Source organism: Bacillus sp. NPDC077411 (genome assembly GCF_044543425.1).
GTDB lineage: Bacteria > Bacillota > Bacilli > Bacillales > Bacillaceae_G > Bacillus_A > Bacillus_A bruguierae.
In genome coordinates, this window is record NZ_JBITWA010000012.1 from 57,672 (window position 1) to 154,948 (window position 97,277).

A 97,277-nucleotide genomic window follows, 5' to 3' on the forward strand; every position below is an offset into this window, starting at 1 on the left:
GTTCCAACACCCCATACGTCAATTTTGGCTCCTTGCGATTTTAAATGTAAAATCGTGTATTCATCCAAGTCGCTCGAAGCAATAATTTTTGTATTGGTAAATCCAGCTGCATCTAACATTTTACGCGCTTCTTTAGATAAGTACGCCATATCTCCGCTATCAAGGCGGATGCCATAAAAGTTAATGTGATCACCAAATTCTTTTGCGACGCGGATCGCATTTGGTACACCAGATTTTAATGTGTCGTATGTATCAACGAGAAAAACGCATTTTTCATGTGTTTCCGCATATTTTTTGAAGGCTACATACTCATCGCGATACGCTTGTACAAATGAATGAGCATGTGTACCAGCAACAGGAATACCAAATCGTTTTCCAGCTCGAACATTACTTGTTGAAGAAAAACCGCCGATGAATGCTGCTCTTGTTCCCCAAAGTGCTGCATCAAATTCATGAGCACGGCGTGTTCCGAATTCAAGAAGTTCATCATCACCAGCTGCATGCTTCATCCGTGCAGCTTTTGTAGCAATTAATGTTTGGTAGTTCACAATATTTAAAAGTGCGGTTTCAATAATTTGTGCTTCTCCAAGTGGTGCTTCTATACGCAAAAGGGGTTCGTTATGAAAGACAACCTCGCCTTCCTGCATACTGCGAATGGAGCCAGTAAACTTCATATTTTGTAAGTAGTGTAAAAAATCTTCTTCAAATTGCAGCTCTTTGAGATAAGCAATATCACTTTCTGTAAACCGAAAGTTCTCCACATACTCTATAATCTTTTCGAGCCCTGCAAAAATAGCATAACCATTTTCAAAAGGCAGCTTACGAAAGTATAAATCGAATACTGCCCGGCGATTATGAATATTATCCTTCCAATATGTATAGGCCATATTCATTTGATATAAGTCTGTGTGTAAGGCGTAGCTATCGTCTTTATAATGTCCCATAACATAAACACCTCCATATTTTGGTTATAGTATACCTCTTTTTTGAAGTTTTTTGCTAAAAACTATACATATCATAAATGTTATAAAGTAAAAATAAAAAATCCTTCGGAATATTTTTATTTATCAATTTATATTTTGGTAAAATTTATGTATTATTAAAGTACTAGGGGATAACTTAGAATGGAGGAGGGGACTATGCAACAAAATCTAGAAAAAATGGGTAAGCAAATTTTTTACAAACGACTCCAACAAAAAATGACACAAGAAGAACTCTGTCAAGGCATTTGTTCCGTCTCATATTTAAGTAAAATTGAAAATGGAAAAATTGAGGCCTCAGAAGAAATATTGCAGTTATTATGTACGAGATTAGAGATTGCAGTTTCGGATTTAAGAGATATTGAAGCTGAGGTGAAAGAAAAGTTAGAGGAGTGGTTAAAAGCACTAGTTCACTTAGATAAATATAAAGTTGAAGAGTTATATAAAGAACTAGAAGTAGAGATGCAACAAATTGTTGATTTTGAGATTGTAAATTATTATAAGTTGTTATATACACGATATTTAATTATGAAGAGAAATATACCAGCCCTTAAAGAGGAGTTGGAGAAACTAAAAAAGGTTTATAAAAAATATTCTCCATTTCAGCAGCTGCTATATCAGTATAGTCAGGCTTTATGCTATTGCCTACAGCATAAATGGCAAGAGGGATTACGGTTTCTAATTCAAACAGAGTTAATGGCAAAAGAACAAAATTATTATGAAACTGGAATTTATTATAATTTAGCGGTTGCATATACTCATTTGGAAATTCCATATATGGCACTTCATTTTGCTAATATTGCCATGGAAGGATTTCGAAATGAATATAAATTTCGAAATGTGATTAATTGTCAAGTCATTGTTGGGTTGAGCTATATTGAAAGAAGACAGTATGATGAAGCGTTAAAAATTTATGAGAGTATACTACGAGAAGTAGACGCTTTTTCTGATAAGGATGTATTGCTGGCAATGGTATTAAGTAATATTGGCAATGTACATTATAAAATGAAAAAGTATGAAGAAGCCAAAAAATATTATGTAGAAAGTTTACAATATCAAAGAGATGAAGATGTGAACTACGTCGAGACGTTGTATGAGATGGCCCTTCAATGTATCCACCTTGAACAATTAGAAGAAGCAAAAGAGTGGATTGAGAAGGGGATTATTTCTGCTAAGAGAGATGAAAGATGTAATACGAAGTTGTACTTACTCCTTATGCTTCGTTATAAGTATTTTACAGAGCCAAGTGTATATAAAGTATTTTTAGAAACAGAAGCAATACCTTTTTTTAAAAATGCAGGAAATATACAAGAATTAAAGAAAGTATATATAGAACTCGCTGAATATTTCACGAATTCTTTGCAATTTACAGAAAGCAATCATTATTATAAGTTAGCAATTGAAGCGCTCGAAACGATACGGGAGGGATAAGGGTGAAAAAAGTAGTAATAGGTATGGTTTTAACAATGGTGGCATTAGTTGTAATGGCTGATACGCAATATGCTTATAAACCAGATGTTTTTGGACAAGCTACTAATACAGTTGAAACAATAAATATGTAAGGTGACCATTGGGAATGAGACTGACTCGAAATGTCGTTAAAAAACGGCCTTTTGAGTCAGTTTTTTTTATTCCTGTTTTTAAATTGTTCGTCAAAATTCTACAAAACTTGAGAAATAAAAATATTTAAATATTAAGATTGCAGCTCGTTTATCACATTGGAATCAAGTTAATGTGAGTATAGAATAACAGCAAAACCCTCTGTCCTGATAAACAGGAGGGCTAAATAATTGTTCGTCAAAATTCTACAAAACTTGAGAAAAAAATTTTTTTAATTTTCAGTATTTTAATAGTGGAAACTTAATGCTACTATAAATCTACTCTTTAAAAAATTTTTGTTAGGGGGAAAAGAATGATGAAGAAAAAGAGTTTAGCGTTTGTGTTAGCAGCGGGAATGGCAGTGACAACGTTCGGGGGGACAAGCTCTGCGTTTGCAGATTCAAAGAATGTACTTTCTACAAAGAAATACAATGAGACTGTCCAGTCTCCAGAGTTTGTAGCAGGTGATTTAACAGGTACGTCTGGGAAAAAAGCAGAATCTGTTGTATTTGATTATTTAAACGCTGCGAAAAAAGATTATAAACTAGGCGAAAAAAGTGCAGAAGAATCTTTTAAAGTGCAACAAGTTGTAAAAGATTCTGTAGGAGAAGCAACAGTTGTACGCTTACAGCAAGTGTATGAAGGTGTACCAGTGTGGGGTTCTACTCAAGTAGCTCATATTGGGAAAGATGGTGTATTAAAAGTTGTATCAGGAACTGTTGCGCCTGATTTAGATAAGAAAGAGAAGCTAAAAAATAAAAATAAAATTGACGGAAAACAAGCAATTGCAGCTGCACAAAAAGATTTGGGGCTGAATCCAAAATATGAAGCAGAGCCGTCAGCGGACTTATTTGTATATCAAAATGGCGAGGAAACAACATATGCATATGTTGTGAAACTAAATTTCTTAGATCCAGAGCCAGGAAACTATTATTATTTCGTTGAAGCTGATAGTGGTAAAGTACTGAATAAATACAATACAATTCATGGTGCTAATGCTACGAATAAGACACCGATTAAACTTGTAACAGGAACAAATAAAGTTGGGACAGGTAAAGGGGTATTAGGAGATACAAAATCTATTAATACAACATTATCTGGATCTAGCTATTATTTACAAGATAATACACGCGGTGCGGCAATTTACACTTATGATGGAAAAAATCGCACTACTCTTCCTGGAACATTATGGGCAGATGTGGATAATATCTTTAATGCTAGCCGTGATGCAGCGGCAGTGGATGCACATTATTATGCAGGTGTAACATATGACTATTACAAAAACACGTTTAATCGCAACTCTTATAACGATGCTGGTGCACCGTTAAAATCAACAGTTCATTATAAGAGCGGTTATAATAATGCTTTCTGGAATGGTTCACAAATGGTGTATGGTGATGGAGATGGATATACATTTGTTCCATTATCTGGTGGGTTAGATGTTGTTGGGCATGAATTAACACATGCCGTTACAGAATATAGTTCAAACCTTGTTTATCAAGATGAGTCTGGTGCATTAAATGAAGCAATCTCTGATATTTTTGGAACATTAATAGAATACGCTGATAACCGTAACCCAGATTGGGAAATTGGTGAAGATATTTATACGCCTGGTACAGCTGGGGATGCGCTTCGCTCTATGAGTGATCCAACAAAATATGGTGACCCAGATCATTATTCTAAACGCTATACAGGAACGGACGATAACGGCGGCGTGCATACAAACAGTAGTATTATTAATAAAGCTGCTTACTTATTGGCAAATGGTGGTACACATTATGGTGTAACGGTAAATGGTATTGGCAAAGATAAAGTAGGTGCAATCTACTATCGTGCAAATACACAATATTTCACTGAATCTACAACATTTAGTCAAGCTCGTGCTGGATTGGTACAAGCAGCAGCTGATTTATACGGTGCAAACTCTGCAGAAGTGGCAGCTGTGAAGCAGTCTTATGATGCAGTTGGTGTGAACTAGGTTCCACTCCCCTTTATATAATGAAAAAGGAGCATATGCTCCTTTTTTCATTTTTTCTTCCATGTTTTCCACAAATAAAATAAGCCCGCGCAACCAGCAATTGTTATAATCCATTTTGCTTCACTTGTTCCGTTTATAACTTGGTAAGTAGAATACACTTCAATAAGTAGAGCCGGTATTTTCCCAAGAGTACTAGCGATGCTAAAAGTCAGAATGGACATCGTTCCGAGGGCTGCAAATAGTGTTACGATTCCAGACGGAATAAATGGTATGAGGCGAAACGATAAAACGAGAAAGAATGCTTCTTTTCCTTGTACATAAAGAAGTTTCCTTACTTTTGGGTATTTATCTATATTTTTTTGAGCAATGTTTTGAAAGCCAAGCCGGTATAAATAAAATGAGATAATAGCTCCTAATACTTCTCCAGCAATTGAGATGAGTGTTCCTGTTGTTATCCCAAATAATGAAATGTTAATAGCAGTCAAAAAAACACTAGGAATAATAGCTGCTAGGCTAATAAGAATATTGAATAAGATGCTAAGCGGAATTGCCATTGTTTGATGCTCTATAAGAAAAGAATGAATCGTTTCTGCCATATAAATTAGTTTTCCTTTGCTTTTTTTATATACAAGTTAAAAAACCGACATAAAACCCCCTTTCTTTTTGGAGAAGACAAGAGCATCTGGCCGGGCATAGAAGCGACTTATATGCTGAAAAATTAAAATTGATTTATATAGCATTACATCATAGTTTTTATATTAGGACAATAGAATTGTGGGAAATCATAGATTTCTTTGAAGAAAAAGTCATATTTTTATAGAAAGAATTACTAGGAAATAACAATAGGTACGATAAAATTGACTTTTTCTAAAGATAATACAATAATCATGAAAGAGGTGATACGATGAAAAGATTAGGGAATGTTATGATAAGCATCATGCTTATGATGATACTTGTATTAAGCGGATGTTCAAGTCAGACTAAGCCGAAAGAAAATAATGCAGCATCAGTTGTAAACGTTAGTGATAAGATTTTAGATGAAATGGAAGGACCGCCAAAAAATGGTCATACGCTAGAACGTCACGTTGGCAAAACAGATGAGCAGTTGAAAGAACGATTACGTACAGATAATGTATCTGCCGCAAGTACATATTATGATAAAGAAACAGCAACAAAGGCGGTAAAGGATAGCTTAAAGCAGCATGAAAAAGAAATTGAAAAATGGTTGAAAGAATCGAAGGAAAATCGTCTTGTATTGAATACGAAGCATAACTTTGCAGTTGGAAAAACGGTATTAAAAAAGGATATGCGCGTAAAAGATGGACTTCGTAATACAGTAACTGTGTTGCAAAGAGATAAAGGGAGTCAGCTTGGTTTTAAAATTATTACTTCTTATCCTTCTGAGAAATAAGAAAGGCGGGGAATTTATGTATTCAACATTTCAATATTTTCTTAGAGCGTATTGTACATTAAGTATATATGAAGAAGAAATGACTAATCTTATGCAACAATTTAAAGAACAGGAAGAACAAGAAACGCAGGAAAAATTATTACAAGAATTTGCTCAAATACACAAAAAAGAAGATTGGGAGAAAGTAAGGCAAGAAGCTGAACAATATGGAAATCGTATGTGGACAATAGAAGAAGCAAAAGCGCATATCGGTAATTTTGTTTCTATATTACAAAACAAAAAGGCGTGAATCATCCCGCCTTTTTGTATGTGCTTTTTGAAATCTGACCGCTCGAGAGCACTTGCCCATTTTGTGTTACTTTTTTATATGTTACAGCCACAATATTTTTATCAGTTTCACTTATAACTTTCGAAGAAACCTCTACATTTTTTCCTGTATTTGTACCGAAAATACGAGCAGTTACACTACTGCCACTCGTGAATGCTTGAATATAAATATATTTACCAGTATTATTTTTAAATTTCAAGTCAGGACCGTAGTCAGCAACTGCTGCATCTTGACCAAGAGGTAAGTAATGGACTGGTAAAGAATGATTACTTCGAGCTACAACTCCTAAATCAGCGCGTAATACGGCGCCATATAATGTACTGCTTAATTGGCAAACACCACCCCCAGCACTTTGTTCTACTTTTCCGTTTACATATATACCTGCTGATTTATAGCCATGTGCTGCATCTGTTATGCCAACACGACCATTAAAACTAAATGTCTCATCGGGTGCAACAAATACTCCTGTTAATGTATCGGCAGCACGTTCTACATTAAAAGTTTGACTTGAGTTTCGTCCAGCCAATGGGGTAGAGTATTCAGCGATTACTTCTTGAATCCCCATATTTTTTACATCTTCTGTTGAGCGCTCGGGTTTCAAGGCTTTAATTGGAACTTGGATATCTTGTTTATTTGTCGTAATGGCTTCTGTTGTGAGGGATTTTAATTTCTCTTTATCAACTTTTTCACCATCTTTACTTTCGCTAATATTAATTGTTGTTCCAGAAATAGATAAGTCGGCATTAATAGGTTCTACTAAGGAATCATTATATTTTTCCTTAATAAATGCATCATATTTTGCTGCGTCTATAGAAGGCTCTAACTTATAGTCGCGTTTTAATTCACCTGTTTCAGCTTGTTTTCTCATTTTATAACGACTAGAAATATTGCCCTTTTGTTCTTTAAAAATTTTATCTGCAACATCTGTACCGTTATATTCAACCCCTAATTCTTGCCAAGTATATGTATGTTTGTCATCCTGTAAGGCATAATTCACAGATTTTTTATTTAACTCATCAATTTTTTGTTGAATTATTTTTTGAACGTCTGCTTTCTTTTTCCTATCTATGGAAATACCTTCAAATGTTGTGTGGGGTAAAACGTAGGTATCTAACTGCTGATTTAATTTGGACACATATTGATAAGCGCTAACACCACCACCACAAAGAATGATTCCACCAGCAATCGCAGAACCAATAATCAAATTGCGTAATTTCATTTATTTCCCTCCGAAAAGAAAATTTTTTAGATTATTAATATGTATATTTCTAACGTATAAATGATAAAAGCAGTGATTCTTATACACTAGTATACTATTAATTTTATTACATGTGTAATATTTTGATAAAAAACGTTACATTTTTGTAATATAATTACCTATAACTAGAAAGTTTATGCAGCAGAGTAAAGTGAAAATTCCACCAGTGGGAGTTTTCTTTCTAATCTGTCTTCTTTGCTTCGCATTTTGATGTGAAGGTTTTATTGCCTATGAATAGTGAGAGAAGTTTTCTTTGAATTGTCTCATGAAGTATAAGTTTTATAGGGGAAAGATAAGCACATAAAAAAACAGCTGTTGTATTACAACAGCTGTTTTTTTATAATTTCTTATGATCTAATTTACCTGTAACACCAAGATGGCCTTGTAGTTCCTTCGTAATATCTTGAACACTCTTTTCTTCAGGGACATAAAAGTATTTACCATCAATATATTTATCCTGGCCTTTTACTTGCAATTTATCAATCTTTAAGCGGGAGTCCATTGAGTTTTTTGTAATTGCCATCATATCGTCGAAAGTTAAGTTTGTTTTTATATCATGATCAACTGCATCAAGTAAGTCACCAAGTTTGTTAATTGAATTCACAGATAATGCTTTTTGAGCAATTGCTTCTAAAACAAGTTGTTGACGTTGACCGCGCATATAGTCGCTGTCAATATGACGCGTTCTTGCTAGTGCAAGAGCTTGTTCGCCGTTTAAGTGTTGGCGACCTTTTTCAAGGTGGATAGCACCTTGCTGGTCTTTACTGTCTTGTTCAGTAAAGGTAACTGGTACATCTACATCAATACCACCAAGAGAATCAACAATTTTTATAAAGGATTTAAAGTTAAATTTTACATAATAATCAACAGGAACATCTAGAAAACGTTCTACTGTATTAATTGTGCTATCAACGCCACCAAATACGTGTGCATGTGTAATCTTATCTTCTTTCTTTTCTGATGGAATATATACGCGAGAATCACGAGGAATGCTTAATAATTTCAAGGATTTATCGTTTTTATTAATAGTTGCAAGTAACAATGCATCTGTACGAGTTGCAGTTCCGTATTCTTTTGTTCGTGTATCACTTTCATCAACACCCATAATTAGGATTGAAATATTATCAGTCATCGGTTTTACTGCTTTTTCGCGCTTGTCCGATTTATCGCCGCGTCCTAATTCTGAGTAAGCACCATTAGCAACAGCTTGTGCTTTATTATATATATGGAAGAAATAGCTGCCTCCTCCAATAATCAAGAGGAATAAAGGAATGAGAACAAACCATAGTATACGTTTTTTCTTAGAGCGTTTTTTTTGTAATGCTCTATTTAGCGCTTCTAAATCAGGTTTCATTAATATTTCTCCTTTAAACAATCAATTCATATATTTTCTTATAATTTTAAAAAAGACACACTTTCTATTGTACATAAATACAATTAGTTTTCATTAAAAATTTTTAAATGACATAAAAATGAAATATATGAAATATATGAAATATATTGTATTATAAAGATGTTTATATTGTATGAAAAGTTCTTGCACGAAAAACAGATGCCTTATAAAAAGGCATCTGTTTAAGAATGATTGTATACAAAAAATAAAGGAAAAAAGATTTAATTTAAATCATAATACTAACAATAGTCGCAGATAGAATGCTTACTAATGTTGCTCCGTATAGGAGTTTCAAACCGAATCTAGCACCGACATTTCCTTGTTCTTCATGTAAATCTTTTACTGCTCCTGAAATAATTCTAATTAGAATTCTAATTTACCAAGACCATTTATTTTACTAAGGAAAAAACCAATTCAGCGAATGATGAATGGTAAAATTTTAAAGTGTTGTAAGATACCAATTAAGACAGAGATAAATACAATTGGCAGTAAAACACTTAAAAAGAAAGACATTTCACCTTTGTTTAATAAGCCACCGAATACAAAGTTTACACCTGCCGCGGCATACTTTAATAACTCATTAAATAAATTTGAAATTGCTGTAATGAGGATGAGGCCAACCTGTGTATTTAATAATAGGAACGTTAAAATTAATTGTACAATAAGCATGATAATAATTGGTTTGAACTTAATGTGCTTTCTATTATTACTTGCTATAAAAGCAAGAAAAAAACGACAATGAGTCCGAGACCAAATGTGAAAAATTTCATAGTAACCCTCTTGATAGGTGACTTTGTATATAGGTTTTTCATTTCAATGGAGAATATACAAGAAAGGGAAAGAGAAGATGAATATTACTGCTGTTCACCACGTTGCCATTATTTGTTCCAATTATGAAGCATCAAAAAAATTCTATACAGAAGTACTTGGTTTTCAAATTCTACGTGAAGTATATCGAGAAGAGAGAGAATCATATAAGCTGGATTTGTGTGTTGGGAATACATATCAAATTGAATTATTTTCATTTCCTACCCCTCCGAAGCGCATAAGCTTTCCCGAAGCAACAGGATTAAGACATTTAGCATTTTCTGTTTCATCTATAGAAGAAGCTGTATCGCATTTACAGAAGCACGGTATACAAACTGAAAGCATTCGAATTGATGAGATAACTGGAAAACGTTTTGTATTTTTTCAAGATCCAGATGGTTTGCCCCTTGAATTATATGAGAAATAAAAATTTGTGAAATTTATACAGGTTTTCTTGTGAGGAAATGAGAGAAAATAAAGAAAGTTAAACTTATCATTGCGGGAGGTGTAACTTTAGCTGCCTACAGCTAAGGGAGATACTTGGAAATAGGGAATTTAATACTAGTTGCAGCTTTAATTACGTTGACGGGCTTTTTTGTTGCAATTGAATTTGCGATTGTTAAAGTACGCAGTAGTCGCATTGATCAACTTGTAGGAGAAAAAAAGCGGGGAGCAGTAGCGGCGAAAAAAGTGATTTCTAATTTAGATGAATATTTGTCAGCGTGCCAGTTTGGGATTACCATTACAGCACTGGGACTGGGGTGGTTAGGTGAACCAACCGTAAAACATGTATTAGAGCCTGTATTGATTACACTTCAAATCTCTCCTCCAATTGCTAATACTGTATCTTTTATTATTGCATTTGCTGTTATTACTTTTTTACATGTTGTAGTTGGAGAATTGGCACCAAAAACATTTGCAATCCAAAAAGCAGAGCAAGTCAGTCTGATGTTTTCAAAGCCACTGATATATTTTTATCGCATTATGTATCCATTTATTTGGACATTAAATCATGCAGCACGTTTTGTGGCAAGTTTATTTGGATTAAAACCTGCTTCTGAATATGAAGTAGCACATTCAGAGGAAGAGCTCCGCCTCATTTTATCAGAGAGTTATGAAAGCGGAGAAATTAACCAAGCAGAGTTTAAATATGTAAATAATATTTTTGAATTTGACAATCGCCTTGCCAAAGAGATTATGGTGCCGCGGACAGAAATTGTTGGATTATATGCGGAAGATTTATTTGAAACACATATTGAAATGATTCGCCAAGAAAAATATACAAGATATCCAGTATTCGGTGAAGATAAAGATGAAGTTATAGGAATGGTGAATGTAAAAGATTTCTTTATCCGTTATATGGATGGAGAAAAGCAAGAAGCAAAATCAATCACGACATATACAAGGCCGGTTATTGAAGTAATGGAAAACATTCCAATACATGATTTGTTATTGAGCATGCAAAAAAAACGTATTCCTTTGGCAATTTTATATGACGAATACGGTGGAACAGCAGGACTTGTTACGCTTGAAGATATTTTAGAAGAAATTGTGGGAGAAATTCGAGATGAATATGATGAAGATGAGCATCCACCTATTCAACATATTAGTGACGATTGTAAAATTGTTGATGGAAAAGTGTTAGTAAGTGAAATTAATGATTTGTTCGGTTTACATTTGAATGAACAAGATGTTGACACAATTGGGGGATGGCTAATGATGCAAGGACAACCAATTGCAGAAGGGGATACGACTGTTGTTGGTGAATGGACATTTACTATTCTTGAAAAAGATATTCATCAAATTAAGCGAGTAGAGATTAAAAAAATGGAGACGAAAGAAAAAGGCTGATGAACGAGTCATCAGCCTTTTGTATTAGAAAATATGGAATGCAGCGTTAAGTTGAAGTAAGCTAATAATGAATAGGAAGATTAAGCTATATTTTATTGTTATTTTAAATAGTTCTGATTCTTTACCAACTATTCCAACTGCCGCGCAAGCTACAGCAACTGATTGTGGTGATACCATTTTTGCCATTGTACCGCCTACTACGTTTAAGGCAACGAGAGTAGAAGGGACGATATCTAATTGAGCGGCTGTAACAGCTTGAAGAGGTGCAAATAGAGAGCCGCTGGATACTACAGAACCAGTTAAGAATACGCCAATCCAACCTAAGATTGGAGAAAGAATAGGGAATGCATCACCAGTAGATGATAAAGCTAATCCAAGAGTTGAAGACATACCAGAATAGTTTGTTACGTATGCTAATGCAATTACGCTACAGATTGTATAAATTGGTGTTTTTAACTCTTTTAATGTTTCAATAGTTAATTCTTTTACTAACTTACCGCTTACATGGAATACAAGTAAAGATACGATAATGGCAAGTACAATCGCAGTAGTTGTTGATGAGAATACATCTAACTTAAAGATTGCTGGAAACGGTGTATTTGCTTTAACGATTGGCGCTGTTTTCATCACGTGATTGTGCAGGCCAGGTACTTGAAGATTCCATACTAAGCTACTTAATGCACCATTTGGAAGGAATAAGGCTTTTACTGCTTTTAAATTAAAAATTGTTACAAATGCAGTTAAGAATACAAATGGTGACCAAGCGTATAAAATTTGTTTCATTGTATAACTATGCTTTTCTTGTTTATTTGCTTTTGCTTTTGTTGAAGATTTTGGTTGCCATACACGTAAGAATAATGCTAATGCGATCATGCTGACTACAGCTGCGAAAATATCAGTAAGTTCTGCACCAAGGAAATATGTTACAACGAATTGAGTAATAGCGAAAGAACCGCCGCTTACAATAATACCTTGCCAAGTTTCTTTAATTCCTTTGAAACCATCAACGATTGCAACAAGTAAGAATGGTAAGACGAAACTAATAAATGGTAAAATCCCAACTGCATGACGACCAACAGTTAATGCGTCAAGTTGTGTTAATTGAGCAGGTACTGTAATTGGAATACCCATTGCACCCATCGCGCCCCCGGCAATGTTAGCAACTAAACATATACCCGCTGCTTTTAATGGATCAAATCCCATACCTACAAGTAATGCTGCTGTAATAGCAACTGGTACACCAAAACCTGCTGCACCTTCTAAGAAAGCACCGAAAGAATAAGCAATCAATAATACTTGAAGACGAGGGTCGCTTGTAATGCTAGAAATGCTATCGCGAATAACGTTAAATTGTTCAGTTTTTACAGTTAGTTTGTAAAGAAAAATTGCTGCGATAACAATTGTACAAATTGGATAAAATCCAGCGGCTACACCGAAGGCAGCGGAGGATACGGCCATAGTTGCTGGCATTTTATAGACAAATATAGAAAGAATGATAGCTAAAATAACACTATAAAATCCAGATACGTATCCTTTCATTTTAAAGATTGTTAAACATAATACGAAAAATAAAATTGGTATTGCGGCTACAAGTGCTGATAGCCAAATATTGTGTAATGGGTCATAAATTTGTGTCCATGTATTCATAATTGCGACATCTCCTATATATAATTTGTGAATAAATTCACAAAAAATGTGAAATATTTCACAATCAAATTACATTTTTAGTATAGTCCCCTTAATCACTATTGTCAACTTGGTAAAGTATAATTATTACATAGAATCTGTAACTGTAAAAATTCCGCTACATTTCATGAAAAAATTGGGAGAAGTAAAGGGATTAATATACAGCAAAAAGTGTATACGGATAGGATATGTTATCTGTTGTTTATATATTCTTGTATAATTTTTAGCTCTCTACTATACATTTCAGAGATGTGCTGAATTAAACATAAGAATCATGAGGGGATACAAAAAATATAACAAAAATGTTGAGAAATTTATTTTTGAAAGCAATGAACAGCCTTGTAGATACTTTGCTTTTTCTCTAAGTCGTATAGTATAATATTCAAACATCAAAAGAGAGTTTTCTCTCTATATAAAGGAGGAATGTGGTTTTTATTATAGGAAGTTATTGGATATAGAATGGAATAACGAATAAGAAATATAAAAATAAAACATGTATAAATATAAAATAAGTAGAAAAAATGAGGGGAAAATATGTATCAAAATCAATTTGATTGTCGTATTTCAGAAGAAGATGTACAAATGTTACGAGCACTAGCTCATCCGCTTCGTCTTCGTCTTGTAATGGAACTAGTGCAGCGTGGAATTTGTAATGTAACACAGTTGCAGGAAGTATTAGAAATTCCACAATCTACAGTATCACAACATTTAACAAAATTAAAGCAGAATAAAGTTGTCCGTTTTGAAAGACGTGGTTTAGAAGTATATTATGAAGTGCACAATGAGAAAGTAAATAAAATTTTAAAAACATTATTTTCTTAAAATTGAAATATTATGCAAAAAATAGGTATGTACTTGTACATACCTATTTTTTTATCCTGCATTAACGCGCAATAAGACCCCTATCTCAAGATTGAGAGGGGAGCAAAGAAGATAGGCGGGGGATAACTGCTGGCATGCGCCCGTTATTCGCAGATAGTGAGACTTTATCTCCAGATTGTTGAGAAATAAAGAGAGAGGCGAGGATAAAATTCATTCAGACACGGCAATATAAAAAAGAATAAGGAGGGAACGATTATGGATATAAAGCGAGTAAAACAAATTTTATCATCATCAAGTAGAATTGACGTTACATATCACGGTGTGCCTGTTTGGATTGAAAGCTGTGATGAGACAAATGGGCTTGCGAATGTGCACGATATAAAAACACCACATGACACAGTACAAGTAGACATCACTGCATTAGAAGAGCATTAAAAAAAGCGGAGAAATTTCTCCGCTTTTTACATTTATTCCATCATATGTGCAATTTTCTTAGAGAACATAAGAAGTATTAAACCTAATACAATAACGATAATACCAATGCTTGAGAATACTTCTAAATAACCTAAAGATTGTGTGTAAGCTGCTAAGATACCAGCTAGCTTGTTTGCACATCCAGTACCAGCCATCCATACGCCCATTAATAAAGAAGCTAACTTTACAGGAGCGATTGCACTTACCATAGATAAACCGATTGGTGATAAGAATAGCTCACCAATTGTATGGAATACATATGTGATAACAATGAACAGTAAGTTTGCTTTTGCAGCAATATGAGCTTCATCACTACCTGTTTTTAAAACTGCTAATGTTAATACAAGGTAACCGATTCCTAATAGAATCATACCAAGTGCCATTTTTGTTGGGATTTTTAAATCGCCATTTTTTGTTTTAGAAAGTTTTACCCATAACGCAGAAACAACTGGTGCTAATAAAACGATAAACAATGGGTTAACAGATTGGAACCAAGAAGTTGGCATTTCCCATCCAAAAATAGTGCGATCAACGAATTTATCTGTATAAAGAGTTAAAGAACTACCTGCTTGTTCGAAGCCTGCCCAGAAGAAGACAACGAAGCAAGTTAAAATAATAATTGCCCAAGTACGGTTTTTCTCTTGTTTTGTTAAAGGTTTTTTCTCGATAACTTTTGCATTGCTATCTTTTGATTTTTTACCAACAACTGTTGTTCCGATATCACCAAGATAACGTTTAGCTAGTAAGTTAAAGAGAACTTGACCAATAATCATACCAATACAAGCAACTAAGAAGCCGTATTTGTATCCTTTTACCATAACGCCGTTAACAGTTGATGTAAAGAAATCTTCTGCCAAGAAACCACAAAGTAACGGTGCAATTAAAGCGCCTAAGTTAATACCCATGTAGAAGATTGTGAAAGCCGAGTCACGGCGTTTATCGTGTTCACCGTAAAGTGAACCTACAAGAGTTGAAATGTTTGGTTTGAAAAATCCATTACCGATAATTAATAATCCTAATCCTAAATAAAGTCCAGTTGATGTATTCATTGAGAAAAGAACAAAGTTACCAATTGCCATAATGATACCACCAATAGTAATTGCGTGGCGTTTTGTGATAAAGTGGTCAGTTAACCACCCACCAATAATTGGCGTGAAATATACGAGCATTGTAAATGTACCATAAAGTTGTACAGCGGCTGCTTTGTCAAACCCTAGCCCTCCGCTAATAACTGCAGTTGTTAAATAAAGAACTAAAAGACTGCGCATTCCATAGTAGCTAAATCTTTCCCACATTTCTGTAAAGAACAACAAATATAATCCCGGAGGATGTTTCTTTGGTGATTGTTGTTCTTCAGCTTTGTCTAACTTTAAAGCTGCATCCATTTTCATTCCTCCTAATCTTGTTCAACGGATATTTATGTAATCATTTTAATTTACAAAATATTTAGAAGTCAATAGAATTATATGGAAATAGAATAAAAAATTTTGTAAATTCTGTGAAAACTGTTTCCGTTATCATATTTTTCCCTTGAAAAATTTAAAATAAGCGTTTTCAAGTGTATTCTTTCTTGTCCGAAAAGAATGTAAAATAATCGCTAATCAGAAAATTTTAACTAAATAAATTTTTCTGATATACTGAACTGTTCTTTTGGATATTTTTTAAATATAACATATTTCGCATAAGAATACAAAATAAAAAACAACTCTTGTATGCTAGAGTTGTTTTTTACTAAGTAATAAATTAAGAGATGGAAACTACCGATTTATACCATTTCAATAAGATGTTTTATCCTTCCATCAGTAGGGATGAAGAGCTCCTACTGATGGAAGTTTCACTTTATTTTACAAAGCGTTTTTCAATGTCATCTAGCATCAAGTTCGCAGCCATTACACCGCCAGCTGTATTCCAAATGACATCGTCAACTTTGTATACTTTGCCATTTTTGGAAGCATTTAAGTTTTTGAATAGAGGATCGTTGATATATTCTTTTTCTAATTCAGAACCTTTCTTTTCATTACCTTTATCATATGTGAAGTAGAAGATAATATCGCCATCCATTGCCGAAATGCGCTCTTTAGATACATTACGTTCTGCAAAGTCATTTTTATTTTGATCACCAGGACGTTTGAAACCAAGTTCTTTTAAAATAACACCAGAGAATGTATCTCCGTGATAAATACGTACATCACCAGGCATAAAGCGCACCATAGAAATTTCTTGATTTACTTTATCTCCAAGTTTACCTTTTAAGTCTTTTATACGTTTGTCGTAATCAGCTAGTACCTTTTGACCTTCTTTTTCTTTATTTACTGTTTTTGCATAAAGTTTGAAGTTATCTTTCCATTCACCGCGTAGTGTTTCTGAGAAAACAGTAGGAGCAATACCTTTTAATTGCTCGTATATTTTTTCGTGACGCAGTTTGTTACCAATGATTAAGTCGGGTTTTAAAGAAGCGATTGCTTCTACATTGGGTTGAAGCTCGGTACCGACAGTTTTTACATTTTTCAGTTTGTCCTTCGTATGTGGATACCATGGGTTACCGGTAGGTGCTTCAGCAGCACCGACTGGTGTTACACCAAGGGTAAGTAAAGCTTCTGTTCCTTCATTTGTTAAAACAACGACACGCTTTGGATTAGCAGGAACTTCTGTTTTACCCATTGCATGTTCTACAGTAATCATTTCTTTCTTTTCTTCTTTTTTAGGCTCAGCTTTGTTATCTGATTTCCCACATGCCCCTAAAAGAAGGGTAAATGATAACACGAATACAAATAATGCAAATGATTTTTGCTTGATGAAATTCATTATGTAGCCCCCTAGATATTGAGAATGTTTTTCAATTAACAAGGTTGATATTAAGGTGTTACAAATAGATTGTCAATAGGTTCAATTGAAAATAATTATTACTATCATTGACGATGCGAATTAAGTTACAATACACTAACAACGTATCATTATGTATTAAAGGAGAAACGCTGCATGTTATTAAAAACAAATCAGGCAAAATGGGTTGGATTATTTGGTGGAATCATTGCAGTTATTGCTTGTATTTGGGGGAGTATTATTTTGGGATATACAAATACAAGTGGGAAATTAGCATTGGATGCTTTTTTCCATTTTAATGGTTCGAATGAACATATTATTATTCAAAACATACGTTTACCTCGTGCGCTTATTGCTGCTAGTGTCGGTGCTAGTTTAGCCATCGCTGGTTGCTTTATGCAAACTTTAACAAAAAATCCACTCGCTGCTCCGGATTTTATCGGATTAAACTCAGGTGCTGCCTTTTTCATTGTTGTAGCGATTGTTGTTTTTTCGATTTCATCTTTGTCAGCGTTTACGTGGATTGCCTTTTTAGGTGCAGCAGTTGCTGCCGCGCTTGTATTTGCTTCTAGTTCTTTAGGAAAAGAAGGGACAACTCCTCTTAAGTTAACATTGGCAGGGGTAGCGATAAGTGCTTTATTCTCTTCTTTAACACAGGGACTGCTTGTATTAAATGAAAAAGCATTAGAAGAAGTATTGTTTTGGCTTGCTGGTTCTGTACAAGGTAGAAAGTTAGAAGTATTACAATCTGTATTTCCATATTTATTAGTTGGCTGGATTGCTTCTCTCCTGATGGCAGGGAAAGTGAATACGCTCATGATGGGAGAAGATGTAGCAAAAGGGCTAGGACAACGAACAGTGATAATGAAGGCACTTGTACTGCTTATTATTGTTTTATTGTCAGGTGGATCTGTTGCTGTTGCAGGACCAATTGGATTTGTTGGAATTATTATCCCTCATTTTGCAAGAGCTCTTGTCGGTGTAGATCATCGTTGGAGAGTTCCGTATAGTGGATTGTTAGGTGCCATTTTGTTATTACTTGCAGATATTGCTGCGAGATATGTGATTATGCCACAAGAAGTACCAGTAGGGGTTATGACAGCATTTATTGGTGCACCATTCTTTATTTATATCGCACGTAAGAGAGGGCTTAGCAAATGAAGAAGTACATTCCGTTTCGTATAGGAAAAGACGGTCTCTCGTTTTTAATGTATAAACGAGCTTGTCTCGTCTTGTTAGGTTTATTAGTTGTTTTAATCGGATTATTTTTTGCAAGTGCGGGTATGGGAGAGATGAAAGTAGCTCCATATGATGTATGGCAAGCAATTATCGGAAACGGTGATGCAATGTCTAATATGGTTGTAAATAAGTTTCGTATGCCACGTATTCTAATTGCAATTCTCGTAGGAATAGCTCTTGCTGTAGCCGGATGTATTTTACAAGGGCTCGTTCGAAACCCGCTTGCTTCTCCTGACATTATTGGCATTACGGGCGGGGCAAGTGTAGCGGTTGTATTATTCCTAGCTATATTTAGTGATAAAAATAATGCATTAACAGTAAGTATCCATTATATGCCACTTGCGGCCTTTATTGGGGCAACCATCGTTGCATTTTTTGTATATTTATTTGCGTGGAGAAATGATGGATTATCGCCGACTGGTCTTGTTTTAATTGGTGTTGGGTTTTGGGCACTAACGAAAGCAGCGACAACATTATTCATGCTGCTAGCACCAATCTATCAAGCGAGCCAAGCCAATGTGTGGATTACCGGTACTGTTTACGGAGCTTCCTGGCAAAACGTAGGGGTGTTAGCACCTTGGGTTCTTATTTTAACAGTGGTTGCATTTATAGCTGCGAGACATTTAAATGCACAAGAACTTGGTGATGATATTGCTACTGGACTTGGTATTCGTCTAACGAAATCACGTCTTTTCCTCTTGCTCCTTAGTACAGCGTTAATTGGAGGAGCGGTTGCCTTTGCAGGTGGAATCGGATTTGTTGGTTTAATGGCACCACATATTTCAAGAAGGTTAGTAGGTTCTTTATATGGTGCGTTAATTCCAGTAGCAGCTGTTGTAGGTGCGATTTTAGTACTTGCTGCAGATTTAATTGGGCGCACAATCTTTGCTCCGCTTGAAGTGCCAGCAGGTGTATTTACATCAGCAATCGGTGCTCCATATTTTATTTATTTACTTTATAAAAGTCGAAATTCATAAAGGTAAAGAAAAAATATATAGATGATTTACTATCTATTAAAAAACGGAGTAAAGGAAGATAAACATGCAAAAAGCATTAGAAACAAAATCATTAACGTTGTCTTATGGTGAAACAATTATTATTGATGAATTAGATTTAGAAATTCCAAAAGGGAAAATTTCGATTTTTATCGGTTCAAATGGCTGTGGGAAGTCTACTTTATTACGTTCACTTGCACGTTTATTAAAACCAACATCTGGGGATATTTTATTAGGAGATCAAGTTATTCAAAATATGCAAACGAAGCAAATTGCTCGCCAGCTTGCAATTTTGCCACAAGGCCCGCAAGCGCCAGAAGGAGTAACTGTTCTTCAGCTTGTTAAACAAGGACGTTATCCATATCAAACATGGTTAAAGCAATGGTCAAAGCAAGATGAAGAAATGATATGGAAAGCATTAGCTGCAACGGGGATGACTGAATTTGCAGAACGAGATGTTCATGCCCTTTCTGGTGGACAACGTCAGCGTGCATGGATTGCAATGACACTTGCTCAGGATACAGATATCATTTTATTAGACGAGCCAACAACATATTTAGATATGACACATCAAATTGAAGTGCTTGATTTATTATTTGAGTTAAATGAGAATGAGCAACGGACAATCATAATGGTGCTGCATGATTTAAATTTAGCTTGTCGTTATGCAGATCATATTGTAGCAATTCGTGATAAACAAATTTATGCACAAGGCAAACCAGAAGATATTATTAATGATAAGCTTGTACGTGATGTTTTTCGCATGAATTGTGAAATTATAACAGACCCGTTATTCGGTACACCGCTTTGTATCCCGCAAGGAAAGGGAAGACGTATACTTCCGCAAGCGGTTAATTAAAAGGGAAAATATATAAAAGGCGATGCATCAACATCGCCTTTTTATTTTGTACACGAAAATAATAGAAACAGGGGGATACGCAGCCTACGTGTATATTCTTCCTCACTTTGAAAATGCTGCAACTCCGGTGTTGCTTCGCGTAAACTAGTAATCGTAAAACCAGCTTTCTGTAAAGATATGAAATATTGTTCAATTGTCCGGTGGTATTTAATCACTTGTTCATTAATCCATGGCTCAACACGTTTGCCAGTTTTAAAATAATCATCAACAAGCCAGCTTGTTCTTTTTCCAGTACTTTGTAAGCTTTCAAATGCAGAAGTGATAACTGGGTGCTGAACACTAAAAGCAAAAGTCCCGCCAGGTTTTAACGTTTGAAAAATCTGTCTGAGAGTATCATCAATATGTTCAATGTAGTGAAGGACAAGTCTAGATGTAACGATATCAAAAGTAGAAGATGGGTATGTATAGTCTTTGAGGTTTAAAAGATGGACAATTCCATTTGTATGTTGTAATTGCTTCTTAGCTTCTTCATACATGCGATGGGAGCCTTCAATTCCGGTATAAGATTGACAGCCTTTCTGTAATAGTTCTACTCCAAGTTGTGCATCACCGCAGCCAAGATCAAGAATACTTTTATCTTTTATATGGCCGAGTAATTGTAAGAGAGCAGGCTTTTCAATCGTGTCGTTTGGGTTATCAGTTCGATGCCTACGTTTCATGTATTGTTCAAAAAATAAGTCCTCATTGTAAACGTCAGATTCTGTATAAGACATTGTATCCACTCCTTGAAAGCGTTTTTTTAATTCTATCAAAATCTAAATAATAATAATAGATTTCCGTCATTAGATAAGATATAATCAGTAGATGTAAGCGTTTACTTTAAGCTATTTTCCTATAACAATTTTTAAAAACGTGTTAAGCTAATAAAGGGAGTATTATGGTAATACTTTCTTTATATGAACGATAGGGAGGTTTCACGATGTCTAGCAAAACACTTGACAATTTTTTAGTAGAAAACCTAGAGGATTTAAAATCAAAGGGGCTTTATAACGTTATTGATCCGCTTGAGAGTTCGAATGGACCAATCATTACAATTGGCGGAAAAGAATATATTAATTTATCTTCAAATAACTATCTTGGATTAGCAACAGATGAGCGTTTAAAAGAAGCAGCAATCGGCGCGATTCATAAATATGGTGTTGGTGCAGGAGCTGTTCGTACAATTAACGGTACACTTGACTTGCATATTAAATTAGAAGAAACAATTGCCAAATTCAAGCATACGGAAGCAGCAATTGCATATCAATCTGGATTTAATTGTAATATGGCAGCGATTTCAGCTGTTATGGATAAAAATGATGCAATTCTTTCTGATGAATTAAACCATGCATCTATTATTGATGGTTGCCGTTTATCAAGAGCAAAAATTATCGTTTTTAAACATTCCGATATGGAAGATTTACGTAAAAAAGCGATCGAAGCAAAAGAATCTGGTTTATACAATAAATTAATGGTTATTACAGATGGTGTATTCTCAATGGATGGCGATGTAGCAAAACTACCAGAAATCGTTGAAATTGCAGAAGAGTTAGATTTAATGACATATGTTGATGATGCACACGGTTCTGGTGTACTTGGAAAAGGTGCTGGTACAGTAAAACATTTTGGACTATCTGATAAAGTAGATTTTCAAATTGGAACATTATCGAAGGCGATTGGTGTAATCGGTGGATATGTTGCTGGTAAGAAAAACTTAATCGATTGGTTAAAAGTTCGCTCTCGTCCATTCTTGTTCTCAACAGCATTAACACCAGCTGATGCAGCGGCTTGTATGAGATCAATTGAAATTTTAATGGAAAGCACTGAGCTGCATGACCGTTTATGGGAAAATGGCCGTTATTTGAAACAAGGCTTAAAAGAGCTTGGCTTTAACATTGGTGAAAGTGAAACACCAATTACACCGTGTATTATTGGTGATGAAGTATTAACACAACAATTTAGCCAACGTCTAAACGAAGAGGGCGTATACGCAAAATCAATTGTGTTCCCAACTGTAGCAAAAGGAACAGGACGTGTTCGTAATATGCCAACAGCAGCACATACGAAAGAAATGCTTGATGAAGCAATTCGCACGTACGAAAAAGTTGGAAAAGAAATGGGTATTATTTAAGACATTTACATCTATGAAAGCTTGCTAATGAGGAGTGGGGAAAATGAAAAAAATTCTAGTAACCGGTTCTTTAGGTCAAATTGGTTCTGAACTTGTAACGAAACTTCGTGATGTATACGGTGCATCAAACGTTGTTGCAACAGATATTCGTGAAACAGATAGCGAAGTTGTAAAGTCTGGCCCATTTGAAATTTTAGATGTAACGGATGGTCAAAAATTACATGATATTGCAAAACGTAATGAAGTGGATACAATCATTCATTTAGCAGCATTACTTTCTGCAACGGCAGAAAAAAATCCGCTATTTGCTTGGAACTTAAACATGGGCGGTCTTGTAAACGCGTTAGAAGCGGCACGTGAGTTAAACTGTAAGTTTTTCACGCCAAGCTCAATTGGTGCATTCGGTCCGGCAACGCCAAAAGATAATACGCCGCAAGACACCATTCAGCGTCCAACTACGATGTATGGGGTAAACAAAGTAGCTGGAGAACTATTATGTGATTATTACTATCAAAAGTTTGGTGTAGATACGCGCGGTGTGCGCTTCCCTGGTTTAATTTCATACGTTGCGCCTCCTGGTGGAGGAACAACTGACTATGCAGTTGAAATTTACTACGAAGCAATTAAAAAAGGTGCGTACACTTCTTACATTGCAGAAGGAACATACATGGATATGATGTACATGCCAGATGCATTGCAAGCGATCATTTCGTTAATGGAAGCAGATCCAAGTAAGTTAAAACACCGCAATGCATTTAACATTACAGCAATGAGCTTCGAGCCAGAACAAATTGCGGCATCTATTCGTAAACACATTCCAACATTCACGATGGATTACGCGGTTGATCCAGCTCGCCAAAAAATTGCAGATAGCTGGCCAAACTCAATTGATGCAACAGCAGCAAAAGAAGAGTGGGGCTTCAAAGCAGAATATGATTTAGACAAAATGACAGCAGATATGCTTGAGAAATTAAAAAAAAAATTAGAAACTGAGCTAGTAATTAGCTAATGAGAAGAACCGATTCAATGTGTTGAATCGGTTCTTTTTTAGTTAGCCTAGATAAGAAATTTATCTTATTCGGTATCGGGATATTGCCTTTCCGTTTCTTCAAATTGTTTTTCATATTCGTTGCTAAATGCTTTATGTGTTTTTTGATCTTTATCCCAAGGATTTGATTTTCCTAACTTTTTGTTAGCAGAAGAACCGTAAGGCCCTTCAGGAAATTCCTCAGGAATGACATATTGATGTCTAGCTTCAGCAGTTGTAACATCCGTATATTGTTCATCCTTTTTTGTGGACAAATGAAACATCCTTTCACACATATTTGATTCTTAATATGCCCAAAAAATTTTCATTTTTTATCGGCGATTTTTCAAATATATCGACCGTTTTTTACTATATATCGGCGATTCGACACAATTTAAAGACTCTTCGACATAAAACAACAAAAAACCAGGAGCTGCACCTCAGCTCCTGGTTTTATTCAATCGTCTTCAATAGTAATTTCTTCAATAACGGTTTAATCTTCAAGCGTAAATCTTCCGCATGATTCGCTACTAAGAAGTGGTGGTTGTATATATTTTTCATCAGCTGATAGGTTGCTTCTTTTGCTTCGCCTTCTTCGATAAAGATTCCGATGACTTCTATGCCGCTTTTGCGAGCAAGTTTCACAGCTTCGTGTGTATCTAAAATACCGTCTTGTTGGTAGTCTAATGCAGATGGTTCGCCATCTGTGAAGACAAGCAAAAATTTATGCTTTTCCTGACGTTTCGCTAGTTTTTCGGAAACGATCCGAATAATGTATCCATCGCGGTTATCTTCTTCTTCACGAAGTTGCATGACTTCTGGACCAATGCTTGGCAGCGTTGAGTTTTGATACGTTACGACTTCATGAATGACGTTTGGTTTATTTTCGTGTGTGGCGCTAGAAGCATCTTCCCAAAATCCACTAATAGCGTGCAGAATTTTTAACGATTTTAAAGCTTCATGGAAAAGAACGACGCTTTTTTTCGTTTCCTCCATTTTGTTATACATCGAACCAGAGCAGTCAACTAACAGGTGAAAGACAACGTCAAGCTCTTGTGATTCTTGTCCTTTTTTATAAAACATACGCGGTTGTTTTTCTGTATAAATACGCAGGAACTTTTTACGAAGTCTTCCGTAGTATTTATCAGCATTTGCGTTCGTTTTATTTTCAATTGTTTTTTCGATGATCTTCTTTAGTTCTTTTACATCTTTATTTACGACAGATTTTATCGCTTGATAGTCTTTCTTTTCGTCAGGCTGCGGTTTGCGAGCTTCTTTAAAAGTATGCGATGCGCCGGCGTTATATTTACCGTATACACCTTCATTTTGGCTAGAAGCATGAGATGCTCTCGTATCTTCAGTATCTGCACCGTCGAAGTTCGACTGCGTACTTTTTTGGGAAGTACCTTGCACAGAAGCAAGTGCTTGATCACTATCCTCAGATTCACGGGCCGTATCACCCATCATATTTGTTTTTGTACCGCTCTCTAATTCAAAGCGTAAGAAGTTTTCGTTTTCATTGTTTTTATTTTCACGATGCCAAGTCGAAAAACTTTCATTGATTTTACTCTTATTATCGTCATCATCAACGATTTGAACATCATCGTTTGCTAATTCATCTACTCGTTCTTCAATTTTGTCAAAAACGACAGAAGTATTGAGCGGCGCAAGTCCAAAGTAGTTATTAATCATATCATTTTCTAAAAGTTCTTCTAAACGATAGCGAATTTTTTCGACAACATACATCGTATCTTCTGTTGTACGCGTTTGGAACGTTTCGTGTAATATTGCTTCAATGTGCTCAAAGTAGTCGTTGTTAAACATTTCGTATTTGTCGCTCGTTACTGTTAAGTAACATAAGCAAATAAGCATATCAGCATGATAATTACGGATCCGGTTAATTTCGTATTGTGAGCTGAAATAATTTCGATACATTTCTTTGCGGCGTGCAAAAATTGGTTTTGTACCAGGACGCTCTCGTTTTACAATTTCTTCAACTCGTAAATCCTCTAATAGAACGAATAACTGCGTTAAAAAATTTTTAAGCGGTGATTGCTGTAATTCTTTTGCATAACTACGAATCAGTTTCATATCGGAATGATGTTTGTAGCCAAGCGCTTTTAAATATACTTCACTTTTTAAGCCGATTACTTTATCCGCTTCACTTCGATCATCCCAAAAATGACTGATGACAATTTTATTTTCGATTTCGTCATAATATGCTTTATATCCATATTCTAAATACGCATTTTCTTCTTTTAGAAGGGCGTACATTAAGTTTTCCATTTGCAGAAACAGAGACGCATCGATTTTCTTGTCGCTAAAAATTTGTCTCATGAATTATCCCTCAAAGAAATAGCTTTCTGCTAATTCACGTACTGTCATTTGTTCCGTTTCATCGCTTAATTTTGCAATAATACTTCGTTCAATTGCACGCATCACTGGAATATATACACTTAAATCACATGCATCGATAATACCACGAATACTTGCAGCTTCTTCACTTACACGACCATCGCGAGCTAGCGGCATTAAGTCGCTTGCGAATGCCACAAACTTTTCGATTGTTGCTGCATTCTGTAATTTTGATTCAGCTAATAACAGTTCTTTTAATGTTTCACCTTGAATATAAGGAACTTCAATAATAACGAAACGGTTTTTTAACGCTTCATTTAGTTCGCTCGTTCCAACATATCCTTCGTTAATTGCAGCAATTACACGATATTCATCACTGCCATACACAACTTCTTGTGTGAATGGGTTTGTAATCATTTTGCGGTAGTCGAGTGCACCGTGAAGAAGTGGAAGCGTTTCTGGTTTTGCCATGTTAATTTCATCAATATAAAGGAAGTGACCATTTTTCATCGCTTTCATCAACGGGCCGTCCACGAAAGTAACTTCAGAGGCACCGTCCTTTGTTGTTAATGTGTTGTATCCTAAAATACCTTCCACATCTAGATCAACAGAGCAGTTAATGCTATGCATTGGCTTTTGGAATAGATAAGATAGCGTTTCAGCAAGAACGGTTTTACCGCTTCCAGTAGGTCCTTTTAATAGAACATTTTTACCAAGAAGTAAGGCAGTAATTGCATCTTCAATAATACTGCTATCCGCTGCTTTATACATTTTTGTTCCAATTAAAGTAGCAGCATTGCCCGCTGCATGTTTATTTGTTTCATGAATATTTACAAGTTGCTCTTTTAATCCCTCATGTATATGAAATTGTTCTAACATGTATTTCCCACCTAACATTATTTTCATAAAGTAAACAATCCTTCTTATGATAACGTGTTTTCATAAGTGAAGCAAAGAAAAAACATCTTCCAATTTGGAAGATGTTCCCTTATTCCGCTATTCGTGGGCAGTAAGACCCCCACCTCAAGATTTAGAGAGAAGCAAAGAAGATAGGTGGGGGATAACTGCCCGTAAAAGCCCGATTGGGCGGGCTTTCCATCAGTGGGGGATAAGGCCCCCCACTGATGGAAGTTTCACTTTATAAAAGTGGCGAAATAAGTCGCATCAGTGATTCAAGCATTCTTTTTCTAATACTTCTTATTTGAAATACTTCCCAGCGAATTTCTGTAGAATCCTTAAAATCTTGTTCGAAATCACGTTTAATATCAAGGACAGTCGGAGAGTTGTATAATATGGCGATTAATTCATAATTCAATTCAAAACTACGAATGTCCATATTTGCTGTACCAATTGTTGCAATTTCATCATCAATTAATACAATTTTAGCATGCATAAATCCATCTTTATAACGATAAATAGAAACACCTGCTTCCAATAACGGAGCAAAGTAAGATTGAGAAGCTTGGTCGCTTATAACGCTATCGCTTATGCCAGGATACAGAATACGGACATCAATTCCAGCGACTGCACTTAAACGTAGTAATGTTAATGTTTCTTGATCCGGAATAAAGTATGGCGTCGCAATCCAAATGGACCGTTTAGCTGATGTCATTGCCGCTAATAGGGCATTTCGAATTGTTTTGTCATTTGCACTCGGGCCACTTGCGACAATTTGGACAGCACCTTCTGCCTGAGTCGTCCACCTTGGAAAATACTCTTTATTCATAAAAGGTTCCCAAGAATAGTTATTTAATCCACTACATGCGTATAACCAATCTTCTAGAAAGATGGCTTGTAGTTTGTATAATGCTTTTCCTTCAAGTTTTAAATGACTATCTCGCCAAATTGGAAATTTCTTAGAACGACCAAGATATTCATCCCCAACATTCAATCCACCTGTAAATCCAATTTTCCCGTCAATAATAATGATTTTTCGGTGATTACGGTAATTGACAGTTTCGATTAACCACGGAGAAAGGACAGGGTCAAATTCTACTACCTCAATTCCTGCATCCTTCATCGGTTGCAAAAAGGTGCTTCGTAATGGATAGCTTCCGAGATCATCAAATAAAAAGCGGACAGTTATACCAGCTTTTGCTTTTTCAATTAAAGCATCCCGAATTTTTGTGCCAATTTCATCAGCCCGGTAAATGTAATATTGAATATGAATGTGATGTTTTGCTTCTTGAATGGAGGACAAGATTTCTGTAAATGTTTCTTCTCCGTTTGTTAATAATTTCGTTGCCGTTTCATCTGCAATAGGGCCCCCGCCAAACTTTTGAATGATCGTAGTCAAATGGGCAGAGTGTTCATTTAGAGACGATGGTATTGCCTGTTTCAATCGTCTTCCTTCTAAAATTTCACGGAACAACTTTCTTTGCTCTTCAGCACGATGTAAATGTTTTTTTCGGCGCCATCTGCTTCGGCCAAATAAAGCATACAAAAATACGCCAAAAATAGGGAGAATGGCTAACACTAAAAACCAAGCTAACGTACTTTGCGGGGAGCGATTTTCAATAAAGATGATGAAAGCAATGCCAGCAGCTGTAATAAAGAATAGTGATCCAACGAAGGTGTATAACGATATAGATGATCTGTTTAATACTATTAGTATAATAGTTGAAACTGCAACAACGAATAGTAATTGAAGAACACGATTTTTCATTGGTAGGAATGTCACCTTTTTCTGATTAGTTATATCCTTATTATAAAAGGTTTTATTTACATTAAACAAATAGGAAATATTATAGCCTACGCTTCTTAATTATCGGAACTTTTCGTTTTAAAGAGGAGAGAATTTGATGAATGGTGTAAGTCGTCCTATTGGTGGGGGAATGGATATCCTTATCCACCCCCTTACCTATGCCAAGGTCCGCCTTATTTATCCTGCTATTCGTGGGCAGTAAGACCCCCACCTCAAGAATGAGAGAGAAGCGAAGAAGATAGGTGGCGGATAACTGCTCATAAAAGCCCGATTGGGTGGGCTTTCCATCAGTGGGGGATGAAAAAACCCCCACTGATGGAAGTTTCACTTTATATGGCTACGGTTATTAAGAATTTTTTGTGCAGAAAAGGGAAATTGCAAACTATTGTAAAGGAGTACCACCTTTTAGAACAAATAAGGTGGTATTTGTTTAGAAATAAAGAGATTAATTTTTATGAAATAAATATAAAAACAGCGAGTCCGTTCCAGGTATATGATAAAAAAAGGGCGATTTCACCCAAGGATGAAGGCTGCTCAAAATGAGGTTGGATCAATACATAAGTTATTTGGGATCGCATCATAACTCACAAATTAGTAGGTAATATAGGTCCTATTTTCTTATCAATTTATCTTTGCACTAGAATCAACCTTCTCGATTTTCTTTATTTTGGTACCATCTTTTCAAGCGGTTCGAAAATAATTTGAATCAATTTGTTAGGACCTGGCATATCAGGAAAGTGATTGAGCAGTATAGCCAGAATCCATCCAATTGCTGTCAAAGAAACAAAAACGAATTTATCCTTTTTTGGATAACGATTCATTTTCGGCCACTGATAGAGAGCCATAAGGCACACTAAGAATGTAATACCAACTATTGGTCCTATCTTCATTTCTTTTCCCCCTCTTGTTTAGGCAAACCTCCAGGTCTCGTTCCTAATCCCGGCCTCCGCACATAAGCTTTGATATCAATGCCAACTTCCACTTGTGGAAAAATCTCATCCCACCTATCCTTTACTTTATCCCACTTGTCCGGATATTTTCGTTCAAAAGCTTCTGCAAAGTGAAAAACATCCGTTTTCATTTCTTTTTGTACCTTTTCTAAAGTCTGGTTAAGCCGTTGTTGAATAGCCTTTGCCAATTTTTTTTGAATCATTTTATTTATTTCTGGTTTCATAACATCTAAATTAGTAGCGTTCTCTACGATACTTCCTTCAGTTCTAATATTTGCTGTTATTTTCCATTTATTATTTTCAATTTTAGGAGCTATATCTGTATGTTCTTGAGTGAGTTCCATCGTTATGGTCTCTGTTTCCCCCTGAGGTTTCACTGCCACGACCGCTTCTAGAATTTCATTTCTTAACCAAAGGAGCCCTTTTGTCATTTCTGAATTAATTTTTCCAATCATTTTGTCTTTCTTAAAAATAGATGTTTCAAGAATAGGACCAAGTGTTTCCTTTTCTTCAATCTGTTCCAAATTTTTAGTATTAATGTAAGGAAGAATAGCTCCCCCCGCCTCTCCCGTAACCATTTGTTGAAAATCTTTTAAAGTGACAACTGGACCCATTCGTTCATCCACAAGTTTCCGTAGGGACTTCCCTATATATCCCTCAAGCGGAGACTGAAGTGTTAAAAGATGAGCTGCATCCCCTTCACTGACAAATAAATATGAACGATTCCGGGGTTCTGGGTGACGTACAAAGAAATCTATTTCATCATGAAGGCCCTCTTTCGCAGCCTGTTCCCCAAAAATATAAACTCTGCATTGCCCCCAGAAGAGCTCACGGGGGGTTTTCGCTTGAATTTTTGACATAGCATCCGAAACATTTTTACCCAATGCGGTTCTCACTATAGTCGATTTATCGTCTCCCCCCGCTTTAGCTTGTCCGGCACTCTTCTCCCCTTTAGGAATTAAAACCTGAACCGACACTTTAGTCTGATCTTTGCTTTTATCAATGGTTGTTGTTAATACAATTGCCATCTCAGTTGTTTCTATTCGATCCCAACAACCTGTGAGTGGAAGAAGACATATAAAAACGAGAAGAACTAAGAGTGATTTTTTTCTGCTAATAGGCACATAACGTTTCACTGTTGGTGCTCTCCCTTCTTTTTGTTATGTTTCTGACGAACCATAGCCAGAAACAGGAGGCATAATGGAATTACAAGGAGGAAAAGCGGTTTATAAAGCGGGCTTACCAATTTATAAAACTGACTCATTTCCGGTATATTAGGGTGTGCCCATATGCCGAACACGACCATAAGCAAACCGTAAGGAAAGACAACAGGACGATAATCAGACAAATTTAACCATTGAGCAGTACCTAATGCAAGAGCATAGTAGAAAACCGATATTTTAAGGAAAATCCCCGTTACCCAAACCACCATAACGATGGCTTCTAGGTTTTCAAAAAAATCGCTAATATTGATATATCGAGCTGCCTCAAACACCGGATAAAGGTAGTTACTGGTCATTTTTCCTCCAAATAAGAAAAGGACAGTAAGGTTGATTACTACCATCGTGAGTGTAACTGCCAAAACAGAGATCATGCCCCATTTCTTTCCCTTCTCCCTATCTGTTAAGAAAGGTAATAAAAATGAAATGACGAAAAACTCTGTAAACCAACCTAACCCTGGGATAATCGCTCCCGATATAGAAGGCTTAATCCCATGCATCATGATGGGAAACATATTTTTGGTCTCAAAGTCCTGCAGAAGAAGAAGAAGCATAATGAATAAAGGAACAATAAATAATGGGATATAAAGTTGAGCCAGCCTGCCCAATACTTCTATTCCCCCATAAACTACAAAGGCACAAAGCAAGGTAAGACAGGAAATGATAACAATACGTGGTGTTTGCGGGAGAATAGCCCCCACTGTGAACTCTGCATATTGCCGTAGGAAGTTACCGATATTCTCCAGTAAGAAGAACAAGTAAAAAAAACTAATAATCTTTCCAAGAAAGCGTCCTATAATCTGTTCGCTGTATTGAATAAACGTCTCGTCGGGATAGATCTTGTTAAGCCGGTAAGCAAGAAACACTGAAAGAAAGCCCATGGATGAAGCAAAAATAGGGGAAATCCACATATCCCGTTCTGCCTCCCTGCCCATAATTGTAGGAACGGCCAGAACAGTGGTTCCTAAAATCATAGGATACGCTATGAGCCCCATCTGAATGGCAGAAATCTTTCCTTTCTCCAACATGTTTATTCACCTCCCTTTGATGGATTAAGCTTCTGATTGGAAGATTGTCGGTCAGAATCGTATTCTCCTGTTAAATGGGAACGAGGACTGATCATCCACCAAGGCGCCCGGAATAACACATCTTTCAAACCGCGCACTTTTACGGGAGCAATCGGACTCAGATAGGGAACTCCAAAGGAGCGCAAGCAACACAAATGGATACTAATCGCAATTATCCCAAACATAATTCCAAGTAATCCAAGCGTTCCAGCAGCGAACATTAAAGGGAAACGAAGCATCCTAAATGCTGTCCCTTGAACATAACGCGGAATCATGAAGGAGGAGATACCGGTGATGGCCACCACGATGACCATAATTTCGGAAACCAGACCAGCTTGGACAGCAGCTTCACCAATTACTAAAGCACCTACAATACTAACAGCAGCCCCAACTTGTTTCGGAAGCCGGACTCCTGCCTCACGTAATGCTTCGAATGTAAGTTCCATGATAAAAGCTTCTACGATTGTCGGGAAAGGAACAGGTTCACGTGATGCGACAATACTATTTAACAGCATGTTTGGAACCATTTCTTGATGAAATGTCATGATGGCTACATATATGGAGGGACCCAGAAGAGACATCCCAATAAATAAATAGCGCATCCATCGAATACAAGTACTTATAAGAAATCGTTGATAATAGTCCTCCGGAGCCTGAAGCAACGAAAAAAACGTGACAGGCAAAATCAAAACAAAAGGTGTCTCATCTATCATGACAGCTACTCTTCCTTCCAAAAGATTTGCAGCTGTAACATCCGGGCGTTCTGTATTGAGGATTTGAGGGAATGGCGAAAAAGAATTGTCCTCAATCAATTCTTCGATATATCCGCTTTCCAATACTCCATCCAGTTCGATTCGTTGTAGCCGGTTTTGAACCTCTTCAAGAAGCGTTTGGTCTACAAGTCCTTCGATGTAAGCAATTACCACATCTGTTTGCGTATAGCGCCCGATTTTCATCGATTTCAATTTCAAATCTGGGCTTTTAATTTTTCTACGCAAGAGAGATGTGTTGATTCTTAAAGTCTCCACAAAACCGGATCTTGGCCCTTGTATCACCCCTTCTGCAACCGGTTCTTCAATTGACCGTTTCTCCCATTTAGACAACCCTAAAGAAAGAGCCTGTTTCTCTCCCTCTATTAAAAGAAGGGGATTTCCTTGCAGAATCGACTCTATTCCTTCATGGACGGTATCCACTTCTTGTATACTGGCTACCGCAATTTTGCTTTTCTTTAATTGATTTATAATGTCTTTTTGTTCGGTTATATCCTGCATTAAAGGAGAAAGGAGATTTTTATCCATTTCTTCAAGATCAGATAAGCCTTCAATATAAATCAAAACAGCTTTGATTTGATTCCCAATTAAAAAGGAACGGAAAATTACATCTGAACAATCGGTAAAAGCCATTTGAAAAAAATGGAGATTTTGTTCTAAATCCGAAAAAAGAGGTTGGGAATATTTTTGAATCTCCTTTTTTGGAGATAAGAGCGATCTATTTTTTGACTTTATTCGAGAATTTCTTCGAAGCATGACCGTCTCCCCTTTGAAACAGAATAAAAAAGAATCTTAATTTACTAAATTATTCTAAGCAAATGTACTTATTTTAATAGTTGTTGTTCTTTTTTTCAGTTCTGGTACAAAAAGAATTAAATAGCAAAATCGAAATGAATATTAACTAATAAATACGTCTGTTTCTTTCGCAGTTAAATTCTTTATGATGAACTTTCATAATGAAAATGGTCTAGATTGTTCGGTATTTACACTGTATTTTTATGTATATTTTGAAAACATTCGAGATTTTCGCCAGAACCAAATATAATGTTATTTTTGCAATTCCTTTGAAAAATATTCATCATTTAAGATGAATTCATATACAGGTTTTGTGTACCTATTAACTTTTATCCCGCTATTTGCGGGCAGTAAGACCCCCACCTCAAGATTCAGAGAGAGTATTGTCTAGTTCCAGTGGCTAGAATGTTCGGTGGCTTCGCTTCTTCCTACGAGGTAAAATACACCTCTACGTCAGAAGCTCCATCCCCCTCACATTCTGGACGAGCCACTTCCACTTTTCTAAAGAAGATAGGTGAGGGTAGTTCAATATACAAAACCGTTAACAGTATCAGAATTAAAAAATGAATTTTAACCGAAAAACACTAGCTCCGTAAAGAGCTAGTGTTTTTGAATTTAATTAATTTTTGTATCAAGTGTTTCTATGTTCTTTTCAGCGGTATTTTTCATGATAAATGGATAAAGAACTAATCCAATTACGAATAATCCTATTCCTAGTAAGAAAGTTTTTATATCAGATGTCCCTGTTTTGATAACCCAAATTGAATATATAAGAGCAAGTACTGTGATTACTCCGTCAACTTTGCGAGAGCCTTGCATGTTGCTATATGTTTCACCAGTAATAATGAGTTTTAATTGATACAATGTTGAAACAAGATATGGAATTAAATAAGCAAGCGTAGCGACAACAATTGCAAAGTTATATGCTTCTGATACTGAACCAGAAATAGTAGAGAATAAGAAAATTTGTGTCATGATATTTGTTAATAACAATGAGTTTGTTGGACTTCCTTTTTTATTTGTTTTTCCAAAGAAAGCAGGGAATAGTCCGCTTTTCGCTGCTTGATATGGAACTTCTGCACTTACAACGATCCAACCTACTGTAGAACCGAATAGAGAGACAAGTGCTAGAAATGCCATAATGTATGCACCTTTATTACCAATAGCCATATTTAATGCATCAACCAATGGTTTTTGTGATTCTTTTAGCGCATCTTGCGGAAGAGCACCCATTGTTAACAATGTAATTGATACATAAATAAGAAGCGCAATTACTAATCCGAAAATCGTTGCTTTTTTTACATCGCGCTGTGACTTTGCACGGTTTGAAAGCATAACAGCTGATTCAATACCAATAAACGCCCAAAGTGTTGAGATGGCAGCAGCGTTGATTTGTCCGCCTAATGGAATGGATTTTCCAGCCTCATTCATAAACGTTTGACCATCGCCGAAATTAGCTGCATTAAAAATGAATAATGTAATGATAATAAACATCGTAAATCCAATAATTTTTGCGACAGTTGCAAGTAAATTCATATTACCAGCACGATCAATATTTTGCGAAAGAATATATTGAATGCCCCATAGCATAATACTACATACAGCAAATGTTAGGCATTTTCCTAGTTCTAATGAGAAACCATTTGTCGTGAATAAAACTTGTTTACTTTGCATAACTGGGAAAAATGTAGATAAATATCCTGCAAATGAAATAATAACAGAAGCTGTTGCAGCCCAGTTTGCAGCCCAGTAGCCCCAAGCCATGCTATAACCAGCAACTTTCCCAGATTTTGGTGAAGTGAACATTGCTTGCGCATAGCTTTGCGGACCTGCTTTTAAATTTGGTTTTCGCATTGCTAAGTTTCCAAATACGAGTGCAATCATAAATACACCAAGCCCGGTAATTGTCCATGCCAGCGTGGAACCCATTGGCCCTGATACTTGTGCTAAATTTGCCGGAAGCATAAACACGCCGCCGCCAACCATATTTCCAACAACGAATGCTGTTAAAATCCATAAACCCCATTTTTTTGTGTCCATGATTGTCTAACTCCTTTTGATGATAGTTTTTTTGTTTTATGATTTATTGTACCTAGTGTTTTTTGGAAATAAAAAAGAGCCATGTAGATAAAAAATACCTACATGGCTCTTTGCCTAACGTAGGTACAACGGGAATAACCCTTGTACCTACGCGTGAATTTTTCCGCTAGGTTTCAAGGGTTTACGTATGATGATGATGTTTTTGTGCAAATGTAACTACAGTTGTATTTGTAAGCATAGTCCTTTGCTCCCTTTCTCCTCTGATTTTGAAGTAAGTATACTACATGTTTTTTAGAAAGGGAAGAGAAAAATGTATATTGCGTTATAAAAATTCGTATTGCTGATTAAATATTTATAGTGATTTTTCTTTCGATATTTTACAGGCCTTATTTGAAAAGGCTTTTAGAAATAAGCTAAGATATCACAAAATTGTATACGCTAGATGTTTATAAAATGAAAAAAGAAGACGGAAATTATGTTCTTGTATTTATTTCTTTTTTGACAGGGAATATTAAGGCTGTTACTGAGCGTTTGTAATATTTTCTGATGAACATGGAGGAAAGTAAATGGAACATAGGAAGTCGGCTAGATCTCTTGCTTTGGGGATAATGTTTGTATGTGTTGTTCTTTTTAACTTTTCAAAACCAACATACGCTTATATTCCTTCTGAAGAGCAAATTGTAAAAAGTAAACTGAATCATTATGGAACTGCGGAAAATCAACCAGCATATGATATTTGGGGACAAACGATTTCGCAAAAAAAGGCGAATGAGTTGTTGAAAACGGAAGAGGGCAAAAGGTTATTATCACCACAAAACGGAGCAGTGAAAATTAATAAGAATTTATTAAAATTGGGGAGAGAGTCTTTTTATGAAGAAACATTTGGAAATGAAGTGTTTCTTACAGACATAATGGGTGTTTTAAATGGTGCGTTAACTTTAGAAAATATTAAAAAAGCAATTCACGACTTACATGGAAAAGGGACAACAAATTTACGTGTTGAACTGGCGAAAACTGTGAAAATAGGAGATAAAACGTTTGAAAAAGGAACAAAGGTTGATACTGGCTTAGATGTTGCAAGAGGTTCTAATGAAGTATTAGGAATGCCTATTATTAAGTCTGAAGGAAGAGAGAAGATAGGGGTAAGCTGTGCTGCATGCCACGCAACGGTGACTAGAGATACAAAACAAGTTATTGAAGGTGCTGCAAATAATGATTTTAATGGCGGTCTCATTTTAGCACTAGGGACAAATTCAACAGCTTATTTTTCTCGTGCAGAAATTAAGTCATTACAAGACTATATGAAAGATTTAGGGCGAACAGTAGTAACTTCTGATGGAAAAAAAGCTCCGCTTCCTGATCCAGAGATGATAGAGGAGGCTGTAGATCGTACTTTATTAAAATGGCCAGGCGGAAACTTTGATGCGAGTAGTGATTTGGTGAATAATCCAACACAAATTCCAGATTCTTTTACATTTGGAGATCATCCTTATGGGTGGAATGGGTTTGCACAAGCTGGTCCATTTAAAGGACTAAGTGTAATTAATAGTGCTGTAAATATTCAAGGGTCAGATTTAACGACATTAGCACATGCTAGTCCATTCCTTTTCAAAATCGACAAGGAAGTTTATTTAGGAACAATGTTACAAAATGCAGCGAATCTAAAATATCGATATGATCCTAAAAGTGGAAAGAAACCATCTGAGTTTTTTGCTTCAGTAGACCCAACTCCAGGAGTTCCGGGAGTAAATGAATTAATTACGCTTCCGACATTTCCAAGGCCGTCTTTAATCTCTCCTAATGGTTTAGTATCAAGTTCTCCTGGCTATCGGGTTATGGAGCAAAATAATGGAATGTCTGCATTACAAAATACATTCGTTTCCCCAAAACCACCATTATCTGTTGATGATAAGACGATGAAAAAGGGGAAGAACGTTTTTGCACGTGCAGGTTGTATTACTTGTCATGCAGGACAAACCTACACAAATAATAGGATTATTCCAGTTAATGAAATTAAGACCGAGCCATCAAGAGCAAAATCATTTGAAGCAATAGGTAAAGACTTAGCGGAGCCAATTATTTATTCACCAGATACACCTGTACCTGTGCCAAAAGGAGCAAAATTGTTAAAGGTTCCAGCCTATTCATTAGAAAAAGATAAGATTAACTTAGCATATATGTTAAATGGTTCACCTGGTGGTTACAAAGTTCCAAGTTTGTTAGGGCTTTATTGGGGAGCACCGTATTTACATGATGGAGGTGTTGCGGTTGGCCAAAACGTGGAGAGTGAACTAGGTATGACAGGAACGGTATCAAAAGGAATTGAGCCTAATCCGTTTAACAGCTTACGAGCATTAATTGATCAAAACTTGAGAAGAAAAGTAATCGAAGCAAACAAAAATTCAAAGGATTTACAAGACGCACATATTACAGGAGAAGGACATGAATATTGGGTAGATTCTTCTACAGGTTTTTCAAAACAAGAGCAAGATGCGTTAATCAACTATTTACTCACATTAGAATGATTTAGAAGTATGCTGTAGCAAACAAGATAGGCGGAGAATGAAGAAACCCCACTCATGGAAGTTTCATATTATCCATTTATAATCACTCCGCCGTTTACATGAAGAATTTGTCCTGTCATATATGAGGAGTCGTCCGACGCCAAATAAACATAGGCAGGTGCTAGTTCAAAAGGTTGTGCAGTACGTTTCATTGGTGTATTGCTTCCAAATGTTGCATAAATTTCCGGAGGAGCGCTTGAAGGAATAAGAGGGGTCCATACAGGACCTGGAGCAACGCCATTGACCCGGATTCCTTGATTAATGACTGATAATGCTAACGAGCGGGTAAATGCAACGACAGCTCCCTTGGAAGCGGCATAATCAATCGCGGGATCAAGTCCGTTGTATGCGGCGAGTGAAGTCGTATTGATAATAGAGCTTCCATTTTTTAAATAGGGCATGGCTGCTTGTGTTAAATAAAAATATGAAAAAATGTTTGTTTTAAAAGTACGTTCGAGCTGCTTTGCTGAAATGTCGGTGATACTTGCTTGTGCATGTCCTTCTCCCGCATTATTGATCAGGATTTCAAGATGGCCAAATACTTCTATTGTCTTTTTAACGATATAATGACAAAATCCGGCATCCCCAATATCACCTGCGATTGTCAGGCATTGTCTGCCCAATTGGTTTACTCTGTCTTTTGTTTCGGATGCATCCCCATGCTCATTTAAATAAACAATTACAATATCCGCCCCTTCTTTTGCGAAAGCAATGGTGATAGCCCGACCGATCCCGCTGTCTCCTCCAGTAATGATGGCGACTTTGTTCAATAGTTTGTTGCTTCCAGAATAATTAGGATTTTCGGAGATAGGTCTTGGAATCATCAAAGATTCAATACCCGGCTGCTGAGGTTGGTACTGCGGGGGAAATTCGATTGGAACTGTATCGCATTTTTCTATAAACCCAAAATACTCAGACATAATAAGCAAGCCCCCTTCGGTTATATGTGATTTAGCATATTCTTAAAAAGATTATAGGTGCATGCCCATTCCCTGTCTGTGTAAACATGAAGTTGGACATCTAGGGGGGGAATAACCCGAAGTAACTCTCAGGGAGAGTTGTTTTCGTCGTGGAATTGAGAAGCCCCCACTTCAAAATTCGTTAGAATTTAAGTGGGGGGTAGTTCATTTGATATTTTCATGATAAATATTATTTAGAAATTACTGTAAATAGAAGGGCGATGTGATAATCTTATAAAGAGGTTTTTTTAAGGGGTGGGAGCTTGCCGTATGTCGTACATATTTTAAGCATTTTCATGATTTGTGTAGGGGGAATTAGTGTATATCGCTCTGTTAAATATAAAGGGTACGGAGCTTATTTTAAAGTTAAAAAACTGAAAATTCCGTTATGGATTATTACGTTAGGGGTTGCGCTGTTTGTTATGAGCATGGGTATGTATACGCTCATATTGGAAGGGAAATGGTAATGCTGTTATCGATATAAATTCCTTATTATTGGAATGGAAAAGGAGTAGAATGTTCTACTCCTTTTTTCAATTCTCAGCAGTGATTTTAAGATTTATGGCGAATTATGTAGAGAAGAGAGGAGTGTTCATATGGAATTAGCAGTTGAAAAAGTGTTTACAAAAGAAATTTTACAAGAAGGAGCGAAGCGCTTCGGAGTAACGGTTATGGAAGAACCATTAGGGGACTTTGAAAATTATATTTTTCGTGCCGAGGGAGAAGATCGTACACCGTATGTTTTACGTTTGACACATTCATCTCATCGTACATATAAGCAAATTGAGGCCGAATTAGATTTTCTAGCATATCTCGGAAAAAATGGTGCAAAGGTAGCCGCGCCGCATCGATCAAAAAATGCTCTATTTGTCGAAAGTCTACAAGCAACTGATGGCACATCTTTTTACATTTCACTTTTTGACTATGCAAAAGGAGAAAGAGTGAAAGATGTAGATTCTGCTGTTTGGAATGATACGCTTTTTTACGCTTGGGGTAAAGCAATTGGGCAGTTACATCGACTTACGATGGATTATCCAAAGACGGAGAATCGTATTACGTGGATGGAAGATGAAATTACTGTTATTGATATGTTACAGGAAGATAAGGAGCTACAGGAAATTGGGTATGAAGTTGTAGCAGAAATTAAAAATTTACCTGTGACAAATCACACATTTGGATTGATTCACGGAGATATTCATCATAAGAATTTTCACTATGAAAATGAGGAGTTAACCATTTTTGATTTTGATGATGCCACGTACAATTATTTTGCACATGACATTGCAATGATTTTATATTATTCTGCCCTGCAAAAAGATTGGTCAGAAGAAAAAAAGGTGATGTTTGCACGTCACCAGTTGCAAGTATTGAGAGAAGGATATGAGACAGAGCATATTCTCGATGATTCCGTATATAATACTCTACCACTTTTCATGCGCCTTCGAGATGTTGCTTTATATGGAACGATTATGAAAAAGTTTCACGGTAAAGAAATGCCAGAGTATTTTCAAACATTAACAAATGGTATTTATAAGAGAATTCTTGCGAGAAAAGCAATTGTTGAATGGTAAGTAAAACGAGAACTGACCTAAAGCACTATTATAGTGTTTTAGGTCAGTTTTTTACTATATAAACACAAAACCGAAAAAACCTTTTTTCTTTAGGTGAGCGAGAGCGTCTGGCGGCACATAGTAACGGTCAGGGCCTTTTTTGCTATAAAACAAAAGGAGAACGCAAGTCGCGGTCATAGTGTATTCTGCAACGCAGCGACTTATATGTACTCAAATCGAAGTGGATAGATAAGTTCATTTGAATACATATGATTAGATAAATTGTTTGAGATCCCTTTTGTGTTTTTATACAAAAATGTGTTTATTTTATCGGAATAATATTGTGTTTCATAAGGTGTATATTTTGTGTTTTTTTATATATTCTGAAAATCATTTGTAAAAAGGAGAATTTCGTGGTGATCCAGCTTATTACATTGAAAAGGGACTAAGAATGAAATGGTATATGGAAAAGATAAACAAGAAGAGGTTTCCTAAAAGAAGTGAAAGAAGCAAAGAAGGTGATTTCTTTGCTTCTCTTTTGTTTAAAAGATTACTAGTTATTTTTTTAGATGTTTTCGAATATAAAAAACTATACAGGCCTTTTGAGTTGTAAAGGAGGGGAGTAGATTGATTGTTTTTCGCGATGTCAACAAGTATTACGGCAACTTTCAAGTTTTAAAAAATATTAATTTGCAAATTGAAAAAGGGGAAGTCGTCGTGGTCGTTGGCCCGTCGGGGTCAGGGAAAAGCACGTTGCTGCGCTGCATGAATCAACTAGAGATGATCACGAATGGTGAATTGGTTGTAAATGGTGTCAACATACATGAGGGAAAGAAAGATATAAATCAATTAAGACGAAGTATCGGCATGGTATTTCAACACTTTTATTTATATCCTCATAAAACGGTGCTTCAAAATATTACATTTGCCCCGATAAAAGTACTTAAAAAGCCGAAAGAAGAAGCAGAAAAAATTGCCATGTTTTATTTAGAAAAAGTAGGGATTACGGATAAAGTAAATGCCTATCCGCACCAACTATCAGGGGGACAGCAACAGCGCGTTGCCATTGCAAGGGGACTAGCGATGAAGCCGGAGATTATGCTGTTTGATGAACCGACTTCGGCGCTTGATCCTGAAATGATCGGTGAGGTACTTGATGTGATGAAAACATTAGCAAAAGAAGGCATGACGATGGTTGTTGTTACACATGAGATGGGATTTGCCCGCGAGGTAGCTGATCGCATTTTATTTATGGACAAGGGTGAAATTGTGGAAGAGGCCTCGCCTGCTGATTTCTTTGTAAATCCAAAGCAAGAACGCGCCCGATTATTTTTAAGTCGTGTGCTGAATCGTTAAAGGAGGAATTTGATGATTAAAATGAAAAAGTGGTTTACGCTTATCGTTTTTGCCTGTTTATTTGTATTGGTTGTAGCTGGGTGTGGAAATAAGAAAGAAAAAGAAGCTGTAAAAAATGAAAAAGAAACTGTTATTGATCAAATTAAGAAACGTGGAAAATTAGTTGTCGGTGTGAAGTATGATACGAATCTATTTGGATTAAAGAATCCAGCAACAGGAAAGGTAGAAGGATTTGACATTGATGTTGCAAAAGCACTCGCGAAAAAAATTTTAGGCGATGAGAATAAATTAGAATTAAAAGAAGTTACTTCTAAAACGCGCATCCCAATGCTTAAAAACGGCGATATTGACGCAATTATTGCGACAATGACAATTACCGAGGAACGCAAAAAAGAAGTTGATTTCTCAGATGTGTATTTTAAAGCTGGGCAATCTTTGCTTGTAAAAAAAGGAAGTGGAATTAAAGATATAGCTGACGTGAAAAAAGGGGTAAAAGTGTTAGCTGTAAAAGGTTCTACTTCTACGAACAATATTCGTGCCAAAGCACCGGAAGCGACTGTACTTGAATTTGAAAATTATAGCGAAGCATTTACGGCATTGAAGGCAGGACAAGGCGATGTTTTAACAACAGATAATGCTATTTTATATGGTATGGAAAAGCAAGACGCAAACTATGAAGTGGTTGGAAAAAAATTCACAGATGAGCCATATGGCATTGCGGTGAGAAAAGGAGAAACGGAGCTTACGAAAGTAATGAATGAGTTACTCAAAGAGATGCAAGCAAACGGTGAATACAATAAATTGTATGAAAAGTGGATTGGGAAAAAGCCGGAGTAATACCACAAATATAGGATACAAGAGGATGAGAAATAATCATCCTCTTGTTATGAAAAAAGAGGGGGAGCGTTTGTGCCCGATTTTTCGATTCTCTCAAATAATCTAGATTTGTATTTAGAAGGATTCAAATACACAGTACTGTCTAGTTTGATTGCGTTAATTGGTAGTTTTATTCTTGGCATCATCATCGCAGTGATGCGAATTGCGCCAATTCGCGTTTTAAATTGGATTGGGGCAACATATGTAGAGTTTATTCGGAATATCCCTTTAGTCCTCGTTGCATTTGCTTTTTATTTTGCTTTTCCGGTAATCGGTGTTACATTAAGTGGATTTGTTGCTGGTACAACTGCACTTACGATATATACAGCGGCTTTTATTACAGAGGCAATTCGTGCAGGAATTTTATCAGTTCCGAAAGGGCAGATGGAAGCAGCACGTTCTTCTGGTTTAACATATGTACAAGCGATGTATTATATTATTTTGCCACAAGCGATAAAAATTGTAATTCCGCCGCTAGGTAATCAATTTCTAAATTTAGTGAAAAACTCTTCTATATTAGGGATTATCGCTGGGACGGATTTAATGTACCAAGGTGATTTAATCTCTACAAGAACATTTGTCACATTTGATGTATATATATTTGTTGGTATGTTTTATTTACTTTTAACTGTTCCGCTTAGCATGGGTGTTCGCTTCTTAGAGAAACACTTGGCGAAAGGAGCTGTGTAGATGGATTTTCGAGGTGCTTATACAGGAGATCATATTATTTTTTTATTAAAAGGATTACTTGTTACACTAGAAATCGCTCTTATTGCAATCTTCCTTAGTTTTATCATTGGTAGCGTCATCGGTACGTTGCGATATACGAAAATACCGGTTGTATCAACAATACTTGCTTGTATTGTTGAAATCATTCGTAATTTACCGCTGTTATTAATTATTTTCTTTACATATTTTGCGCTCCCAGAAGCTGGATTGAAATTAGAGATTACAACAGCGGCCATTGTGGCTTTGACGATATTTGAAGCAGCGATGATATCAGAAATTGTTCGCAGTGGTTTATTCTCAATTGAGAAAGGGCAAATTGAAGCAGCACGTGCTTCTGGATTAACGTATGTACAAACGCTTCAGCACATTATTTTACCGCAAGCGTTGCGGCGTATGGTGCCGCCGCTTGTCAGTCAATTTATATCTCTTTTAAAAGATACATCGTTGGCGGTCGTAATTTCATTGCCAGAATTAATGCATAATGCTCAAATTATTAATGGTCAAAATGTAAACTATATGATTCCAATATTTCTTCTCGTCGCATGTATGTATTTCATTGTAAATTATGGTTTGTCTCTTTTTTCAAGACGACTGGAAAGCAGATAAAGTGAAACTTCCATCAGTAGGGGGTCTTACTGCCCGCGAATCGCGGGATAACTCTTGCATTTTATTTTATGCAAGAGTTATTTTTTTAGAAAAATTTTAATTTTATATAGAAATTGTAAACGCTTTATTGTATATTTGGTATTATCAGAAATTTTAAAATATAGAGGGGTATTCAAGGGGAGGAAGAAGATGAATCAGGCAGCGAATGAGAATTTACATCGTACAATGAAGAGTAGACATTTATTTATGATTGCACTTGGAGGAGTAATCGGGACAGGTTTCTTTCTCGGATCAGGATATACAATTAATCAAGCAGGACCAGGAGGAGCGATTCTTTCTTATTTAGTGGGCGGTTTTATTATGTATTTAACGATGCTTTGCCTTGGTGAATTAACAGTTGCCATGCCCGTTTCGGGATCGTTTCAAAAATATGCGACGCAATTTATTGGACCTGGAACAGGATTTATGATTGGCTGGCTGTATTGGTTAGGCTGGGCTGTAACTGTTGGTTTAGAGTTAACATCAATTGGTCTAATGATGAAAAGATGGTTTCCGGATGTAAATGTTTGGGTATGGTGCCTTTTGTTCGGAAGTCTTTTATTCATTTCAAATGCAGTATCAGCAAAAAGCTATGCAGAATTAGAATTTTGGTTTTCGAGTATTAAAGTAATTACCATTATTGCATTTATTCTTCTTGGTGGAAGTGCACTACTTGGTTTTTTACCATACGATGGAAAAGCAGCAGCACCGCTTTTTTCTAACTTCGTACATGATGGTGGGTTGTTTCCACATGGAATTGGAGCTGTGTTACTAACAATGATCACGGTAAACTTCTCTTTCCAAGGAACAGAGTTAATCGGAATTGCGGCAGGTGAAAGTAAGGAACCGGAAAAAACGATTCCACGTGCTATTCGTAATACAGTGTGGCGTATTATGTTGTTCTTTATTTTAACTATAACGATTTTAGTAGGATTAATTTCGTGGAAAGAAGCAGGAGTTATTGAAAGTCCGTTTGTTGTTGTCTTTGATAAAATTGGTATTCCGTATGCGGCGGATATTATGAACTTTGTTATTATCACTGCTCTATTATCGGTAGCAAACTCTGGATTATATGCAGCAACGCGTATTTTATGGTCGCTAGCAAATGAGGGAATGGCACCAACTTCTTTTAAGAAGGTGAATAAAAGAGGGATCCCGATTACAGCATTAGTTGTAACGATGATTATTGCAGCGCTATCGTTATTAACAAGCGTATTCGCGGAAAGTACTGTATACATGTATTTACTATCTATTGCAGGGTTATCTGCGGTGTCAAGTTGGATTATTATTGCATTTTCACAAATTCGATTTAGACAACAATATGTAAAGAGCGGCGGCAAGTTAGAAGAATTAAAATATAAGACACCATTATATCCAATTGTGCCAATTGCAGCGCTTGTTTTAAACAGCATTGTTGTGATTAGTTTAGCTTTCATCCCAGAACAGCGCATGGCACTATATTGCGGTATTCCATTTATTATTTTTTGCTATATATATTATTATATAAATAAAAAGAGACAGCAAAAGGTGCAAATGGAAAAGGAGAATACATATGCAACTAATAGTCAAGCGCGATGAAATCATAACGAAGATTCCATATGGTGAATTGCAAATTGGAAAAGAGAATGGGTATACACCATTAGAACTTTTGATTGCTTCGATTGCAGGGTGCAGTGCAATTGTATTTCGAACGATTTTAGAAAAAAAACGTATTATCTATAATGAATTTACAATGGAAACGGAAATTAGAAGAAGCGAAACTTTACCGAAACCATTGGAGAGCGTTCATTTACACTATAAAATAAAGGCAGAAGGAATTACGCAAGAACAGTTAGAAAAGGCATTAGAGCTTGCGATGAAAAATTGTACAATTGTTCAATCTGTGAAGGATAGCATTGAAATTATTGAAACAATTGAATTGATTTCATAAAAAAGTAAAGACTACCATTGCTATGTGGTGTATGCATAGTAATGGTAGTTTTTTGTTATGAGAAAATCATCCTAGCATTTCATCTATATAAATTCATTTGAATTTTTCGACATATAAGTTTCTGCCGTGCAGAATACAACATGACCGCTACTTGCTTGCTCTCTTTGTTTAAAACCTGGCATGTGGCAGGAATAGGCCCTGATCGCTTCTATGCATGGCCGGATGCTCTCGTCTCCCTTAAAAAGAAAGGGGTTTTTATGTCGCTTTTTTAACTTGTATATAGCATGATTTTCGTATTTTTTTACCGAAAAAATACGAAAGTTTGCAAGAAACAAAATCATTGACATTATTAATTTCGGAGTTTAATATTTAAAGACGTTAAATATTTTATTGTTTAAATAAGGGGTAGAAAATATGCAAAATGACATGACTCATATAGATAAAATTCAAGCTCTTGCATTTTCTATTGGAAAGAAATTGCAAACGGAGTTATTAGAGAAATTACAGTCATCTGGATTAACACCACCGCAATTTTATATTTTAAAAATTTTAGATCGTTACGGTGCATCAAGAGCAACAACATTAGCGAAGAAAATGTATGTGAAACCGAGTGCCATTACAGTCATGATTGATCGTTTAATCGATCACGATTTGGTTTTGCGTTATCATGATGAAAATGATCGCCGTGTGGTTGTAATTGAGTTAACGACAAAGGGGAAAGCTGTTCTAGAAGAGGCAATGATTGCTCGTAATCAACATATTGCCAAGTACTTTTCCGAATTAGAAGTACAAGAGAGAGAAGACTTGTTGCGATTATTTGAAAAACTAGAAGCAATTATTTGTCAATCATCAGAGAAGAAAGAGACAAACTAAAGAGAGTTGAGGAGATTATATGGAACAACAAGCAAATCAAAATAGAACGTTGTTGTTAATTGGCTTAGTTATCGCGATGCTATTTGCTGCATTAGACGGAACAATCGTTGGTACAGCAATGCCGCGTATTGTCGGTGAACTTGGCGGATTAAGTTTAATGACATGGTTAACAACAGCATATATGTTATCATCAACAACGGTTGTACCAATCGCCGGTAAATTAGCCGATTTATTAGGTCGCCGCACTGTATATATGACAGGACTAATCGTCTTCATGATTGGTTCTGCGCTTTGTGGTATGGCGAACGGTATGACTGAATTAATTATTTTCCGTGGTATTCAAGGGCTTGGCGGCGGTATTATGATGCCGATGGCTATGATTATCATTGGGGATATGTTTACAGGAAAAGAACGTGCGAAATGGCAAGGGGTTTTTGGAGCGCTTTATGGTCTTGCTTCTGTCATTGGTCCGCAAATTGGTGGTTGGATTGTTGATTCAATGAACTGGAGATGGGTATTCTACATTAACTTACCAGTTGGAATTTTAGCGACAATCTTTATCGCAATGGGCTTAAAAGGGAAGAAACAAACAGGGCCAATTCAAATTGATATCGCTGGTATTTTCACGATGATCGTCGGTGTTGTGAGCTTATTATTAGCATTAACATTTGGCGGAAAAGACTACGCTTGGGATTCTTGGCAAATCATTGGTTTATTTGCTCTTGCGATTATTGGCCTTATCAGCTTTGTGATGGTCGAGAAAAAAGCGAAAGAACCGATTTTACCTGTCCATTTCTTTAAAAATCGTACATTTACATTATTAAATGCAATTGGTTTCTTTATGAGTATTGGAATGTTTGGAGCAATCATGTTTGTTCCATTCTTTATGCAAGGTATTGTTGGTGTAAGTGCTGCTGAATCAGGAACGATTATGACGCCAATGATGATCACGATGATCATCACGAGTATTATTGGTGGTCAACTTGTGTTAAAAGTTGGAGTAAAACCACAAATTATTACTGGGATGCTAGTTATGGCTGGCGGATTTGGAATGTTAACGACAATGGATATGCATACAAGTAAGCTTGTTGCAACGTCGTATATGATGATTATTGGTTTTGGAATGGGTCTTGTAATGCCAACTTTAACATTAGCATTACAAGAAAGCTTCCCGAAAAAAGATCTTGGAATTGTAACTTCATCAAGTCAATTCTTCCGTCAAATCGGTGGTACATTTGGGATTACGATTTTAGGTTCCATTATGAATAACACATCTGGTACAGTATTAACAGAAAAATTAGTGCCTGTACTGAATACGTTCCCACCACAAGCAGGACAAATCGTGACGAAGTTTAAAGATATGATTCACACAGATCCGCAAGGGCTATATTCAATGTTATTTAGTCCAGAAGCAATGAAGCAGATGCCAGAAGCAATTGCAAACAGTATTGTGCCTGTATTAAAGACATCATTATTAGATTCTCTTCATCATGTATTTATAACTGGATTAGTATTTATTCTAGTTGGTGCTGTATTTACATTGTTCTTGAAGAAAATTAAGCTTTCTGATCGTAAAAAGGGAACAGAAGAACAAAAGAATGAAAAAGAAGAGAAAGATACAAGTGCAAGTGTATCTTATTGATCATAAAGAAGAGCATCGCCTGTAGTGGCGATGCTTTTTATATAATCGCAATTTTTACTGGTGGGAGAGCGATTTTGGATGTTGAAAAAGTAAAGGAGTTGGAGATGATCTTGTCATTTACAAACAATTGACGGATTTTCATGAATACGTTATATTATTTGCGTAAACGGTTACATATGGTAAAGAGAGAAAAGAATGTGCGATAAAAGACGTCGCGAAACTAGCGGGGGTATCTTTTGTTATTGTTTCTAGAGTATTAAAAGTGCCGGTTAATAGCAATTGATCGTATCGTTGCAGGAAATGATTTGATTGCATTCGGTACAGTAAGGAGGGGAAGGTATTGCCAAATATTGTAGTAGTTGGCAGTGTTTCCATAGATTTAGTTGCCATCTCAAAAAAACGCCCGAAAGCTGGTGAAACAGTAATTGGTGAAGCATTTTATACTGTTCCGGGTGGAAAGGGTGCAAACCAAGCTGTAGCTGCAGCACGTTTAGGTGCAAATGTTGCGATGGTTGGAGCAATTGGAAATGATAATTATGGAAAATTCGTTCGAAAAAATTTAGAGAATGAGCATATTTTTAATGAATACGTGGAAGCGATTACGCATGAAACAACAGGCATTGCCCATATCGTATTGGCTGAAGAAGATAATAGTATCATTGTTGTGCAAGGTGCAAATCGTTCTGTAAATGAACAACTTGTAAATCGTGCAAAAGATCTTCTTATGCAAGCGGATATGGTTGTTTTACAGCTAGAAATTCCACTTGAAACAGTAACATATGTACTAAATATTTGTGAAGAACATCAAATTCCAGTTATTTTAAATCCAGCTCCAGCGCAAATGTTGCCAGAGGAAGTATTGCAAAAAGCAACGTATATTACACCAAATGAGCATGAATGTCGAATTGTTTTAGATGACTTTATATCACCAATTGAATCGCTGCTTGAAAAATATCCCAATAAATTGTTAATGACGGAAGGTGGAAACGGTGTTCGCTTCCATAATGGTATAGAAATTGTTCATGTACCAAGCATATCTGTTGAAGTTGTTGATACGACAGGAGCTGGAGATACATTTAACGGTGCATTAGCAGTTGCGATTGCAGAAGGAGAAGAATTGCAAAAAGCAATTTGTTTTGCAAACATTGCAGCCGGGCTTTCTGTAACGAAATTAGGAGCACAAGGTGGTATGCCATCAAGAGATAAATTACGAGAAGTACAGAAGATTGTAGGATGGTTTAATTAGCTTTGTTATTGCAACATTAAATTTAGCGTATATTGAACTGTCAAATGCATGTAAGATTATGACTTTTATCGTAATTTTAACTTAGAGGTATTGACTTATTAGTAGGTTCTATTTTAGCATTATTACGTACACTTATTGCTGGCATGAATTCATTCTTTGCAATAGGAGTGGGATTGCTAGCTGTTCTTATAATGAGGAATTGTAAACGGTGTCATCATTGAGAAAGAGAAAGTAGCATCTTTTATCAACAGTGATGTTTTTAGGGGCTTTACACTCGTTTATATGGACAGACGTCTGACCAATTATTTTAGTTATTGCTTTGATATTTCTGTAACGTGTATGACAGTAATCATTTATGTTTTTTACGGAATGTTGCAAGCATTTGCGAATATTACCGTAAAATGAATAGAAGTAGATGTACAAAATCTCGTTTAAAAAGCAATATGTAATCGGTATTATTTCAACGAATTCCAATGCAGTTACATCGGTAGTAAGTGTGGCAAAGGAAAAAAGTAAAAAATATTTTGGTTGAATTAGACCGTATTAAGAAAAAATAAACACATACTTACATTCAGAAAGGAAGAAAAAACATGAAATTTTTTATTGATACAGCAAACATTGACGAAATTAAAGAGGCAAACGACCTTGGCGTATTAGCAGGTGTGACAACGAACCCATCTCTTGTGGCAAAAGAAGGCGTAGATTTTCATGAGCGTATTCGTGAAATCTGCAGTGTTGTAGAAGGACCTGTAAGTGCAGAGGTTATTAGCCTAGAAGCAGATAAAATGATTGAAGAAGGAAAAGAATTAGCGAAAATTGCACCAAACGTTGTTGTGAAAGTACCAATGACGACAGAAGGTTTAAAAGCAGTGAAAGCGTTCGCTGATTTAGGAATTCGCACAAACGTAACATTAGTGTTCTCAGCAGTACAAGCATTACTTGCAGCACGTGCTGGTGCAACATATGTATCTCCGTTTTTAGGTCGTTTAGATGATATCGGTCATAACGGCATGGACTTAATTCGTCAAATCGCTGATATCTTCGCGATCCATGGTATCCCAACAGAAATTATTGCAGCATCTGTACGTCACTCTGTTCACGTAACAGACGCAGCGTTAAACGGTGCGCATATCGCAACAATTCCAGCAAATGTTATCGCTTCATTAGTGAAACACCCATTAACAGATCAAGGAATTGAGAAATTCTTAGCGGATTGGGAAAAAACGCAAGGAAAATAATATAAAAAAAATGGTTCAACGGATACGTTGAACCATTTTTTTTTTTGGATAATTCCTTCTTACATGTCCACTGATATATCGACCGTTTTTTATTAGAAATTCCTTCAAATGCAATAAGTATTTTAAAAGGTGAATATTAAAATTTTAAGAAAAGATGGAAGGGATATGAAGTAGGGAAGAAAACACCGTTTCGAGTTTTTTCGGCATTTGCAGTAACGACATTATTAAGTTATACACTTATGTCGAAAATTTAAAATGGATTTATAGTTTGTAATAAAGTGAAACTTCCGTCAGTGGGGGGGGCTTCATCTCCCACTGACGGAAAGCTCTCACCAATCGGGCTTTTACGGGCAGTTATCCCCCACCTATCTTCTTTGCTTCTCTCTGAATCTTGAGGTGGGGGTCTTACTGCCCACAAATAGCGGGATAAATTCCTAAATATTTTATCGAGTTGTGCAGAGAGAAAAAATATTTCCGGGGGAATTGTCGAAAGTTATTCTATTTTTTTATTTAGATTCTGTTTATGAACAGCAACAACAGCTACCGTTGTCAGCAAAGTGATTATCTCAATATGCTTTTTAAAATGAAAAACTTGGAACAAAACCTAGAAATATATGGGTTATTAAATATAGAATAGAAATTAGAAGGGGTTCATTCCAACTTTTAGGCAAGTATTGATATAAAAACGTTTTGGGACTTAATCGATTTCACATCAAATAAAGCCTGCTAGTGTATCGTATGACTTATCTCAAAAGTCTTATCGTTGTTAAATCCTTTGTTTTTAATGCTACAAACAGATTAACGCTGTAAGTCCGCATTTTCGGGACGCTACCCCTACGGTCCGTTTACCATTGACTCTTAACAATTATTCGCCTTCTTCCAATAATCGTTTTGCCATATCCTCTAGTCTTGTATTCCTCCCTTTCATAAGCTATATAAATCCACTTTAACTTTTCGACATATAGATTGCTGCTATGCAGAGAAAAAGGAAACTGTACTCGCTTGCTATCTCTGGTTTTCACTGCGCATGTGGCAGAAAAAGGCCCTGACCGCTTCTACGCATGACCAGATGCTCTTGCCCACCTAAAAAAATGGTTTTATGTCGGTTTTTTAATTTGGATATATATATAACTCAGCTTCTTGATTGTTAATTATTAAAAATAGAAGATAAATCACAATAAAAAGGTCTGCAACAGATCGTTGCATGTTTTTTTTTGTAATGCTACGATTCGTTTCTTACTATTTAATATTAGAATAAATTAAATTAATTAAAGGAGGTACAAACATGAATATAGGAGAGAAGATAAAGCATTTAAGATTGATAAATAAAATGACACAAGAAGATGTAGCCAACCAATTATTTATTTCAAGACAAGTTATATCTAAATGGGAACTAGGAAAAAGTCTTCCGAATTTAACCAATTTATTAGCCTTAAGCAAACTATTTAATGTTTCAATTGATTCTTTATTAAAGGAGGATTCAAATTTGCAAAATCAAATAATAAAACAAAGTAATTACAAAAGATATTTGATGATGACCTATGTATATATATATTCTTTATTTACTATTATTGTTATACTTTGTTGTTTTGTTGCTTTTTTACTTATACCAAAGGATATAAAAACATCAGATCTAAAGGTTATTAATTCACACTTTTATAAAGAAACCGATAAAAAAGAAATTCTATATATTTATAGTGAATTAAAACCTTTTTTCTCCAATTATTCAGGGGATTATAGCCTCAAAATAAAAGAACATGAAATAGATATTCATGCTAATCGAAATTCAATTCCTTTTAAAAATAAAAAGGTTTTATTTTCTATTAAAAAAGATATATCTCATGGAATAGATTGGGAAGAAAAAGATGTTTATATTGTAGACGAAAACAATAACAAAATACTTATATATAACCATAAAAATAAACAACTGTATTATCAAATAAGAAAAAATGATAAAGTAGGTGATCAAAATTAAAAACGTTTATAAGTATATTTTTATAGTAACTACATTTGTTCTTAATGTAATTAGTTGTTTGCTTATTGCGAACACCATATTTATACCAAATATAGTGTTTTCTACCGTATTTGTATTTTTTACTATTTTATTTCAATCAACTACAATTCTATTTATTATATATATGATTAGAAATGATAAGTCTAAAAAAATAAAAGTAATATTATATATTTTTTTAACACTAGATATATTTATCTTTTTATTCTTACTATGTATGGCATATACATTGGTAACTACATCAATAAAATATCATTAACATCTTGCCTGATCTACCCAATTTTTCTATAGGGGGAGTATCATATGCTCATCAACTTAAGACATTCATTGTTCCCAAAAACGAAAAAAATGAACTGAATTTTCATGGTCAACTATGAAGAGATCAAATTTTCGTTTTTGGGATACTCTAAAATATTAGCTTGATGGCGATGTGGTGCTACCCCATACAGAAATAGACATACAAAAACGCCATTCTTTCCTATGAGTTTACAGAAAGAATAGCGTATTTTTTCATTTTAGGGGGTATTTTGTTTTGTTAGCTTGATAGCGATGGGGATTATTCCATCATTGCTTTTTTAAATCTTCCTCGTACATAAATTGTTGAAGCAAAAGTAAGTAAGAAAGCTGTTCCGATTACAAAGCTTACGCTCGGTGAGGCGCCGATTGCTCCAATTGTAAAAGAACCGGCAACAACGCCTAATGAGAAGAATGCATAGAATAATCCAAATGCTTTTCCGCGATTGTCTTCTGTTGTATTTTCAACAAGTAAGGCATTAATAGAAGGAAAGAGAATGGCAAATCCAATTCCGTAAATCATCATTACAACAAAAAGCATGCTCTTTGTTGTAAATATACCAAGCAATGATAGTGCCAATGCCATGATTGCAATACCGATAACCATCATTTTTTGACGGTTAAAGAAATCGTATATACGATTTGTAGGTAGTAAAAAGAAGAGGATTGCAGTGATTCCAAAGACACTAAGCATCATTCCTGTTGTAGACGTTTTTAGTCCTAAGGCTTCTATTTTTACAGGTAACATATATGTGACAATTCCTTGTGAAAACATTAAGGTGAAAGCACCGATATATGCTTGTAATAGTGGTTCGAACTTTAATAATTCAAGCAGTTCTTCTTTGTTCATCATTTGTATCCGTGATGACTTTGTTCTTGTTATGTTATTTGGCAGCAAGAAAAGTGAGATCATTGTACCAAGTATCATTAAGATAGAAATTGTAATGAAGACCCAGTGTATACCAGCTTTTGCTTTCATAATCCCACTGAATGCAGGACCGATGATAGCTGCTGTTCCAACGGCTGCACCAGATAAAGCCATTGCTTTCCCTTGTTTTGTTGAGTTTGTTTGTTTTGATAAGAAAGTGAAGGCAGCTGGTATTAAGAAACCATCACTAAATCCGTGCAGAAAACGAACGATAATAAGTTGTTCTCCGCTTTGAACAATGGTATATAACAAAACTATGAGACTTGTAATACCCATGCTAATATAAAGAACTTTTTTTGCACCATATTTATCAACAGATGCACCTGCAATAATATTGCCAATCATATTAGCGAACGAGTACATTCCAACGACAAGACCGATAATAAGAGGAGTTCCCCCGAGATTTTGTGCGTATGTACTCATAATTGGTAATTGTGAAAATGTATCGAAAAATGCGATGATAACAATAAAATAAATAAAGTATTTCAACTCTTTCACCTCTCTTGTGCTATTATGACATAATGCTAATTTTCTCCGCAATGAAATTGATTGGTATGTTTGGAAATTTGCGTATGGGGTTATAGGAGATGAAAGATATTAGAAGGTAGTGAAAAATAGAGTTTTGCATGTCTTCATTCTATTTATATCAATCTATTTTAATTTTTTGCCATCTAAGTCGCTGTTATGGAGAATACAACATGACCGCTACTTGCTTTCTCCTTTTGTTTTAAACCTTGCATGGCCAGATGCTCTCGCCCGCCTAAAAAGAAAGAGTTTTTTTATGTCGATTTTTTAATTTGTATTTATATCGTATGCAAGAAGATTATCTTATGGGCTATTTACAAATTGTAGGTGGAGAATATTTGACGCTTACAATAAAAAAACAGAAGTCATTCGTAAAAATGACTTCTGTCGTTCAAAACTTTTTATTGAACTCTTTATGGAATACATTTATCAAACGGTTGAATTCGTTTCATAATTAAAATCCCATCACTTGCAAGTCCAAAAAAGTTTTTTGCTAAAAACTCGAGTTTATCAACAATTTTTATTTATTTTTTGATAAATTGTTGCGTCCAAATATTATCCTGTTCCACGTAACCAACACCTATATAAGTAAAATTACCATTTAAAATATTCGCACGGTGCCCTGGACTGTGCATCCAAGCGTTCATAACTTCTTCTGGTGTTTGTTGCCCTTTAGCAATATTTTCACCTGCTGCGGAATAAGAAATACCAAAACGTTTCATCATGTCAAATGGTGAATGATAAACCGGACTATTATGATCAAAATAATTATTTTTCAACATATCCTCTGATTTTATACGTGCTACTTTACTAAGCTCTGTATCTATCTGTAATGGAGATAAGCCCGCTTTCGCTCGTTCTACATTAACTAGCTCCGCAACACGTTTTTCAAACGCATTTAGTACATGACCTTTATTCTCTTGCTTTTTAGCTTCTTCTTGCTTTCTAGCTTCTTCTTGCTTTCTAGCTTCTTCTTGCTTTCTAGCTTCTTCCTGCTGTCTAGCTTCTTCCTGCTGTCTAGCTTCAGCTTGCTTTCTAGCTTCTTCCTGCTGTCTAGCTTCAGCTTGCTTTCTAGCTTCTTCCTGCTTTCTAGCTTCTTCTTGCTTTCTAGCTTCTTCCTGCTTTCTAGCTTCAGCTTGCTTTCTAGCTTCTTCCTGCTGTCTAGCTTCTTCTTGCTGTCTAGCTTCTTCTTGCTTTCCAGCTCCTTCTTGCTTTCCAGCTCCTTCTTGCTTTCCAGCTTCTTCTTGCTTTCTAGCTTCTTCTTGCTTTCTAGCTTCAGCTTGCTGTCTAGCTTCTTCTTGCTGTCTAGCTTCAGCTTGCTGTCTAGCTTCAGCTTGCTGTCTAGCTTCAGCTTGCTTTTTAGCTTCAGCTTGCTTTCTAGCTTCTTCTTGCTTTCTAGCTTCTTCTTGCTTTCTAGCTTCTTCTTGCTTTCTAGCTTCTTCCTGCTTTCTAGCTTCTTCTTGCTTTCTAGCTTCTTCTTGCTGTTTAGCTGCTTCTGCCTGCTGTCTAGCTTCATCTGCTTGCTGTTTAGCTGCTTCTGCCTGTTGTCTAGCTTCATCCTCTTGCTGTTTAGCTGCTTCTGCCTGCTGTCTAGCTTCATCCTCTTGCTGTTTAGCTGCTTCTGCCTGCTGTCTAGCTTCATCTGCTTGCTGTTTAGCTGCTTCTGCCTGCTGTCTAGCTTCATCTGCCTGCTGTTTAGCTGCTTCAGCTTGCTGTCTAGCTGCTTCTAGCTTTTCTTTTTCCTGTGCCTTACTAACTTGTACTGGCTGTATTAAATTATTCATGCTGTTTGAAGTTTGATCGTTGTCGTTTTGTCCTAACTTAACGAAAGTAGCTTCCTTCTGTACTTCGGTAGAAACATTATTTTTAACATTTGCTTTAGAAGAATCGCTCTGACTGGATTTTTCCGAATCTTTATCCTCATGTACATCCGCTACATCATCATGAGACTTTTTCAAACTTGTTTTCTTACTTTGACAACTAACGCATAGGAATACTGCAACCAGCACAACAGTTAGCAAGAGTATTAAGCGTTTTTGTTGTTTATTTTCTGTCATAAACTACTCCCAACGCTCAAATTTGAGCTTTCCTTTTTGTGCACAATATTTACCTTAATAAAATCGTCAAAAAAAGTCTAGCATTTTCAAAAAGAAAGGAAACATACATGATTCTACTAAAAATAAAGTGAAACTTTAATCAGTGAAGGTCTTACTATCCGTGAATAGCGAGATAAGCATGTATATAAATGTAATTTCAGTTCTTTTCAAAAAAGAAAACTTTCCACCAAGGTTTCTTTTTTGATTTTGCTAGTTCTCTTTTTACATTTTGCATCTCTCTAAGTAACTGTGTTAATGTACGATCTCTTTCTTCTATTGCGATACGCTCTTTTTGTTCTAAATGCTCATTTAATTTTTGATGTAGCTTACTTATCTCTTTACTTTGCTCCTGAACCATTTTCATAAGATTTTGATGAACATTATTTTCTTTTTCCAAATGTTTATGTAGTTCTAATAATAGAGGGACCTCATTACATGTACTCCCCTTGACTACCATTGCTGTGGAATTGTTACAAACTTTGTTCAAAATCTCTTTAATTTCTTCTTTATTCTTTCCTTCTTTATAGCATTGTCTAACCTCTTGTAGTGTAGAAACACATGTTTCATGAAATATATAAACTCCTTCTTCGTTACGCATATTTAAATATGACTGATAATCCTCTACATAGCGCTTTACCGTTTGAATAGGTATAGATGTATTTCGAGCAATTTCTCGAAGTGTAAACCATTTCTCCATGCCTTCTCACCTTTTCAATGAATTTATTACATAAGATAAAAATAGATTATATCATTTATTCATAACGTTAGTAATAAACGAATGAGGGTGTTACAAAACTATATATATACAAGTTAAAAAAATGACATAAAAACCCGACATAAAAACCCCTTTCTTTTTAGGGGAGGACGAGAGCATCTAGCCGTGTATAGAGAAGCGGTCAGGTCCTTTTCCTGCCACATGCGAGGTTTAAATTGCCCACGTAAGCAAATAATATGTGTAAAAGGGATTGAGTTTCTTCAAATGTAGTTATCGTACGAGTAAATCTGTGCTTTCTGGAGATAGTTTAGCCTACTATCATTCTTCCAAAAAGACGGATTTTTTTATGCATGTATGATTGAATATTTATGGTTTTTTCAGCACCCTCTATAATATGAATCCCAAAAATAGGGTATGAACATTTACATATTTCACTTTAATGATAGAAAGTGATTGGAAAATAAGATATTCTTATCGTAGGTTAATCAAATATCACTAGAGAATTTTATTTTATGTTAGGACTACATATAAAATGGGAGGTTTTTTTATGAAAAAGAAAGTATTGGCATTAGCTGCTATGGTTACTTTGGCTGCTCCAGTTCAAAGTATAGCGTTTGCACACACAAATGATTGTGGTGGGCATCAGGCACCAATTTTAAGATGGTCTGCTGAGGATAGACATAAAGAAGGTGTTAATTCTCATTTATGGATTGTAAATCGTGCAATTGATATTATGTCTCGTAATACAACAATTGTAAAACCAAATGAAACTGCTTTATTAAATGAGTGGCGTGAAGACTTAGAAAACGGGATTTATTCAGCTGATTATGAGAATCCTTATTATGATAATAGTACATTTGCTTCTCACTTTTATGATCCAGATACACAGAAAACATATATCCCTCTTGCAAAACAGGCAAAAGAAACGGGATCGAAATATTTTAAACTTGCTGGTGAAGCGTACCAAAACAAAGATATGAAACAAGCATTCTTCTATTTAGGATTATCTCTTCATTATTTAGGAGATGTAAATCAGCCAATGCACGCAGCAAACTTTACGAATCTTTCTTATCCAATGGGTTTCCACTCCAAGTATGAAAATTTTGTTGATACAATTAAAGATAACTATAAAGTTGCAGATGGTAACGGATATTGGAATTGGAAGGGAACAAACCCAGAAGAGTGGATTCACGGAGCGGCGGCAGCAGCTAAACAAGATTATCCAGGTATTGTGAATGATTCAACAAAAAATGGGTTTGTAAAAGCAGCTACATCTCAAGAATATGCAAATAAATGGCGGGCAGAAGTGACACCAATGACAGGGAAACGCTTAACGGAAGCACAGCGCGTTACAGCTGGTTATATTCACTTATGGTTTGATACGTACGTAAATCGTTAATGACGAATTTTTGTTTAAAACATATATGTATCCCAATCATTATCCAGTACAAGCCACAATTTCTATGAAATAAGAAAAAAAGTTTCTTCGATGAGAAGGAACTTTTTTTCTTTTGAAGAGGAAAATTCCATGTTCCTTCCAATATATATATAAGAAATATATAGAAGGGGAGGGAGAGATGTGGATCGTAGAACGTTTCAAGGACTTTCAATGCCATGTGCCTTTCTTAATGAAGATGCATTAGAGAGAAATATTCAATCTATTATTCAGCTTCATAAAGGAAAACGTGTTCGGATTGCGAGCAAATCATTGCGCTCTGTTTCAGTGATGAAGAAAATTTTACAATCACATTCTTGTTTTCAAGGAATTATGTGCTACTCACCAGCGGAAGTCCTGTTTTTAATTGAACAGGGGTTTGATGATTTATTGCTTGGATATCCGGCATGGGATGAAGAGGCTCTGCAAAAAATAAGTATACTTACAAAACAAGGATACAAGATTACTTGTATGGTAGATTGCGAAGAGCACATTCTGTATTTGGAGCATATTGCATTGCAAGTAGAAGGAAAGTTTCGCATTTGTTTTGATATTGATATGAGCAGTCGTTTTCTTGGTTTTCATTTTGGAGTAAAACGGTCTCCTTTGCGTACCGCAGAACAAGTATTACAAGTAGCTGATAGAGTTTTACAATCATCTTGTTTCAAAATAGATGGTGTTATGGGTTATGAAGCACAGATAGCAGGTGTAGGAGATAATGTACCAAAACAAAGCTTACACAACAAAGTAGTTTCTTATTTAAAAAGACGATCAGTAAGAGAAGTTGCAAAAAGACGAGAGTTAATTGTACAAGCATTAGGGCAAAAAGGAATTTCATTACGTTTTGTAAATGGCGGGGGAACAGGCAGTATAAAGACAACCGTTCAGGATGAGTCTGTTACAGAAATTACGGTTGGGTCTGCTTTTTATTCTCCGCTACTTTTTGATTATTACAAAGATATTGCATTTGAGCCAGCAGTTGGATTTGTATTACCAATTGTCCGCCAGCCAGAACCTCGTGTTTATACATGTTTAGGTGGAGGATATATTGCATCGGGAATGACTGGAAAGGAGAAGCAACCACAGCCGTATATGCCAAGTGGAGCAAAGTTACTTCCGTTAGAAGGAGCAGGTGAAGTGCAAACACCTGTTTACTATGAAGGAACAGAACAATTAAGAATTGGGGAGGGGATTGTGTTTCGGCATAGTAAAGCAGGGGAGTTATGTGAAAGATTTTCTTCTTTACATCGTATTTCTGATGGTGAAGTAGTAGGAGAATATCGAACATATCGGGGGGACGGGCAATGCTTTCTATAAGGGGCCAGAAGTGGCGAAATTGGACAGGGAATGTGCAAGGAATGCCGCAGTATACGATGTATCCGAAAAGTATTCAAGAAGTGGCCCAGGCTGTAAATTTTGCAAAAGAAGTTGGAAAGCGTATTCGTGTGGTTGGTTCAGGGCATTCTTTTACATCACTTGTTCAAACTGAAGAGATTTTAATTTCTTTGGATGAATTACAAGGGATTAGCGGGATTGATTCACAAACATTAATTGTAGAAGTATGGGCAGGTACAAAGCTATATCAGTTAGGTGAAATATTGCAAGAGAACGGATATGCACAAGAGAATTTAGGGGATATTGATGCGCAGTCTATTGCTGGGGCAATTAGTACAGGCACGCATGGAACAGGAATTTCACTTGGAAATTTAGCAACACAAGTTGTGGAAGTAACGGCGGTTCTTGCATCAGGAGAAGTGATCACGTGTTCTGAAAAAGAATATCCACAATATTGGAAGGGGTTTCAATTGTCACTTGGCATGCTAGGGATTATTGTAAAAGTCAAACTAAAAGTCATTCCAGCATATTCACTTGCTTATGAAAGTAAAAAAGAATCATTTGCTACTGTTATGAGTAAATTGGAAGAATATAAGAAGAATCGTCATTTTGAGTTTTTTATCTTTCCATATTCTGACGATGTTCAAGTGAAAATTACAAACGTAACGGAGGAAGTAGGAGGAGAACTAAAGTGGCATAAACTCAAAACAGCTTTAATAGAAAATATGGCTTTTTCATTGTTATCAGAGAGTTGTCGCCTTTTTCCTTCTATAAGTAAAAGTGTTAGTCAATTATCGGCTAAGGGAGTACCAAATACCAAAATTGTAGGTCCAAGTTATAAGGTGTTTGCAACTGCTCGCAACGTCCGTTTTTATGAGATGGAATATAGTATTCCAGCAGAATATATGAAAGAAGCAGTAGAAGAAATTTATAATCTCATTTACGAAAAAAATTTTCAAGTACATTTTCCTATTGAATGTCGCTATGCAAAAGGAGATGATATTTGGCTTAGTCCGTCATATGGAAGAGATTCTGCTTATATTGCGGTTCATATGTACAGAGGGATGCAGTACACACCTTATTTTCAAGCAGTAGAACGTATTTTTCAAAAGTATGAAGGACGTCCGCATTGGGGAAAAATGCATACAATGACATATGATTCGTTGCAGCAAGTATATCCAAAATTGCATCATTTTTTAGAGGTGAGACAAACAGTAGATCCAACAGCAATGTTTTTAAATCCATATTTAGCAAAAATATTTTCGTTAAATATGGAATAAAGTGAAACTTCCGTCAGTGGGGGTTTTCTTCATCCCCCGCTGACGGTTAGTTGAACCAATCGGGCTTTTACGGGCAGTTATCCCCCACCTATCTTCTTTGCTTCTCTCTGAATCTTGAGGTGGGGATCTTACTGTCCGTTAATGCGGGATAAAGTAGAACTTCCTTTATGCGGAAGTATAATGAGAATGTTTTTTATGATGAATGGCTCCTTACACAAGAGCTATAGTTGTCGGGAGGAGCGGGCGGTAAAATATAACACATGATGTGTTTCGGAAGAATGAACATGTTATTCACTTATACTGTCAAGAAAAGAAAGTGTGTTAATTTTGAAGAGTATGGAAGCTATATTGCTTCCATACTCTTTTTTAGTAGAATTCTAATGTAGTTGAACTGCGTTAGACTTGGAAGAAATGATATATGGTTGAATTTGCTGCTGCCATGTAATTGTAGTAGATTTCTTTTGATAAGTTAGCCATTCTCGGTAGTCCTCTTGCGTTTTCCATAATGTGCGAATAAAGAATTCTGTAGTATCTCTAACATGTTTTGTATAGGAGATTTCTATATTAATAAAACCTAGCATATTAGGAGATGGATAATATTGTTTTAATGCTTTTAGTACTTCGTTTTCGCAATCTATTTTTATATAAAGCGTATTTGTCACAATGAACATAATGAATCCCTCTTTTTTTAGTAGTAGATTAGCATTGATTTTCTTCAGTCATAACATAGGCAATCTCTCTAGTTATGCTTACGAAGCTAGCTGTCGGGCTCGGGGATTGAAGGGTACCCTACTGTAAAAGATTCACCCCTAGTAAGCTACTGCTTACAATAATAGTTCCTCCGCTCCGTATGGATTTAGCAAAAAGTATTTATATAAAATATAATACTATTCAGAAAAATTAGAGTAAATGCAAAGGAGACGACAATTTCTTACAAAAAAATGAAGTGATCACATTTTGATGTTCTAATTCCTGTATTTGATTTTGTAATCTGTAAACATATATAAATGCAAATTGAAAAACCGACATAACCCCCCTTTCTTTTTAGGCGAGGACGAGAGCATCTGACCGTGCATAGAAGCGGTCAGGGCCTTTTTCCTGCCACATGCGAGGTTTAAAACAAAGGGAGCAAGCAAGTAGCGGTCATGTTGTATTTTGCATAGCAGCGACTTATAAAGAAAAGCGGAGCCTAGGAGGCAGAGCCAGACAAAGATGTTGAAAAATTAAAATGGATTTATATAGTCTTCTCTCCAAGCTTCTATGATTTTCTGTTTCTTTTCATAATAGGTAGTGAGATTTTTAAAATCTCATTTTATCTCGTTACTTGTGAGTAATGAAGGAATAAGTAGAAATCTGCTCAGAAGAGTTCGATTTGTTCAATGAAGAATAAGGAGGCTTCTCATTGAGAAATTTTTCGCTTTATATTGGGCTGTAGTGTTATTTTTAAATGTTTATATATGGAAAAATAAAGATATTAAAATAAGTTTATTACAGTTTTTCTATGATTCGTTATATTTTGTTATAAAAAATAAACTGTATTTAATGAGTTTGTAAACAAACTGTAAAATAAATCATGTATAAATGTAGAAGAAGGGAGTCGGATTATGAACTATTTTAAGCGTATCAGTAGTTTTGTATTAGCTGGAGTTATTTGTTTCACTAGTACAGTTGCTGTAAAAGCTGAGTCAAACGACGAGAAATTAAACAACATGCAGCAGCAATTGCAAAATAATAATAATGACATTCAGCAAAAAGAAAAAGAAAAGCAAGCTGTAATGAAAGACATTGAGGGCATTCAAAAGGAATTATCAGACTTAAATAATACAATTGCAAAAAATAAAGAAGAGCAAGATGCAATTCAGCGTAAAATCGATGAAACGCATAAACAAATTGAGCAAAAGATGAAAGAGATTATTAGTTTAGAAGAAAAAGTACTTATGCGTAAAGATATTATGAAAAAACGTATGGTCTCTGTTCAAGATAACTCAAATATAAATTTAGTAGTAGAAGTAATTGTAGATTCAAAAAACATTGCAGAGCTTCTGCAACGTATGACTGCAGTTTCTACAATTATGGATGCAGATAAAGAGATTCTTCGTTTACAAGAACAAGATCTTCGTCAAATTGAAGCTGATAAAAAGGTAATTGATGAAAAAGAAAGATCTTTAGAAGGCGATAAACAAAAATTAGCAAAAGTACAAGCTGATTTACAAGACAACTTAAAGAAACGTCAAGATAATCTACAATCTGTACAAGCAAAGTATAATCAAATTTCTAGTCAGCTGACACTTGCTGCGCAAGAAAAAGCAAAGATTGAAGCAGATATGAAGAGCGTACAAGATACAATTGCTCGTGAACAACAAGCAGCTGCAGAGCGTGAAAAAGCTTTGAAAGACTCACAAGCCTCACAAGCTCCACAGGTTTCACAAGCACCAAAAGGAGATGAAAAAACTCCAGAAAAACCAACTAAAGGCGGTCGTGAAATTTTTGTAGAAGCTACGGCTTACACAAATGATCCAAGTGAAAATGGGAAACAGCCAGGTGAGCATGTATATTCTGCTTGGGGGCACTATGATTTAACTGCAAACCCAAACATGAAGTTAATTGCCGTTGATCCAAGGGTTATTCCATTGGGCTCACGCGTGTGGGTTCAAAACTATGGAGAAGCTATTGCTGCTGATACTGGTGGAGCTATCAAAGGATACCGTATTGATGTCTTCGTACCAGATAAAGGGGCTTCTAGCGCTTGGGGTAGAAAACAAGTTCGTGTTATTATTTTAGATTAAAGTAAAAATCTACTTTGCAAAAGCAAAGTAGATTTTTTTATTATTAAATGTTAAATTGGGTTTACATTTTGTAAAGTTTAGCATACAATAATGGTGAGGGGTGGTAAAATTGACCATTTATAATCGAGTAAAAGAACTACGAGCCCGCTTTCATTTTTCGCAAAGTGTATTGGCTGAAAAGGTGGGGGTAACGAGACAAACGATCGCTGCTATTGAAAAGGGGGATTATGTACCATCATTATTATTAGCGCTTATGATTTGTGATGTATTTGGCTTGCAGATGGAAGATGTATTTGTACTGCAAAAGGAGGAGGGAGAAAATGAATAGAATTGGTCTTTCTTATCTAATAAATATAGGTATACTTGTTATAGCGGGTTGGGGGTTCGTTGAGAATTTTCATGTCATTACGGAACTTGCAAACATCATCAGTACTGAAAAGCAAACGTGGACTGTTACGATGAATATGCTGCCAATTACATTGCTATTGATTGTAGGGGTAGGGATATTCATTGGTTACAAGGTGCAAAAAAAGAAATATAAGAAATTATCATTTTGGACATTTCCGTTATTATTTCCAAGTGAAGATGAGAGGGAAGAAATATTGACGGCGAAAGCGTGTCGAACTACCCTTCTTTCATTATGGTGTATTCTACCTATCGCAGCTGCCACGTTAGTTGCTTATCCACTATTTAATCGAAACATTCCGGAATATCCACTGTATGTAATATTTATCATTTTACTAATCCAAACAACAATATTTCATATTTCTTTATATCGTAACAAGGTTGTGTAAAAGGTGTGCCAAAGAGCACATCTTTTTTTTATATTTAAAACCCGAAAAATTTTTCCGCATTTTTACAAAAGCTTAATGAAATGCTATAGAGAGAGTTTACAAATCCTTTTTACAATAGAAGAAGTATTGAAAGTGGGGGGATTAGAGAATGAAGAAGGTTTTGCTATCTGGGGGAATTATAGCGAGTGTCTTATGGACAGGCAGTAATGTAAACGCAGAAGTAAATCAAGAAACGAAACAATTTGCCAATAAAATAGAAAGTTTACCAAAAGGGAGTATTTCAAACCCAGCATTTCGTGGGCAAATAGAGGAAATGGTAAATAAATTTATTAGTAATAAGCATAAGAATACAAAAATAGAAAGAACGGCTATTTTTCCAATGCCAAGCAAAAAAGCAGAAATCGCGGCATCTTCACCAGATGGTAAGACGTTAGTTGTAACAGAAGCAGACTTAGGACAAATTAGCATCCTTTCAATTGAAAATTTACAAGACATTCAATTGAAAGGGACGGTGAGTTTGAAAGGAATTCATTCCGAAGCAGAGGTGACGAGTACAACAGTTACACCAGATGGTAAGTATGCATTTGTTGCTTTTCGTACCGGGGATAACTTGTATAATGCGCATAGAGGAAAGATAGCAGTTATAGAGTTATCATCCAAAAATATTGTGAAAATATACGAGGTGGGTATAGGGCCAGATTCTATTGCTTTATCAAAAGATGGGACAAAGCTTGTTGTTTGTAATGAGGATGAAGAAGGAGATCCAAATGACGGAAACGAAGTCAATATGAAAAAAACAAAGCGACCGGGTACAATTTCTATCATCACGTTCCCTAATGGAGATGTATTGAAAGGAATTCACCATGAGCTATCAATTGATATAAGTCAGATTGGAAATGGAACAGTGTACAAGCATGATCCGCAGCCAGAATATGTGGCGATTAGTCCAAATGGAGAAAAAGCTGCTGTCACATTACAGGAAAACAATGCAGTTGCTATTGTTAATTTGCAAGGACAAAACATTGAAACGATATTTGGCCTTGGAACAACAAAGCATAAAGCAGATTTGCAAAATGATGGTGTTGTTTCTTTTCAAGATGAACTGATTGCAAGACCAGAACCAGATGGTATAACGTGGGATCAATCAGGGCGTTTTGTAATTACTGCTAATGAAGGAGACCTAGGGAAAAATGAATTTAAAGATGGTGTGAAATCAGGTGGACGCAATATATCTGTATGGAGTCAAAATGGTTCGCTTATATATGATAGTATGAATCTTATTGATGAAAAAGTGGCAGCTAAAGGTTTATATTTAGATAGTCGCAGTAATAGCCGAGGCAGTGAAGTGGAAAATGTTGCAACAGGAATCATACAAGAAAGTCCGATTATGGCTGTTGCTGCTGAAAGAGCAAATGCAGTATTCTTTTTTGATATAACGATCCCGATGTTCCCTGTTTATATTGGTCTTGTTCCTTCAGGAGGAAAAGCACCAGAAGGGATTCATAAGATTAGCAACCGTAATATATTTGTAAGTGCAGATGAAGCAGATGGAACATTGAGCTTTTATTGTTTGCAAAAATGATAATCATGGCACTTCTTAATAAGGAGTGCCATTTCCTTTGTCTTGTACATGTCACTTGTATATCTAGCATTCTTACTTTATCATTTTATATAAGAGGAACTTTGTGAAGGAAAGGAATTGAAGCATGAATAAGAAAAAGATTTATAGTATACTGGCACTTCTTTTATTTATTGTAGGTGGCGTTTTAATTGCAAAACCATTTTATGATGGTTACAAAGCTGGGAAGATGCAAGAAGAAAACATACAAGCTATTAAGAAAATGAAGTATAAAAAACAAGAAACGAAATTTGTTGATGCTTCTAAAATAAAACAACCGGATTTAGCAGACGTGGCAAATGCTTCATTAGATAAAACACAAGTGATTGGGCGTATGTCTATTCCGAGTATTGGATTAGAACTACCGATTTTAAATGGTTCAACAGAGAAAAATTTATTATCAGGTGCAACAACAGTAAAAGAAAAACAAGAGATGGGAAAAGAGAATTATGCATTAGCAGGACATAACATGTCGAAAAAAGGTGTGTTATTTAGCGATATTTCGGAATTAAAAAAGAATGATAAAGTATATTTATATGATAGTGAAAATGAATACGAATATGCGGTACAACAAGTAACAAAAGTCACGCCGGATAAATGGGAAGTTGTTGAAGATCACGGGAAGAATGAACTAACCTTGATTACATGTTCGTCTGTACTTGATAATTCTAAGCGATATGTAGTATCCGGAAATTTGGTGCAGGTGAAAAAAATAAAGTGAAACTTCCATCAGTGGGGGTAAATAGTTAAAAAGAAATTCCACTTTTGTTGAAGGTGGGATTTCTTTCTTCTATAAACGCTTTGTATCAAGTGACTACAAAGAGCATAAAGAGTTATATAAGTAAGTGATAGAAAAAGGAGAAAATGCTGAAAAAAGATGAGGGGTAACCCCTCATCTCTTTTAGTCCATCCACTTTACTAATTTTTTGGAAAGCAATAGTAAGATACATCCTAGGAAAATAGCGACAGCTCCAATAACAGCAAATACTTCTGAGTAACCTAATGAAGTTGTAAAGTTTGCTAACTGTCCACCTAAAATATTAGCAACACCTGTACTTGATAACCAAACGCCCATTAATAAAGATGCGAGTTTGACAGGGGCAAGGGAACTTACCATTGATAGTCCGACTGGAGATAAGAATAATTCTCCTAATGTATGGAACAGGTAAGTAAAGACAATAAAGAGTAGGTTTGCTTTTTCGGCAATTTGTTGTTCGTTACTTCCTGTTTTTAACGTAGCGACAAGAAGAACCATATATCCAATTCCAAGTAAGATCATCCCAAGACCCATTTTTGTTGGGATTTTTAAATCACCGCGTTTTGTAGAAGCAAGCTTCGTCCAAAGCGTTGAAATAGCTGGTGCTAATAAAATAATGAATAGTGGGTTTACAGATTGGAACCAAGATGTTGGAATTTCCCAACCGAATATAGAGCGGTCGACAAAACTATTTGTATATAGTGTTAAAGAACTACCAGCTTGTTCAAATCCAGCCCAGAAGAACACAACGAAACACGTTAAAATGACAATTACAGTTGTATGTTGTTTTTCTTTTTTCGTTAATGGTGTATTGCCAGCTGTTTTGTTGTTTGTACCTGTTTGTATAGCTGCTGTCGGTTTTTTACCAATATCACCAAGATAACGATTTGATAAAGTTGTAAATAAAATTTGTCCGACAATCATCCCAATAGATGCAGCTAAAAATCCATAACGGAAACCGTAATGCATAACGCCGTCTACTGTTGTTTTAAACAAATCTTCTGATAAATATCCGCAAACGAGTGGAGCAAGGAATGAACCAACGTTAATTCCCATATAAAAAATTGTAAAGGCACCATCACGGCGCGGGTCATTTTCTTTATATAATTCCCCGACAAGAGTAGAAATGTTTGGTTTGAAGAAACCGTTCCCGATAATAATAAGCGCCAATCCAAGATATAGTCCTAATTGGCTTTGCAGTGCAAATAACGTCAAGTTACCAATGGCAATTGTTATACCACCAAGTGTAATCGCTAATCGTCTACCAAGAAAGCGATCTGTTAGAAATCCGCCAATTAATGGAGTGAAATAACAAGCGCCTGTATAAAAGCCGTAAATCGTAAGTGCCCAGCTCTTACTAAAACCAAGACCACCGTTTATTAAGGCTGTTGTTAAATATAATGTTAATAATCCTCGTAATCCGTAATAGCTAAATCGTTCCCACATTTCTGTGAAAAAGAGTAAATACAAACCTGGAGGATGTTTCTTTTTTTGCGGTTGTTTTTCATCAAACTGTAGCGCAGCTTCCATATATAATTCCTCCTCACATAAAAAACAAAGTTAATCATTTTATATGATTAATAGTTTACTTTATTAAATTTATGAAGTCAATAAAGATCTATTTTTGTAAAAAAATATTCTTATATAATGATAAAGGAGGAATGATACATAAAAAAAGCCCCTTTCATCACGAAAGGGGGCTCCTTTTATCGAATAGCAGGTGTTCCAATTACAACTGTTTTATTTTCTTTTACAGTTGTATTTTGACGAAGGCGTAATGTAGCTTGTCCTACTGTATTAGGGGCAATTTGTACATTCACGACTTTTTCAGCGGAACCTTGGCTATTTGTAGTAAAGGAAAATGAATTACTATAACCGTAAGAAGAAGGCCAAATTCCGTTTGCATTTTGAACTTTTGCTACTTGTGTACCACCACTTGTATAAATACCTAAAGAATAATTACTGTAAGTAGTGTTTGGTAATAAATGTGCTGCTTGTATTTTTATTTGAAATACACCGTTGTTTGGAAGAATACTAGGGTGAATAAAGTTATAATCACTTGTTGAGACGTTTCCATCATTATTATTATTATCAGTATTATTGTTATTATAGCCGTAAGAACCAGGTTTAAATGTGCTTGAATTAAACCATTGATATCCTTGGTTAGGAGCGCTCCATGGTTCTGGCTGCGGCTCAGTTGATGCGCTTGGTTGTTCAAATGATTTTAATGGTGTTGGTGTGTCTAGTTGTAATCCGTTTACTTGTTTTAAGCTCGTATATGATTCTTTTGTAGAAAGCCATTTTACGACATTTGTTAATAAAGTAGCATCGCTTTCTTCTTTATATCCATCATATGTTTTTTTAGACTGTCCTGTATCTTCACGAACATATTTTGGCGTTGCATCTTCAACTGGCGAAGAGTCACCGATAAAGGCTGCTTTTCCTAAACCAACTTTTGCCACCGCAACGTAAGCACCTTCAGCGATGCCGCCACCGTTATATACACCACTATCTACAGCGTTATTCCATTTAGGTAAACTTTCTGGTAAGTAGACAATTCCTTTTGCTAAATTCGGGTTTACAATTGCAATTGTAGATCCTGCATGCATAGCAACAGATGAAACACCTGTAGTAATTCCGAATGATTGATCTGGCGCTACAATTTTATCTGTTGAAACATCGCCAATTGCATTATAGCGAAAGCGTACGCCAAAGTTGTTTGCTAGCCAATCAGAACTTTCTACACCTTGCATAGCTTGTGAAGATGCTTCTTCAGAAGACATTCCTTTTGCAGGGTTTTCCCATGCCCCGCGGCGATACCCGTTGAAAACTTCCGAAGAATCCCAGCGGTTTTTATTACGGTCTGCATTATAATGATCGGCTATAAAAAAGATACTTCCGCCATTTTTCACATATTGCAGCATCGCATCTTGTTCTGATTTTTTATACGGAATGTTTGCTTCTGGAACGATGAACACATCGTAATTTTTTAAGTCATCATATGTAACAGGTGTTGACTTACGTAGTTCTTTTACATAGAACCCCTTGTTTGCAATGCCGTTTCCAAAATCAGAAAATCCTCCATCAATAACCCAGTCAGCTGTTCCTGCTGTTTGACCATGTGTATTATCAAATAATACTTTTTTTCCAGCGTTTTCGTTAACAATTTTTGCTGCAATTTGTGGAGCTGGATCTAAAGCGCTTTCAGCAAAAGTCGTTGAACTAAACATGGTGGCCATACTTAAAGTCATTCCGGTTGCTAATGTGAGCTTCAGCCATTTTTCTTTCTTCATAATAATCCCCCTAAAGTAAGTTTAATTAAGTAAGAGTGTGATTCTTTCAACTAACTATCAGCTGCCCCTACGGATAAAAGTGTCTCTATATTACTTTACCGAAATATAACGGAAGAAGAAAGGGGGAATTCATAAAATTTTGTAAAAATAAGATGAATTTTGTTGAGAAATATTTTTGTATATAGCAGTAGAGGAGAAAAAATCCCTTCCTCATATGAGGAAGGGATTAGCTTTACCCAATTTGCGAAGAAGATTTCGATGTTTTATCTGTTGTGTGAAATCCTTTTGCATAATAAACAGCTACTAAAGCGATAAGCCAAATTGGTCCAACGATTAATGCGATACGTGTATCAGCGGAGTATGCCATAATACCTAATACTAAAGCAAGGAAAGCGAGCGTAACATAAGAGCTAAGTGGATACAATGGCAGTTTGTACGTTAATTTGCCTTGCGCCTCCTGTGATAGTCCTTTGCGGAAACGAAGCTGTGCAACTAAAATGACACCCCAAGTCCAAATTGCTCCGAACGTGGAAATACTCGTTAGCCACGTAAATACTTTTGCTGGAACAACATAGTTTAATGCAACTCCTATTAACAATACGAAAGCTGTTGCTAAAATTCCTTTGCTTGGAATTCCATTTTTATTTAATTGACCAAATTTTTCTGGTGCTTGTTTTTGTTGTGCTAATGTAAATAACATACGACCTGTACTAAAGAGACCTCCATTACAAGAAGAAAGAGCAGCTGTTAAGACAACAAAGTTAATAATTCCTGCTGCTTTCGCAATGCCGATTTGTTCAAACGTTAGTACAAATGGACTTCCTTTTTCACCAATCTCATTCCATGGATAAATTGCCATCATAACGAATAAGGCACCTACATAGAAGATTAAAATACGCCAAAAAACGTTATCAATCGCTTTAGATAATGTTTTTTTCGGGTTTTCTGCTTCTCCAGCTGTTACACCAATTAACTCTACTCCTAAGTAAGCAAATAGTACCATCTGTAATGAGAGAAGAAGGCCAGAAAATCCATTTGGGAACCAACCGCCATGTGACCAAAGGTTTGAAATTCCAGTCGCTACGCCGCCGTTTCCAAACCCGAATAAAATAATACCGGTGCCAATTACGATCATACAGATAATTGTGACAATTTTAATTAAAGCAAACCAAAACTCAAGTTCTCCGTACACCTTAACAGATAAAAAGTTTAATGCGCTCATTAATACAAGAGCAATTAACGCCCACACCCAGCGTTCAGTGTTTGGGAACCAATATTGCATATAAATTCCTGCTGCCGTAATTTCAGCCATACAAGTTACAACCCATAAGAACCAATAGTTCCAGCCCGTTATATACCCTGCTAGTGGACCTAAATAGTCATGTGCATATTTACTGAATGAACCGGCAACAGGTTGCTCAATTGCCATTTCTCCAAGCGCTCGCATAATGAAAAAGATTGCAAGGCCAGCAATGATATAAGCAAATAAAATAGATGGTCCTGCGAGTTTAATAGCCGAAGCTGATCCTAAAAAGAGTCCAACCCCAATGGCAGAGCCAAGCGACATAAGGGTAATATGTCGTTGTTTTAATCCACGGTTTAAATTTTCTGCTTTGTTTGTTTGCTGCATAATAAACCTCCTTTAATTAGTAAGAAACATATTGTATCCGCTTACAAATTTATTTAACTATTTCAAATTATAAAACATTTCCATCTGTTATGCTACAAAAAAAGACAATGTTTTCTGTACTATATAAATCTGTTTTCATGTGTCGATACATAAGTCGCGGCTATGCATAATACACCATGCCCCGTACTTGCTTTCTCCCTTTGTTTGAAACTTCGCATGCGGCAGAAAAAGGCCCTGACCGCTTCTGTAGATTTGAAATAAAGTCATACGGTTGTATCTCTTTTTATTCTACTAACACGTTTAAAATTATTTAGTTGCAATAAAAATTTAATCGTGTTAGTGTCTTTATGGGTTAAAACCTATACATCTACAAAGGAGTTAATTTCATGATTATTCAATTCATTCGATATAGATAGTGACAGGTATAGACTACTTTAAAATCCGACTCGTATTTTTTTGAAAATATGATGAGGGTTTATTTGTCTATGCCTTTTTCATTTATCTAAAAATGAATGAGGTGGCTTCTTTGTATAAAATGAACAAAAGAATGCAGAGCGCAGAATATTTAAGTAAATTTGAACATATTTTCAAGTGTCCTATTTGCGACTCAACAATGAAGGTTTTTGAGTTAAAGAGTTTAATCTGCTCAAATAACCATACATTTGATTTTACTAAACAAGGATATATCAACTTGACAACTCAACTAGTAAAAACTAAATACACTAAGGAACTTTTTGAAGCGCGAAGAAAAATTATTGCAGAGGATGGCTTTTTTGCACTATTAAGTCAGGTAATTGTTGAAAGCATAAATAAGCATGTTGCTGTTAAAAAAGAATCAATATCTGTAATTGATATGGGATGTGGCGAAGGTTCTCACCTAACTAGCATTTGTGAAATCGCTAGTTCTGCTTATAAAAAAATAGTTACAGGAGTAGGGATTGATCTTTCTAAAGAAGGTGTTTTGGTAGCCGCTAAGAACTACACTAATAAGATTTGGACTGTTGCCGACCTAGCAAATACACCATTTAAAGATAAGCAATTTGATATTATTCTGAATATCTTATCACCTTCCAATTATGCAGAATTTAATAGATTGTTAAAAGCTGATGGTTTAGTGATTAAAGTCGTTCCTGGAAGTGACTACTTAAAAGAATTAAGAGAAATTATATTCGATGGATCTGAAAAACAATCTTATTCTAATGTTGATACTGTTGAACGATTTAATGAGAACTTCCAATTGATAGATAGTTCAAGATTATGTTATACCGTGACACTTGATAGTCTATCAATGCAATCGTTAGTTCAAATGACTCCTTTATTATGGGCGACCACAGAAAAACAAGTTAAATCATTCTTGGAAGGGAGTTCAGCTCAAATCACTGTTGATTTAGAAATATTAATCGGTAAGAACTAACTTTATGTCTTTATTCTGCAATCGGGCGTAATTACGAATCAACACTGGTAGAAAACGAATAAACTTTTTTATAAAAATCTCATCCTTAACTAAAAAGAAAAACTCCATTTTGATCAATCTTTTTTCAAAATGGAGTTTTTGTATTTGTTGTTAAATAATGATTGAAGGGAAAGTTCTATTCAAACTTTATTCTCACCCTACATCTACACATGGCCAGACGCTCTTGCCATCCCGAAAAGAAAGAGGGACGTCTATATACATAAATTCATTTTCATGTTTCAACATCAAAATCGCTGCTACGAAAAATACCCCATGCCCAGCACTCGCTTACTCCTTTTGTTTTAAAACATGGCAAGTAGCAGAAAAAGGCCCTGACCGCTTCTACGCATGGCCAGTTTATCTCGCCTTCCCAAAAAAAGAAGGTTTTTGATCTGATATATATTGTCTAATAAAAATAAAAAGCCATCGAAATCGATAGCTTTTTATTTTTAAAGAATAGTAATTGCTTGTTTCCCCATTTGTTCCCACGCTTTTTCAAATTGAGTACGTGGAATACTTTTACGCGGGTTATCTGCTAGTGGGTCATTTACATATACATAGTTTTTATCGTAACCAATAATAACTGCACTATGTTCATAATATGTAATCTTTAATTCTCCAGCATTTGTATTCCAACTTTCAAAGTTATCCGCATCTAGCGGTTGAAAAGTTGTATTAGCAATAATCCATACTGGCGAACCAGCACTAAGTACTTTATATATATCCTTGATTTCTCTTCCGGATAAATCAATCGTTTTATCCGGAACATATTTTTGTGCTAATTGAAAAATTGGCTGATGGTATACACCATAGCCTGGTTCAGACTTCGTGTAAATATCTCCAACAAACCCTTCATGTGGGTTTCCTTTCACACCGTTTGCTTTAAATGGGACACGAGCGATTTCACTCGCAAGCTTCATTTTGTCTACTTGAATTCCGTTATATTGCAGTAGCATTGCTAAACTTGTCACTTCACAACCACGTTCTAATTCAGGAAGTTGTTTTATAAATGGAACATTTTCAATCATCACTTGCTCTTTCATTTTAAATGAAAAGTCTATACGAAGTTCCTGAGTTTTTTGAAAGATCTTATTTTTCACTCCCATAGCCTCTTTATTGCATGCCACACAAACAATAATTACAATGCCTAAAATACAGATGTATTTGATGCTCTTAAACATATATCTAACTCCATTACATAATTATTTTCCTACATTTTAAAAACGATACTCTCTTCATTGTACCTTTGTTTTTGTTAGTTTACTAGAACGATTCTATAGATTGTTATTCCAATATGGAGGTCTGAAAATTCTAATTTTTTAAAATAAAAAGAAAAATAAATGTACAACTTTGGGATATTTTGTTAAACTTAAACATGTTTAACTTGGTTAAGTTTCTTCGGTGAGGAGAAATTTAATTAGCGGTTTACTGATGATTTCCGCTAAACAACATTAAAATATGAGGTGAGGGGTATATGATCCAAAAGGAGACGCAGTCAAATGAATTAAAACGTACGATGCAAAGCAGACACCTCTTCATGATTGCTCTTGGGGGAGTTATCGGAACGGGATTGTTTATGGGATCTGGACAAACTGTTCACAATGCTGGACCAGGTGGAGCCATTCTTGCCTATTTAGTCGGCGGCTTTGTTATGTATTTAACGATGCTTTGTCTTGGAGAATTAACAGTTGCCATGCCGGAAGCAGGTTCTTTTCAAAGTTATGCTAGCAAATTTATTTCACCTGGTTTTGGATTTGTCGTTGGATGGATGTATTGGTTAAATTGGGCTGTGACTGTCGGAGTGGAATTAACGACTGTTAGTATTTTAATGAAGCGTTGGTTTCCGGATGTTGCATCTTGGATATGGTGTGTTGTATTCGCTGCCATACTCTTTATTGTAAACGCTTCATCTGCACGTGCTTATGCTGAAGCTGAGTTTTGGTTTGCGAGTGTTAAAGTAATGACGATTATTATTTTTATTTTACTCGGGGGTGCTGTTATGTTTGGTTTATTAGACTTTAACAGTAAGCCCGCACCAATGTTCCATAACTTCACAGAAAATGGCGGGTTATTTCCAAACGGACTTCCAGCTGTTCTTCTTACAATGATTACCGTTAACTTTGCGTTTCAGGGAACAGAATTAATTGGTATTGCTTCAGGCGAAAGTAAGCAGCCGGAAATCACAATACCACGTGCTATAAAAAATACAATTTGGCGAACACTTTTCTTTTTCGTTCTTGCTATTTCTGTAGTTGTAGGATTATTACCATGGCAAGAAGCAAATCTTGTAGAAAGCCCGTTCGTACTCGTTTTTGACACAGCTGGAATCCCTTATGCAGCAGACATTATGAATTTTGTTATTATTACAGCAGTATTATCGGTGGCAAATTCTGGTTTATACGCAAACTCTCGTATGCTTTGGGCGATGGCAAAACAAGGAATGGGAAGTCCGCGCTTCACAAAATTAACGAAAAAAGGGGTACCGATCAATGCTTTGATTTTTAGCTTAATCTTTGCCGGCCTTTCTCTTTTAACAAGTGTATTTGCCGCTGATACCGTCTTTTTAGTATTAACATCGATTGCGGCTATGGCAGCTGTCGTTGTTTGGATGTCCATTGCTGCATCTCAATTTTTCTTTAGAAGAGAATTTATTAAGAACGGCGGGGATATACGAGACTTAAAATACCGTACGCCGCTTTATCCTCTTGTTCCTATTGCGGCGTTTTCTTTAAACTTTGTTACATTTATAAGCTTAGCATTTATTCCAGACCAACGCATCGCTTTATATTGCGGTATTCCATTCATGATTATTTGTTATATTTTTTATAGATTAAAATATAAAAAAATTGTCACATTTGAACAGCAAAAAAACATCTCGTAAAAATAAACTAAATATATGGAATATTCAGCTATCTTATCCTATTATGAGATAGCTTTTTTCTATTTATTGGATATTTTGGTATAACTTTATTTATCTTAAAATTTTAAAAATCGAAATATGATCTCAAAAATAGTTTACAATATTAGCAAGTTACAAATGTTTTTCATCGTAAAAACTGTGCATTTGTGTCTATTTTTTAACAATATCTCAAAAACTATTGCCATCTATAAATTAATAGGTTTATATTGTTTTATTGGCATAGTTTCAATCCAAGGAGAAAGGAGATTTTCAATCGTGCAACTGAAAAAAAAATTTTGGAAGTTGGCTTCTCTTCTTCCACTATCATTACTCTTGTTCCTCGGTGGATGCGAAAAAATCGCTGTATTAAATCCACAAGGACCTGTTGCAAAAACGCAGTATGATTTAATTATTTGGTCACTCATACTGATGTCAGTAATTATTGTAGTCGTATTCGTCCTGTTCACAATTATTTTAATTCGTTACCGTGAAAAACCAGAAAATATGGACTATGAGCCACCTGATATACACGGTAATACTCTTTTAGAAGTTATCTGGACTATTTTCCCTGTTATCATCGTGATTGCATTGTCAATCCCAACTGTAAAAGCAACGTACGCATCGGAAAAGCCACCAGAGCAAACAAAAGATATAAAACCTGTTGAAATTTACGTTACATCTGCTAACTGGAAATGGTTATTCAGTTATCCTGAGGAAGGAATTGAAACCGTTAACTATTTAAATGTACCAGCAGGTGTACCAATTCAATTTAAATTAACTTCTGTTGGTCCAATGAATGCTTTCTGGATTCCAGAACTTGGTGGAATGAAGTATACAATGGATGGCATGATTATGGATTTATACCTACAAGCTGATAAACCAGGTTCTTACACTGGACGTAGTGCAAACTTCTCTGGTGAAGGATTTACTCACATGGAGTTTGAACTTGAAGCAAAAACAAAAGAAGAGTACAACAAGTGGGTAAAAGAAGCAAAAGGTGCTCCTAAGTTATCAGAAAACAAATATAAAGAAATCATTCAACCAGGTGTAGTAGGGCGTATGACATACTCTAATACACATTTAAAATATGTAGATCCAAAATCACTTGAATATTGTGATTACAACTACTACAAAAACAAAAAGTAATAACGATTATTCCAACAGATTGGAGTGAATATAGTGAAGCTTGATGAATTTTTTGTCACAGGCGATCCGATTATATACGGAGCGGACGTATCTATTGTTCTTGTGACGTTAGGAATCATTTTTGTGCTGACAAAGTACAAAAAGTGGAGATGGCTTTGGGATGAGTGGTTAACTTCTGTTGACCATAAGAAAATTGGATTGATGTATATCATTTCAGCAATTGTAATGATGTTCCGCGGCGGTATGGATGGATTAATGATTCGTGCTCAGTTAACGTTTCCTGACACAACATATTTAAACGCTGAACATTATAATGGTATCTTTACAACACACGGTACAGTTATGATTCTCTTCATGGCAATGCCGTTTGTTATGGGACTTATGAACGTTGTTGTTCCTCTTCAAATTGGAGCACGTGACGTTGCATATCCTTTCTTAAATGCATTAAGTTTTTGGTTATTCTTCGTCGGTGCTATGTTATTTAACATCGCCTTCGTTATCGGTGGTTCTCCAGACGCTGGGTGGACATCATACTTCCCAATGGCTGGTACAGAATTTAGCCCTGGTGTAGGAAATAACTACTATGCAATTGCATTGCAGATTTCAGGTCTCGGGACGCTGATGACAGGGATTAACTTCATGGTAACAATCTTAAAAATGCGTGCACCAGGCATGAAGTTAATGCAAATGCCAATGTTTACATGGTCTATTTTAATTACATGTGTCATCATCATCTTTGCTTTCCCAGTATTAACAGTTGCTCTTGCATTAATGTCATTTGACCGTCTATTTGACGCTCACTTCTTTACGATGGCGAGCGGCGGTATGCCAATGCTTTGGGCGAACTTGTTCTGGGTATGGGGTCACCCTGAAGTATATATCGTTATTTTACCGGCATTCGGTATTTTCTCTGAAATCGTAAGTACGTTCTCACGTAAACGATTATTTGGATATACAGCAATGGTTTACTCAATGGTTGCAATCGCAACTCTAAGTGGTCTTGTATGGCTGCATCACTTCTTTACAATGGGTGCAGGACCAGCAGTTAACTCATTCTTCTCGATTTCGACAATGGCGATTTCGATTCCAACGGGTGTTAAGATCTTTAACTGGCTGTTTACGCTTTATAAAGGTCGTATCCGTTTTACAGTTCCAATGCTTTGGTCATTGGCGTTTATTCCAAACTTCGTAATTGGTGGAGTTACAGGGGTTATGCTTGCGATGGCAGCAGCTGACTATCAATACCATAACAGCTACTTCCTAATCGCTCACTTCCACTACGTATTAATTGCAGGTACAGTATTCGCGATGCTTGCTGGATTTACATTCTGGTATCCAAAGATGACTGGTCATATGCTAAATGAGCGTCTTGGTAAATGGACATTCTGGATCTTTATGATCGGATTTAATATCTGTTTCTTCCCAATGTATTTCCTAGGTTTAGATGGTATGACTCGTCGTATGTACACTTACTCTGCAAACCTTGGATGGGGCGGATTAAACCTAATCGCATCTGTCGGTGCAGTAATGATGGCAGTTGGCTTTGCTTTATTATGCTACAACGTAGTTTATAGCATTCGTCATGGTGAGCGCGATGTAACTGGAGATCCTTGGGATGCTCGTACACTTGAATGGGCAACACAATCTCCAGTACAACATTACAACTTTGCAAAATTACCAGAAGTTAAGCATAGCGATGTATTCTGGGAAATGAAGAAAAACGGCGAAACTATTATACCAAAACCTGAAGAATTAAAACCGATTCATATGCCAAGTAATTCAGGCGTTCCAATCATTATGTCTTGTTTTATCGGTCTTGCAGGTTTTGCATTAGTATTTAGCTGGTTCTGGTTAGCAATTGTCGGTGGTATTGGTATGTTAGGTTGTATGATCTGGCGCTCGTTTGATTACGACGACGGATACTACGTTAGCGTAGATGAAATTAAAAAGACAGAACATGTTGCATGAGAGGTGAAACGAAATGGCGGCTTTAGATAAAAGCTTACCTGTAGAATATCAAGCTGAACAAAGTAGATTGAATATTTTAGGGTTTTGGATTTTCCTTGGGGCTGAAATCGTGCTGTTTGCAACACTTTTCGCCTCTTACCTAGTATTAGCTGGTCGTACGGCAGACGGGCCAACACCAGCACAAATTTTCGAAATAAAGCCTGTTATGATTGAAACACTTCTTCTTTTAACAAGTAGTTTCACATGCGGGATTGCAATTCATGAAATGCGTAAAGAAAACAAAAATGGTATGCTCCTATGGTTTATCCTTACGTTACTATTAGGTGCTGGATTCCTTTACATGGAGATTGAAGAGTTTATCATGTATGTTGGCCAAGGTGCTACACTACAAACAAGCGGATTCTTATCTGGATTCTTCGTTCTTCTTGGAACGCACGGTGCCCACGTAACAGGTGGTATCATTTGGGCAACTTGTGTTATTATCCAAATTTTAAAACGAGGACTGACACCAGTTACAGCTCGTAAAGTATTTATTATCAGCTTATACTGGCATTTCCTTGATGTTGTTTGGATCTTCATTTACACACTAGTTTACTTGAACGGGATGGTGGCGTAATAATGGGACAAAACAATACAAATGCTCATAGCGGATTTCCATGGTCACACGTTTTCGGATTTATTTTATCGCTTGCATTAACGTTCCTAGCTTTATATGTAGCGTTACACACAAGCTTGCCACTTTCAACAATTTTAACAAGCATTCTTGTAATGGCAGTGGCACAAGCAGCATTACAATTAGTTATGTTTATGCACATGACAGAAGGAGAGGGAGTAATACAAACAATCACAATCGTATTCCACTTTTTCATCGCGGCAATAACGGTTGTTGGTACAGTTTGGATTTTCTTCTCTATGTAATATATTTTCAAAAGCCTGTTGGGACATTGTCTCAGCAGGTTTTTTTGTAATTATTTCTTAAGGTTCACTTCTGTGTATGGTAAAATATTACTATTATATAACTAAGGAAGTGGCAATACATGTCAATCTCAACTTTAGCCCTTTTATTACTTGGGGAAGTACTTATCGCAATTATATTAATTGGTTTAAGCATTGAAATTTGGAGTTATGGATGGAAAAAAACAAAGGCAGTAAAATATTCTTGTATCTTATGTTCTCTTATTATTGGAACGAGTAGTGTATTAGGACTTTGCGTCGCACCTGCTTATTTCTTTTTGCAACTCATAGATAAGGCGAACCTTTGAGTATATCGTATATATACAAGTTAAAAAATTCTTTCTTTTGGGGGAGCATCTGGCTGCGGAGAGAAACGGTCAGAGCTTTTTCTATTTATAGACTAAAACATCAAATAAATAAAAACTATAATTATCAGAATAGTTTTTATTTTACAGAGCATACAAGTTATAATAACAGGTAATTGAATGAAGAAAGGATGATTGTATATGGATCTAATCCAAGAAGCATCTATTTCAAAAGAACAGCTTATTTGGTGGAGAAGACATTTTCATATGTACCCAGAGCTTTCTTATTCTGAAGAACAAACATCTCAAATGGTTTATGATATACTGCAAACCTTTCCTCATCTAGAAGTTTCGCGTCCGGCGCGTTATAGTGTAATGGCACGATTGATTGGTAAGCAACCCGGAAGAACAATTGCGCTTCGTGCTGATATGGATGCCTTGCCTATCGAAGAGGAAAACCAGTTTGATTTTGTTTCCCGTTCTAAAGGAGTTATGCATGCGTGCGGACATGATGGACATATGGCGATGTTACTGGGAACAGCATACACACTTTCACAAAAATATGATCAAATTGAAGGGGAAATTCGCTTTTTATTTCAACATGCTGAGGAAAACTTTCCGGGCGGTGCACAGGAAATGGTTGACGCTGGTGTTATGGAAGGCGTTGATTGCATTATTGGTGCACATCTTTGGTCACCGCTAGAAGTTGGGAAAATTGGCGTTATATATGGTCCAGCGATGGCTGCTCCAGATGCATTTTCGATTACGATTATTGGGAAAGGTGGACATGCTGGTATTCCGCATGAAACAATTGATAGTATCGCGATTGGTACACAATTTGTTTCTCAATTACAACAAATTGTCTCAAGGCTCACGAATCCGTTAGATTCATTGGTGTTATCGGTAACACAGTTCCATGCAGGGACAACTCATAATGTAATTCCTGATAGTGCGACAATCGGCGGGACAGTGAGAAGCTTACGAAATGAACTTCGGAAGCAAACAGCAGAGCGCATTGAAAAAATCGTAAAAAGTATTACAGAGGCATACGGTGCATCTTATACATTTACATACGAATATGGATATCGCCCAGTTGTAAACGAAGAGACTGTAACAAGACATGTAGAAACTACGGCATTGCAACTTTTAGGAAAGGAATGTGTTGTTCGCTTACAGCCAACAATGGCTGGAGAAGATTTTTCAGCATTTTTACAAAAAGCTCCAGGTACATTTTTCTTTATAGGGGCTGGAAATGAAGAGAAAGGGATTATATATCCTCATCATCATCCGCGTTTTACAATTGATGAGGATGCCTTGCCAATTGGGGTAAGCGTATTTGTTTCGTCAGTTTTGAATTTCATGAGAAATGGAAAATAAGATCTTGTTTTATTCGAGTTATCCAGTCACTAAGGGATAACTCTTTTTGTATATATTTTCTTTAAGTAGAGAAATCTAACTATATAAATTCGTTTTACATTTTTGAGATCTAAGCCGCTGCTATGCAAAATACAACAGGACCGCTACTGGCTTTCTCCCTTTGTTTTACACCTCCTTTCATGTGGCAGAAAAAGGCCCTGACCGTTTCTATGCACGGCCAAATGCTCTCGTCTCCCTCTAAAAAGAAATAGATTTTTATGTCGCTTTTTTAACTTATATAACATTTTGAAACAGAAAGTTAGGTGGTATATATGATTGGATTAAATACTAACTTATCGAAAATAACAAATGAAATTCGAAATAAGTTAGATTCACCTAACGACTTAACTGTGCGTGAATTTTCTCTTTTAGGGGCAAATAATCGCTGTGCAGTCGTCTTTTTATGCGGACTCAGTAATAAAGACATGATTTATCGCTTTGTTATTCGGCCATTGCAGTATGAAGAAATTCCTAAACAAGCACCAATTATGCAAACAGTAATGGATCGCTTTTTATCAGTTGGAGAAGTGAGTATTGCAAAGACATTTCCAGATGTTATGAATGCACTATTAGCAGGCGATACAATTGTGTTACTTGATGGTATTTCTTCTGCAATAATTATAAATTTCCGTGAATGGGAAAAACGAAGTCTCGATTCACCTTCTACCGAGACAATCATTCGCGGACCTAATTTAGGATTTATTGAGGATGTAAATGTAAATAAAATGTTAATTCGGCGTCACATCCGTGACCCGCAACTGCGTTTTCGCTCTTATATCATGGGGAAGCGCTCACAGAAAGAAGTAACGTTAGTTTATATTGAAGACATTATTAATCCTTATATTGTAGAGGAGTTACATAATAGAATTCAATCTATTGAAACTGATATTATTTTTGAAACAGGAACGATTGAACAATTGATACAAGATAATAATTTATCCCCGTTCCCTCAATTTTTAAATACAGAAAGACCAGATAATGTTGCCGCATCACTTGCAAAAGGAAAAGCAGCTATTTTAGTAGACGGTTCTCCATTTGCACTAATTGCTCCGATGGTGATGATTGATATATTTCAATCACCGGAAGACCACTATGAACGGTGGATGATTGGAACGCTGTTAAGAGGACTTCGAATATTAGCAGGCATGATTGCAATTTTATTACCGGCTATGTATGTAGCTCTTGTTTCTTATCATCAAGGGCTTATTCCTTCTACTCTTGCCTATTCAATTGCTGGAGCAAGAGAAGGTGTCCCATTCCCAGCGTATGTCGAGACGCTCATCATGGCGTTCACAATGGAACTGATTCGCGAAGCTGGAATTCGTCTTCCTAAGCCGATGGGGCAAACGATTGGAATTGTAGGAGGCCTTGTTATTGGAGAGGCTGCTGTAAGTGCTGGGATTGTAAACCCGTTTCTTGTCATTATTATTGCCGTCACAGCGATAGCTACATTTTCATTGCCGGTATATAGCATTACGATTACTTTTCGTATTTTACTATTTGCATTTATTTTAGCTGCTACAGTCTTCGGGTTGTATGGAATTATTTTAGGATTAATTGCATTAGCGATTCACATCGTCAATTTAACGAGTGTTGGAGTACCATATTCAGCGCCGATTGCACCTGCTTTTTATAAGGATTGGAAGGAGGATGTGGCTCGTTTGCCTAAAGCGATGTTAAAAGAAAGACCTGAGTATTTACAACCGAAAGATAATACATTGCGTTCGAAGGAGAGAGAATAAAGTGAAACCATTTGAGTATGGAGATGAAGAAATTGGTACTCGTGAACTCGGTTTTGCTGTATCTTCTACCATTATTGGTACAGGTGCACTTTCTATGCCGCGCGTTATGGCAACTCATTCCCTTTTTGCTGATGGATGGATTCTTTTACTCATAGGGGGGGTAACAAGTGCTTGTTTTGTATGGTTTATCATGAAGGTAGCCATTTTATTTCCGAAACAAAATTTTGTTCAATATACGAGCGTGTATTTAACGAGGCCGATTACTTATATTGTCTGTTTTATTTTAATCCTAACATTTACGGGAATTACGGCTTATGAAGCGCGAACAATTTCTATTATTTCTCAAACATATTTATTTAGTGAAACACCTGTTCAGCTTTTGTCTTTTTTTTATTTGCTTGTTGTTGTTTATGGTGTTTGTGGATCTAGGACAGGTTTATTAAGGCTTAGTGTTATATTTTTACCGATTGTTCTTACTGCTATTATTTTGTTATCGCTGTTAAATGTTAATTTAATGGAATTTGAAAATGTATCTCCATTTTTTAAAACTAAAATTAATAAATATGTAGGGGGGGTCAGAGAAACCGCTTTTACATTTATTGGATTCGAGGTAGGTTTTTTCTATGCTGCTATACTAAAATCAACGAAAAAAGCCCCTCTTGCAGCAGTAAAAGGGGTTATGGTTACTGTTTTATCCTATATATTAATTTATGTTACTTGTATAAGTGTATTTACTTATTTAACAACTAGCACTTTAACATATCCAACAATTGAACTTGGAAAGGAGATTGAAATAGGAGGAGGATTTCTAGAGAGATTTGATGCGATCTTTTTTATAACATGGATTATTACTGTTTTTAATACAACTGCATTGTATTATGATGTTGCTATTTTTTTATTTTGTGCAATGTTTCCTGCAATAAAAAAACATACGTTTATTTTTATTAGCGCACCTATCATTTATATTGTAAATATGATTCCAGGTAATTTGAATGTGATAAGTAAGTACGGTACATATTTAGCTTGGGTTGACATGGCGGTTATGTTTGTTGTTACGCTTCTTATTTTTATTGTTTATAAAATAAAAGAAGGGGGAAATAAAAATGAAACCTCTTCTTAACATAATGGGTTGCATATTTTTTGTTATATTGATAAGCGGTTGCTCTGAGCGGGAGGAAATTGAAGAAAGAGGGTTCGTTGTTGGTGTTGCATTCGACCCGGCAACGAATAAGGAAGAAAAAAGTGAAACGGCAACTACCAGTTATTCACGCCTTATAAAAGGTACGTATCAAATTGTGTTGCCGAGTTCTTTAACGGAGCGGGACAGTAAAGACGGCGGGAAAAACTATATTAATATTAATGCAACGGCTGATAGTGTATTTGCTCAAATTCGTATTATCTCTAAGAAAATAAGCCGTTCTTTATTTTTTCCTCATATAGAAGTACTTATTTTTTCTGAGGACTTATTGAAAAAACCTTTCGTTTTAGAAGATGCATTAGATGTATTTTTTCGTGATCATGCGATGCGAAGGAATATTCGTATTTTCGTTTCAAAAGGAAGGGCGGAAGACATATTAAAACAGAGTGCAAAACCAGAAAATTTACCAGCTAAATATATAAGTATGATATCAAATCATGCACAGAAAAATGCCCAAATGTTAGAAGCGATTCGAATTGGTGATTTGCAAGAGAAAATGTCTGCTAACAGAAGTTTTGTTCTTCCAGTCTTAGGACTAACGCGTCAGGGGATTAAGATGGAAGGAGCAGCTGTATTTCGCGGGAAAGACAAAAAGCTTGTCGGTAGATTAAATGGAATGGAAACATTAGGATTAAATTATATTATTGGGAAAAAAGTAGGAGGTTTTTTTAAAATTCAAAGAGGAAATCAACAGATTGTATTTGAAATCCGTTCAATGCACCGGAAAATTCATCCATTCTTAACGGATCCTACAAAACCTAAATTTGTAATTGATGTATATTTAGCTGGGGCATTAGCAGAAGTTTATTTAAGAAAAGATAATAAGGCGATGAGTGACAAGGAAATCAGCAAATACCTTGCAAGTGAAATGGAAAAACAGCTACAAAAGACAGTGAAAGTTGTTCAAAAAGATTTGAAAGTAGATGTACTTGGAGTAGGAGAGTATTACAAGCGCAAAAATTATAAGAAATGGATAAAAGTTAAAAAAAATTGGGATAAAGGCCAAAATTATTTTAGCAATAGCCATATCATTGTTCGTGTACATCCAAGTATTGAACATACAGGGTCTGTGTTACCAATAAGAAGTGAGTAAAGGAGTAGCGTCATGTTTACAAATTTAGGGATTATATGTACGGTTTTAATGGCAACTCTCCCGTATACAGCTTATTTTATTCATAAAAAAATACAAGAATATGGTGCGCAACCTTGGCAAAAACAAATGCAGCCCAAAAAGAAACCTGAGTAATACGGAGGGAACTGAAAAAGTCCGTTTAAAGAGAAAAAGAAGATAACCATCTACTTTGTATTGTTGGTTATCTTCTTTTTGTTCTCTGTATATGGATGGGATTGTCATTCTTACTTAAAGTCGCAATACGTCGCATGTTTTTTACTATATGATTCCTAACCAGTTTATTAATTGCGTAGAAAGGAATGTAACAACAATGGCAATTACAGTTGGAATTGCAAATGAAAGAAAAGTCCATTTTACACTTTTCGTTTCTTTATAGATATTAACTAAAGTTGTTCCACACGGGAAATGAAGAAGAGAGAACAGCATCATATTTAATGCAGTTAGCCAAGTCCAACCGTGCTCGAGAAATAACTGTTTAATTTGTGTTAAATTTTCTAGCTCTGTTAATGAACCTGTTGATAAATAAGCCATTAATAAAATTGGAACAACAATTTCGTTTGCGGGTAAACCGAGAATAAATGCTGCTAAAATATATCCGTCAAGTCCAAGTAATTTTGCAAACGGATCTAAAAAGTTCACTATATACATAAGAAGGCTTGTGTCTCCAATAAATACATTTGCTAGTATCCATGTTAATATCGCTGCAGGTGCTGCTACGATAACAGCACGTTTTAGAACGTATATGGATTTATCGAGTGTTGCACGTACGATCGTATCCCAAATTTTAGGCTTTCTATAAGGTGGTAATTCTAGTGTGTAGTGGGTTGGAACACCTTTTAAAGCTGTTTTTGAGAGTACCCATGATACAGTTAAAGTTACGACAATACCAATTATAACCATACCGACAACAACACCGGATGTTACAAGGGTTTGCATGCCACCCGTATATCCAGCGGCCATGAATAAAGATGCTAATAAAATAAGTGTTGGCCACCTGCCATTACAAGGAACAAAGTTATTTGTTAAGATTGCGAGCATACGTTCACGTGGTGATTCAATAATACGCGTTGACATAATTGCAGCTGCATTACAGCCAAAGCCCATTGCCATCGTTAATGATTGTTTTCCGTGTGCTCCGGCACGTTTAAAAAGACGGTCCATGTTAAAAGCAACACGTGGCAAGTACCCATAGTTTTCTAGTAAAGCGAATATTGGGAAGAAAATAGCCATTGGCGGTAACATAACACTAATAACAGCCCCTGTTCCGCGAAATAAACCGAGAATAAGAATACCATGTAGCCATTTCGGGGCATTCATTGTTTGGAACCAAGTTGTTAAATGACCTTCTGCCCATCCGAACAATTCAGCAATCATATCAGAAGGAACGTTAGCTCCTGCAATTGTAAGGTAAAAAACAACAGATAAAATAGCAAGCATAATAGGAAAGCCAAATATAGGAGAAGTGAAGATTTTATCGAGCTTCTCTGAGCGATATAATTTATTTTTATCTGTATATTGAACCGAATCCTTACAAATAGTAGCTGAAGCACGGTAAATATCACCGACAATTTCATCGCGAATGTCTTCTTTAACAAGTGTCCGCGCATGATGAACGATATAGTCTAATGGAAGGGCTTTACTGGCTGAATGAGATTTCATTAATTACGACCTCCCTTACAAGTGGTTCTTCATGATGTTTTTGAAGAGATTCTAAGAAATTCTTGTCTCCATCTAAAATGCGAAGTGCAATCCAACGAGCTGGATAAGCGTCTCCAAAAACTTTATATATTTGCGGCTCGAGTTCCTGAATCATTTTTTCTATTTTTGCGTTATAAGTAATTTGAAAAGGGGTAGGGATTAATTTTCCATTTACTACTTTTTCAATTGTATTTAGCAACTGACCGATTCCGATTTTGTTGCGGGCAGAAATTTTTACAACAGGAACTCCAAGAGATTTTGCTAATTTTTTCTCATCGATTATAATGCCTTTCTTTTCTGCTTCATCAATTAAATTCACACATATAATCACTTCTTTTGTCATTTCCATTACTTGCAAGGCTAAGTTCAAATTTCTTTCCATTGCAGTGGCATCAACAACAACAACTGTCACCTCTGGTTTTTCAAAAATAATATAGTCACGTGCCACTTCTTCATCAGCAGAATTTGAGTATAAGGAATATGTTCCTGGCAAATCGATTACAGTATAGAGGTTTCCATTATGTTCATATTCGCCTTCAGCTTTTAATACCGTTTTTCCTGTCCAGTTTCCAGTATGTTGTTTTAATCCAGTTAACGTATTAAATAATGTGCTTTTTCCTGTGTTTGGATTCCCAGCTAATGCGATGCGATGTTTCTTCATTGTGAATCATCTCCTATCAAGCTTCCTAATATGAGAGAGCTCTCTTCATTTCGAAGTGCGATTGTTGTATTGCTTACTTGATATGCAATGGGATCGCCAAGCGGGCTTTTTTGCAACACTTTAATCGTTGCCCCTGGAATGAATCCTAAATCTAGCAGGCGACGTTTCATAGTTCCTTCTAATTGGATTTTTTCAATTTGTACGAGCTGACCTGTTTTAAAAGTAGAAAGTGGTTGAGTTTTAACCGATGTCATAAGAGTTACCTCACCTCTATTTTTTTAGTACGAGTTCAAAAAGTTTCCCTAGGGAAACTTTTGGTTAATATTATACTAGATGATAGTGAAGGATATTGTCAATTGTTACTTTAGAAATATTCAATCATTTATTTGAGTGTTCCGATTTATCCCGCTATTCTTGGGCAGTAAAACCTTCACTTATGAAAGTTTCACATCTATATATAAGTTGAAAAACGACATAAAACCTAGGGGCACGAGAACGTTTGATTGCGCATAGAAATGATTAGGGCCTTTTCCTGCCACATATAATGTTTAAAACAAAAGGGGAAAGTGAGTGTAGTTCATGTTGTATTCTGCCTAGCAGCAACTTATTCGAAGAATTTAAATGGGTATATAAATGTTATTCCATTGCACGCTGAGGTTTTAGGTGTTTTAACAGGAGAAACGTAGAGTTTTTGTAAAAACAATCTTAATAAAATCGTAGAAATATATATTGAAATTTACGTTTAATTTACATTATTAAAATTAAATTTACAATGTGTATGGTTTCTTTAGGTTTTTCGCTATTTTTTGTAGAGAAACAATGAATATATATAGCTTTTTCTAAGAATCTACAGCCTTTACTTAAAATTTAAAAACGCTTAACACTGACATAATATTATTATCCTACAATGAATTTATGTTACGGGATATGCACATCAGGAAATGAAAAGTGATAATTAAATGGGGGTACAAAACATGGTTATGAAAAAAGGCTTGAAATTTTCTTTAGCGGCATTGGTAGTTGCTGGTGCTTTAGTAGGGTGCGGGAAATCAGAAAGCACAGGAAATAAAGAAACTGCTAAAGGTGGTAATGAACCGAAACAAGAATTATCGGGTACAATTACAGCGGCTGGTTCTACAGCGCTTCAACCACTTGCAGAAGAGGCAGCTAAAGAATTTATGGACAAAAATTCAAAAGTATCAATTACAGTTCAAGGTGGCGGTAGTGGAACTGGAATTAACCAAGTAGCTTCTGGTGCTGTTCAAGTTGGTAATTCCGATGTTCCAGCTGCGGATAAAATAAAAGAAGCAGATAAAGCGAAAGAATTAGTAGATAACAAAGTTGCAGGTATCGCATTTGCATTAGTTGTAAATAAAGATGTAAAAGTTGATAACTTAACATTAAAACAAGTACAAGATATTTTCTCTGGTAAAGTTACAAACTGGAAAGATGTTGGCGGAAAAGATGAAAAAATCAATATAGTTAATCGTCCAGCAGCATCTGGTACACGTGCTACATTTGAAAAAACAGTTATGAAAGACGTGAAAATTAACGATGCTACAGGTACAACACAAGACTCAAATGGTGCAGTAGAGCAAGCGATTAACTCTACACCAGGATCTGTTAGCTACTTAGCTATGTCCTACATGACTGGTGACAAAAAAGGTACTTTAAAAACATTGAAAATTGATGGCGTAGAACCAAAAACTGAAAATATTTCTGCTGGTAAATATCCGTTTTGGTCTTATGAATACATGATTACAAAAGGTGAAGCAAAAGATGCAACAAAAGGCTACATTGATTATGTAAAAGGTAAAGACTTTGAAAAGAAAGTAGAAGAGATGGGTTACATCCCAATGTCTAAATTAAAGCAATAATATAAAGTGAAACTTTAATCAGTGGGGGGTTCTTTATCCCCCACTGATTATTAGTTGAACCAATCGGGCGCATGCCAGCAGTTTATCTCCCACCGAATATTCTAGCCACTGGAGCTGGACAATGTTTTCGCTGAATTTTGAGGTGGGAGTATTACTGCTCGCGAATAGCGGGATAAAGCGGGGCTGGCTATTTAGCCAGTCCTGTTCATTTCAATATATGAAGTGAGGTTGTGGTCTTGTGATGAAGGGGAAAAAACAAATTAACTACGTAAAAAGTGAATATATTGGAAGAACACTTGTGACGCTTTGTGGTTTATTAATTGTTGCAATTACATTAGCTATTATCGCGTTCATTTGTGCAAAAGGGATTCAATCATTTACACAAAGTAATATCTCGATTTCAGAAGTGTTTACATCAACAAAATGGGCTCCGAATGAAGGAAATGGAAGTTTTGGGGCTGTTATTTTCATAGTTGGATCTACGCTAGTATCTCTTGGTGCGGTAATCATTAGTGCACCAATTGCAATTGCACTCGCAGTGTTTATGAATTTGATTTCGCCGAAGTTTGGAAATAAAGTATTAAAGCCGGTTTTAGAATTGTTGGTAGGGATTCCGTCTGTTGTATATGGTTTACTAGGCGTCACGATTTTAGTCCCGATTTTACGAGATTCATTTGGTGGTGTAGGATTTAGTTTAATTGCAGGTATTGTTGTATTAAGCATTATGATTTTGCCAACGATTGCAAGTATTGCTTCTGATGCAATTCGTTCGGTTCCTTTTGAATATTTAGAAGCCTCTTATGGTTTAGGATCGACGAAATGGCAAGCGATTAGTCGTATTATTGTTCCAGCTGCAAAAAAAGGTATTTTAACAGGGGTTGTTCTTGGATTAGCTCGAGCTTTCGGGGAAGCATTAGCAGTGCAAATGGTAATAGGAAATACAATAAAATTACCAGAAGGAATATATAGTCCAACTTCAACTTTAACGGGTATTTTGACAATGGATATGACAAATACGTTAAATGGAACGGCCTGGAATAATGCGCTATGGACGTTAGCGATGATATTACTTTTGATTTCTTTCTTATTTATTGTAGTAATTCGAGCGATTGGCCAAAGAGGTGAAAGATAACGATGAATGCTAGAACAGTTAATAGTATATGGACGGGTATTTTTTATGCAGTTGCATTGTTTATAGTCACTTTACTTGTTTTTCTTGTATATGAAATTTTACAAAAAGGTTGGGGATTTTGGGATCCAAGTTTTTTATTTGGAGAACCGAGTAATACAAGAGCAGGAGGAGGGATTGGACCTCAATTATTTAACTCCTTTTACATGCTTGTTATTACATTGATTATTTCGATTCCTTTAGGTCTCGGTGCAGGGATTTACCTAGCGGAATATGCAAAACAAGGTCGTTTTTTAAATTTTGTTCGCTTATGTATTGAGACAATGGCTTCCTTACCTTCTATTGTAGTTGGTTTATTTGGATTGCTTGTGTTTGTTACGACAGCGGGTTGGGGATACACTGTCATGGGTGGAGCTTTAGCCTTAACGATTTTAAATTTACCAGGTTTAACGCGCGTTTGTGAAAATGCAATTACAGAAATTCCATCTAATGTGAAAGAAGCAAGTCTTGGGTTAGGTGCAACAAAGTGGCAAACAATTGTAAGAACGATTCTTCCATCTGCATTGCCGCAAATTATTACAGGTGTAATTTTAGCGGCTGGACGTATTTTTGGTGAAGCGGCGGCACTCATTTACACAGCTGGATTAACGTCACCAATTTTAAACTCGGCAGCAGATTTTTCAAGTCCTGCACATCCATTAAATCCATTCCGACCAGCAGAAACATTAGCAGTGCATATCTGGAAGTTGAATTCTGAGGGAATTATCCCTGACGCGAAACTAATTGCAACAAAATCAGCAGCAGTATTAATCATTATGGTATTACTATTCAATATTATTGCAAGGTTTACCGCATCTGTACTCCATAAGCACTTTACTGGTACGAAAAAATCTCGCAAAAGTAGTAAAGTAAAAGCAGCATAACTTTTTATATACAAATTGAATAACAGATATAAAAAACTTTCTTTTAGATGGGCGAGAGCATTTGGCTATGCATAGAAGCGGTCAGGACTTTTTCCTGCCACGTGCAAGGTTAAAACCAAAGGGAGAAAGCGAGCGGGGATCACTTTTTGTTTTGTATAGCTGCGATTTATGTGTCAAAAGTTTAAAATGGATATATAGAATAAAGAGAGTGTCCTAAAAGTTTGAGAAAATCGACTTTTAAAGGACACTCTTGTTTTGTCATGTGAAATTCTGAAAGGAAAAATGCAAAAGCCGTATTCGGAAGTCTGAATACGGCTTTTATATTTTTAAGATTTAGGAACATTTGTATAAGATTCGTGTTGCTTTTTGCGGTGTCTTCTACTACCGATTCGATCTAGCAATTCGTACATAACGGGTACGACAACTAGTGTTAGTAATGTAGAAACTAATAAACCGCCAATGACTACAACAGCTAAGCTTTTGGATACCATGCTTCCAGCTTGTGTATCACCGAATAATAGAGGGAGCATTGCGAAGATGGTTGTAATAGCTGTCATGATAATTGGGCGCAACCGTACTGAACCAGCTTCTAATAGTGCTTCTCTTGTTGCCATTCCTTTTTCGCGGTTTTGTTGTACACGTTCTATTAATACAATTGCATTCGTTACAACAATCCCGATTAGCATTAAAGCTCCGATAAGAGAGTTTAAATCGACAGGTATTTGTGAAAGAATTAAACCTAAAATCCCGCCTACAGCTGCTAATGGGAGAGAGAATAAAATTGCAAATGGTGCACGTGCTTGCCCGAAAGTAATGACCATAATTAAGTAAACAACACCAATCGCAATTCCCATAACCTTAAATAAATCAGTGAAATTTTCTTGCATCGATTCTGTTGCTCCAGCAATGGTAACTTTCGCTCCATCAGGCAATTTCAAATCTGCAATAGCTGTATTTACTTCTGCGCTTACTTTACTTAAGTCTTCACCTTTCGCTTCTGCTGTAACTTGAATTGTTTCTTTTCCGTCCTTGTGAAATATTTCGGTTTGTATTTGTTTTTCAGAAATCGTTGCAACATCTTTTAATGCGATTAAACCAGTGATTGGTGACAAAATATTTGAGTTTAAAATCGCATCTTTATTAGGAGGCTCTGTTTTTTTGTGTTCTAGCATAAGAGTTGTCTTTTCATTGTCGAGTGTGATTTGGCCAATTGGCGATTTTTTCATTAGAAATGCCACTTGTTGTCCGATGACTTCAGAATTTAGTCCTGCTTTTTCTGCTTTTGTTTGATCGACGTTAACAACCCATTCGTTTTTTTCTTCCTCCGTATTCGTTTTTACTTTTGAAAGACCATTTAAGCTTTTTAATTTTGTAGTAACAAGGTCGGAAGTTTGTTTTAAATCTTTATTATTGTTAGCGGTGATGTTAAATTGTAATGCATTTCCACCACCGAAATTTGAAAAACTTACTTTTATATAATCAAATGTTGCTGGTTGAAATTGATTCTGTTCTTTTTTTAGTTTATTAATGTACGTTTCAAGGTCAATTCCTTTTTTAAACCCTACATATATACTTGCAAGATTGTTTTTTGTCGTTTGTCCCCACTGTGCATCTTCTGAAGCAGAACCCATCCGTAATGTAACATCTTGTACTTGTGAATCTGCAAGTAACTTTTTCTCAAATTCAAAAGCTTGCTGTTTCCCTTTCTCTAAATCGTAATTAGCAGGAAATGTCATATTAATGGAAAGCATGGTGTTATCATCAGATTTAATGTTGGCTTTTGGGAGTAGAATGTAAGCTGCAATTGAACCAACAAATAATAAAAAAGAAGTAAATAAAATGATAAATTTATGTGATAACGACCATTTTAAAATGGCTGTATAACGTTTCGTTTCTTTTCGCTCTTCATGTTTTATTTTCTTTAAAAGTAGAAAGGCCATGAGTGGAACAACTGTTAATGCTACCAATAAGGATGAAAGAATTGAATATACAACAGCTAACACCATAGGTAACATAAATTCACCGATTCCACCTGATACGAGACCGATTGGTAAAAAAACAGCGACGGTTGTTAAAGTAGAAGATGTAATCGCGATTGCAACTTCTTTTGTAGCATCAATAATGACGTCTTTTGAGAAAGAATCTTTTTGTAAACGACGGAAAATGTTTTCAATTACAACGATGCTATCATCGACAAGGCGTCCGACAGCAACTGCTAATCCACCTAATGTTAAAATATTTAAAGTGATATGAGATTGATTAAGTAAAAAGAGTGTAAGGAGTATGGATAAAGGGATACTGACAACGGCGATTAAAGTAGTACGAATGTTACGCAAGAAAATTAAAATGATGAATGTAGCGGCAATAGCACCAAGAACAACTTCTTTAGCCATACTTGTAACAGCGTTTTGGACCTGTTCGTGTGTGGACATAAGTGTTTTTATCGTAAAAGTATCTTTATATTGTTTACTTATATCATTAACCTTTTTCTCGATTTCTTTTCCGATTGTAACAGCATTTTTGCTTGGTTCTTTCATAACGACTAGTACAGCGCCATCTTCTCCGTTAATGTGAGAAATTGCATCATGATGTTGTTTCAACTCAATTTTTGCGATATCACTTAATTTTACTTGCGGTGTGAGTGTAATGTTTTTTACCTCTTCAATACTTTTAATTTCTCCAATTACACGAAGTAGATGATTTTCATTATTTATAGATATTTGCCCAGCTGGTATAGAAACTTCTTTTCCTTGAAGGGCAGATACGATTTGTGATGTTATGATGTTTTGATCTTTCATTTTAACGGGATCTAATACAATAGATAGTTCTGATGTTGATTTCCCGTAAAACATAACATTAGAAACACCGTCGATATTTTCAAGTTGTGGGATAATTTCTTTTTCAATTTGTTTTTCATCGGCTTTTGTAAAGCCATTTTTCTTTTGGGCTGTAATTTGTGCGAGTGGAATCATAGAAGTATTTAGCTGGCTGACAATAGGTTTCATTATGCCTTTTGGAAGCGGCATTCCGTTTGTGAGTTTTTCAACTTCACGCGCTGCATCTTTCATATTTGTCTTTGCGGTATACATAATTTCAATCTTTGACAATCCCTCACTTGTTGATGATGTAATGGTATCGACATGTGAAAGATTTCGAAACTGCTTTTCGAGAGGTTCTGTTACTTCTTTTGTCATTGTTTCAGCATCTAGTCCCTCAGATAAGGTAGTAATTGTTACAACTGGTTGATCCATGCTTGGCAAAAACTCCATCGGTAATTTAGAGCCGGAATAAATACCTAATACAGAGATGAGAAAAATCATGATGATAATAGCGGCCCTGTTTTTTAATGAAAACTTCGTCAATCTTTCCATAAGTGAATTCCTCCATGATAGGGTTTGATGGTTTACTGTTTTACTATATAACAAACGATAAGGATTTAGAGTTAAGTGTATGTAAAAAATTCCTAAAAAAATTCTTAAGTGAGGCGTTCAGTGTATGGCTAGCGAAAGGTTTATAAAGGATTGAATTGATATCATCAAAAAAACTTTATGTTTTTTTAAAAAAATACTTGTATTAAAAAAAAGAAGATGATATATTAATAAACGTCGCTGCTGCACTTCAGCAGAAAGCGAAAAATAAAAAACTTAGTTGACATTGAATAACTGAAATGTTAGCATAAGGAAGTCGCAATCAGGCGGCAAACAAGTTCTTTGAAAACTGAACGAAACAAACAACGTGAAACGTCAATTTTTATTTATGATGCTAGACAAACTTTATTGGAGAGTTTGATCCTGGCTCAGGATGAACGCTGGCGGCGTGCCTAATACATGCAAGTCGAGCGAACCGATTAAGAGCTTGCTCTTAAGAAGTTAGCGGCGGACGGGTGAGTAACACGTAGGTAACCTGCCTATAAGACTGGGATAACTCCGGGAAACCGGGGCTAATACCGGATAACATTTTGCACCGCATGGTGCAAAATTGAAAGGCGGCTTCGGCTGTCACTTATAGATGGACCTGCGGCGCATTAGCTAGTTGGTGAGGTAACGGCTCACCAAGGCGACGATGCGTAG

General features: G+C 35.8%; 82 protein-coding genes, 1 rRNA gene, 4 pseudogenes and 1 riboswitch (1 of these 88 only partly in view). Of the genes and pseudogenes, 56 read left to right on the plus strand and 31 right to left on the minus strand.

What is annotated here, in order from left to right:
- On the minus strand, positions 1-944 hold the 5' portion of the coding sequence (locus ACIGHG_RS15905; protein ID WP_396549358.1) for a nicotinate phosphoribosyltransferase. 520 nt of this gene lie to the left of the window's left edge; the window shows 944 of its 1,464 coding nt (coding positions 1-944); the start codon lies at positions 942-944; its stop codon lies off the left edge, out of view.
- A gap of 195 nt (positions 945-1,139) precedes the next feature.
- On the opposite strand from ACIGHG_RS15905, the gene ACIGHG_RS15910 reads away from it, so the two are divergent.
- From ACIGHG_RS15910 to ACIGHG_RS15920, 3 genes are all read left to right on the plus strand, one after another.
- Positions 1,140-2,411, plus strand: coding sequence for a tetratricopeptide repeat protein (locus tag ACIGHG_RS15910; RefSeq protein WP_336473691.1), 1,272 nt, complete (start codon positions 1,140-1,142; stop codon positions 2,409-2,411).
- Positions 2,412-2,413: 2 nt separating this feature from the next.
- Positions 2,414-2,542, plus strand: coding sequence for an NprX family peptide pheromone (locus ACIGHG_RS15915; protein ID WP_336473692.1), 129 nt, complete (start codon positions 2,414-2,416; stop codon positions 2,540-2,542).
- A 353-nt stretch (positions 2,543-2,895) separates the two neighbouring features.
- Positions 2,896-4,557 carry a M4 family metallopeptidase gene (locus ACIGHG_RS15920; RefSeq protein WP_396549429.1) on the plus strand — a complete coding sequence of 554 codons (1,662 nt, stop codon included), beginning with the start codon at positions 2,896-2,898 and terminating at the stop codon, positions 4,555-4,557.
- A 47-nt stretch (positions 4,558-4,604) separates the two neighbouring features.
- Here ACIGHG_RS15920 and ACIGHG_RS15925 read toward each other — a convergent pair whose 3' ends face one another.
- Positions 4,605-5,153, minus strand: a complete 549-nt coding sequence (locus ACIGHG_RS15925) for a TVP38/TMEM64 family protein (protein WP_336473693.1) — start codon at positions 5,151-5,153, stop codon at positions 4,605-4,607.
- A gap of 308 nt (positions 5,154-5,461) precedes the next feature.
- Between ACIGHG_RS15925 and ACIGHG_RS15930 the strand changes: the two genes are divergently transcribed.
- Entirely contained in the window at positions 5,462-5,968 is a 507-nt protein-coding gene (locus ACIGHG_RS15930) for an RNase A-like domain-containing lipoprotein (protein ID WP_336473694.1), read from the plus strand.
- A gap of 16 nt (positions 5,969-5,984) precedes the next feature.
- Complete coding sequence (locus tag ACIGHG_RS15935; RefSeq protein WP_396549362.1) at positions 5,985-6,257, plus strand: hypothetical protein; 273 nt, start codon at positions 5,985-5,987, stop codon at positions 6,255-6,257.
- 1 nt (position 6,258) lies between these two features.
- Here ACIGHG_RS15935 and ACIGHG_RS15940 read toward each other — a convergent pair whose 3' ends face one another.
- The 3 genes and pseudogenes from ACIGHG_RS15940 to ACIGHG_RS15950 all read right to left on the minus strand — a co-directional run.
- Positions 6,259-7,515, minus strand: coding sequence for a VanW family protein (locus ACIGHG_RS15940; protein WP_396549364.1), 1,257 nt, complete (start codon positions 7,513-7,515; stop codon positions 6,259-6,261).
- A 376-nt stretch (positions 7,516-7,891) separates the two neighbouring features.
- Positions 7,892-8,908 carry an LCP family glycopolymer transferase gene (locus tag ACIGHG_RS15945; RefSeq protein ID WP_396549365.1) on the minus strand — a complete coding sequence of 339 codons (1,017 nt, stop codon included), beginning with the start codon at positions 8,906-8,908 and terminating at the stop codon, positions 7,892-7,894.
- Between the two features lie 456 nt (positions 8,909-9,364).
- Positions 9,365-9,712, minus strand: a pseudogene (locus ACIGHG_RS15950) (Na+ dependent nucleoside transporter N-terminal domain-containing protein); the annotation flags it as partial.
- Positions 9,713-9,794: 82 nt separating this feature from the next.
- Between ACIGHG_RS15950 and gloA2 the strand changes: the two are divergent.
- Positions 9,795-10,181 (plus strand): SMU1112c/YaeR family gloxylase I-like metalloprotein, encoded by a 387-nt coding sequence (gene gloA2, locus ACIGHG_RS15955; RefSeq protein WP_090917565.1) that lies wholly within the window; start codon positions 9,795-9,797, stop codon positions 10,179-10,181.
- 113 nt (positions 10,182-10,294) lie between these two features.
- A complete protein-coding gene (locus tag ACIGHG_RS15960) occupies positions 10,295-11,605 on the plus strand; it encodes a hemolysin family protein (RefSeq protein ID WP_090917563.1) in 1,311 nt (436 codons plus the stop codon).
- A gap of 24 nt (positions 11,606-11,629) precedes the next feature.
- On the opposite strand, the gene ACIGHG_RS15965 is transcribed toward ACIGHG_RS15960, so the two are convergent.
- Positions 11,630-13,252 (minus strand): lactate permease LctP family transporter, encoded by a 1,623-nt coding sequence (locus ACIGHG_RS15965; protein ID WP_396549368.1) that lies wholly within the window; start codon positions 13,250-13,252, stop codon positions 11,630-11,632.
- Positions 13,253-13,825: 573 nt separating this feature from the next.
- Between ACIGHG_RS15965 and ACIGHG_RS15970 the strand changes: the two genes are divergently transcribed.
- Together ACIGHG_RS15970 and ACIGHG_RS15975 are read left to right on the plus strand one after the other, a co-directional pair.
- Positions 13,826-14,113 (plus strand): ArsR/SmtB family transcription factor, encoded by a 288-nt coding sequence (locus ACIGHG_RS15970; protein ID WP_090917559.1) that lies wholly within the window; start codon positions 13,826-13,828, stop codon positions 14,111-14,113.
- 255 nt (positions 14,114-14,368) lie between these two features.
- A complete protein-coding gene (locus tag ACIGHG_RS15975) occupies positions 14,369-14,548 on the plus strand; it encodes an acid-soluble spore protein H (protein ID WP_336473700.1) in 180 nt (59 codons plus the stop codon).
- Between the two features lie 32 nt (positions 14,549-14,580).
- Here ACIGHG_RS15975 and ACIGHG_RS15980 read toward each other — a convergent pair whose 3' ends face one another.
- Positions 14,581-15,972, minus strand: a complete 1,392-nt coding sequence (locus ACIGHG_RS15980) for a peptide MFS transporter (protein ID WP_336473701.1) — start codon at positions 15,970-15,972, stop codon at positions 14,581-14,583.
- Between the two features lie 454 nt (positions 15,973-16,426).
- Positions 16,427-17,392: an ABC transporter substrate-binding protein gene (locus ACIGHG_RS15985; RefSeq protein ID WP_336473702.1), complete on the minus strand. Its 966-nt coding sequence runs from the start codon at positions 17,390-17,392 to the stop codon at positions 16,427-16,429.
- A gap of 174 nt (positions 17,393-17,566) precedes the next feature.
- Here ACIGHG_RS15985 and ACIGHG_RS15990 point away from each other — a divergent pair, with 174 nt between their 5' ends.
- The 3 genes from ACIGHG_RS15990 (at position 17,567) to ACIGHG_RS16000 (ending at position 20,503) form a co-directional block, all read left to right on the plus strand.
- Positions 17,567-18,571, plus strand: coding sequence for a FecCD family ABC transporter permease (locus tag ACIGHG_RS15990; protein ID WP_336473703.1), 1,005 nt, complete (start codon positions 17,567-17,569; stop codon positions 18,569-18,571).
- A complete protein-coding gene (locus ACIGHG_RS15995) occupies positions 18,568-19,626 on the plus strand; it encodes a FecCD family ABC transporter permease (protein ID WP_336473704.1) in 1,059 nt (352 codons plus the stop codon). The genes ACIGHG_RS15990 and ACIGHG_RS15995 overlap by 4 nt, the downstream gene beginning before the upstream one ends.
- A 64-nt stretch (positions 19,627-19,690) precedes the next feature.
- On the plus strand, positions 19,691-20,503 hold the full coding sequence (locus tag ACIGHG_RS16000; RefSeq protein ID WP_090917547.1) for an ABC transporter ATP-binding protein: 813 nt from the start codon (positions 19,691-19,693) through the stop codon (positions 20,501-20,503).
- Positions 20,504-20,544: 41 nt separating this feature from the next.
- On the opposite strand, the gene ACIGHG_RS16005 is transcribed toward ACIGHG_RS16000, so the two are convergent.
- The gene (locus tag ACIGHG_RS16005; RefSeq protein ID WP_396549372.1) at positions 20,545-21,276 is read right to left on the minus strand and encodes a class I SAM-dependent DNA methyltransferase; all 732 of its coding nucleotides are present in this window, start codon (positions 21,274-21,276) and stop codon (positions 20,545-20,547) included.
- Positions 21,277-21,482: 206 nt separating this feature from the next.
- On the opposite strand from ACIGHG_RS16005, the gene ACIGHG_RS16010 reads away from it, so the two are divergent.
- Together ACIGHG_RS16010 and ACIGHG_RS16015 are read left to right on the plus strand one after the other, a co-directional pair.
- The gene (locus ACIGHG_RS16010) at positions 21,483-22,673 is read left to right on the plus strand and encodes a glycine C-acetyltransferase (RefSeq protein WP_336473706.1); all 1,191 of its coding nucleotides are present in this window, start codon (positions 21,483-21,485) and stop codon (positions 22,671-22,673) included.
- Positions 22,674-22,707: 34 nt separating this feature from the next.
- The gene (locus ACIGHG_RS16015) at positions 22,708-23,682 is read left to right on the plus strand and encodes an L-threonine 3-dehydrogenase (RefSeq protein WP_336473707.1); all 975 of its coding nucleotides are present in this window, start codon (positions 22,708-22,710) and stop codon (positions 23,680-23,682) included.
- A 65-nt stretch (positions 23,683-23,747) separates the two neighbouring features.
- On the opposite strand, the gene ACIGHG_RS16020 is transcribed toward ACIGHG_RS16015, so the two are convergent.
- From ACIGHG_RS16020 to ACIGHG_RS16035, 4 genes are all read right to left on the minus strand, one after another.
- The gene (locus ACIGHG_RS16020; RefSeq protein ID WP_336473708.1) at positions 23,748-23,984 is read right to left on the minus strand and encodes a hypothetical protein; all 237 of its coding nucleotides are present in this window, start codon (positions 23,982-23,984) and stop codon (positions 23,748-23,750) included.
- Positions 23,985-24,153: 169 nt separating this feature from the next.
- Entirely contained in the window at positions 24,154-26,037 is a 1,884-nt protein-coding gene (locus tag ACIGHG_RS16025; RefSeq protein ID WP_396549375.1) for a vWA domain-containing protein, read from the minus strand.
- 3 nt (positions 26,038-26,040) lie between these two features.
- Positions 26,041-26,934 carry an ATP-binding protein gene (locus ACIGHG_RS16030; protein WP_396549377.1) on the minus strand — a complete coding sequence of 298 codons (894 nt, stop codon included), beginning with the start codon at positions 26,932-26,934 and terminating at the stop codon, positions 26,041-26,043.
- A gap of 259 nt (positions 26,935-27,193) precedes the next feature.
- Complete coding sequence (locus ACIGHG_RS16035) at positions 27,194-28,720, minus strand: cardiolipin synthase (RefSeq protein WP_336473711.1); 1,527 nt, start codon at positions 28,718-28,720, stop codon at positions 27,194-27,196.
- Between the two features lie 532 nt (positions 28,721-29,252).
- Between ACIGHG_RS16035 and ACIGHG_RS25695 the strand changes: the two are divergent.
- Positions 29,253-29,342, plus strand: a pseudogene (locus ACIGHG_RS25695) (IS6 family transposase); the annotation flags it as partial.
- Positions 29,343-29,421: 79 nt separating this feature from the next.
- Here the strand turns inward: ACIGHG_RS25695 and ACIGHG_RS16040 are convergent.
- The 5 genes from ACIGHG_RS16040 to ACIGHG_RS16060 form a co-directional block, all read right to left on the minus strand.
- On the minus strand, positions 29,422-29,649 hold the full coding sequence (locus ACIGHG_RS16040; protein ID WP_090917531.1) for a hypothetical protein: 228 nt from the start codon (positions 29,647-29,649) through the stop codon (positions 29,422-29,424).
- Positions 29,646-30,845, minus strand: a complete 1,200-nt coding sequence (locus tag ACIGHG_RS16045) for a Ger(x)C family spore germination protein (RefSeq protein WP_396549379.1) — start codon at positions 30,843-30,845, stop codon at positions 29,646-29,648. Before ACIGHG_RS16045 ends, ACIGHG_RS16040 begins: the two co-directional genes overlap by 4 nt.
- On the minus strand, positions 30,842-31,957 hold the full coding sequence (locus ACIGHG_RS16050) for a GerAB/ArcD/ProY family transporter (protein WP_396549381.1): 1,116 nt from the start codon (positions 31,955-31,957) through the stop codon (positions 30,842-30,844). The genes ACIGHG_RS16045 and ACIGHG_RS16050 overlap by 4 nt, the downstream gene beginning before the upstream one ends.
- 2 nt (positions 31,958-31,959) lie before the next feature.
- On the minus strand, positions 31,960-33,522 hold the full coding sequence (locus ACIGHG_RS16055) for a spore germination protein (protein WP_396549383.1): 1,563 nt from the start codon (positions 33,520-33,522) through the stop codon (positions 31,960-31,962).
- 654 nt (positions 33,523-34,176) lie between these two features.
- Entirely contained in the window at positions 34,177-35,601 is a 1,425-nt protein-coding gene (locus ACIGHG_RS16060; RefSeq protein ID WP_336473715.1) for an amino acid permease, read from the minus strand.
- A gap of 566 nt (positions 35,602-36,167) precedes the next feature.
- On the opposite strand from ACIGHG_RS16060, the gene ACIGHG_RS16065 reads away from it, so the two are divergent.
- A complete protein-coding gene (locus tag ACIGHG_RS16065; protein WP_336473716.1) occupies positions 36,168-38,126 on the plus strand; it encodes an electron transport protein in 1,959 nt (652 codons plus the stop codon).
- A gap of 68 nt (positions 38,127-38,194) precedes the next feature.
- Here ACIGHG_RS16065 and ACIGHG_RS16070 read toward each other — a convergent pair whose 3' ends face one another.
- Entirely contained in the window at positions 38,195-39,085 is an 891-nt protein-coding gene (locus tag ACIGHG_RS16070; protein WP_336473717.1) for an SDR family oxidoreductase, read from the minus strand.
- 302 nt (positions 39,086-39,387) lie between these two features.
- Between ACIGHG_RS16070 and ACIGHG_RS16075 the strand changes: the two genes are divergently transcribed.
- The 15 genes and pseudogenes from ACIGHG_RS16075 to ACIGHG_RS16145 all read left to right on the plus strand — a co-directional run bounded on the left by ACIGHG_RS16075 (position 39,388) and on the right by ACIGHG_RS16145 (position 53,184).
- Positions 39,388-39,591 (plus strand): hypothetical protein, encoded by a 204-nt coding sequence (locus ACIGHG_RS16075; RefSeq protein WP_336473718.1) that lies wholly within the window; start codon positions 39,388-39,390, stop codon positions 39,589-39,591.
- Between the two features lie 129 nt (positions 39,592-39,720).
- A complete protein-coding gene (locus ACIGHG_RS16080; protein WP_336473719.1) occupies positions 39,721-40,695 on the plus strand; it encodes a phosphotransferase enzyme family protein in 975 nt (324 codons plus the stop codon).
- Positions 40,696-41,301: 606 nt separating this feature from the next.
- On the plus strand, positions 41,302-42,030 hold the full coding sequence (locus ACIGHG_RS16085) for an amino acid ABC transporter ATP-binding protein (RefSeq protein WP_090917514.1): 729 nt from the start codon (positions 41,302-41,304) through the stop codon (positions 42,028-42,030).
- Positions 42,031-42,042: 12 nt separating this feature from the next.
- On the plus strand, positions 42,043-42,867 hold the full coding sequence (locus ACIGHG_RS16090) for a glutamate ABC transporter substrate-binding protein (RefSeq protein ID WP_396549387.1): 825 nt from the start codon (positions 42,043-42,045) through the stop codon (positions 42,865-42,867).
- Positions 42,868-42,939: 72 nt separating this feature from the next.
- Positions 42,940-43,596 (plus strand): amino acid ABC transporter permease, encoded by a 657-nt coding sequence (locus ACIGHG_RS16095; RefSeq protein ID WP_336473721.1) that lies wholly within the window; start codon positions 42,940-42,942, stop codon positions 43,594-43,596.
- The gene (locus tag ACIGHG_RS16100) at positions 43,597-44,241 is read left to right on the plus strand and encodes an amino acid ABC transporter permease (RefSeq protein WP_396549389.1); all 645 of its coding nucleotides are present in this window, start codon (positions 43,597-43,599) and stop codon (positions 44,239-44,241) included.
- Positions 44,242-44,430: 189 nt separating this feature from the next.
- Positions 44,431-45,858, plus strand: coding sequence for an amino acid permease (locus ACIGHG_RS16105; RefSeq protein ID WP_336473722.1), 1,428 nt, complete (start codon positions 44,431-44,433; stop codon positions 45,856-45,858).
- Positions 45,833-46,210, plus strand: coding sequence for an OsmC family protein (locus ACIGHG_RS16110; protein ID WP_396549392.1), 378 nt, complete (start codon positions 45,833-45,835; stop codon positions 46,208-46,210). Before ACIGHG_RS16105 ends, ACIGHG_RS16110 begins: the two co-directional genes overlap by 26 nt.
- Before the next feature lie 414 nt (positions 46,211-46,624).
- Positions 46,625-47,083: a MarR family winged helix-turn-helix transcriptional regulator gene (locus ACIGHG_RS16115; RefSeq protein WP_336473724.1), complete on the plus strand. Its 459-nt coding sequence runs from the start codon at positions 46,625-46,627 to the stop codon at positions 47,081-47,083.
- A gap of 19 nt (positions 47,084-47,102) precedes the next feature.
- A complete protein-coding gene (locus ACIGHG_RS16120) occupies positions 47,103-48,725 on the plus strand; it encodes an MDR family MFS transporter (protein ID WP_336473725.1) in 1,623 nt (540 codons plus the stop codon).
- A 202-nt stretch (positions 48,726-48,927) separates the two neighbouring features.
- Positions 48,928-49,008: a LacI family DNA-binding transcriptional regulator gene (locus ACIGHG_RS16125; protein ID WP_396549430.1), complete on the plus strand. Its 81-nt coding sequence runs from the start codon at positions 48,928-48,930 to the stop codon at positions 49,006-49,008.
- A gap of 57 nt (positions 49,009-49,065) precedes the next feature.
- Positions 49,066-49,971, plus strand: coding sequence for a ribokinase (gene rbsK, locus ACIGHG_RS16130; RefSeq protein ID WP_396549394.1), 906 nt, complete (start codon positions 49,066-49,068; stop codon positions 49,969-49,971).
- Positions 49,967-50,265, plus strand: a pseudogene (rbsC, locus tag ACIGHG_RS16135) (ribose ABC transporter permease); the annotation flags it as partial. The gene rbsK and the pseudogene rbsC, both read left to right, overlap by 5 nt.
- A gap of 296 nt (positions 50,266-50,561) precedes the next feature.
- The gene (gene fsa, locus ACIGHG_RS16140) at positions 50,562-51,209 is read left to right on the plus strand and encodes a fructose-6-phosphate aldolase (RefSeq protein WP_090920526.1); all 648 of its coding nucleotides are present in this window, start codon (positions 50,562-50,564) and stop codon (positions 51,207-51,209) included.
- Positions 51,210-52,494: 1,285 nt separating this feature from the next.
- Complete coding sequence (locus ACIGHG_RS16145) at positions 52,495-53,184, plus strand: helix-turn-helix domain-containing protein (protein WP_336473727.1); 690 nt, start codon at positions 52,495-52,497, stop codon at positions 53,182-53,184.
- Positions 53,185-53,776: 592 nt separating this feature from the next.
- Here ACIGHG_RS16145 and ACIGHG_RS16150 read toward each other — a convergent pair.
- Entirely contained in the window at positions 53,777-54,931 is a 1,155-nt protein-coding gene (locus tag ACIGHG_RS16150; RefSeq protein ID WP_336473728.1) for an MFS transporter, read from the minus strand.
- Positions 54,932-55,239: 308 nt separating this feature from the next.
- Here ACIGHG_RS16150 and ACIGHG_RS16155 point away from each other — a divergent pair, with 308 nt between their 5' ends.
- Positions 55,240-55,425 carry a hypothetical protein gene (locus tag ACIGHG_RS16155; protein ID WP_396549397.1) on the plus strand — a complete coding sequence of 62 codons (186 nt, stop codon included), beginning with the start codon at positions 55,240-55,242 and terminating at the stop codon, positions 55,423-55,425.
- A 66-nt stretch (positions 55,426-55,491) separates the two neighbouring features.
- Here the strand turns inward: ACIGHG_RS16155 and ACIGHG_RS16160 are convergent.
- Together ACIGHG_RS16160 and ACIGHG_RS16165 are read right to left on the minus strand one after the other, a co-directional pair.
- Positions 55,492-56,067 (minus strand): annotated as a pseudogene (locus ACIGHG_RS16160) (CAP domain-containing protein); the annotation flags it as partial.
- A 1,153-nt stretch (positions 56,068-57,220) separates the two neighbouring features.
- Positions 57,221-57,760: a DUF3967 domain-containing protein gene (locus ACIGHG_RS16165; protein WP_336473729.1), complete on the minus strand. Its 540-nt coding sequence runs from the start codon at positions 57,758-57,760 to the stop codon at positions 57,221-57,223.
- Positions 57,761-58,325: 565 nt separating this feature from the next.
- Between ACIGHG_RS16165 and ACIGHG_RS16170 the strand changes: the two genes are divergently transcribed.
- The 3 genes from ACIGHG_RS16170 to ACIGHG_RS16180 all read left to right on the plus strand — a co-directional run bounded on the left by ACIGHG_RS16170 (position 58,326) and on the right by ACIGHG_RS16180 (position 61,828).
- Positions 58,326-59,177: a phospholipase C gene (locus ACIGHG_RS16170; protein WP_336473730.1), complete on the plus strand. Its 852-nt coding sequence runs from the start codon at positions 58,326-58,328 to the stop codon at positions 59,175-59,177.
- Between the two features lie 180 nt (positions 59,178-59,357).
- Complete coding sequence (locus tag ACIGHG_RS16175) at positions 59,358-60,530, plus strand: amino acid deaminase/aldolase (RefSeq protein ID WP_336473731.1); 1,173 nt, start codon at positions 59,358-59,360, stop codon at positions 60,528-60,530.
- Positions 60,518-61,828 carry a D-arabinono-1,4-lactone oxidase gene (locus tag ACIGHG_RS16180; RefSeq protein WP_396549400.1) on the plus strand — a complete coding sequence of 437 codons (1,311 nt, stop codon included), beginning with the start codon at positions 60,518-60,520 and terminating at the stop codon, positions 61,826-61,828. The genes ACIGHG_RS16175 and ACIGHG_RS16180 overlap by 13 nt, the downstream gene beginning before the upstream one ends.
- Positions 61,829-62,205: 377 nt before the next feature.
- Here the strand turns inward: ACIGHG_RS16180 and ACIGHG_RS16185 are convergent, their stop codons facing one another.
- Positions 62,206-62,499 (minus strand): antibiotic biosynthesis monooxygenase family protein, encoded by a 294-nt coding sequence (locus ACIGHG_RS16185; protein ID WP_336473733.1) that lies wholly within the window; start codon positions 62,497-62,499, stop codon positions 62,206-62,208.
- 59 nt (positions 62,500-62,558) lie between these two features.
- Positions 62,559-62,700: riboswitch (cyclic di-AMP (ydaO/yuaA leader) on the minus strand.
- A gap of 732 nt (positions 62,701-63,432) precedes the next feature.
- On the opposite strand from ACIGHG_RS16185, the gene ACIGHG_RS16190 reads away from it, so the two are divergent.
- The 5 genes from ACIGHG_RS16190 to ACIGHG_RS16210 all read left to right on the plus strand — a co-directional run bounded on the left by ACIGHG_RS16190 (position 63,433) and on the right by ACIGHG_RS16210 (position 67,747).
- Entirely contained in the window at positions 63,433-64,614 is a 1,182-nt protein-coding gene (locus ACIGHG_RS16190; protein ID WP_396549402.1) for a 3D domain-containing protein, read from the plus strand.
- Between the two features lie 109 nt (positions 64,615-64,723).
- A complete protein-coding gene (locus ACIGHG_RS16195) occupies positions 64,724-64,942 on the plus strand; it encodes a helix-turn-helix transcriptional regulator (protein ID WP_336473735.1) in 219 nt (72 codons plus the stop codon).
- A complete protein-coding gene (locus tag ACIGHG_RS16200) occupies positions 64,935-65,408 on the plus strand; it encodes a DUF2178 domain-containing protein (RefSeq protein WP_336473736.1) in 474 nt (157 codons plus the stop codon). Before ACIGHG_RS16195 ends, ACIGHG_RS16200 begins: the two co-directional genes overlap by 8 nt.
- Before the next feature lie 148 nt (positions 65,409-65,556).
- The gene (locus ACIGHG_RS16205; protein WP_396549405.1) at positions 65,557-66,990 is read left to right on the plus strand and encodes a YncE family protein; all 1,434 of its coding nucleotides are present in this window, start codon (positions 65,557-65,559) and stop codon (positions 66,988-66,990) included.
- Positions 66,991-67,114: 124 nt separating this feature from the next.
- On the plus strand, positions 67,115-67,747 hold the full coding sequence (locus ACIGHG_RS16210; protein ID WP_396549406.1) for a class A sortase: 633 nt from the start codon (positions 67,115-67,117) through the stop codon (positions 67,745-67,747).
- Between the two features lie 180 nt (positions 67,748-67,927).
- Here ACIGHG_RS16210 and ACIGHG_RS16215 read toward each other — a convergent pair whose 3' ends face one another.
- The 3 genes from ACIGHG_RS16215 to ACIGHG_RS16225 form a co-directional block, all read right to left on the minus strand.
- On the minus strand, positions 67,928-69,313 hold the full coding sequence (locus tag ACIGHG_RS16215) for a peptide MFS transporter (protein ID WP_396549408.1): 1,386 nt from the start codon (positions 69,311-69,313) through the stop codon (positions 67,928-67,930).
- A gap of 176 nt (positions 69,314-69,489) precedes the next feature.
- Entirely contained in the window at positions 69,490-71,076 is a 1,587-nt protein-coding gene (locus tag ACIGHG_RS16220) for a DNA-binding protein (RefSeq protein WP_396549410.1), read from the minus strand.
- A gap of 232 nt (positions 71,077-71,308) precedes the next feature.
- Complete coding sequence (locus ACIGHG_RS16225; RefSeq protein WP_090918930.1) at positions 71,309-72,706, minus strand: amino acid permease; 1,398 nt, start codon at positions 72,704-72,706, stop codon at positions 71,309-71,311.
- A 535-nt stretch (positions 72,707-73,241) separates the two neighbouring features.
- Here ACIGHG_RS16225 and ACIGHG_RS16230 point away from each other — a divergent pair.
- Positions 73,242-74,120 (plus strand): putative RNA methyltransferase, encoded by an 879-nt coding sequence (locus ACIGHG_RS16230; RefSeq protein WP_336473741.1) that lies wholly within the window; start codon positions 73,242-73,244, stop codon positions 74,118-74,120.
- A 488-nt stretch (positions 74,121-74,608) separates the two neighbouring features.
- Here the strand turns inward: ACIGHG_RS16230 and ACIGHG_RS16235 are convergent, their stop codons facing one another.
- Positions 74,609-75,340, minus strand: coding sequence for a C39 family peptidase (locus tag ACIGHG_RS16235; protein ID WP_396549413.1), 732 nt, complete (start codon positions 75,338-75,340; stop codon positions 74,609-74,611).
- 293 nt (positions 75,341-75,633) lie between these two features.
- On the opposite strand from ACIGHG_RS16235, the gene ACIGHG_RS16240 reads away from it, so the two are divergent.
- From ACIGHG_RS16240 to ACIGHG_RS16290, 11 genes are all read left to right on the plus strand, one after another.
- Positions 75,634-77,040, plus strand: coding sequence for an amino acid permease (locus tag ACIGHG_RS16240; protein WP_396549415.1), 1,407 nt, complete (start codon positions 75,634-75,636; stop codon positions 77,038-77,040).
- A gap of 294 nt (positions 77,041-77,334) precedes the next feature.
- Positions 77,335-78,204, plus strand: coding sequence for a cytochrome aa3 quinol oxidase subunit II (qoxA, locus tag ACIGHG_RS16245; RefSeq protein ID WP_090918936.1), 870 nt, complete (start codon positions 77,335-77,337; stop codon positions 78,202-78,204).
- A 33-nt stretch (positions 78,205-78,237) separates the two neighbouring features.
- Positions 78,238-80,172, plus strand: a complete 1,935-nt coding sequence (gene qoxB / locus ACIGHG_RS16250; RefSeq protein ID WP_336473744.1) for a cytochrome aa3 quinol oxidase subunit I — start codon at positions 78,238-78,240, stop codon at positions 80,170-80,172.
- A gap of 13 nt (positions 80,173-80,185) precedes the next feature.
- Positions 80,186-80,788 carry a cytochrome aa3 quinol oxidase subunit III gene (gene qoxC, locus ACIGHG_RS16255; protein WP_396549418.1) on the plus strand — a complete coding sequence of 201 codons (603 nt, stop codon included), beginning with the start codon at positions 80,186-80,188 and terminating at the stop codon, positions 80,786-80,788.
- A gap of 2 nt (positions 80,789-80,790) precedes the next feature.
- The gene (qoxD, locus tag ACIGHG_RS16260) at positions 80,791-81,090 is read left to right on the plus strand and encodes a cytochrome aa3 quinol oxidase subunit IV (RefSeq protein WP_090918941.1); all 300 of its coding nucleotides are present in this window, start codon (positions 80,791-80,793) and stop codon (positions 81,088-81,090) included.
- A gap of 119 nt (positions 81,091-81,209) precedes the next feature.
- Positions 81,210-81,434 (plus strand): DUF4022 family protein, encoded by a 225-nt coding sequence (locus tag ACIGHG_RS16265; protein WP_336473746.1) that lies wholly within the window; start codon positions 81,210-81,212, stop codon positions 81,432-81,434.
- Positions 81,435-81,632: 198 nt separating this feature from the next.
- The gene (locus tag ACIGHG_RS16270) at positions 81,633-82,808 is read left to right on the plus strand and encodes a M20 family metallopeptidase (protein WP_336473747.1); all 1,176 of its coding nucleotides are present in this window, start codon (positions 81,633-81,635) and stop codon (positions 82,806-82,808) included.
- Positions 82,809-83,119: 311 nt separating this feature from the next.
- A complete protein-coding gene (locus ACIGHG_RS16275) occupies positions 83,120-84,589 on the plus strand; it encodes a spore germination protein (RefSeq protein ID WP_396549421.1) in 1,470 nt (489 codons plus the stop codon).
- A gap of 1 nt (position 84,590) precedes the next feature.
- Positions 84,591-85,709 carry a GerAB/ArcD/ProY family transporter gene (locus ACIGHG_RS16280; RefSeq protein ID WP_336473749.1) on the plus strand — a complete coding sequence of 373 codons (1,119 nt, stop codon included), beginning with the start codon at positions 84,591-84,593 and terminating at the stop codon, positions 85,707-85,709.
- Entirely contained in the window at positions 85,693-86,880 is a 1,188-nt protein-coding gene (locus tag ACIGHG_RS16285; protein ID WP_396549423.1) for a Ger(x)C family spore germination protein, read from the plus strand. The genes ACIGHG_RS16280 and ACIGHG_RS16285 overlap by 17 nt, the downstream gene beginning before the upstream one ends.
- Positions 86,881-86,892: 12 nt before the next feature.
- Complete coding sequence (locus tag ACIGHG_RS16290) at positions 86,893-87,033, plus strand: hypothetical protein (protein WP_336473751.1); 141 nt, start codon at positions 86,893-86,895, stop codon at positions 87,031-87,033.
- Between the two features lie 144 nt (positions 87,034-87,177).
- Here ACIGHG_RS16290 and ACIGHG_RS16295 read toward each other — a convergent pair whose 3' ends face one another.
- The 3 genes from ACIGHG_RS16295 to ACIGHG_RS16305 are packed head-to-tail and all read right to left on the minus strand — an operon-like array spanning position 87,178 to position 89,532.
- Positions 87,178-88,578 (minus strand): nucleoside recognition domain-containing protein, encoded by a 1,401-nt coding sequence (locus ACIGHG_RS16295; RefSeq protein ID WP_336473752.1) that lies wholly within the window; start codon positions 88,576-88,578, stop codon positions 87,178-87,180.
- Positions 88,556-89,278 (minus strand): FeoB small GTPase domain-containing protein, encoded by a 723-nt coding sequence (locus ACIGHG_RS16300; RefSeq protein WP_336473753.1) that lies wholly within the window; start codon positions 89,276-89,278, stop codon positions 88,556-88,558. The genes ACIGHG_RS16295 and ACIGHG_RS16300 overlap by 23 nt, the downstream gene beginning before the upstream one ends.
- The gene (locus ACIGHG_RS16305; RefSeq protein WP_090918958.1) at positions 89,275-89,532 is read right to left on the minus strand and encodes a FeoA family protein; all 258 of its coding nucleotides are present in this window, start codon (positions 89,530-89,532) and stop codon (positions 89,275-89,277) included. The genes ACIGHG_RS16300 and ACIGHG_RS16305 overlap by 4 nt, the downstream gene beginning before the upstream one ends.
- Positions 89,533-90,252: 720 nt before the next feature.
- On the opposite strand from ACIGHG_RS16305, the gene ACIGHG_RS16310 reads away from it, so the two are divergent.
- The 3 genes from ACIGHG_RS16310 (at position 90,253) to pstA (ending at position 93,207) form a co-directional block, all read left to right on the plus strand.
- Entirely contained in the window at positions 90,253-91,155 is a 903-nt protein-coding gene (locus ACIGHG_RS16310) for a phosphate ABC transporter substrate-binding protein PstS family protein (protein WP_336473754.1), read from the plus strand.
- A 241-nt stretch (positions 91,156-91,396) separates the two neighbouring features.
- Entirely contained in the window at positions 91,397-92,287 is an 891-nt protein-coding gene (gene pstC / locus ACIGHG_RS16315) for a phosphate ABC transporter permease subunit PstC (RefSeq protein ID WP_139207750.1), read from the plus strand.
- 2 nt (positions 92,288-92,289) lie between these two features.
- Complete coding sequence (gene pstA, locus ACIGHG_RS16320) at positions 92,290-93,207, plus strand: phosphate ABC transporter permease PstA (protein ID WP_090918963.1); 918 nt, start codon at positions 92,290-92,292, stop codon at positions 93,205-93,207.
- Positions 93,208-93,533: 326 nt separating this feature from the next.
- Here the strand turns inward: pstA and ACIGHG_RS16325 are convergent, their stop codons facing one another.
- On the minus strand, positions 93,534-96,578 hold the full coding sequence (locus ACIGHG_RS16325) for an efflux RND transporter permease subunit (protein WP_396549426.1): 3,045 nt from the start codon (positions 96,576-96,578) through the stop codon (positions 93,534-93,536).
- A gap of 402 nt (positions 96,579-96,980) precedes the next feature.
- Here ACIGHG_RS16325 and ACIGHG_RS16330 point away from each other — a divergent pair.
- A 16S ribosomal RNA gene (locus ACIGHG_RS16330) occupies positions 96,981-97,277 on the plus strand; the annotation flags it as partial.

Coding starts and splice junctions, on each gene's coding strand:
- ACIGHG_RS15910 (WP_336473691.1), top strand. CDS start 1,140: ATGCAACAAAATCTAGAAAAAATGGGTAAGCAAATTTTTTACAAACGA.
- ACIGHG_RS15920 (WP_396549429.1), top strand. CDS start 2,896: ATGAAGAAAAAGAGTTTAGCGTTTGTGTTAGCAGCGGGAATGGCAGTG.
- ACIGHG_RS15925 (WP_336473693.1), bottom strand. CDS start 5,153: ATGGCAGAAACGATTCATTCTTTTCTTATAGAGCATCAAACAATGGCA.
- ACIGHG_RS15930 (WP_336473694.1), top strand. CDS start 5,462: ATGAAAAGATTAGGGAATGTTATGATAAGCATCATGCTTATGATGATA.
- ACIGHG_RS15935 (WP_396549362.1), top strand. CDS start 5,985: ATGTATTCAACATTTCAATATTTTCTTAGAGCGTATTGTACATTAAGT.
- ACIGHG_RS15940 (WP_396549364.1), bottom strand. CDS start 7,515: ATGAAATTACGCAATTTGATTATTGGTTCTGCGATTGCTGGTGGAATC.
- ACIGHG_RS15945 (WP_396549365.1), bottom strand. CDS start 8,908: ATGAAACCTGATTTAGAAGCGCTAAATAGAGCATTACAAAAAAAACGC.
- gloA2 (WP_090917565.1), top strand. CDS start 9,795: ATGAATATTACTGCTGTTCACCACGTTGCCATTATTTGTTCCAATTAT.
- ACIGHG_RS15965 (WP_396549368.1), bottom strand. CDS start 13,252: ATGAATACATGGACACAAATTTATGACCCATTACACAATATTTGGCTA.
- ACIGHG_RS15970 (WP_090917559.1), top strand. CDS start 13,826: ATGTATCAAAATCAATTTGATTGTCGTATTTCAGAAGAAGATGTACAA.
- ACIGHG_RS15975 (WP_336473700.1), top strand. CDS start 14,369: ATGGATATAAAGCGAGTAAAACAAATTTTATCATCATCAAGTAGAATT.
- ACIGHG_RS15980 (WP_336473701.1), bottom strand. CDS start 15,972: ATGGATGCAGCTTTAAAGTTAGACAAAGCTGAAGAACAACAATCACCA.
- ACIGHG_RS15985 (WP_336473702.1), bottom strand. CDS start 17,392: ATGAATTTCATCAAGCAAAAATCATTTGCATTATTTGTATTCGTGTTA.
- ACIGHG_RS15990 (WP_336473703.1), top strand. CDS start 17,567: ATGTTATTAAAAACAAATCAGGCAAAATGGGTTGGATTATTTGGTGGA.
- ACIGHG_RS15995 (WP_336473704.1), top strand. CDS start 18,568: ATGAAGAAGTACATTCCGTTTCGTATAGGAAAAGACGGTCTCTCGTTT.
- ACIGHG_RS16000 (WP_090917547.1), top strand. CDS start 19,691: ATGCAAAAAGCATTAGAAACAAAATCATTAACGTTGTCTTATGGTGAA.
- ACIGHG_RS16005 (WP_396549372.1), bottom strand. CDS start 21,276: ATGTCTTATACAGAATCTGACGTTTACAATGAGGACTTATTTTTTGAA.
- ACIGHG_RS16010 (WP_336473706.1), top strand. CDS start 21,483: ATGTCTAGCAAAACACTTGACAATTTTTTAGTAGAAAACCTAGAGGAT.
- ACIGHG_RS16020 (WP_336473708.1), bottom strand. CDS start 23,984: ATGTTTCATTTGTCCACAAAAAAGGATGAACAATATACGGATGTTACA.
- ACIGHG_RS16025 (WP_396549375.1), bottom strand. CDS start 26,037: ATGAGACAAATTTTTAGCGACAAGAAAATCGATGCGTCTCTGTTTCTG.
- ACIGHG_RS16030 (WP_396549377.1), bottom strand. CDS start 26,934: ATGTTAGAACAATTTCATATACATGAGGGATTAAAAGAGCAACTTGTA.
- ACIGHG_RS16035 (WP_336473711.1), bottom strand. CDS start 28,720: ATGAAAAATCGTGTTCTTCAATTACTATTCGTTGTTGCAGTTTCAACT.
- ACIGHG_RS16040 (WP_090917531.1), bottom strand. CDS start 29,649: ATGAAGATAGGACCAATAGTTGGTATTACATTCTTAGTGTGCCTTATG.
- ACIGHG_RS16050 (WP_396549381.1), bottom strand. CDS start 31,957: ATGTTGGAGAAAGGAAAGATTTCTGCCATTCAGATGGGGCTCATAGCG.
- ACIGHG_RS16055 (WP_396549383.1), bottom strand. CDS start 33,522: ATGCTTCGAAGAAATTCTCGAATAAAGTCAAAAAATAGATCGCTCTTA.
- ACIGHG_RS16060 (WP_336473715.1), bottom strand. CDS start 35,601: ATGGACACAAAAAAATGGGGTTTATGGATTTTAACAGCATTCGTTGTT.
- ACIGHG_RS16065 (WP_336473716.1), top strand. CDS start 36,168: ATGGAACATAGGAAGTCGGCTAGATCTCTTGCTTTGGGGATAATGTTT.
- ACIGHG_RS16070 (WP_336473717.1), bottom strand. CDS start 39,085: ATGTCTGAGTATTTTGGGTTTATAGAAAAATGCGATACAGTTCCAATC.
- ACIGHG_RS16080 (WP_336473719.1), top strand. CDS start 39,721: ATGGAATTAGCAGTTGAAAAAGTGTTTACAAAAGAAATTTTACAAGAA.
- ACIGHG_RS16090 (WP_396549387.1), top strand. CDS start 42,043: ATGATTAAAATGAAAAAGTGGTTTACGCTTATCGTTTTTGCCTGTTTA.
- ACIGHG_RS16100 (WP_396549389.1), top strand. CDS start 43,597: ATGGATTTTCGAGGTGCTTATACAGGAGATCATATTATTTTTTTATTA.
- ACIGHG_RS16105 (WP_336473722.1), top strand. CDS start 44,431: ATGAATCAGGCAGCGAATGAGAATTTACATCGTACAATGAAGAGTAGA.
- ACIGHG_RS16110 (WP_396549392.1), top strand. CDS start 45,833: ATGCAACTAATAGTCAAGCGCGATGAAATCATAACGAAGATTCCATAT.
- ACIGHG_RS16115 (WP_336473724.1), top strand. CDS start 46,625: ATGCAAAATGACATGACTCATATAGATAAAATTCAAGCTCTTGCATTT.
- ACIGHG_RS16120 (WP_336473725.1), top strand. CDS start 47,103: ATGGAACAACAAGCAAATCAAAATAGAACGTTGTTGTTAATTGGCTTA.
- fsa (WP_090920526.1), top strand. CDS start 50,562: ATGAAATTTTTTATTGATACAGCAAACATTGACGAAATTAAAGAGGCA.
- ACIGHG_RS16145 (WP_336473727.1), top strand. CDS start 52,495: ATGAATATAGGAGAGAAGATAAAGCATTTAAGATTGATAAATAAAATG.
- ACIGHG_RS16165 (WP_336473729.1), bottom strand. CDS start 57,760: ATGGAGAAATGGTTTACACTTCGAGAAATTGCTCGAAATACATCTATA.
- ACIGHG_RS16170 (WP_336473730.1), top strand. CDS start 58,326: ATGAAAAAGAAAGTATTGGCATTAGCTGCTATGGTTACTTTGGCTGCT.
- ACIGHG_RS16180 (WP_396549400.1), top strand. CDS start 60,518: ATGCTTTCTATAAGGGGCCAGAAGTGGCGAAATTGGACAGGGAATGTG.
- ACIGHG_RS16185 (WP_336473733.1), bottom strand. CDS start 62,499: ATGTTCATTGTGACAAATACGCTTTATATAAAAATAGATTGCGAAAAC.
- ACIGHG_RS16190 (WP_396549402.1), top strand. CDS start 63,433: ATGAACTATTTTAAGCGTATCAGTAGTTTTGTATTAGCTGGAGTTATT.
- ACIGHG_RS16200 (WP_336473736.1), top strand. CDS start 64,935: ATGAATAGAATTGGTCTTTCTTATCTAATAAATATAGGTATACTTGTT.
- ACIGHG_RS16205 (WP_396549405.1), top strand. CDS start 65,557: ATGAAGAAGGTTTTGCTATCTGGGGGAATTATAGCGAGTGTCTTATGG.
- ACIGHG_RS16210 (WP_396549406.1), top strand. CDS start 67,115: ATGAATAAGAAAAAGATTTATAGTATACTGGCACTTCTTTTATTTATT.
- ACIGHG_RS16215 (WP_396549408.1), bottom strand. CDS start 69,313: ATGGAAGCTGCGCTACAGTTTGATGAAAAACAACCGCAAAAAAAGAAA.
- ACIGHG_RS16220 (WP_396549410.1), bottom strand. CDS start 71,076: ATGAAGAAAGAAAAATGGCTGAAGCTCACATTAGCAACCGGAATGACT.
- ACIGHG_RS16225 (WP_090918930.1), bottom strand. CDS start 72,706: ATGCAGCAAACAAACAAAGCAGAAAATTTAAACCGTGGATTAAAACAA.
- ACIGHG_RS16230 (WP_336473741.1), top strand. CDS start 73,242: ATGAACAAAAGAATGCAGAGCGCAGAATATTTAAGTAAATTTGAACAT.
- ACIGHG_RS16235 (WP_396549413.1), bottom strand. CDS start 75,340: ATGTTTAAGAGCATCAAATACATCTGTATTTTAGGCATTGTAATTATT.
- ACIGHG_RS16240 (WP_396549415.1), top strand. CDS start 75,634: ATGATCCAAAAGGAGACGCAGTCAAATGAATTAAAACGTACGATGCAA.
- qoxC (WP_396549418.1), top strand. CDS start 80,186: ATGGCGGCTTTAGATAAAAGCTTACCTGTAGAATATCAAGCTGAACAA.
- qoxD (WP_090918941.1), top strand. CDS start 80,791: ATGGGACAAAACAATACAAATGCTCATAGCGGATTTCCATGGTCACAC.
- ACIGHG_RS16265 (WP_336473746.1), top strand. CDS start 81,210: ATGTCAATCTCAACTTTAGCCCTTTTATTACTTGGGGAAGTACTTATC.
- ACIGHG_RS16270 (WP_336473747.1), top strand. CDS start 81,633: ATGGATCTAATCCAAGAAGCATCTATTTCAAAAGAACAGCTTATTTGG.
- ACIGHG_RS16275 (WP_396549421.1), top strand. CDS start 83,120: ATGATTGGATTAAATACTAACTTATCGAAAATAACAAATGAAATTCGA.
- ACIGHG_RS16285 (WP_396549423.1), top strand. CDS start 85,693: ATGAAACCTCTTCTTAACATAATGGGTTGCATATTTTTTGTTATATTG.
- ACIGHG_RS16290 (WP_336473751.1), top strand. CDS start 86,893: ATGTTTACAAATTTAGGGATTATATGTACGGTTTTAATGGCAACTCTC.
- ACIGHG_RS16295 (WP_336473752.1), bottom strand. CDS start 88,578: ATGAAATCTCATTCAGCCAGTAAAGCCCTTCCATTAGACTATATCGTT.
- ACIGHG_RS16300 (WP_336473753.1), bottom strand. CDS start 89,278: ATGAAGAAACATCGCATCGCATTAGCTGGGAATCCAAACACAGGAAAA.
- ACIGHG_RS16305 (WP_090918958.1), bottom strand. CDS start 89,532: ATGACATCGGTTAAAACTCAACCACTTTCTACTTTTAAAACAGGTCAG.
- ACIGHG_RS16310 (WP_336473754.1), top strand. CDS start 90,253: ATGGTTATGAAAAAAGGCTTGAAATTTTCTTTAGCGGCATTGGTAGTT.
- pstC (WP_139207750.1), top strand. CDS start 91,397: ATGAAGGGGAAAAAACAAATTAACTACGTAAAAAGTGAATATATTGGA.
- pstA (WP_090918963.1), top strand. CDS start 92,290: ATGAATGCTAGAACAGTTAATAGTATATGGACGGGTATTTTTTATGCA.
- ACIGHG_RS16325 (WP_396549426.1), bottom strand. CDS start 96,578: ATGGAAAGATTGACGAAGTTTTCATTAAAAAACAGGGCCGCTATTATC.